The organism is Streptomyces sp. TRD_SC_5, from assembly GCF_056836825.1.
Window position 1 is genome coordinate 2943882 of record NZ_JBWZZS010000001.1, and the last position, 111733, is coordinate 3055614.

The 111733-nt window shown below is 69.3% G+C and carries 107 protein-coding genes, 4 tRNA genes and 5 pseudogenes (2 of these 116 only partly in view); 39 read left to right on the plus strand and 77 right to left on the minus strand.

The window, feature by feature from the left end; genetic code table 11:
• The 7 genes from rplL to AC1P0E_RS13575 form a co-directional block, all read right to left on the minus strand.
• On the minus strand, positions 1–303 hold the 5' portion of the coding sequence (gene rplL / locus AC1P0E_RS13545; protein ID WP_482742415.1) for a 50S ribosomal protein L7/L12. Its footprint begins 81 nt before the window's first position; the window shows 303 of its 384 coding nt (coding positions 1–303); it begins with the start codon at positions 301–303; its stop codon lies off the left edge, out of view.
• 111 nt (positions 304–414) lie between these two features.
• Positions 415–945: a 50S ribosomal protein L10 gene (rplJ, locus tag AC1P0E_RS13550; RefSeq protein WP_214974375.1), complete on the minus strand. Its 531-nt coding sequence runs from the start codon at positions 943–945 to the stop codon at positions 415–417.
• Between the two features lie 346 nt (positions 946–1291).
• Positions 1292–2014, minus strand: coding sequence for a 50S ribosomal protein L1 (gene rplA, locus AC1P0E_RS13555; RefSeq protein ID WP_215135474.1), 723 nt, complete (start codon positions 2012–2014; stop codon positions 1292–1294).
• Between the two features lie 78 nt (positions 2015–2092).
• A complete protein-coding gene (gene rplK, locus AC1P0E_RS13560) occupies positions 2093–2527 on the minus strand; it encodes a 50S ribosomal protein L11 (protein WP_214974378.1) in 435 nt (144 codons plus the stop codon).
• Positions 2528–2688: 161 nt separating this feature from the next.
• The gene (gene nusG, locus AC1P0E_RS13565; RefSeq protein WP_482742416.1) at positions 2689–3612 is read right to left on the minus strand and encodes a transcription termination/antitermination protein NusG; all 924 of its coding nucleotides are present in this window, start codon (positions 3610–3612) and stop codon (positions 2689–2691) included.
• A gap of 73 nt (positions 3613–3685) precedes the next feature.
• Positions 3686–3976 carry a preprotein translocase subunit SecE gene (gene secE / locus AC1P0E_RS13570; RefSeq protein ID WP_482742417.1) on the minus strand — a complete coding sequence of 97 codons (291 nt, stop codon included), beginning with the start codon at positions 3974–3976 and terminating at the stop codon, positions 3686–3688.
• A 106-nt stretch (positions 3977–4082) separates the two neighbouring features.
• Positions 4083–4155 (minus strand) — tRNA-Trp (locus tag AC1P0E_RS13575).
• Positions 4156–4358: 203 nt separating this feature from the next.
• Here AC1P0E_RS13575 and AC1P0E_RS13580 point away from each other — a divergent pair.
• Positions 4359–5585 carry a pyridoxal phosphate-dependent aminotransferase gene (locus tag AC1P0E_RS13580; protein WP_482742418.1) on the plus strand — a complete coding sequence of 409 codons (1227 nt, stop codon included), beginning with the start codon at positions 4359–4361 and terminating at the stop codon, positions 5583–5585.
• A 125-nt stretch (positions 5586–5710) separates the two neighbouring features.
• Positions 5711–6730 (plus strand): adenosine deaminase, encoded by a 1020-nt coding sequence (locus AC1P0E_RS13585; RefSeq protein ID WP_482742419.1) that lies wholly within the window; start codon positions 5711–5713, stop codon positions 6728–6730.
• A gap of 203 nt (positions 6731–6933) precedes the next feature.
• On the opposite strand, the gene AC1P0E_RS13590 is transcribed toward AC1P0E_RS13585, so the two are convergent.
• The 6 genes from AC1P0E_RS13590 to AC1P0E_RS13615 form a co-directional block, all read right to left on the minus strand.
• Complete coding sequence (locus tag AC1P0E_RS13590; RefSeq protein ID WP_482742420.1) at positions 6934–7989, minus strand: UDP-N-acetylmuramate dehydrogenase; 1056 nt, start codon at positions 7987–7989, stop codon at positions 6934–6936.
• 48 nt (positions 7990–8037) lie between these two features.
• Positions 8038–8466, minus strand: a complete 429-nt coding sequence (locus AC1P0E_RS13595; RefSeq protein WP_482742421.1) for a MaoC family dehydratase — start codon at positions 8464–8466, stop codon at positions 8038–8040.
• Positions 8466–8918, minus strand: a complete 453-nt coding sequence (locus AC1P0E_RS13600) for an FAS1-like dehydratase domain-containing protein (protein ID WP_482742422.1) — start codon at positions 8916–8918, stop codon at positions 8466–8468. Before AC1P0E_RS13600 ends, AC1P0E_RS13595 begins: the two co-directional genes overlap by 1 nt.
• A gap of 93 nt (positions 8919–9011) precedes the next feature.
• The gene (gene rpmG / locus AC1P0E_RS13605; protein WP_006604855.1) at positions 9012–9176 is read right to left on the minus strand and encodes a 50S ribosomal protein L33; all 165 of its coding nucleotides are present in this window, start codon (positions 9174–9176) and stop codon (positions 9012–9014) included.
• Positions 9177–9264: 88 nt separating this feature from the next.
• Positions 9265–9337 (minus strand) — tRNA-Met (locus AC1P0E_RS13610).
• 48 nt (positions 9338–9385) lie between these two features.
• A tRNA-Thr gene (locus AC1P0E_RS13615) sits at positions 9386–9458 on the minus strand.
• A 211-nt stretch (positions 9459–9669) separates the two neighbouring features.
• On the opposite strand from AC1P0E_RS13615, the gene AC1P0E_RS13620 reads away from it, so the two are divergent.
• Both AC1P0E_RS13620 and AC1P0E_RS13625 read left to right on the plus strand, forming a co-directional pair.
• Positions 9670–10929 (plus strand): amidohydrolase family protein, encoded by a 1260-nt coding sequence (locus AC1P0E_RS13620; RefSeq protein WP_482742423.1) that lies wholly within the window; start codon positions 9670–9672, stop codon positions 10927–10929.
• Between the two features lie 61 nt (positions 10930–10990).
• Complete coding sequence (locus tag AC1P0E_RS13625) at positions 10991–11647, plus strand: SDR family oxidoreductase (protein WP_482742424.1); 657 nt, start codon at positions 10991–10993, stop codon at positions 11645–11647.
• Positions 11648–11719: 72 nt separating this feature from the next.
• On the opposite strand, the gene AC1P0E_RS13630 is transcribed toward AC1P0E_RS13625, so the two are convergent.
• Positions 11720–11801, minus strand: a tRNA-Tyr gene (locus AC1P0E_RS13630).
• Between the two features lie 225 nt (positions 11802–12026).
• Between AC1P0E_RS13630 and AC1P0E_RS13635 the strand changes: the two genes are divergently transcribed.
• From AC1P0E_RS13635 to AC1P0E_RS13650, 4 genes are all read left to right on the plus strand, one after another.
• The gene (locus AC1P0E_RS13635; RefSeq protein ID WP_482742425.1) at positions 12027–12515 is read left to right on the plus strand and encodes a YajQ family cyclic di-GMP-binding protein; all 489 of its coding nucleotides are present in this window, start codon (positions 12027–12029) and stop codon (positions 12513–12515) included.
• A gap of 152 nt (positions 12516–12667) precedes the next feature.
• On the plus strand, positions 12668–13207 hold the full coding sequence (locus tag AC1P0E_RS13640) for a methylated-DNA--[protein]-cysteine S-methyltransferase (protein ID WP_482742426.1): 540 nt from the start codon (positions 12668–12670) through the stop codon (positions 13205–13207).
• Positions 13204–13857, plus strand: coding sequence for an alpha-ketoglutarate-dependent dioxygenase AlkB family protein (locus AC1P0E_RS13645; RefSeq protein WP_482742427.1), 654 nt, complete (start codon positions 13204–13206; stop codon positions 13855–13857). The genes AC1P0E_RS13640 and AC1P0E_RS13645 overlap by 4 nt, the downstream gene beginning before the upstream one ends.
• 18 nt (positions 13858–13875) lie before the next feature.
• Positions 13876–15105 carry an APC family permease gene (locus AC1P0E_RS13650; protein WP_482742428.1) on the plus strand — a complete coding sequence of 410 codons (1230 nt, stop codon included), beginning with the start codon at positions 13876–13878 and terminating at the stop codon, positions 15103–15105.
• A 94-nt stretch (positions 15106–15199) separates the two neighbouring features.
• Here AC1P0E_RS13650 and AC1P0E_RS13655 read toward each other — a convergent pair whose 3' ends face one another.
• From AC1P0E_RS13655 to AC1P0E_RS13710, 12 genes are all read right to left on the minus strand, one after another.
• Positions 15200–15592 (minus strand): YccF domain-containing protein, encoded by a 393-nt coding sequence (locus AC1P0E_RS13655; RefSeq protein ID WP_482742429.1) that lies wholly within the window; start codon positions 15590–15592, stop codon positions 15200–15202.
• Entirely contained in the window at positions 15589–16452 is an 864-nt protein-coding gene (gene htpX / locus AC1P0E_RS13660; RefSeq protein WP_482742430.1) for a zinc metalloprotease HtpX, read from the minus strand. The genes AC1P0E_RS13655 and htpX overlap by 4 nt, the downstream gene beginning before the upstream one ends.
• 144 nt (positions 16453–16596) lie before the next feature.
• The gene (locus AC1P0E_RS13665) at positions 16597–18105 is read right to left on the minus strand and encodes an NADH-quinone oxidoreductase subunit N (protein ID WP_482742431.1); all 1509 of its coding nucleotides are present in this window, start codon (positions 18103–18105) and stop codon (positions 16597–16599) included.
• On the minus strand, positions 18102–19661 hold the full coding sequence (locus AC1P0E_RS13670) for an NADH-quinone oxidoreductase subunit M (protein ID WP_482745748.1): 1560 nt from the start codon (positions 19659–19661) through the stop codon (positions 18102–18104). Before AC1P0E_RS13670 ends, AC1P0E_RS13665 begins: the two co-directional genes overlap by 4 nt.
• A 27-nt stretch (positions 19662–19688) precedes the next feature.
• Positions 19689–21683, minus strand: a complete 1995-nt coding sequence (locus tag AC1P0E_RS13675) for an NADH-quinone oxidoreductase subunit 5 family protein (protein ID WP_482742432.1) — start codon at positions 21681–21683, stop codon at positions 19689–19691.
• Entirely contained in the window at positions 21680–22066 is a 387-nt protein-coding gene (nuoK, locus tag AC1P0E_RS13680; RefSeq protein ID WP_482742433.1) for an NADH-quinone oxidoreductase subunit NuoK, read from the minus strand. Before nuoK (AC1P0E_RS13680) ends, AC1P0E_RS13675 begins: the two co-directional genes overlap by 4 nt.
• Complete coding sequence (locus tag AC1P0E_RS13685; RefSeq protein ID WP_482742434.1) at positions 22066–22635, minus strand: NADH-quinone oxidoreductase subunit J family protein; 570 nt, start codon at positions 22633–22635, stop codon at positions 22066–22068. The genes nuoK (AC1P0E_RS13680) and AC1P0E_RS13685 overlap by 1 nt, the downstream gene beginning before the upstream one ends.
• Entirely contained in the window at positions 22632–23213 is a 582-nt protein-coding gene (locus tag AC1P0E_RS13690; RefSeq protein ID WP_482742435.1) for a NuoI/complex I 23 kDa subunit family protein, read from the minus strand. The genes AC1P0E_RS13685 and AC1P0E_RS13690 overlap by 4 nt, the downstream gene beginning before the upstream one ends.
• A complete protein-coding gene (locus tag AC1P0E_RS13695; RefSeq protein ID WP_482742436.1) occupies positions 23213–24181 on the minus strand; it encodes a complex I subunit 1/NuoH family protein in 969 nt (322 codons plus the stop codon). The genes AC1P0E_RS13690 and AC1P0E_RS13695 overlap by 1 nt, the downstream gene beginning before the upstream one ends.
• Positions 24178–25437: an NADH-quinone oxidoreductase subunit C gene (locus tag AC1P0E_RS13700; protein WP_482742437.1), complete on the minus strand. Its 1260-nt coding sequence runs from the start codon at positions 25435–25437 to the stop codon at positions 24178–24180. Before AC1P0E_RS13700 ends, AC1P0E_RS13695 begins: the two co-directional genes overlap by 4 nt.
• On the minus strand, positions 25434–26039 hold the full coding sequence (locus AC1P0E_RS13705) for an NADH-quinone oxidoreductase subunit B (RefSeq protein ID WP_482742438.1): 606 nt from the start codon (positions 26037–26039) through the stop codon (positions 25434–25436). Before AC1P0E_RS13705 ends, AC1P0E_RS13700 begins: the two co-directional genes overlap by 4 nt.
• Positions 26030–26422 carry an NADH-quinone oxidoreductase subunit A gene (locus AC1P0E_RS13710; RefSeq protein WP_093799593.1) on the minus strand — a complete coding sequence of 131 codons (393 nt, stop codon included), beginning with the start codon at positions 26420–26422 and terminating at the stop codon, positions 26030–26032. The genes AC1P0E_RS13705 and AC1P0E_RS13710 overlap by 10 nt, the downstream gene beginning before the upstream one ends.
• Before the next feature lie 188 nt (positions 26423–26610).
• Here AC1P0E_RS13710 and AC1P0E_RS13715 point away from each other — a divergent pair, with 188 nt between their 5' ends.
• The 6 genes from AC1P0E_RS13715 to rarD all read left to right on the plus strand — a co-directional run bounded on the left by AC1P0E_RS13715 (position 26611) and on the right by rarD (position 34738).
• Positions 26611–27930 carry a sensor histidine kinase gene (locus tag AC1P0E_RS13715; protein WP_482742439.1) on the plus strand — a complete coding sequence of 440 codons (1320 nt, stop codon included), beginning with the start codon at positions 26611–26613 and terminating at the stop codon, positions 27928–27930.
• A gap of 90 nt (positions 27931–28020) precedes the next feature.
• Positions 28021–29367, plus strand: a complete 1347-nt coding sequence (locus AC1P0E_RS13720) for a sensor histidine kinase (RefSeq protein WP_482742440.1) — start codon at positions 28021–28023, stop codon at positions 29365–29367.
• A 201-nt stretch (positions 29368–29568) separates the two neighbouring features.
• Positions 29569–30228 carry a LuxR C-terminal-related transcriptional regulator gene (locus AC1P0E_RS13725; protein WP_482745749.1) on the plus strand — a complete coding sequence of 220 codons (660 nt, stop codon included), beginning with the start codon at positions 29569–29571 and terminating at the stop codon, positions 30226–30228.
• Positions 30229–30505: 277 nt separating this feature from the next.
• Positions 30506–32488 (plus strand): 2-oxoacid:acceptor oxidoreductase subunit alpha, encoded by a 1983-nt coding sequence (locus AC1P0E_RS13730; protein WP_482742441.1) that lies wholly within the window; start codon positions 30506–30508, stop codon positions 32486–32488.
• The gene (locus AC1P0E_RS13735) at positions 32481–33539 is read left to right on the plus strand and encodes a 2-oxoacid:ferredoxin oxidoreductase subunit beta (RefSeq protein WP_482742442.1); all 1059 of its coding nucleotides are present in this window, start codon (positions 32481–32483) and stop codon (positions 33537–33539) included. The genes AC1P0E_RS13730 and AC1P0E_RS13735 overlap by 8 nt, the downstream gene beginning before the upstream one ends.
• Before the next feature lie 161 nt (positions 33540–33700).
• Positions 33701–34738: an EamA family transporter RarD gene (gene rarD / locus AC1P0E_RS13740; protein WP_482742443.1), complete on the plus strand. Its 1038-nt coding sequence runs from the start codon at positions 33701–33703 to the stop codon at positions 34736–34738.
• 184 nt (positions 34739–34922) lie between these two features.
• Here rarD and AC1P0E_RS13745 read toward each other — a convergent pair whose 3' ends face one another.
• Positions 34923–36365 carry an MFS transporter gene (locus AC1P0E_RS13745; RefSeq protein WP_482742444.1) on the minus strand — a complete coding sequence of 481 codons (1443 nt, stop codon included), beginning with the start codon at positions 36363–36365 and terminating at the stop codon, positions 34923–34925.
• A gap of 90 nt (positions 36366–36455) precedes the next feature.
• Here AC1P0E_RS13745 and AC1P0E_RS13750 point away from each other — a divergent pair, with 90 nt between their 5' ends.
• Positions 36456–36929: a winged helix-turn-helix transcriptional regulator gene (locus AC1P0E_RS13750; RefSeq protein ID WP_482742445.1), complete on the plus strand. Its 474-nt coding sequence runs from the start codon at positions 36456–36458 to the stop codon at positions 36927–36929.
• Positions 36930–36971: 42 nt separating this feature from the next.
• Here the strand turns inward: AC1P0E_RS13750 and AC1P0E_RS13755 are convergent, their stop codons facing one another.
• Positions 36972–37370, minus strand: a complete 399-nt coding sequence (locus AC1P0E_RS13755) for an SRPBCC family protein (protein ID WP_482745750.1) — start codon at positions 37368–37370, stop codon at positions 36972–36974.
• A 45-nt stretch (positions 37371–37415) separates the two neighbouring features.
• A pseudogene (locus AC1P0E_RS13760) lies at positions 37416–38021 on the minus strand (CGNR zinc finger domain-containing protein); the annotation flags it as partial.
• 25 nt (positions 38022–38046) lie between these two features.
• Between AC1P0E_RS13760 and AC1P0E_RS13765 the strand changes: the two are divergent.
• Both AC1P0E_RS13765 and AC1P0E_RS13770 read left to right on the plus strand, forming a co-directional pair.
• Positions 38047–38496 (plus strand): VOC family protein, encoded by a 450-nt coding sequence (locus AC1P0E_RS13765; protein ID WP_482742446.1) that lies wholly within the window; start codon positions 38047–38049, stop codon positions 38494–38496.
• Positions 38497–38743: 247 nt separating this feature from the next.
• Positions 38744–40090, plus strand: coding sequence for a M28 family metallopeptidase (locus tag AC1P0E_RS13770; RefSeq protein WP_482742447.1), 1347 nt, complete (start codon positions 38744–38746; stop codon positions 40088–40090).
• Between the two features lie 66 nt (positions 40091–40156).
• Here AC1P0E_RS13770 and AC1P0E_RS13775 read toward each other — a convergent pair whose 3' ends face one another.
• The 5 genes from AC1P0E_RS13775 to AC1P0E_RS13795 form a co-directional block, all read right to left on the minus strand.
• Positions 40157–41059: an ABC transporter permease gene (locus AC1P0E_RS13775; protein ID WP_482742448.1), complete on the minus strand. Its 903-nt coding sequence runs from the start codon at positions 41057–41059 to the stop codon at positions 40157–40159.
• On the minus strand, positions 41046–42011 hold the full coding sequence (locus tag AC1P0E_RS13780) for an ABC transporter ATP-binding protein (protein ID WP_482742449.1): 966 nt from the start codon (positions 42009–42011) through the stop codon (positions 41046–41048). The genes AC1P0E_RS13775 and AC1P0E_RS13780 overlap by 14 nt, the downstream gene beginning before the upstream one ends.
• Before the next feature lie 11 nt (positions 42012–42022).
• Entirely contained in the window at positions 42023–43294 is a 1272-nt protein-coding gene (locus tag AC1P0E_RS13785) for a LolA family protein (RefSeq protein ID WP_482742450.1), read from the minus strand.
• A gap of 232 nt (positions 43295–43526) precedes the next feature.
• Positions 43527–44483, minus strand: coding sequence for a CHRD domain-containing protein (locus AC1P0E_RS13790; protein ID WP_482742451.1), 957 nt, complete (start codon positions 44481–44483; stop codon positions 43527–43529).
• A 118-nt stretch (positions 44484–44601) separates the two neighbouring features.
• On the minus strand, positions 44602–45612 hold the full coding sequence (locus AC1P0E_RS13795; RefSeq protein ID WP_482742452.1) for a polyprenyl synthetase family protein: 1011 nt from the start codon (positions 45610–45612) through the stop codon (positions 44602–44604).
• A 325-nt stretch (positions 45613–45937) separates the two neighbouring features.
• On the opposite strand from AC1P0E_RS13795, the pseudogene AC1P0E_RS13800 reads away from it, so the two are divergent.
• Together AC1P0E_RS13800 and fahA are read left to right on the plus strand one after the other, a co-directional pair.
• Positions 45938–46864, plus strand: a pseudogene (locus AC1P0E_RS13800) (CocE/NonD family hydrolase C-terminal non-catalytic domain-containing protein); the annotation flags it as partial.
• 182 nt (positions 46865–47046) lie between these two features.
• A complete protein-coding gene (fahA, locus tag AC1P0E_RS13805; RefSeq protein WP_482742453.1) occupies positions 47047–48273 on the plus strand; it encodes a fumarylacetoacetase in 1227 nt (408 codons plus the stop codon).
• 108 nt (positions 48274–48381) lie between these two features.
• Here the strand turns inward: fahA and AC1P0E_RS13810 are convergent, their stop codons facing one another.
• The 16 genes from AC1P0E_RS13810 to AC1P0E_RS13885 all read right to left on the minus strand — a co-directional run bounded on the left by AC1P0E_RS13810 (position 48382) and on the right by AC1P0E_RS13885 (position 67427).
• Positions 48382–48978, minus strand: coding sequence for a dihydrofolate reductase family protein (locus AC1P0E_RS13810; RefSeq protein WP_482742454.1), 597 nt, complete (start codon positions 48976–48978; stop codon positions 48382–48384).
• A 180-nt stretch (positions 48979–49158) separates the two neighbouring features.
• The gene (gene recQ, locus AC1P0E_RS13815) at positions 49159–51243 is read right to left on the minus strand and encodes a DNA helicase RecQ (protein WP_482742455.1); all 2085 of its coding nucleotides are present in this window, start codon (positions 51241–51243) and stop codon (positions 49159–49161) included.
• 128 nt (positions 51244–51371) lie between these two features.
• The gene (gene nuoN / locus AC1P0E_RS13820; protein ID WP_482742456.1) at positions 51372–53027 is read right to left on the minus strand and encodes an NADH-quinone oxidoreductase subunit NuoN; all 1656 of its coding nucleotides are present in this window, start codon (positions 53025–53027) and stop codon (positions 51372–51374) included.
• Positions 53024–54619 (minus strand): NADH-quinone oxidoreductase subunit M, encoded by a 1596-nt coding sequence (locus tag AC1P0E_RS13825; protein ID WP_482742457.1) that lies wholly within the window; start codon positions 54617–54619, stop codon positions 53024–53026. The genes nuoN and AC1P0E_RS13825 overlap by 4 nt, the downstream gene beginning before the upstream one ends.
• 5 nt (positions 54620–54624) lie before the next feature.
• A complete protein-coding gene (gene nuoL, locus AC1P0E_RS13830; RefSeq protein ID WP_482742458.1) occupies positions 54625–56565 on the minus strand; it encodes an NADH-quinone oxidoreductase subunit L in 1941 nt (646 codons plus the stop codon).
• Between the two features lie 15 nt (positions 56566–56580).
• On the minus strand, positions 56581–56880 hold the full coding sequence (gene nuoK / locus AC1P0E_RS13835; protein WP_482742459.1) for an NADH-quinone oxidoreductase subunit NuoK: 300 nt from the start codon (positions 56878–56880) through the stop codon (positions 56581–56583).
• Positions 56877–57698, minus strand: coding sequence for an NADH-quinone oxidoreductase subunit J (locus AC1P0E_RS13840; RefSeq protein ID WP_482742460.1), 822 nt, complete (start codon positions 57696–57698; stop codon positions 56877–56879). The genes nuoK (AC1P0E_RS13835) and AC1P0E_RS13840 overlap by 4 nt, the downstream gene beginning before the upstream one ends.
• Positions 57695–58345 carry an NADH-quinone oxidoreductase subunit NuoI gene (nuoI, locus tag AC1P0E_RS13845; protein ID WP_482742461.1) on the minus strand — a complete coding sequence of 217 codons (651 nt, stop codon included), beginning with the start codon at positions 58343–58345 and terminating at the stop codon, positions 57695–57697. The genes AC1P0E_RS13840 and nuoI overlap by 4 nt, the downstream gene beginning before the upstream one ends.
• Positions 58338–59726 (minus strand): NADH-quinone oxidoreductase subunit NuoH, encoded by a 1389-nt coding sequence (nuoH, locus tag AC1P0E_RS13850; protein WP_482742462.1) that lies wholly within the window; start codon positions 59724–59726, stop codon positions 58338–58340. The genes nuoI and nuoH overlap by 8 nt, the downstream gene beginning before the upstream one ends.
• Positions 59723–62227, minus strand: coding sequence for an NADH-quinone oxidoreductase subunit G (locus tag AC1P0E_RS13855; protein ID WP_482742463.1), 2505 nt, complete (start codon positions 62225–62227; stop codon positions 59723–59725). The genes nuoH and AC1P0E_RS13855 overlap by 4 nt, the downstream gene beginning before the upstream one ends.
• Complete coding sequence (nuoF, locus tag AC1P0E_RS13860) at positions 62224–63585, minus strand: NADH-quinone oxidoreductase subunit NuoF (protein ID WP_482742464.1); 1362 nt, start codon at positions 63583–63585, stop codon at positions 62224–62226. The genes AC1P0E_RS13855 and nuoF overlap by 4 nt, the downstream gene beginning before the upstream one ends.
• Positions 63582–64406: an NADH-quinone oxidoreductase subunit NuoE gene (nuoE, locus tag AC1P0E_RS13865; protein ID WP_482742465.1), complete on the minus strand. Its 825-nt coding sequence runs from the start codon at positions 64404–64406 to the stop codon at positions 63582–63584. Before nuoE ends, nuoF begins: the two co-directional genes overlap by 4 nt.
• 35 nt (positions 64407–64441) lie before the next feature.
• A complete protein-coding gene (locus tag AC1P0E_RS13870; RefSeq protein ID WP_482742466.1) occupies positions 64442–65767 on the minus strand; it encodes an NADH-quinone oxidoreductase subunit D in 1326 nt (441 codons plus the stop codon).
• Positions 65764–66498 carry an NADH-quinone oxidoreductase subunit C gene (locus AC1P0E_RS13875; RefSeq protein WP_482742467.1) on the minus strand — a complete coding sequence of 245 codons (735 nt, stop codon included), beginning with the start codon at positions 66496–66498 and terminating at the stop codon, positions 65764–65766. The genes AC1P0E_RS13870 and AC1P0E_RS13875 overlap by 4 nt, the downstream gene beginning before the upstream one ends.
• Entirely contained in the window at positions 66495–67049 is a 555-nt protein-coding gene (locus AC1P0E_RS13880; protein ID WP_069927526.1) for a NuoB/complex I 20 kDa subunit family protein, read from the minus strand. Before AC1P0E_RS13880 ends, AC1P0E_RS13875 begins: the two co-directional genes overlap by 4 nt.
• 18 nt (positions 67050–67067) lie before the next feature.
• On the minus strand, positions 67068–67427 hold the full coding sequence (locus AC1P0E_RS13885; RefSeq protein WP_003956195.1) for an NADH-quinone oxidoreductase subunit A: 360 nt from the start codon (positions 67425–67427) through the stop codon (positions 67068–67070).
• Positions 67428–68139: 712 nt separating this feature from the next.
• Here AC1P0E_RS13885 and AC1P0E_RS13890 point away from each other — a divergent pair.
• Positions 68140–68982 carry a C40 family peptidase gene (locus tag AC1P0E_RS13890; RefSeq protein ID WP_482742468.1) on the plus strand — a complete coding sequence of 281 codons (843 nt, stop codon included), beginning with the start codon at positions 68140–68142 and terminating at the stop codon, positions 68980–68982.
• A 128-nt stretch (positions 68983–69110) separates the two neighbouring features.
• Here the strand turns inward: AC1P0E_RS13890 and AC1P0E_RS13895 are convergent, their stop codons facing one another.
• On the minus strand, positions 69111–69980 hold the full coding sequence (locus AC1P0E_RS13895) for an NAD(P)-dependent oxidoreductase (RefSeq protein WP_482742469.1): 870 nt from the start codon (positions 69978–69980) through the stop codon (positions 69111–69113).
• Positions 69981–70106: 126 nt separating this feature from the next.
• Between AC1P0E_RS13895 and AC1P0E_RS13900 the strand changes: the two genes are divergently transcribed.
• Entirely contained in the window at positions 70107–71114 is a 1008-nt protein-coding gene (locus AC1P0E_RS13900; RefSeq protein WP_482742470.1) for a helix-turn-helix domain-containing protein, read from the plus strand.
• Here the strand turns inward: AC1P0E_RS13900 and AC1P0E_RS13905 are convergent.
• From AC1P0E_RS13905 to AC1P0E_RS13915, 3 genes are all read right to left on the minus strand, one after another.
• Positions 71080–71409 (minus strand): helix-turn-helix domain-containing protein, encoded by a 330-nt coding sequence (locus tag AC1P0E_RS13905; protein ID WP_482742471.1) that lies wholly within the window; start codon positions 71407–71409, stop codon positions 71080–71082. The two genes, AC1P0E_RS13900 and AC1P0E_RS13905, sit on opposite strands and share 35 nt — an antisense overlap.
• Before the next feature lie 86 nt (positions 71410–71495).
• The gene (locus AC1P0E_RS13910; RefSeq protein WP_482742472.1) at positions 71496–72461 is read right to left on the minus strand and encodes a hypothetical protein; all 966 of its coding nucleotides are present in this window, start codon (positions 72459–72461) and stop codon (positions 71496–71498) included.
• An 89-nt stretch (positions 72462–72550) separates the two neighbouring features.
• Positions 72551–72976, minus strand: a complete 426-nt coding sequence (locus AC1P0E_RS13915) for a peptidase inhibitor family I36 protein (RefSeq protein ID WP_482742473.1) — start codon at positions 72974–72976, stop codon at positions 72551–72553.
• Positions 72977–73170: 194 nt separating this feature from the next.
• Between AC1P0E_RS13915 and AC1P0E_RS13920 the strand changes: the two genes are divergently transcribed.
• The 5 genes from AC1P0E_RS13920 (at position 73171) to AC1P0E_RS13940 (ending at position 78680) form a co-directional block, all read left to right on the plus strand.
• Positions 73171–73659 (plus strand): hypothetical protein, encoded by a 489-nt coding sequence (locus AC1P0E_RS13920; protein WP_482742474.1) that lies wholly within the window; start codon positions 73171–73173, stop codon positions 73657–73659.
• A gap of 53 nt (positions 73660–73712) precedes the next feature.
• Complete coding sequence (locus AC1P0E_RS13925) at positions 73713–75125, plus strand: efflux RND transporter periplasmic adaptor subunit (RefSeq protein ID WP_482742475.1); 1413 nt, start codon at positions 73713–73715, stop codon at positions 75123–75125.
• Positions 75122–75847 carry an ABC transporter ATP-binding protein gene (locus tag AC1P0E_RS13930; protein WP_482742476.1) on the plus strand — a complete coding sequence of 242 codons (726 nt, stop codon included), beginning with the start codon at positions 75122–75124 and terminating at the stop codon, positions 75845–75847. The genes AC1P0E_RS13925 and AC1P0E_RS13930 overlap by 4 nt, the downstream gene beginning before the upstream one ends.
• Positions 75848–75861: 14 nt before the next feature.
• Complete coding sequence (locus AC1P0E_RS13935; RefSeq protein ID WP_482745751.1) at positions 75862–77127, plus strand: ABC transporter permease; 1266 nt, start codon at positions 75862–75864, stop codon at positions 77125–77127.
• Positions 77128–77327: 200 nt separating this feature from the next.
• Positions 77328–78680, plus strand: coding sequence for a serine hydrolase domain-containing protein (locus AC1P0E_RS13940; protein WP_482742477.1), 1353 nt, complete (start codon positions 77328–77330; stop codon positions 78678–78680).
• Between the two features lie 311 nt (positions 78681–78991).
• Here AC1P0E_RS13940 and AC1P0E_RS13945 read toward each other — a convergent pair whose 3' ends face one another.
• Entirely contained in the window at positions 78992–79861 is an 870-nt protein-coding gene (locus tag AC1P0E_RS13945) for a hypothetical protein (protein ID WP_482742478.1), read from the minus strand.
• A gap of 539 nt (positions 79862–80400) precedes the next feature.
• Here AC1P0E_RS13945 and AC1P0E_RS13950 point away from each other — a divergent pair.
• Positions 80401–81243: a helix-turn-helix domain-containing protein gene (locus tag AC1P0E_RS13950; protein WP_482742479.1), complete on the plus strand. Its 843-nt coding sequence runs from the start codon at positions 80401–80403 to the stop codon at positions 81241–81243.
• Entirely contained in the window at positions 81240–81455 is a 216-nt protein-coding gene (locus AC1P0E_RS13955; RefSeq protein ID WP_482742480.1) for a DUF397 domain-containing protein, read from the plus strand. The genes AC1P0E_RS13950 and AC1P0E_RS13955 overlap by 4 nt, the downstream gene beginning before the upstream one ends.
• Positions 81456–81479: 24 nt before the next feature.
• Here AC1P0E_RS13955 and AC1P0E_RS13960 read toward each other — a convergent pair whose 3' ends face one another.
• The gene (locus tag AC1P0E_RS13960; RefSeq protein WP_482742481.1) at positions 81480–81863 is read right to left on the minus strand and encodes a cupin domain-containing protein; all 384 of its coding nucleotides are present in this window, start codon (positions 81861–81863) and stop codon (positions 81480–81482) included.
• A gap of 49 nt (positions 81864–81912) precedes the next feature.
• Here AC1P0E_RS13960 and AC1P0E_RS13965 point away from each other — a divergent pair, with 49 nt between their 5' ends.
• Entirely contained in the window at positions 81913–82725 is an 813-nt protein-coding gene (locus AC1P0E_RS13965; RefSeq protein ID WP_482742482.1) for a helix-turn-helix domain-containing protein, read from the plus strand.
• Between the two features lie 125 nt (positions 82726–82850).
• Here the strand turns inward: AC1P0E_RS13965 and AC1P0E_RS13970 are convergent, their stop codons facing one another.
• The 6 genes from AC1P0E_RS13970 to mqnC form a co-directional block, all read right to left on the minus strand.
• Positions 82851–84134, minus strand: a complete 1284-nt coding sequence (locus AC1P0E_RS13970) for a geranylgeranyl reductase family protein (protein WP_482742483.1) — start codon at positions 84132–84134, stop codon at positions 82851–82853.
• A gap of 127 nt (positions 84135–84261) precedes the next feature.
• On the minus strand, positions 84262–85188 hold the full coding sequence (locus AC1P0E_RS13975; RefSeq protein WP_482742484.1) for a zinc ribbon domain-containing protein: 927 nt from the start codon (positions 85186–85188) through the stop codon (positions 84262–84264).
• 359 nt (positions 85189–85547) lie between these two features.
• Positions 85548–86459 (minus strand): glutaminase, encoded by a 912-nt coding sequence (locus tag AC1P0E_RS13980; RefSeq protein ID WP_482742485.1) that lies wholly within the window; start codon positions 86457–86459, stop codon positions 85548–85550.
• 12 nt (positions 86460–86471) lie between these two features.
• Positions 86472–87167 carry a demethylmenaquinone methyltransferase gene (locus AC1P0E_RS13985; RefSeq protein WP_482742486.1) on the minus strand — a complete coding sequence of 232 codons (696 nt, stop codon included), beginning with the start codon at positions 87165–87167 and terminating at the stop codon, positions 86472–86474.
• A 52-nt stretch (positions 87168–87219) separates the two neighbouring features.
• Positions 87220–87849, minus strand: coding sequence for a hypothetical protein (locus AC1P0E_RS13990; protein WP_482742487.1), 630 nt, complete (start codon positions 87847–87849; stop codon positions 87220–87222).
• 7 nt (positions 87850–87856) lie between these two features.
• Positions 87857–89053, minus strand: coding sequence for a cyclic dehypoxanthinyl futalosine synthase (mqnC, locus tag AC1P0E_RS13995; protein ID WP_482742488.1), 1197 nt, complete (start codon positions 89051–89053; stop codon positions 87857–87859).
• 126 nt (positions 89054–89179) lie between these two features.
• On the opposite strand from mqnC, the gene AC1P0E_RS14000 reads away from it, so the two are divergent.
• The 3 genes from AC1P0E_RS14000 (at position 89180) to AC1P0E_RS14010 (ending at position 91364) form a co-directional block, all read left to right on the plus strand.
• A complete protein-coding gene (locus AC1P0E_RS14000; RefSeq protein ID WP_482742489.1) occupies positions 89180–89431 on the plus strand; it encodes a hypothetical protein in 252 nt (83 codons plus the stop codon).
• On the plus strand, positions 89428–89829 hold the full coding sequence (locus tag AC1P0E_RS14005) for a PIN domain-containing protein (protein WP_482742490.1): 402 nt from the start codon (positions 89428–89430) through the stop codon (positions 89827–89829). The genes AC1P0E_RS14000 and AC1P0E_RS14005 overlap by 4 nt, the downstream gene beginning before the upstream one ends.
• An 80-nt stretch (positions 89830–89909) precedes the next feature.
• Positions 89910–91364, plus strand: a complete 1455-nt coding sequence (locus AC1P0E_RS14010) for a glycosyltransferase family 39 protein (protein ID WP_482742491.1) — start codon at positions 89910–89912, stop codon at positions 91362–91364.
• A gap of 34 nt (positions 91365–91398) precedes the next feature.
• On the opposite strand, the gene AC1P0E_RS14015 is transcribed toward AC1P0E_RS14010, so the two are convergent.
• Together AC1P0E_RS14015 and AC1P0E_RS14020 are read right to left on the minus strand one after the other, a co-directional pair.
• Positions 91399–93057: a serine/threonine-protein kinase gene (locus AC1P0E_RS14015; RefSeq protein ID WP_482742492.1), complete on the minus strand. Its 1659-nt coding sequence runs from the start codon at positions 93055–93057 to the stop codon at positions 91399–91401.
• A gap of 128 nt (positions 93058–93185) precedes the next feature.
• Positions 93186–94049, minus strand: coding sequence for a menaquinone biosynthetic enzyme MqnA/MqnD family protein (locus AC1P0E_RS14020; RefSeq protein ID WP_482742493.1), 864 nt, complete (start codon positions 94047–94049; stop codon positions 93186–93188).
• 283 nt (positions 94050–94332) lie between these two features.
• Here AC1P0E_RS14020 and AC1P0E_RS14025 point away from each other — a divergent pair, with 283 nt between their 5' ends.
• On the plus strand, positions 94333–94536 hold the full coding sequence (locus AC1P0E_RS14025; RefSeq protein WP_014144190.1) for a cold-shock protein: 204 nt from the start codon (positions 94333–94335) through the stop codon (positions 94534–94536).
• 143 nt (positions 94537–94679) lie between these two features.
• Here the strand turns inward: AC1P0E_RS14025 and AC1P0E_RS14030 are convergent, their stop codons facing one another.
• Positions 94680–96443 (minus strand): AMP-dependent synthetase/ligase, encoded by a 1764-nt coding sequence (locus tag AC1P0E_RS14030; protein WP_482742494.1) that lies wholly within the window; start codon positions 96441–96443, stop codon positions 94680–94682.
• A 95-nt stretch (positions 96444–96538) separates the two neighbouring features.
• Here AC1P0E_RS14030 and AC1P0E_RS14035 point away from each other — a divergent pair, with 95 nt between their 5' ends.
• A complete protein-coding gene (locus AC1P0E_RS14035) occupies positions 96539–97579 on the plus strand; it encodes an AraC family transcriptional regulator (RefSeq protein ID WP_482742495.1) in 1041 nt (346 codons plus the stop codon).
• Positions 97580–97643: 64 nt separating this feature from the next.
• Here AC1P0E_RS14035 and AC1P0E_RS14040 read toward each other — a convergent pair.
• Positions 97644–97910, minus strand: a pseudogene (locus AC1P0E_RS14040) (ATP-binding protein); the annotation flags it as partial.
• Between the two features lie 730 nt (positions 97911–98640).
• Between AC1P0E_RS14040 and AC1P0E_RS14045 the strand changes: the two are divergent.
• The gene (locus AC1P0E_RS14045; protein ID WP_482742496.1) at positions 98641–99216 is read left to right on the plus strand and encodes a dihydrofolate reductase family protein; all 576 of its coding nucleotides are present in this window, start codon (positions 98641–98643) and stop codon (positions 99214–99216) included.
• Positions 99217–99237: 21 nt separating this feature from the next.
• Here AC1P0E_RS14045 and AC1P0E_RS14050 read toward each other — a convergent pair.
• A pseudogene (locus AC1P0E_RS14050) lies at positions 99238–99393 on the minus strand (IS5 family transposase); the annotation flags it as partial.
• A 154-nt stretch (positions 99394–99547) separates the two neighbouring features.
• Positions 99548–99928: a VOC family protein gene (locus tag AC1P0E_RS14055; RefSeq protein ID WP_482742497.1), complete on the minus strand. Its 381-nt coding sequence runs from the start codon at positions 99926–99928 to the stop codon at positions 99548–99550.
• A 272-nt stretch (positions 99929–100200) separates the two neighbouring features.
• Between AC1P0E_RS14055 and AC1P0E_RS14060 the strand changes: the two genes are divergently transcribed.
• Positions 100201–100743: a DUF1707 SHOCT-like domain-containing protein gene (locus tag AC1P0E_RS14060; RefSeq protein WP_482742498.1), complete on the plus strand. Its 543-nt coding sequence runs from the start codon at positions 100201–100203 to the stop codon at positions 100741–100743.
• 255 nt (positions 100744–100998) lie between these two features.
• Here AC1P0E_RS14060 and AC1P0E_RS14065 read toward each other — a convergent pair.
• Both AC1P0E_RS14065 and AC1P0E_RS14070 read right to left on the minus strand, forming a co-directional pair.
• Positions 100999–101267 (minus strand): annotated as a pseudogene (locus AC1P0E_RS14065) (IS630 family transposase); the annotation flags it as partial.
• Between the two features lie 11 nt (positions 101268–101278).
• Positions 101279–101695, minus strand: coding sequence for a VOC family protein (locus AC1P0E_RS14070; RefSeq protein ID WP_482742499.1), 417 nt, complete (start codon positions 101693–101695; stop codon positions 101279–101281).
• Positions 101696–101770: 75 nt separating this feature from the next.
• Here AC1P0E_RS14070 and AC1P0E_RS14075 point away from each other — a divergent pair, with 75 nt between their 5' ends.
• Positions 101771–102364 (plus strand): TetR/AcrR family transcriptional regulator, encoded by a 594-nt coding sequence (locus tag AC1P0E_RS14075; RefSeq protein WP_482742500.1) that lies wholly within the window; start codon positions 101771–101773, stop codon positions 102362–102364.
• A 770-nt stretch (positions 102365–103134) separates the two neighbouring features.
• Here AC1P0E_RS14075 and AC1P0E_RS14080 read toward each other — a convergent pair.
• Complete coding sequence (locus AC1P0E_RS14080; protein WP_482742501.1) at positions 103135–103296, minus strand: hypothetical protein; 162 nt, start codon at positions 103294–103296, stop codon at positions 103135–103137.
• A 322-nt stretch (positions 103297–103618) separates the two neighbouring features.
• Between AC1P0E_RS14080 and AC1P0E_RS14085 the strand changes: the two genes are divergently transcribed.
• Positions 103619–104869: a lipase family protein gene (locus tag AC1P0E_RS14085; protein WP_482745752.1), complete on the plus strand. Its 1251-nt coding sequence runs from the start codon at positions 103619–103621 to the stop codon at positions 104867–104869.
• A gap of 134 nt (positions 104870–105003) precedes the next feature.
• Here AC1P0E_RS14085 and AC1P0E_RS14090 read toward each other — a convergent pair whose 3' ends face one another.
• Positions 105004–106917 (minus strand): AMP-dependent synthetase/ligase, encoded by a 1914-nt coding sequence (locus tag AC1P0E_RS14090; protein WP_482745753.1) that lies wholly within the window; start codon positions 106915–106917, stop codon positions 105004–105006.
• Between the two features lie 74 nt (positions 106918–106991).
• Between AC1P0E_RS14090 and AC1P0E_RS14095 the strand changes: the two genes are divergently transcribed.
• Positions 106992–107813, plus strand: coding sequence for a MaoC family dehydratase (locus tag AC1P0E_RS14095; protein WP_482742502.1), 822 nt, complete (start codon positions 106992–106994; stop codon positions 107811–107813).
• Here AC1P0E_RS14095 and AC1P0E_RS14100 read toward each other — a convergent pair.
• The 5 genes from AC1P0E_RS14100 to AC1P0E_RS14120 all read right to left on the minus strand — a co-directional run.
• Complete coding sequence (locus AC1P0E_RS14100; RefSeq protein ID WP_482742503.1) at positions 107799–108422, minus strand: TetR/AcrR family transcriptional regulator; 624 nt, start codon at positions 108420–108422, stop codon at positions 107799–107801. The two genes, AC1P0E_RS14095 and AC1P0E_RS14100, sit on opposite strands and share 15 nt — an antisense overlap.
• Before the next feature lie 224 nt (positions 108423–108646).
• Positions 108647–109996: a dicarboxylate/amino acid:cation symporter gene (locus tag AC1P0E_RS14105; RefSeq protein WP_482742504.1), complete on the minus strand. Its 1350-nt coding sequence runs from the start codon at positions 109994–109996 to the stop codon at positions 108647–108649.
• A gap of 411 nt (positions 109997–110407) precedes the next feature.
• Positions 110408–110662 carry a DUF4229 domain-containing protein gene (locus AC1P0E_RS14110; RefSeq protein ID WP_482745754.1) on the minus strand — a complete coding sequence of 85 codons (255 nt, stop codon included), beginning with the start codon at positions 110660–110662 and terminating at the stop codon, positions 110408–110410.
• A gap of 139 nt (positions 110663–110801) precedes the next feature.
• Positions 110802–111326, minus strand: coding sequence for a GNAT family N-acetyltransferase (locus AC1P0E_RS14115; RefSeq protein WP_482742505.1), 525 nt, complete (start codon positions 111324–111326; stop codon positions 110802–110804).
• Between the two features lie 19 nt (positions 111327–111345).
• Positions 111346–111733 carry the 3' portion of a UdgX family uracil-DNA binding protein gene (locus AC1P0E_RS14120; protein WP_482742506.1) on the minus strand. It continues 278 nt past the right edge of the window, so the window shows 388 of its 666 coding nt (coding positions 279–666); its start codon lies off the right edge, out of view; it ends in the stop codon at positions 111346–111348.

Below are 111733 nucleotides of genomic sequence, written 5' to 3' on the forward strand. Positions count from 1 at the left end.
GACCGGCTTCGGAGCGCCGTCGACGAGGTCCTTGGCCTCCTTCAGACCCAGCGAGGTCAGCTCACGCACGACCTTGATGACCTGGATCTTCTTGTCGCCGGCACCGGTGAGGATGACGTCGAACTCGTCCTGCTCCTCGGCGGCCTCGGCCGGGGCGCCAGCGCCACCGGCGGGGGCGGCGGCAACCGCGGCAGCGGCGGTGACGTCGAACTTCTCCTCGAAGGCCTTCACGAACTCGGAGAGCTCAATGAGGGTCATCTCTTCGAACTGCGCGAGCAGGTCGGCCTGGGCGAGCTTCGCCATGATGGCGTCCTTCCACTAATTCGGCTGGTGCCGATGTACATGTGAGGCGGGCGTACTTCCGGCCCGCTGCGACCTGCGCCCAGACGGGCGTCGGTCAAAAAGCGAGCCGAATTACTCGGCACCGCCCTGCTCGGCCTGCTTGGCACGAAGCGCCTCCGCGGTGCGGACGAACTTCGACGGAAGCGCCTTGAACAGCGAAGCGGTCTGCGACTGCTTGCCCTTCATGGCACCCGCCAGCTTGGCGAGCAGAACCTCGCGGGACTCGAGGTCCGCGAGCTTCTTGATCTCATCGGCGGACAGCGCCTTACCGTCAAGGACACCGCCCTTGATGATCAGGTTGGGGTTCTCCTTGGCGAAGTCACGAAGACCCTTCGCCGACTCCACCGGGTCACCGGTGATGAAGGCAACCGCCGTCGGACCTGCGAACAGGTCGTCCAGCGTGTTGATCCCGGCCTCGTTGGCCGCAATCTTGGTCAGCGTGTTCTTCACCACGGCGTACTGGGCGTTCTCACCGAGCGAACGACGCAGCGTCTTGAGCTGCGCCACGGTGAGACCCCGGTACTCGGTCAGCACGGCGGCGTTCGAGCTACGGAACTGGTCCGCGAGCTCGGCTACCGCGGCAGCCTTGTCGGGCCTTGCCATAGAGCGTCGGCCTCCTTCCGGGTGATGAGGACCGCTCAGAAGGGGCCAGGCAAAACGAAACGCCCCGGCGCAGGCGCACGGGGCGTAGCTCGACCGACTGCGCTCTTTGCAGAGCGTGTCCGGGAGCTTTCCACGACACCTACGCGGGTCGTCCGCACCTGGCGGATCCTTCGGCCGCCGCACCTTCTTGCGAAGACACAGCAACGACCAGCGGTCTTTGGCTTCTGGAGGAGACTACGCGAACGGGTCACCCACAAGCAAATCGGGCCCCGCGCCTCCCCGGAGGGAGGTACGGGGCCCGATCAGAGCCATTCAGTGGGCAGAGCCGTCAGGCTCGGCCCGGCCGTCAGACAGCAGCCGGGTCTTCCTCGACGAGGAGGTTACGGGTGCGGTTCTGGTCCAGCGGGATGCTGGGGCCCATCGTCGTGGCCAGGGCGGCCTTCCTGATGTAGCGGCCCTTCGCGGCGGACGGCTTGAGACGGAGGATCTCCTCCAGCGCCGCTGCGTAGTTCTCGACCAGCTTCGTCTCGTCGAAGGAGACCTTGCCGATGATGAAGTGCAGGTTCGAGTGCTTGTCGACGCGGAACTCGATCTTGCCGCCCTTGATGTCCGTGACAGCCTTCGCCACGTCCGGGGTGACCGTTCCGGTCTTCGGGTTCGGCATCAGACCACGCGGACCGAGCACGCGGCCGAGGCGGCCGACCTTGCCCATGAGGTCCGGGGTGGCGACGACGGCGTCGAAGTCCAGACGGCCCTTCGCGACCTCGTCGATGAGCTCGTCGGAGCCGACGATGTCGGCGCCGGCGGCCTCCGCGGCCGCAGCACGGTCACCGGTCGCGAAGACCAGGACCCGGGCGGTCTTGCCGGTGCCGTGCGGCAGGTTCACGGTGCCGCGGACCATCTGGTCGGCCTTGCGCGGGTCGACACCCAGACGCATGGCGACCTCGACGGTGCCGTCGAACTTCGTGGTGGAGGTGTCCTTGGCAATACGGACGGCCTCGAGCGGGGCGTACAGGCGCTCCCGGTCGATCTTCGCGTCCGCGCTGCGGAAGTTCTTGCTGCGCTTCACTTCTGCTCCTTGAGGATGGAGATGGAGTCGTGGTGCGGACCAGCGCTTGGCCCTACCACTGTGGTGCTACGGGGACTTTCAGCCCTCGACCGTGATGCCCATGGAACGGGCGGTGCCGGCGATGATCTTGTCCGCGGCGTCCAGGTCGTTGGCGTTCAGGTCGGGGAGCTTGACCGTCGAGATCTCACGCACCTGAGCGGCGGTGAGCTTCGCGACCTTGGTCTTGTGGGGCTCGCCCGATCCCTTGTCCACACCTGCGGCCTTGAGGATCAGCTTGGCGGCCGGCGGGGTCTTCGTCACGAAGGTGAAGGAGCGGTCCTCGTAGACCGTGATCTCCACCGGCACGACCATGCCACGCTGCGACTCGGTCGCGGCGTTGTAGGCCTTGCAGAACTCCATGATGTTGACGCCGTGCTGGCCCAGCGCGGGGCCGACCGGCGGAGCCGGGTTGGCCGCGCCGGCGTTGATCTGGAGCTTGATGAGCCCCGTGACCTTCTTCTTCTTGGGAGGCATTGCTCTCTCCGGGTCCTAGTGAGAGTTTCCTGCCATCCGATCACCGGACGGAGGCATACCGCACCACGATAACGGGTATAGCGGTGCGGCTAAAAACCGAGCAGGTCAGACAGGCTGCGAGAGCCGGTCTGACCTGGTCGGAAGCGTGGGTCCAGAGAAGATCAGTTCTTCTGGATCTGGTCGAAGCTCAGCTCGACCGGGGTCTCGCGACCGAAGATCTCGACGAGGCCCTTGACCTTCTTCGAGTCGGCGTTGATCTCGTTGATCGTCGCCTGGAGGGTCGCGAAGGGGCCGTCGGTGACCGTGACCGAGTCGCCCACCTCGAAGTCCAGAACCTGGACCTCCATCTTGCGGCTGGGCGCCGGCTTGCCCTCGGCCTCGGCGGCCTCGCGGGCGGCCTTCTCCTCGGCCTCCGGGGCGAGCATCTTGACGATCTCGTCCAGGGTCAGCGGGTACGGGTCGTAGGCGTTGCCGACGAAGCCGGTGACGCCGGGGGTGTTGCGGACAACGCCCCAGGACTCGTTGGTGAGGTCCATGCGGACCAGGACGTAACCGGGAAGCTTGTTCTGGCGGACGTTCTTGCGCTCGCCGTTCTTGATCTGGACGATCTCTTCCTCGGGGACTTCGGCCTGGTAGATGAACTCCTCGACGTTCAGCGAGACCGCGCGCTGCTCCAGGTTCGCCTTCACACGCTTCTCGTACCCGGCGTACGTGTGGATGACGTACCACTCGCCCGGCAGGGTGCGGAGCTCCTCGCGGAGCGCGGCGATCGGGTCGGCCGGCTCCTCGGGGGCCTCGACGGCCTCTTCCTCGGCGTCTTCGGCGGACTCGGCCTCGTCGTCCGAATCGACGTCGGCAGCTTCGGCCGTCTCGGCCTCGCCGGACTCGGGGGCCTCAGCGGCTTCCTCGGCGACGTCCTCGTCGGACTCGACGTGCACGGCGGCCTCTTCCGCCGGCTCGCCCGCAGCGACGTCAGCAGCTTCCGCCTGGTCCTCGTCGGCCGCCTCGACGATGTCGAGCTGGTCCTCAGCGGACTCCGGGCTTTCGCTCGGCTCAACGGCGTCGTTCAGGTTCGGGTCAGACACGGTGGCTGCTTCTTCCTGGATACAAATGGGTGGAACGGCGAAAGGGGCGCCGGTTGGGGCGCCCTACGCGGGATCAGCCGCCGAAGACGTACTTGACGGCTCGGGCGAAGCCCATGTCGATCACGGTCACAATGCCGATCATGATGACGACGAAGACAATCACCACGGTGGTGTACGTCGTCAGCTGGTTGCGCGTGGGCCAGACGACCTTGCGCAGCTCCGCGACGATCTGACGGTAGAAGAGCGCGAGACGGCCCAGGGGGCCCTTCTTGCCGCGCTTGCCGCCTTTACGAGACTTCTTGCTGGAATCCGGCGTCTCGTCCTGGGCATCAGGCATGTCGATGGAGCCCACGGCGTCCGTCACGCTACTCACCTGATTCCGGGTCGTGGCCGTGCCGCGCCCGGTGGAGCCGCACGGCAGTGCATAGAAGTACGTACATGCGCACACATCCTGGCGAAGATGTGTGTAGCAGGGCCGGAGGGACTTGAACCCCCAACCGCTGGTTTTGGAGACCAGTGCTCTACCAATTGAGCTACGACCCTTTGTGGTTCCCCCAACCTACCGCATCCGGCCGAGTGCACGGAGTGCGCACGGTCGGGCTGCCGCTGAGGGGCCAACGACGAGTGAGTGTACGTGGTCACAGGCCCGGCGTCGAACAGATACGGGCCGATCTTCCTGTTCGCGCGGTGTCCGCCCTTCGGGCTCTGTGTGCCGAGCGGGTTTGCGGTCTGGGACGATGGGCCGTATGAGCGCTGCAACTCCTCCCACCGAGCGCCGGGTCTCAGCCCGAATCGGCGCGATTTCCGAGTCCGCAACCCTTGCCGTGGACGCCAAGGCCAAGGCACTGAAGGCCGCCGGCCGTCCGGTCATCGGCTTCGGCGCGGGCGAGCCCGACTTCCCTACGCCCGGCTACATCGTCGAGGCCGCGATCGAGGCCTGCCGCACCCCGAAGTACCACCGCTACACGCCGGCCGGGGGGCTCCCCGAGCTCAAGGCGGCGATCGCCGCGAAGACGCTGCGTGACTCCGGTTACGAGGTGGACGCCTCGCAGGTCCTGGTCACCAACGGCGGCAAGCAGGCCATCTACGAGGCCTTCGCCACGATCCTGGACCCGGGCGACGAGGTCATCGTCCCGGCGCCGTACTGGACGACGTACCCCGAGTCGATCCGTCTCGCCGGCGGTGTGCCGGTCGACGTCGTGGCCGACGAGACCACCGGCTACCGGGTCTCCGTCGAGCAGCTGGAAGCCGCCCGTACGGAGAAGACCAAGGTCGTCCTCTTCGTCTCCCCGTCCAACCCGACCGGCGCGGTGTACACCGAGGCCGAGACCGAGGCGATCGGCCGCTGGGCCGCCGAGCACGGGTTGTGGGTGCTGACGGACGAGATCTACGAGCACCTCGTTTACGGAGATGCTTCCGCCGTCTCCCTGCCGGCGGTCCTGCCGGAGCTGCGCGACAAGTGCATCGTCGTCAACGGTGTGGCCAAGACGTACGCGATGACCGGCTGGCGGGTCGGGTGGATCATCGGCCCGAAGGACGTCGTCAAGGCCGCGACCAACCTCCAGTCGCACGCCACCTCCAACGTGTCGAACGTCGCTCAGATCGCGGCGCTCGCGGCGGTCTCCGGAAACCTCGACGCGGTCGCCGAGATGCGTTCCGCCTTCGACCGCCGCCGCCAGACGATGGTGCGGATGCTGAACGAGATCGACGGCGTTCTCTGCCCGGAGCCGGAGGGCGCGTTCTACGCGTACCCCTCGGTCAAGGGGCTGCTGGGCAAGGAGATCCGGGGCAAGCGCCCGGAGTCCTCGGTCGAGCTGGCCGCGCTGATCCTGGACGAGGTCGAGGTGGCGGTCGTTCCTGGCGAGGCGTTCGGTACGCCCGGCTACCTGCGGCTGTCGTACGCGCTGGGTGACGAGGACCTGGTGGAGGGTGTGTCGCGGATCCAGAAGCTGCTGGCGGAGGCGCGCGACTGAGTGCCTGCTGTTTGAGTGGGTGAACGGGCCCCCGGCTTGTGCCGGGGGCCCGTTTCTGCGTTCGGGCGTTACTCGTTCGGGCAAAGGCGCTTCCGGGCGGCTCTGGTGTGCGGCAGGATCTTGGGATGTTGAGTGTGCGCGATGTCCGACTGCTGCCGAAGGCCCATCTGCATCTGCATTTCACCGGGTCGATGCGGCCCGGCACGCTTCTCGAGCTGGCCGACAAGTACGGCGTACACCTGCCGGAGGCGCTGACCAGCGGGGAGCCGCCGAAGCTGCGGGCCACTGACGAGCGCGGCTGGTTCCGTTTCCAGCGGCTGTACGACGCCGCCAGGTCGTGTCTGCGCGAGCCCGAGGACATCCAGCGGCTGGTGCGCGAGGCGGCCGAGGAGGATGTGCGGGACGGTTCGGGGTGGCTGGAGATCCAGGTCGACCCGACGTCGTACGCGCCGATGCTCGGTGGCTTGATTCCGGCTCTGGAGATCATCCTGGACGCGGTGGACAGCGCGTCGCGGGAGACCGGGCTCGGGATGCGGGTCCTGGTCGCCGCGAACCGGATGAAGCACCCGCTGGACGCGCGGACGCTGGCGCGGCTGGCCGTGCGGTACGCGGACCGGGGGGTCGTCGGCTTCGGGCTGTCGAACGACGAACGCAGGGGCATGGCCAGGGACTTCGACCGCGCCTTCGCCATCGCGCGGGAGGGCGGGCTGCTTGCGGCGCCGCACGGGGGCGAGCTGACCGGGCCCGCGTCCGTACGCGACTGCCTGGACGATCTGCGGGCCTCGCGGATCGGGCACGGTGTGCGGGCGGCCGAGGACCCCCGGCTGCTGCGGAAGCTGGCCGAGCGGGGCGTGACGTGTGAGGTGTGCCCGGCCTCGAATGTGGCGCTGGGGGTGTACGAGAAGCCTGAGGATGTGCCGCTGCGGACGTTGTTCGAGGCCGGGGTGCCGATGGCGCTGGGCGCGGACGACCCCCTGCTGTTCGGGTCGCGGCTGGCGGCGCAGTACGAGCTGGTGCGGCGGCACCACGGGTTCACGGACGCGGAGCTGGCGGAGCTGGCGCGGCAGTCGGTGCGGGGGTCGGCGGCGCCGGGTGACGTCCAGGCGAAGCTGCTGGCGGGTATCGACCACTGGCTGGAGGGCTGAGGGCGGCCGGGGGGTGCGGCGGGGGGGGCGGGGGCTTCGGGGTCGGTGCCGCGCCGGGGCGTCTCCTCGGGTGCCGAACGTGCGGGGCGGTTGTCCGCGACGCCCACAGTTGCGTTCGACACCCTGCGGGGAGCGCCCCCACGCGTCCCCTCCTGGCACCGCGATGTGCGCACGGGGCCGGGCTGCCCGTCCGGCGCGGGGGGTTACAGGGTGACGCCCACCGTCACCGGTTCGTTCAGCAGGGTCACGCCGAACGCCTTGTGGACGCCGGCCACGACCTCGCGTGCCAGCGCCAGCAGGTCCTCGGTCGTGGCCCCGCCCCGGTTCGTGAGGGCCAGTGTGTGCTTGGTGGAGATGCGGGCCGGGCCCGTTCCGTACCCCTTGGTGAAGCCCGCCTTGTCGATCAGCCATGCCGCGGAGGTCTTCGTACGGCCGTCGCCGGTGGGGAATGCCGGGGGTGCCACATCGGCGCCGAGGCGCTCCTGTGCGCGGGCGAGGAAGGCGGCGTACTGCTGCGCCGTGAGGATCGGGTTGGTGAAGAAGGAGCCCGCCGACCAGGTGTCGTGGTCCGCCGGGTCCAGGACCATGCCCTTGCCGGCGCGCAGCTTCAGGACCGTCTCGCGGGCGACGGCGGCCGGCACCCGGTCGCCGGCTTCGACGCCGAGGGCGCGTGCGGTCTCCGGATACTTGATCGGCGCGGACAGGCCGTCCGCGTCCTCCAGGGCGAGGCGGACGCGCAGGACGACGAAGCGGTCCGGGTGCTGCTTGAAACGGCTGTGGCGGTACGAGAAGTCGCAGTCGGTGGTGGGGATGGTCACCGTCTCCGCTGCGCGGCGGTCGTAGGCGACGACCTCGGTGATGACGCTGGACACTTCCTGGCCGTACGCCCCGACGTTCTGGATCGGTGTCGCACCGGCCGAGCCGGGGATGCCGGCCAGGCACTCGATGCCCGCGAGGCCCGCCTCGACCGTGCGGGCGACGGCGTCGGTCCAGACCTCGCCGGCGGCCAGTTCCAGCGACGTACCGTCGAGGTGGAAGCCGGTGGTCGCGATGCGCAGGGCGGTGCCGTCGAAGCCCTTGTCGCCGATGACCAGGTTGCTTCCGCCGCCGATGACGAGCAGCGGGGTGCCCGCCTCGTCGGCCTCGCGGACGGCTGCGATCACCTCGTCGTCGGTGGTGGCCGTGACGAGACGGGTCGCGGGGCCGCCGAGCCGGAAGGTGGTCAGAGGGGCGAGGGGGGCGTCGTGGAGTTCCTGCACGGGGACAAGCGTACGGGGCGGCCCCGGCGGTCGGGGGCGCCCCGTACGTCAGGCGAGCTGGACCACTGCGCGGGACATGCCCAGCACCTTCTGGCCGGCGCTCGTCGCCGTCAGGTCCACGCGGACCCGGTTGTCCCCAAGCAGCACGGCGACCTTGGCGCTGACCTCGATCAGCGCGCCCTTGTCGTCGTTCGGGACTATGACCGGCTTCGTGAAGCGCACGCCGTACTCGACGACGGCCGCCGGGTCGCCCACCCAGTCGGTGACCACCCGGATCGCCTCGGCCATGGTGAACATGCCGTGCGCGATCACGTCCGGCAGCCCGACCTCGGTGGCGAACTTCTCGTTCCAGTGGATCGGATTGAAGTCGCCGGAGGCGCCCGCGTACCGCACGAGCGTGGCGCGGGTCACGGGGAAGGACTGCGCCGGCAGCTCGGTGCCGGCCTCGACGTCCGCGTAAGAGATCTTCGCCGCCATCACGCCTCCTCGGCCGCGCGCGCGACGAGCTTCGTCCACGCCGTCACGACATGCTCGCCGGACTCGTCGTGGACGTCACCGCGGATGTCCAGGATGTCGTTGCCGGCCATCGACTTGACCGCCTCTATGGTCGAGCTGACCGTCAGCCGGTCCCCCGCCCGCACCGGGCGCTTGTACGCGAACTTCTGGTCGCCGTGCACGACACGGCTGTAGTCCAGGCCCAGCCGCGGATCTTGGACGACCTGTCCCGCCGCTTTGAAAGTGATGGAGAAGACAAAGGTCGGCGGTGCGATCACATCGGAGTGACCGAGTGCCTTGGCGGCTTCCGGATCGGTGTACGCGGGATTGGTGTCGCCCACTGCCTCGGCGAACTCCCGGATCTTCTCCCGGCCGACCTCGTACGGTGCGGTGGGCGGATAGGCCCGCCCCACGAAGGACTGGTCGAGCGCCATGGACTCGTACCTCCTGATGACTGATGAATTGACGTGATCAAACGACACGAGGCCGCCCCCGAAGTGGGGACGGCCTCGCATACGAGCCTGTGTTTAGCGGGTTTCGCGGTGCGCAGTGTGCGAGTTGCAGCGCGGGCAGTGCTTCTTCATCTCAAGACGGTCCGGGTCGTTACGCCGGTTCTTCTTGGTGATGTAGTTCCGCTCCTTGCACTCCACGCAGGCCAGCGTGATCTTCGGGCGGACGTCGGTGGCAGCCACGTGAGTGCTCCTTGGACGGACGGTTGACGGATGAACGCATAAAAGAGTAGCCGATCGAAGGACCGACCCCACAATCGGCTACCGTGTGTAGCGGTGACCGGACTTGAACCGGTGACACAGCGATTATGAGCCGCTTGCTCTACCGACTGAGCTACACCGCTTTGATGTCCGGATCACCCCGCCCGAAGGCGGGGATCTCCGATCACCAGAGCCCCAATACGGAATCGAACCGTAGACCTTCTCCTTACCATGGAGACGCTCTACCGACTGAGCTATTGGGGCGAGCGATGAAGACATTACACGGTCGCCCGCCGATCGCCCAAATCCGTTTCTCGCGCCCCCGCGCGTGCCCATCACACCGGTCCCGTACGCCACTCGTGCCCACACCGGTACGACTATTTCGCTCCTCCTCGAAGGCTGGTTTGAGGCCCCCTAGGCTCGACTCACGCTGCGTGATCTTGATCTTGCACGCCCCAGCCCCACCAGGAGCCCGATGTCCGACAGCCAGCCGCAGCCGCCTCGTTCGCCCGGCGGCAACTCTGGAAACAGCGACGGCTTGCCCAGCACCGACGGCACCACGCTCCTGCTGTGCGCGGCCCGTCTCACCGACGGCCGCACTGTGGACGTACGGCTCAGCGGCGGCCGTATCGAGGCGGTGGGGACGGCGGGCAGCCTGCCCGCGGTGGGCGCGCGGGTGGACCTCGGCGGCCACCTTCTGCTGCCTGCGCCCGCCGAACCGCACGCCCACAGTGATACTGCTCTCACCGCCGACGCCGGCGGGCCCGTCTCGTACAGCACCGAAGATGTTCAGCGACGCACCACCGAGGCTGTGCTGTTGCAGCTGGGGCACGGGGCGACCGCAGTGCGTTCGCACGTACGGATCGGGGACGTGCAGGGGCTGCGGTCCATGGAGGCGGTGCTCCAGGCCCGGCGCTCGCTGCGCGGGCTGGCCGATCTGACCGCCGTGGCCGTTCCCCGGCTGCTCACCGGGCTGGCGGGCGCCGACGGCCTCGCCATGCTGCGGGACGCCGTGAAGATGGGCGCCGGCGTGGTGGGCGGCTGCCCGGACCTCGATCCCGACCCCGCCGGGTACACGGAGGCGGTCCTGGAGGTCGCCGCCGAGCACGGCTGCGCCGTGGACCTCCATACGGAGGGTGACGATCCGGCCCGGCTGGCGCGGCTCGCGGCGATGGCGGGCGGGCTGCGGCCAGGGGTCACCGTCGGGCCCTGCGCCGGGTTGTCGCGGCTGCCCCTGGATGCCGCGACGCGCGCCGCGGGGCAGCTGGCCGCCGCCGGTGTGAGCGTGGTCTGCCTGCCGCAGGGCGACTGCTCCGGGGTGGAGCGGCGCGGTGGCGGGCCGGCGCCCGTACGGCTGCTGCGGGCGGCCGGGGTGCGGGTCGCGGCGGGCAGCGGGGCGCTGCGGGACGTGGCCAATCCGGTGGGGCGCGGGGATCCGCTGGAGGCGGCCTACCTGCTGGCCTCGCAGGGCGGGATGCGGGCCTCGGACGCCTACGGGGCGGTGAGTTCGGCGGCGCGGGAGGCGATGGGGCTGCCCGAGGTGCGGGTGGAGGCGGGCTTTCCGGCCGAGTTGCTCGCCGTACGCGGGGAACGCATCGCGGGCGTGCTGTCCCTGGCGTACAGCCGCGTCGTGATCCACCGCGGGCGGGTCGTTGCGCGTACGAGCGCGGTGCGTGAGTACTGCGACTCGGCGGCCGCCGTCGCACTCGATCTGCCACGGCAGGGGCGCGGCTGATTCCGCATCAGGCGGGCCCGGTCGTGCGCACGCGCGCGCCGGTGCGCGTACGGTCGGAAACATGCGCATTGTCATCGCAGGTGGACATGGTCAGATCGCGCTGCGGCTGGAGCGGTTGCTCGCCGCGCGCGGGTACGAAGTCGCGGGCATCGTCCGCGATGCGAAGCAGAGCGAGGATTTGCGGACGGTGGGCGCCGAACCGGTCGTACTGGACCTGGAATCGGCCCCCGTCGAGCAGGTCGCCGAGGTACTGGAGGGCGCCGACGCCGCCGTCTTCGCGGCGGGCGCGGGGCCCGGCAGTGGTACCGAGCGCAAGGACACGGTGGACCGGGGCGCGGCCGTGCTCTTCGCGGACGCGGCGGAGCGGGCGGGCGTACGCCGCTATCTGGTCGTGTCCTCGATGGGCGCGGACGCGGAGCGGGCGGGCGACGAGGTGTTCGACGCGTACCTGCGGGCCAAGGGGGCCGCGGACGCGGACGTACGCTCGCGGGCCGGACTGGACTGGACCGTCCTGCGGCCGGGCAGTCTGACGAACGACGCGGGCACGGGGCTCGTTTCGCTCGGGGTCTCGACGGGGCGTGGTCCCGTGGCGCGTGACGACGTGGCGGCCGTCCTGGCCGAACTGCTGGAGACTCCGTCGACGGCCGGTCTGACGCTGGAGCTGGTCGGTGGATCTGTGCCGGTCACGGTCGCGGTGAAGGACGTCGCCGGCAATTGAGAGGTATCGAAGGATGAAACAGAAAACCCCCTCCGACTGCGTTTCTGCAGTCGGAAGGGGTTTCCCTACCTGTGGCGGCGCCAGGATTCGAACCTGGGAAGGCTAAGCCGGCGGATTTACAGTCCGCTCCCATTGGCCACTCGGGCACACCGCCATGGGATGTCGCCCTGGGACGACCGCCTGGGCGGCTGTTCCGTGGCAACGACGTAAACGATACCTGATACCCAGGGGTGCTTCGCCACCGGATTGATCAGCCCTCGGGGCGGGTGCGGGTGGCTAGGCTTTACGGGAGCGGACCGGGACGCCCGGCCGCGCAGCCTGCCCGGTGAGGCACTGATACCGGTATCCCCCGTCCCCCGATCACAAGGAGCCACAGGACATGGCCGACTCCAGTTTCGACATCGTCTCGAAGGTCGAGCGGCAGGAGGTCGACAACGCCCTCAACCAGGCCGCGAAGGAGATCTCGCAGCGCTACGACTTCAAGAACGTCGGCGCCTCGATCGATTGGTCCGGCGAGAAGATCCTGATGCAGGCCAACACCGAGGAGCGCGTCAAGGCGATCCTCGACGTCTTCGAGACCAAGCTGATCAAGCGCGGGATTTCGCTCAAGGTGCTGGACGCCGGCGAGCCGCAGCTGTCCGGCAAGGAGTACAAGATCTTCGCGTCCATCGAGGAGGGCATCTCCCAGGACAACGCCAAGAAGGTGGCGAAGATCATTCGCGACGAGGGCCCCAAGGGCGTCAAGGCGCAGGTCCAGGGCGACGAGCTGCGGGTCAGCTCGAAGAGCCGTGACGACCTGCAGGCCGTGCAGGCGCTGCTGAAGGGCAAGGACTTCGAGTTCGCGCTGCAGTTTGTGAACTACCGCTGATCGCTGGTCGCTGCTGGTTGTTCGCGTCGGGGCGGGGGTGGAGCGGCGGTGGGCTCCACCCCCGCCCCGATGTCCGAATCCCGCCAGCCCGGGTGGGGTCGCGGGTCGCAGACTCGTCTTGACGGGACGTACTGCGAGGGAAGGATCCAGCCATGACGCTCTACGCGACCATGGACAGCCCACTGGGCGAGCTGCTGCTGGTCGGCGAGGAGTCCGCGACCGCCACCGGCGGTACGGCGCTTGCCTCGCTGTCCGTGCCGGGGCAGAAGGGTGGGGTCGCTGTTGAGGACGTACCGGACGCGTGGCGGCGCGACGGCGGGGCCTTCGAGGAGATCGCCCGGCAGGTACGGGCGTACTTCGGCGGGGAGCTGAAGCGGTTCGATGTGGAGTACGCCGTGGGGGGCGTCGGTGGTGTCGGTCGGTTCGGTACGGATTTTCAGCGGCGGGTGTGGGATGCCCTGGAGTCCGTTCCGTACGGCACTACTACGTCGTACGGGAAGCTCGCCGAGCGGATCGGGGTCTCGCGGGCCGGGGTGCGGGCGCTCGGGACGGCGATCGGACGTAATCCGCTGCTCGTCGTGCGGCCGTGCCACCGGGTCGTCGGGGCGGACGGCTCGCTCGCCGGGTACGCGGGCGGGCTCGAGCGCAAGCGGCAGTTGCTGGAGCTCGAGGGAGCCGGGGCCAGGCCGTGACCGGGCTGTTCCCCCGCGAGCCGGCGCAGGTCGCGCCGGGGGCTGTGCATGTGCCCGGGTGGCTGTCGGTGGACGAGCAGCGGGAGCTGGTCGGTGCGTGCCGGGAGTGGGCGCGGGGTCCGGTGCCGATCCGGCACACGCGGCTGCCGACCGGTGGGGTCATGTCGGTCCGGACGGTGTGCGTGGGGTGGCACTGGCAGCCGTACCGGTACACGCGCACCGCGGACGACGTGAACGGTGCTCCGGTGGCCGCGTTTCCCGAGTGGCTGGCGGTGCTGGGGCGGCGGGCCGTGGTGGATGCGTACGGGGAGGGAACCGTGCGTGAGTACGTCCCTGATACCGCGCTCGTCAACTTCTATGACGGCGACGCCAGGATGGGCATGCACCAGGACAAGGACGAGCGGTCCGGGGCTCCTGTCGTGTCGTTGAGCATCGGGGATTCCTGCGTCTTCCGGTTCGGCGGTGCGGCGGGTCCGGGGCGGCCGTACACCGATGTGGAGTTGGCGTCGGGGGATCTCTTCGTGTTCGGGGGGCCTTCTCGCTTCGCGTACCACGGGGTGCCGAAAGTGCTGCCGGGGACGGGTGATCCCGCGACCGGGATGTCGGGTGGGCGGCTCAACATCACGCTGCGGGAGACCGGGCTCGGGTAGCTCAGTAGGGTGCGGCGCATGACACCGGAACTGCGCCGCACGCTCGGCGTCTTCGACGCGGTCGTGATCGGGCTCGGGGCGATGATCGGCGCGGGGATCTTCGTCGCGCTCGCGCCGGCGGCGGACGCGGCCGGTTCGGGGACGCTGCTGCTGGCGGGGCTGGCGCTGGCCGCTGTGGTGGCGTACTGCAATGCGATGGCGTCCGCGCGGCTGGCGGCCCTCTACCCGGCCTCCGGCGGGACTTATGTGTACGGGCGGGAGCGGCTCGGGCCTTTCTGGGGGTACCTGGCCGGCTGGGGTTTCGTGGTGGGGAAGACCGCCTCTTGCGCCGCCATGGCACTGACGGTCGGGGCGTATGTGTGGCCGGAGCAGGCGCGTGGGGTGGCGGTCGGTGCGGTGGTGCTGTTGACCGCCGTCAATTACAGGGGCGTTCAGAAGTCGGCTTGGCTTACCCGGGTGATCGTGGGTGTGGTGCTTGTTGTTCTTGTGGCGGTTGTCGGGGTTTGTGTGGGGGTGAGCGGTCCCTCGCTGAGGTCTGGGCCCGGTGGTTCGCCGGGTGGCGTGCTTCAGGCCGCGGGGTTGCTCTTTTTCGCGTTCGCCGGGTACGCGCGGATCGCGACTCTGGGCGAAGAGGTGCGCGATCCGGGGCGTACGATCCCGCGCGCGATTCCGGTGGCGCTGGGGATCGCGCTGGTGGTGTACACGTGCGTGGCGGTCGCGGTGCTGTCGGTTCTGGGGGCCGGGGAACTGGCCTCCTCCGCGGCGCCGTTGGTGGATGCGGTGCGGGCGGCGAGCGTGGCGGAGTTGGCGCCGGTGGTGCGGGTGGGGGCGGCTGTGGCAGCGCTGGGGTCGTTGCTGGCGCTGGTCCTCGGGGTGTCGCGTACGACGCTGGCGATGGCCCGGGACGGGCATCTGCCGGGGGCCCTGGCCGCCGTACACCCCCGGTACCAGGTGCCGCACCGGGCCGAGTTGGCGGTGGGGGCGGTGGTCGCTGTGGTGGCTGCGGTGGGTGATCTGCGCGGCGCCATCGGGTTTTCGTCGTTCGGGGTGCTGGCCTACTACGCCGTGGCCAATGCTTCGGCGTGGACGCTTGGTCCCGGGTGGGGGCGGGTCATGGCTGTGGGCGGGTTGGTGGGGTGTCTGGGCTTGGCGTTCGCGCTGCCGGTGTCTTCGGTGGTGGCGGGGGCGGCGGTGCTGGGCGTGGGGGCGGTGGCTTACGTCTGGCGCGTGCGTGCGACGGCACGGTGACGCGCTGGCTTTTGCGCGGCGCAAGGGGTCGGTGACGCCCCGGGGCGTCTCCTCCCGGCGCCGTGGTGTGCGGGGTCGGGGGCCGCCCTTGTGGCTAGCGCGTTGCGAAAGGGCGGTCTGTGGGAACTATTTCGCGGCCGAGCGGGAGCAGTGAGATCGGGATCATCTTGAAGTTGGCTATGCCGAACGGGATCCCGATGATCGTGACGCAGAGCGCGATGCCCGTGACGATGTGGCTCAGCGCCAGCCACCAGCCCGCGAGGACCAGCCAGAGGATGTTGCCCACGAAGGAGGCGGCTCCCGCGTCGCGGCGCTCTGTTGTTGTCTGGCCGAACGGCCAGAGGGCGTAGAGGCCGATGCGGAAGGACGCCAGGCCGAAGGGGATGCCGATGATGGTGATGCAGAGGATCACACCGGCCAGGAGGTAGCCGAGGAAGAGCCAGAAGCCGCTCAGGACGAGCCATATGACGTTCAGGATTGTCTTCATGGGCGGTGACCTGCCATCTGCTCGAGTCGGGCAATGCGTTCCGCCATCGGCGGGTGGGTGGAGAACAGCTTCGAGGCTCCTTGTCCTGGGCGGAACGGGTTCGCGATCATCATGTGGCTCGCGGTCTCGATGCGCGGCTCGGGGGGCAGTGGCAGCTGCTTTGTGCCCGCGTCGAGCTTGCGGAGGGCGCTTGCGAGGGCGAGTGGGTCGCCGGTGAGCTGTGCGCCGGAGGCATCTGCCTGGTACTCGCGGGAGCGGCTCACCGCGAGTTGGATGACGGCGGCGGCGAGGGGCCCGAGGATCATGATCAGCAGCATGCCGAAGAGGCCCGGGCCCTCGTCGTCGTCGGAGCGGCCGAACGGGATCAGCCAGGCGAAGTTGACCAGGAACATGATCACTGAGGCCAGGGCGCCGGCGACCGAGGAGATCAGGATGTCCCGGTTGTAGACGTGGCTCAGTTCGTGGCCGATGACGCCTCGGAGTTCGCGCTCGTTCAGGAGTCTGATGATGCCGTCGGTGCAGCAGACCGCCGCGTTGCGGGGGTTGCGGCCGGTCGCGAAGGCGTTGGGGGCCTGCGTGGGCGAGATGTAGAGGCGGGGCATCGGCTGGCGGGCCTGGGTGGACAGGTCGCGGACCATGCGGTAGAGCTCGGGTGCTTCGAACTCGCTCACGGGACGGGCGCGCATCGCACGGAGGGCCAGCTTGTCGCTGTTCCAGTACGCGTAGGCGTTGGTGCCGAGAGCTACGAGAACCGCGACAATCAGGCCCGTACGGCCGAAGAAGCTGCCGATGACGATGATGAGTGCTGACAGTCCCCCGAGGAGTACGGCGGTCCTCAGCCCGTTGTGCCGGCGGTGCACGGTGCGCCCTCCAAATGGTGCGGCGGGGGAACCCCTTGCTGTGGGGGTGCTTCCACATCCAGTGGACCCTCCCTCACTGGTCAACGCCAAGCGAGGGGTGCTAGTTCCCTTGTGCTACCGGGCCGTCCGTTGGGCCATACGTGCTTACTGGAAGAGATTGCCTGTCGCGAAGCGCAGCGCCAGCTGCGGTACGCCCGAGAGTGCGATGCCGAGGGCGGCGGTGAGCACGATGGCGACGGTGACGGGCACGGGGACCGCGTGGCGGGCGGGTTCGCCCTCGGGGGCGCGGAAGAGGACCGCTGTCCATTTGAGGTAGTAGTAGAGCGCGATCACTACGTTCGCCGCCATGATCACCGCCAGCCAGCCGAGTCCCGCGTCCACTGCCGCGGAGAAGACGGTGACCTTGGCGAAGAGGCCGATGATGCCGGGCGGCAGGCCCGCGAGGCACAGGAGGAAGAAGCCGAGCGCGAGGGCTTCGAGGGGGCGGGTGGCGTACAGGCCCCGGTAGTCGGTGATGCGGTTGAGCGGGTGCGTACGGGCGACGAGGGCTGCGACTGCGAAGGCGCCGAGGTTCACCACGGCGTACATCAGGGCGTACGCGACGGTGGAGCCGATCTGGTCGTCGCTGGAGTACGCCGCTGCCGCGATCGGGACCAGGATGTAGCCGGCCTGACCGACCGATGACCAGGCCAGGAGCCGGACCGCGCTGTACGCGCGCGTGGCCGACTGGCGCAGGGCTGCCACGTTGCCCACGGTCATGGTGAGGGCTGCCAGCACGGCGATGGCCGGGCCCCATACGTCGGCGTAGGAGGGGAAAGCCACGACGGTGACCAGGATGAGGCCCGTGAAGCCGACCGCCTTGCCGATGACGGAGAGGTAGGCGGCTACGGGGAGCGGCGCGCCTACATATGTGTCGGGGACCCAGAAGTGGAAGGGGACCGCCGCTGTCTTGAAGGCGAAGCCGACGAGGGTGAGTGCGACGCCCGCCTTGGCGAGGGTGTCGAGCTGCGCCGGTACGTCTTCGAGGCGTACGGCGATCTCGGTCAGGTGCAGGGTGCCGGTCGTCGCGTAGATGAAGCTGACGCCGAGCAGCATCACGGCGGTCGCTGTGACGGAGGACAGGAAGAACTTGAGGGCCGCCTCGGAGGAGAGGCGGTTGCCGCGCTTCATGCCGACCAGGGCGAAGGCGGGCAGGGACGCCACTTCGAGGGCCACTACGAGGGTGGCGAGGTCGCGGGAGGCGGGCAGCAGGGCCGCTCCGGCCGCCGAGGACATCAGGAGGAACCAGAATTCGCCCGCGGGCAGCTTCTTGTTGCTCGTTTCGGTCATGGAGAGGAGCGCCGTGAGCAGCGCGCCGCCCAGTACCAGGAGCTGGATGACCAGGGTGAAGTGGTCGGCCGTGTAGCTGCAGACGTCGGTGTCCGCGGTCAGGCAGAAGGTGGAGCGGTCGCCCTGGCGGAGAGGGAGAAGGGTGAGGAGCGCTGCGGCCAGGCCGGCGACGGAGAGCCGGCCCAGGAGATGCTTCTTGTGCTCGGGTACGAAGAGGTCGGCGACCAGGACGATCAGGCCTACCACCGCGGTGATCGTCGGCGGGGCGATCGCCAGCCAGTCGACGGACTGGACGAGGCTGGCGCTTTCGGCGGCCACGGTCACGACTTGCCTCCTGCGAGGAGCTTCTGCACGGCCGGGTCGGTGAGGCCGAGGAGGACCGCGGGCCAGAGTCCGGCGAGGACGGTGAGGGCGACGAGTGGGGTCCAGGCGGCGAATTCGTAGCCCTGGATGTCGGCGATCTTCGCCGGCCCGGGTGCCTGCTGCTCGGGTACGCCCATGCACACGCGGCGTACGACGATCAGCAGGTACGCGGCGGTGAGGAGCGTGCCGACGCCGGCGATCGCCATGAAGGTGAGGAAGGCGGGGCGGCTGAGGCCCTCGGCGGGGTCGAAGGCGCCGAACATCGTCAGCATCTCGCCCCAGAATCCCGCGAGGCCGGGGAGGCCGAGGGAGGCGACCGCGGCGAAGGCGAGGAAGCCGCCGAAGCGGGGGGCGCGGCCGTAGAGGGCCGCACCGGTCGCGCCGGCGAGGGTGTCGAGGTCGGCGGTGCCGTAGCGGTCCTTGAGGGCGCCGACCAGGAAGAAGAGCAGGCCGGTGATCAGGCCGTGGGCGATGTTGGCGAAGAGCGCGCCGTTGACGCCGGTGGGGGTCATCGACGCGATGCCGAGGAGTACGAAGCCCATGTGGCCGACGGAGGAGTACGCGATCAGGCGCTTGAGGTCGCCCTTGGCGCCCTTGCGGGCGAGGGCCAGGCAGGCGAGGGACCCGTAGATGATGCCCACCACTGCGAAGGCGGCGAGGTAGGGCGCGAAGGTGCGCATGCCGTCGGGGGTGATGGGCAGTGCGATGCGGACGAAACCGTACGTGCCCATTTTGAGCAGGACGCCGGCGAGGAGGACCGAGCCGACGGTGGGGGCGGCGGTGTGGGCGTCGGGGAGCCAGCTGTGCAGGGGCCACATCGGGGTCTTGACGGCGAGGCCGATGCCGATCGCGAGAACGGCGATGACCTGCACGGATGTGGTCAGTCCGCGGCCGTTGTCAGTGGCGAGTGCCACCATGTCGAATGTGCCCGATTTCAGTCCGATGAGGAGGAGACCGAGCAGCATGACGACGGAACCGAGCAGCGTGTAAAGGATGAACTTCCAGGCAGCGGGCTGCCGTTGGTCGCCACCCCAGCGGGCGATCAGGAAGTACATCGGGATGAGGACCATCTCGAAGGCGAGGAAGAAGAGGAGGAGGTCGAGGACGGCGAAGGTCGCGAGCATGCCGGACTCGAGGACCAGGAGGAGGGCGACGAATGCCTTCGGGGAGGGGCCCGCAGGCATCTTGAAGTAGCTGTAGAGCGCGCAGAGGAAGGTCAGCAGCGCGGTCATGACGAGGAGGGGGAGCGAGATGCCGTCGATGCCGAGGTGGATCCTGACGTCGAGCGCCGGGATCCAGCTGATGTCGGTCGTGGCCTGCATCTTGGAGGGATGGCTGTGGTCGAAGCCGAGGGTGAGGGCGAGGGCGGCGAGAAGGATCGCGCCGGTCACGAACACGCCGTGGCGGAGTACGGCCTGGTCCGGGTTCTTGCCCTTCAGGCCGGGCGGGGCCGGGAGTAGGGCCGCTGCGGCGCCGATGAGCGGGCCGACGACGATGAACGCCAGAAGGAACTGCATTACGGACGGGCTGATATCGATCACGGCTCACGCTCCGACGGCGGCGACGATGACGGCGGCGATCGCCAGGACGACGGAACCGGCGAGCAGTGCGCTGAGGTAGGTCTGCACATTGCCGGTCTGTGCTCGGCGGACACCTGCGCCGAGGAGGCGCGGGACGGCGCCCGCACCGCGTACGTACGTCTCGACGACCTCGCGGTCCAGGAAGCGGACCAGCTCGGCGCCTGCCAGGACGGGCCGTACGAAGAGGGTGTTGTAGACGGCGTCGAGGTGGAAGCCGACGGCGGCGTGGCGGTGCAGCGGGCCCAGCAGGAGCCGGCCGGGGTCGGCGGGGTCCGGGGCCGAGGCGATGTCGCCGTAGGCGGGGGTGTGGGTGGCGATGGCTTCCGCCTCGGAGGAGGCCGGGCTGTCCTCGGGGTGGGCGGCCACGGCGCCGATCGGGGGGCGGGCGGCCATGGCAGTGGTGTGGCGCCAGGCGCCGTAGGTGACCAGTCCGCCGACGAGGGCTACGCCGGTGCCGAGGACGGCGGTGGTGACGGTCGGGGTGAGGGCGTCGCCGTCGAACCAGTCGGCGAGATAACCGACGGTGAGGCCGAAGGCGAGGGAGGGGACGGCGAGGACCCAGAGGACCCCGTTCATGGCGAGGGGCTGCTTGCCGTGATCGGGGGCGGCGGGGCCTCGGCCGCGGAAGGCCAGCAGCCACAGGCGGGTGGCGTAGGCGGCGGTGAGGAGGGCGGTGAGCAGGCCGGCGATGAGCACGGTCCAGCCCGCGCCGGAGGGGACGCCCGTGGTGTCGCCGAGGGAGGCGTGTTCGGCGGCGACCAGGACGGCTTCCTTGGAGAAGAAGCCGGCGAAGGGCGGGATCGCGGCGAGCGCGAACAGCGCGATCGTCATCGTCCAGTACGCGTCCGGGATGCGCTTGGGCAGGCCGCTCATGCGCGACATGGCGGCGAGGGAGTTTGTCCCGGCGGCGTGGATGATCACGCCGGCGCCGAGGAAGAGGAGCGCCTTGAAGGCGCCGTGGGAGAGGAGGTGGAAGACGGCGGCGCCTCGGTCGCCGACGGCCAGGGCGCCGGTCATGTAACCGAGTTGGCCGATCGTCGAGTACGCGAGGACGCGCTTGATGTCGTCCTGGGCCAGGGCCGCGAGCGCCGAGCCGACCATCGTGACGGCGGCCATCACGGCGAGGACGGTGAGGGCTGCCGCGGAGGCGGCGAAGACGGGGAGGAGGCGGGCCACGAAGTACACACCGGCGGCGACCATCGTCGCGGCGTGGATCAGCGCGGAGACGGGCGTGGGGCCCGCCATCGCGTCGGGCAGCCAGGTGTGCAGGGGGAACTGGGCCGACTTGCCCGCCACACCGGCGAGGAGCAGCAGGGCGATGAGGGTGGGGTGGTCGAGCCCGCCGCTCGCGACGGAGCCGAGGATGCCGGTGATCCGGAACGTACCGGCGTCGGCGGCGAGTGCGAACAGGCCGAAGAGGAAGGGGACGTCGCCGAGCTTGGTGACCAGGAAGGCCTTGAGGGAGGCGGCGCGGGCTTCGGGCGTCTCCCAGTAGTGGCCGACGAGGAAGTACGAGCAGATGCCCATGATTTCCCAGCCGACCAGCAGCACCATCAGGTCGCCTGAGTAGACGACGAGCAGCATCGCGGAGGTGAAGAGGGAGATGAGGGCGGCGTAGGACGGGTAGCGCGGGTCGTCGCGCAGGTAGCCCGTCGAGTAGAGCTGCACGCAGGTGGCGACGACCCCGACCAGGACGGCGACGAGGACCGCGAAGCCGTCGAGGTGCAGGGCGAGGTCGACGGGGACCGAGCCGGTGGGGGTGAGCTGCGTCGAGGCGTCGATCGGCCCGCCGCCGCCCTGGCGTACGGCGACGACGGCGGCCAGCACGGCGGCGGCCAGGGTCGGCAGTACGGCGAGGGGCCGGACGAATCCCGGGGCGGTACGGCCGAGCAACAGGCCGGCCACGGCGCCGAGGAAGGGAAGGAGGGGGACGAGGACGGCGAGGGTCGTGGTCGTCACGCGGCGGCCTCAGCCTTCTGTGCGGCCTCTTGTGCGGCCTTCTGTGCCATGGCGGAAGCTTCGTCGTCGGCGGCCTGGCCTTCGGCGGTGTCGCGGAGCTTGTCGATGTCCGAGGTGCCGCGGTTGCGGTAGACCATCAGGACGATCGACAGGCCGATCCCGATCTCCGCCGCGGCGATGGCGATGGTGAACAGGGTGAGTGCCTGGCCGGCGTGCAGGGCGTCGCGGAGCCAGACGTCGAAGGCGACCAGGTTGAGGTTGACGGCGTTGAGCATCAGCTCGACGGACATCAGGACCAGGATCGCGTTGCGGCGCGCGAGCACTCCGTACAGACCGGTGCAGAAGAGGAGGGCGGCGAGGACGGCGGGATAAACGAGGTGCATCAGCGCTGCTCCTTGTCGCTGTCGCTCTTGCGGGAGAGGACGATCGCGCCGACGAGGGCGGCGAGCAGCAGGACCGAGAGCGCCTCGAAGGGCAGCACCCAGTGCTGGAAGAGGATCTCGCCGGTCACCTTCGTGGAGCCCTGGGACGGTCCGTCCAGGTCGATCCACTGGGTGCGGAACGCGTCCACGACCACCCACACGAGTGCGGCGGCCGCGGCGACGGCCACCGTGAGGGCGGCCCAGCGATTGCCGGAGTCGGCGTCCGGGGAGCGGCCGATGGGCGCCTTGGTCAGCATCAGCCCGAAGAGGAGGAGGACGACCACGGAACCGACGTAGATCAGGACCTGCACCCAGGCGATGAACTCGGCTGTCAGCAGGAGGTACTCGACGGCCAGTCCGCCGAGCGCGACGACCAGCCAGAGGGCGGCGTGCACCAGCTGCTTGGTCGTGACGGTGATGACGGCCGCGCCGAGGGTGGCGATGCCGACGAGGACAAAGGCGATCTCGACGCCGGTCGGCGAGAGGAAGCCCTGCTCGGCGGCCGTGGCGAGGTGGCTCAAGTGGCTCATTCGGCGGGCCCCTCTGCTTGCTGCTGAGCTGCCTGCTCCTGCGCTGCCTGCTCCTGCGCGGCGGCGAGCTTGTCGGCGGCCTTGCGGGCTGCCGCGATCTCCTTCGGCTCCTCCGCACCCGGGTCCAGCGCGGGCGGCTCGGGAACCGTCCACATCCACTCGCGGAGCTTGTCCCGCTCGTGGGTGAGCTCGTGGATGTCGGTCTCGGCGTACTCGAACTCCGGGGACCAGAAGAGCGCGTCGAAAGGACAGACCTCGATGCAGATGCCGCAGTACATGCAGAGCGAGAAGTCGATCGCGAAGCGGTCGAGGACGTTGCGGCTGCGCTCGCGGCCGCCGGGGGCGGCGGCCGGGACCGTCTCCTTGTGCGAGTCGATGTAGATGCACCAGTCGGGGCACTCGCGCGCGCAGAGCATGCAGACCGTGCAGTTCTCCTCGAACAGGCCGATGACGCCGCGCGAGCGGGGCGGCAGTTCGGGCTGGACGTCCGGGTACTGCGCGGTGACGGTCTTCTTCGTCATCGTGCGGAGCGTGACGGCCAGGCCCTTGGCGAGGCCTGCGCCTGGGATCGGAGCCATTACTGGATCGCCACCTTCACGATGCCGGTGAGCGCGATCTGCGCGAGAGCGAGCGGGATGAGTACGGTCCAGGCGAGCTTCTGGAGCTGGTCCTCGCGCAGCCGCGGGTAGGTCACGCGCAGCCAGATGATGCCGAAGGCGAGGATCGCGGTCTTGAGCAGCGTCCAGACCCAGCCGAGGCCGTCGGCGCCCCAGGGGCCGTGCCAGCCGCCGAGGAAGAGGACGGTGGTGAGGCCGCAGAGGACGACGATTCCGGCGTACTCGGCGAGCAGGAAGAGCGCGAAGCGCAAGCCTGTGTACTCGGTGTACGCGCCGAAGATGATCTCGGAGTCGGCGACCGGCATGTCGAAGGGCGGCCGCTGGAGTTCGGCGAGGCCGGCGACGAAAAACACGATCGCGCCGACGATCTGCCACGGCAGCCACCACCACTCGAAGGCGTTCAGGATGCCGGGGAGCGAGACGGTGCCGGCCGCCATCGCCACGGAGGCGGCGGTGAGCAGCATCGGCAGTTCATACGCGAGCAACTGCGCGGCGGTGCGCAGGCCACCGAGGAGGGAGAACTTGTTGGCCGAGGCCCAGCCCGCCATGAGCGAACCGAGCACCCCGACGCCCATGACCGCGAGCACGAAGAAGATGCCCGCGTCGACGACCTGACCGACCGCGCCCTCGCTCGGGCCGATCGGGATCGCGACGAGGACGAGGAGGTACGGGAGGAGGGCGACGGCGGGGGCGAGCTGGAAGATGCGGCGGTCGGCGTTGGCCGGGACGATGTCTTCCTTCTGCGCGAACTTCACGCCGTCGGCGACGAGCTGCGCCCAGCCGTGGAAGCCGCCCGCGTACATGGGGCCGAGGCGGCCCTGCATGTGGGCCATCACCTTGTGCTCGGTCTGCCCCACGACGAGCGGCAGGACCATGAACACGGCGAAGACGATGACCAGGCGGACGGCGACATCGAGTACGTCGTTCACGCGTCGTCGCTCCCTGGGTCGGAGGTGGGGCGGGGTGCGCCCTCGTCGTCGGCGGAGCCGGCGGCCGGCCGGCCGGGCTCCTTCGCGGCTGCCGCGTCGCCGCCCAAGGCTTCTTCGGCGGCTGCGTCGGCGGCTTCCGCCGCGTCGGCCTCTGTGTCCGCGGATGCGCCCGTTTTGGTGGCGGCGTCCGCGTCCGGCTGCGCCGGCGCGTCCTCGAACGCCGGGCGCGGGTTGTGCCAGGGCGCGTCAGCACTGCGTGCGGGTGCGGGCTCGGGTGCGGGTGACACAACGGCCTGGGCAGGCGGTGTTGCGCCCTCCGGCTGCGGGGACGTCTGCGCCGCCGGGGCGGGCGGAACTGCCGACGCCTCGGCTTCGCCTGCGGCGGCGGTCGAGGCGGCTGCCGCCTCCGCCGCCTGGCTCGCCGAGCCCTCGCTCACGCTGCGCGCGCGGCGCGGCGGTCGCGGGGTGGTGTCTTTCGGGGCGGGCGTTGATCCCTCCGTCGCCTGGCTCGCCGAGCCCTCGGCAACGGGGGGCGCCGGGGTGGTCGCCTCCGGGGCCTGGGTTGCCGAGCCCTCCGTGGCGCTTCGGGCCCGGCGCGGGGGGCGGTCGGGCGCGCCTGCCGCCGCACGCGGAGTGCGGGCGGGGCGGGCCGGGGCCGGCGGGAGCTGGCCCTTCTGGGGGCCCCACTCGTTCGGGTCGGGCACGCCCGGCGGCAGCATCTGGCGGCGCTTGGGGCCGCCGTGGTCCGACTCCCCCGGCTCCTTCGCGCCGGGCCAGGCCTTGGCGACCCGGGCCGCCAGGACGAAGTCCTTCCGCAGCGGGTGGCCCTCGAAGCCGTCCGGCAGGAGGAGCGGCACCAGGTTCGGGTGGCCGGTGAAGTCGACGCCGAACATCTCGTGCGTCTCGCGCTCGTGCCACTGGGCGCCCGCGTAGATGTCGACGGCGGAGGGCACGGCCGGTGCTGAGTGCGGGACCGTCGTACGGACGAGGAGGCGTCGTACCGTACGGCCTTCCAGGGCCACTACATGGGCGCAGACGCGGAAGCCCGTGCCCGGCTCGTCGACCGCGCTCAGCCAGTCGAAGTACGTGCAGCCCAGCTTGTCGCGCGCGATTTCGAGGGCCGCGATCCAGGAGCCGATCGGTACGTCGACGGTCAGCAGGTCGTAGGCGCGCTCGGCGGTCGCTTCCTCGCCGAAGATCTCGGTGACGGCGTCCGGCAGGGTGTCGTACGCCGTCGTGTGGGTCGACTCGGTCACTTCTTGGCCTCCCCCGGGGCCGGCGGCGGAGCGACAAGGCCGCTCTGCAGGGCTGCGGTGGACGGCCGCCCGTGGCCGTAGCGCTCGCTGAGCGACTCGCGGGCGATCTTCTCCTGGAGCTTCAGGATTCCCTGGAGAAGGGCCTCCGGACGAGGCGGGCAGCCCGGTACGTACACATCGACCGGGATGATCTGGTCGACGCCCTTCGTGACGGAGTACGAGTCCCAGTACGGGCCGCCGCAGTTGGAGCAGGCGCCGAAGGAGATGACGTACTTCGGCTCGGGCATCTGCTCGTACAGCCGCTTGACGGCCGGGGCCATCTTGTCCGTGACCGTGCCGGAGACGACCATCAGGTCGGCCTGGCGCGGTCCCGGCGCGAAGGGAATCACGCCGAGCCGGATGAAGTCGTGGCGCGCCATTGACGCGGCGATGAACTCGATCGCGCAGCAGGCGAGACCGAAGTTGAAGACCCACAGGCTGTAGCGGCGGCCCCAGTTGAGGACCACCTTCATCGGCTCGGGCGCGAGGCGGGCGAGAGCTCCCAGGCGCTTCGGCTCGGGGAGGTCGACAGGCGTCACGGGGGTCACGGGGGTCACGTCCATTCGAGGACGCCCTTCTTCCATGCGTACAGCAGTCCCACGGCCAGGAAGCCGAGGAAGATGAACATCTCGACCAGCGTCGTCGCACCGTATTCGGGCGCGGCGAAGACCGTCGCCCAGGGGAAGAGGAAGATCGAGTCGACGGCGAAGATCACGTACAGGAAGGCGTAGACGTAGTAGCGGACCTGGGTGTGCGCCCAGCCCTCTCCGACCGGGTCCACGCCGCATTCGTACGTCAGCAGCTTCTCCGGCGTCGGCACGACCGGCCGCAGCAGTCGCCCGGCCCCGAAGGCCACGGCGACGAAGAGGACGCCGACGACTGCGAGCAGTCCGACGACCGAGTAACTCTGGAAGTACCCGTCCGCGAGAACCGTCGGTTCCGGCACGTCCGCCCCTCTCGCTCCCTGGCTGCGTCGGCCACATCGGCCTCGTTCGACGATCTGTACGCACGGGAGTCTAGGCCCTGGTAAAGACGCGGTAAGCAGCCGTCTCACACTGGGGTGGGGTTATCCCTACTTCCGCACACCCAGTTACCCCATGGCATCCGTCGTCGGGGCCCGGCAGGCTGAGCGTCATGACTGCCGGCGCCAGCGACCACCTCCCAGATTACGACCGGTCCGGCCGCGCCGAGCCCCGGCTCCGGCTCGTCCGCTTCCGGTACGGGTCCGACACCTGGAAGGAGATCGCGCACCTCCTCCTCGATCTGCCGATGGCTCTCCTCGGCTTTGTGTTCACCGTGGTGGTTCTCCTCCTCGGGTGCGGACTCTCGGTCACGGTGATCGGGCTGCCACTGGTGGCGGCGGGGCTGCTGGGGGCGCGCGGGCTCGGCACGGTCGAGCGGGCTCGTGCGCGTGCGCTGCTCGGTGTGTACGTCGACGAGCCCAGCCCGGCGGCCGCGGGACGGCGGCCGGGCGGGTTCTTCCCGTGGCTGTGGGCTGCTCTGAAGGATCCGGTGGGCTGGCGGACGGCGCTGTACGCGTTCATCCGGCTGCCCTGGGGCGTGCTGACCTTCGCGGTGACGCTGGCTGGGCTCTTCGTCTTGTGGCCCGTACTTCCGCTTCTCGCGCGAGCGATGGCCAACGCCGACCGGGCGATGGTCCGCGGCCTGCTTTGTCCCTCCGACGAGCTGGAGCGGCGGATCGCCGAGCTGGAGTCGGACCGGGGCGTCGTCGTCGACACCGCGGCCGCCGACCTCCGACGTATCGAACGCGATCTGCACGACGGGGCGCAGGCCAGGCTCGTCGCGCTGGCCATGGGGCTCGGCATGGCGAAGGAGAAGCTGACCGGCGACTTCAAGGACCCGGCCGCCGCGGCGGCGATGGTCGACGAGGCGCACGGCGAGGTGAAGCTGGCGTTGCAGGAGCTGCGGGATCTGGCGCGCGGCATCCACCCCGCCGTGTTGACGGACCGGGGCCTGGACGCGGCACTGTCGTCGATCGCGTCGCGCTGCACGGCTCCGGTGCGGGTGGCCGTCGATCTGGCGGCGCGTCCGGCGGAGGCCATCGAGGGCATCGCGTACTTCACCGTCTCCGAGCTGCTGCAGAACGTCAGCAAGCACAGCGGGGCGCGGTCCGCTTCCGTGGATGTGTGGCGCAGCGGGGAACGGCTGCTGGTCCAGGTGCGGGACGACGGGCGCGGCGGGGCGCGGCTGGACGGCGGGACGGGCATGGCGGGGCTGGCGGACCGGCTCGGCGCGGTGGACGGGCTGTTCGCTCTCGACTCCCCGGCGGGCGGGCCGACCACGGTGACGGCCGAGCTGCCGTGGCGCGACCGCGACCGCGACGGCGCGGCCGGGGCGGGTGCGTCCAAGCCCGGTCCTGCCGAGCCCGGCCCGCCCAAGGGTGCGGTCAGGTACAGGAGCGGGGTGGGGAAAACCCCCGGTCAGAAACGGTGACCGGCCTCATGGTCCCCCCTCGTCCGCCCCGGCATTCTTGAATCACACACCGCCACTCATCAGCACCACCAGCAGAAACGGACGGCAGCGATGGCCACGGAGTACGCACCGCAGACCCGCGACCAGTGGGAGTCCGGGGGCAGCCCCCCGAGGAGGCACATCCTTCCGCCGGCGCTGCGCGCGCCGGTCGAGGCCCGGACCTGGCGCGAGTTCGGTTACCTGATGCTCAGCCTGCCGGTCAGCGTGCTGCTCTTCGTCTTCGCGGTGACCATGACGTCGCTCGGGATGGGTCTGCTGATCACCTTCCTGGGCGTACCGGTCCTGGCGGCGGGCCTGGCCGGCTGCCGCGGCTTCGGGGTGATGGAACGGGCCCGCGCCAGGGGGCTGCTCAAGCTGGACGTGGGGGAGCCGGCGCCCGTGCGGCCCAAACCGGGCGGCGGGCCGATGTCGTGGATGGGCGCGATGCTCAAGAGCGGGGCGTCCTGGCGTCATCTGCTGTACGCCGTGCTGCATCTGCCGTGGGCGGTGTTCGCCTTCACCGTGTCGCTGGTCCTCTGGTCGTACGGCTGGGCCATGCTCACGTATCCGCTGTGGCAGTGGGTGTTCCCGGAGTACTTGGAGATGGACGGCCTCCAGCTGTACGGCGACAGCACGCGCAACGTCTACCTCGACACCCCCGTCGAACTGGCCGCCACCAGCGCGTTCGGCCTGCTCCTCACCCTCGCCACCCCCTGGGTCATACGCGGCCTGGTGACCGTGGACCGGGTGATGGTGGCCGGGTTGCTCGGCCCGTCCCGGCTCGCCACCCGCGTGTCGGAGCTGGAGTCGGACCGGGGCGTCGTCGTCGACACGGCGGCCGCCGACCTGCGGCGCATCGAGCGCGATCTGCACGACGGCGCGCAGGCCAGGCTCGTCGCCCTGGCGATGGATCTGGGCCTGGCCAAGGAGAAGCTGACGCAGGACCCGGAGGCGGCGGCGCGCATGGTGGACGAGGCGCACGGCGAGGTGAAGATCGCGCTTCAGGAGCTGCGGGACCTGGCCCGGGGCATTCACCCGGCCGTCCTGACCGACCGCGGTCTGGACGCTGCCCTCTCCGCGGTGGCCTCCCGGTGCACGGTGCCGGTGCAGGTCGAGGTGGACCTTCCGGCGCGGCCGGCCCCGGCCATCGAGGGCATCGCGTACTTCACCGTCTCCGAGCTCCTCCAGAACGTCAGCAAGCACGCACGGGCGTCCCGGGCCACGGTCGACGTGTGGCAGACGGCGGGCCGGCTGATGCTCCAGGTGAGCGACAACGGGCAGGGCGGCGCGGGCACGACGACCGGCTCGGGTCTGGCCGGGCTCGCCGAGCGGCTGGACGCGGTCGACGGAATCCTCGTCGTCGACTCGCCGGCCGGCGGGCCCACCACGGTCACGGCGGAGCTGCCCTGGCGGGGCTGACCGAGCGGCGGCCGGCCACCCGCTGCCGGCCGCCCGCCACCCCACCGCCCGCTCCCCCACTCCCCCGCTCACCCCGAGTCGTACGCCACTATTCCCCGCACCTGGGCGCGCGTCGGCCCGGAGACTGGGATGCTGGGGCCCTGCGTTCGATGGAGCGGGGAGCATCAATTGCTGGGGGGCTACAGGGCCGTGGGAGACAGAGTGCGGGTCGTCATCGCCGAGGATTCAGTGCTGCTTCGGGAGGGCCTGACCCGGCTTCTGACCGATCTCGGGCACGATGTCGTGGCGGGCGTCGGGGACGCGGAAGCGCTGATCAAGACAGTGGGGGACCTGGCGTCCCAGGGCGAGCTGCCGGACGTGGTGGTCGCGGACGTACGAATGCCGCCGACCCACACCGACGAGGGCGTGCGGGCGGCGGTACGGCTGCGCAAGGACTACCCGGGAATCGGCGTCCTGGTGCTCTCGCAGTACGTCGAGGAGCAGTACGCGACGGAGCTGCTGGCCGGGTCGAGCCGGGGCGTCGGCTATCTGCTCAAGGACCGGGTGGCGGAAGTACGCGAATTCGTGGACGCCGTAGTCCGGGTGGCCCAGGGCGGGACGGCGCTCGACCCCGAGGTCGTGGCGCAGCTGCTGGGCCGCAGCCGCAAGCAGGACGTGCTGGCCGGGCTGACGCCCCGCGAGCGTGAGGTCCTGGGACTGATGGCGGAGGGCCGGACGAACTCGGCGGTCGCCAAGCAACTGGTGGTGAGCGACGGCGCGGTCGAGAAGCACGTCAGCAACATCTTCCTTAAGCTCGGACTCTCGCCGAGTGACGGGGATCACCGTCGGGTGCTCGCGGTGTTGACCTATCTGAAGACCTAGGCACCTGGACCTGGGACCTACCGGAAACGAGTCGGAGTGCAGCCCGGATGTAGTGCGGGATGACAGTCCTAGAACCGAAGGATGAGTACGGAGCGTCTTCGAGCAAAGCGCCGGGGGGCGAATGAACCATGCCGAAACAGCGCAATAGAGCGTCTCAAAACGTTGTCCAGTATGTGATAGACCCAGGGAAGGGCACCCTTACCGACGTAGGGTGGGCCCTGGGGCCACCGGCTGGCCGGCCGGCCCCGAGCAGCCGCCTCGAGGGAGGTCCAGTTCAGTGACCAGCCAGGTCAGTAGCCCGGCCGAGAAGGCCGACGGATCCGATGGTGCCGACGGAGCGAATGACACCGTCGTGGGGGAACAGCGCAGCATTCCCACCCGGAACGTGTCCGGCAAAGAAGTGCCCGAGAAAGAGATCCGCCGTCTGGACCGGGTGATCATTCGTTTCGCGGGCGATTCCGGCGACGGAATGCAGCTCACGGGCGACCGTTTCACTTCGGAGACGGCGACCTTCGGAAACGATCTGTCGACGCTGCCGAACTTTCCCGCCGAGATCCGGGCGCCGGCCGGCACGCTGCCGGGCGTGTCCAGCTTCCAGCTGCACTTCGCCGACCACGACATCCTGACGCCGGGCGACGCGCCGAACGTCCTGGTGGCCATGAACCCGGCCGCGCTGAAGGCGAACATCGCGGACGTGCCGCGCGGCGCGGACATCATCGTCAACACCGACGAGTTCACCAAGCGCCCGATGGCCAAGGTCGGCTACGAGACGTCTCCGCTGGAGGACGGATCTCTGGAGGCGTACAACGTCCATCCGGTGCCGCTGACCACCATGACGATCGAGGCGCTCAAGGACTTCGGCCTGTCCCGGAAGGAGGCCGAGCGGTCCAAGAACATGTTCGCGCTGGGCCTGCTGTCGTGGATGTACCACCGGCCGACCGAGGGCACCGAGACGTTCCTGCGGGCCAAGTTCGCCAAGAAGCCGCAGATCGCCGAGGCGAACGTGGCGGCGTTCCGGGCCGGCTGGAACTTCGGCGAGACCACCGAGGACTTCGCGGTCTCCTACGAGGTCGCCCCGGCGACCAAGGCGTTCCCCCCGGGTACGTACCGCAACATCTCCGGGAACCTGGCCCTGTCGTACGGGCTGATCGCCGCCGGTCAGCAGGCGGACCTGCCGCTGTATCTGGGCTCGTACCCGATCACTCCGGCCTCCGACATCCTGCACGAGCTCAGCAAGCACAAGAACTTCGGTGTGCGGACCTTCCAGGCCGAGGACGAGATCGCGGCCATCGGCGCGGCGCTCGGTGCCGCCTTCGGCGGGCAGCTCGCGGTGACCACCACCTCGGGGCCGGGTGTGGCGCTGAAGTCGGAGACCATCGGTCTGGCGGTGTCGCTGGAGCTGCCGCTGCTCGTGGTGGCCATCCAGCGCGGCGGCCCCTCGACCGGTCTGCCGACCAAGACCGAGCAGGCCGACCTGCTCCAGGCGATGTACGGGCGCAACGGCGAGGCCCCGGTGCCGATCGTGGCGCCGAGGACGCCGGCCGACTGCTTCGACGCGGCCATGGACGCGGCGCGGATCGCGCTGGCCTACCGGACGCCGGTGTTCCTGCTGTCCGACGGCTACCTCGCCAACGGCAGCGAGCCGTGGCGGATCCCGGAGATCGACGAGCTCCCGGACCTGCGCGTGCAGTTCGCGACCGGCCCGAATCACACGCTCGCCGACGGCACCGAGGTCTTCTGGCCGTACAAGCGCGACCCGCAGACCCTCGCCCGTCCGTGGGCGGTGCCCGGCACCCCGGGTCTGGAGCACCGTATCGGCGGCATCGAGAAGCAGGACGGCACGGGCAACATCTCGTACGACCCGGCCAACCACGACTTCATGGTCCGCACCCGCCAGGCCAAGATCGACGGCATCGAGGTCCCGGACCTGGAGGTCGACGACCCGGACAACGCCCGGACGCTGGTGCTGGGCTGGGGCTCGACGTACGGACCGATCACGGCAGCCGTACGCCGCCTCCGCGCGGCCCGGACGCCCATCGCGCAGGCCCATCTGCGCCATCTCAACCCGTTCCCCCAAAATCTCGGTGAGGTTCTGGCGCGTTACGAGAAGGTGGTCGTGCCCGAGATGAACCTCGGGCAGCTGGCCACCCTGCTCAGGGCCAAGTATCTGGTCGACGCCCACTCGTACAACCAGGTCAACGGCATGCCGTTCAAGGCCGAGCAGCTCGCCACGGCTCTCAAGGAGGCCAACGATGCCTAAGGCGAACGAGACGCTTTCGCTGGTGCCCAAGGCCGAGGCCAAGCAATCCATGAAGGACTTCAAGTCCGATCAGGAAGTGCGCTGGTGCCCCGGTTGCGGCGACTACGCGGTCCTCGCCGCCGTGCAGGGCTTCATGCCCGAGCTCGGGCTGGCGAAGGAGAACATCGTCTTCGTGTCCGGGATCGGCTGCTCGTCCCGCTTCCCGTACTACATGAACACCTACGGGATGCACTCGATCCACGGCCGCGCGCCGGCGATCGCGACCGGACTCGCCTCCTCGCGCCGCGACTTGAGCGTGTGGGTGGTCACCGGTGACGGCGACGCGCTGTCCATCGGCGGCAACCACCTGATCCACGCGCTGCGGCGCAACGTCAACCTGAAGATCCTGCTCTTCAACAACCGGATCTACGGGCTGACCAAGGGCCAGTACAGCCCGACCTCCGAGGTCGGCAAGATCACCAAGTCGACGCCGATGGGCTCGCTCGACGCGCCCTTCAATCCGGTGTCGCTGGCGATCGGCGCGGAGGCGAGCTTCGTCGCCCGTACGGTCGACTCCGACCGCAAGCACCTCACCGAGGTCCTGCGGCAGGCCGCCGACCACCCCGGCACCGCCCTGGTGGAGATCTACCAGAACTGCAACATCTTCAACGACGGCGCGTTCGAGGTCCTCAAGGACAAGCAGCAGGCCGAGGAGGCCGTGATCCGCCTCGAGCACGGGCAGCCGATCCGCTTCGGGACCGAAGGCTCGAAGGGCGTCGTACGGGACACGGCCACCGGCGATCTCAAGGTGGTGACCGTCACCGAGGACAACCAGTCGCAGATCCTCGTCCACGACGCGCACGCGGCCTCGCCCACGACGGCGTTCGCCCTCTCACGCCTCGCCGACCCCGACACACTGCACCACACCCCCATCGGAGTGCTGCGCAGCGTCGACCGTCCCGTCTACGACACCCTCATGGCCGACCAGCTCGACACCGCCATCGAGCAGAACGGCAAGGGCGACCTGAGCGCGCTGCTCGCCGGCAACGACACCTGGACCGTCGTCGGCTGAGTCCTTTCCTGGACGCGAAGAGGGGCGCCCGGTCCTGGACCGGGCGCCCCTCTTCGCGTCCGCACCACCGACTGTCATGACCGTCACGCAATACGGGCATGACAAGCACGCCGGGTCGGCGTTACCTTCAGCAGATTGTTGTGCGCGCGTCGGGAGGGCCAGTGAAGTCGGTCAACGAACAGCGGTCAGGGCTGCTGTACGGCATCGGCGCCTACGGGATGTGGGGGCTCGTCCCCCTGTTCTGGCCGCTCCTCAAGCCCGCCGGCGCGATGGAGATCCTGGCGCACCGGATGGTCTGGTCCCTCGCCGTCGTCGGCGTCGCGCTGGTGGTGGTACGCCGGTGGGCCTGGCTCGGGGAGCTGGTCCGCCAGCCGCGCAGGCTGGGCCTGATAGCCGTCGCCGCGACCGTGATCACCGTCAACTGGGGCCTCTACATCTGGGCCGTCAACAACGGCCACGTCGTCGAGGCCTCGCTCGGCTACTTCATCAATCCGCTGGTCACCATCGCCATGGGCGTCCTGCTGCTGAAGGAACGGCTGCGGCCGGCGCAATGGGCGGCGGTCGGAGTCGGCTTCGCGGCGGTGCTCGTGCTGGCCGTCGGGTACGGGCAGCCGCCGTGGATCTCGCTGGTCCTGGCGTTCTCGTTCGCGACGTACGGCCTGGTCAAGAAGAAGGTCAATCTGGGGGGCGTGGAGTCGCTGGCCGCCGAGACGGCGATCCAGTTCCTGCCGGCGCTGGGCTACCTGCTGTGGATCGGGTCGCACGGCGACGCCACCTTCGGTGCGCAGGGGGCGGGCCATGCGGCGCTGCTCGCCGCGACCGGCATCGTGACCGCCGCGCCGCTGGTGTGCTTCGGTGCGGCGGCGATACGGGTGCCGTTGTCGACGCTGGGGCTGTTGCAGTACCTGGCGCCGGTCTTCCAGTTCGGCCTCGGCGTCGTGTACTTCCACGAGGCGATGCCGCCGGAGCGCTGGGCCGGCTTCTCGCTGGTCTGGGCGGCGCTGGCCCTGCTGACGTGGGACGCGCTGCGGGCGGCTCGGCGGGGGCGGGTGGAGGCGGTGCGGCTGGCGGCGGTTGCCGCGGGTGCGGCGGGTGCGGCTTCGAGTGCGGGTGGCGTCGCGCCCGCAGCTGCGGGTGGCACGCCCGGCCCTGCGCCGGCGGCGGCTGAGCCCACGTCGGCGTCCAAGTCCGCGCCGTAGGGCGGGCGTGCCCTGCGGGGCTGTTCCCCTACCCGCCCCTTCCCGACTGTGACGTTTGCGGCTCCCCCGCCCGGGGGCAAGCCCCGGACCCCTGACGCCGTTCGGGCGTGTCCTCAAACGCCGGACGGGCTGGATGCGCCGGGCGGGGCTTGAGGAGCGGAGTCTGGGGCAGCGCCCGACCCGCCTACCCCACCGGCACCGAACCCGGACGAGCCGCAGTGGGCTCCGTGGCGCCCGGTGCGTCGGCCACCCGCGTCCGCCCGCCCCGCAGACCGAACGCCGTGATCGCCGCGCCCGCGACCACCATCACCGCCGGCACCACCAGCGCGGCACGGAACGCGCTGAGCGTCGATTCCGGGGAGCCGTCGCCGTTCGCCGCTGTCAGGCCGTACACCGCCGTCACGGCGGAGATGCCGACCGCCGAGCCGAACTGGGTCGCGGTCGCGAGCAGCCCGCCCGCCAGCCCCTGCTCCTTCTCGTCGATGCCGTCCGTCGCGGCGATCGTGAGCGGCCCGTACGCCAGGGCGAACGCCGTACCGGTCAGGAACAGCGTCGGCAGCATCGCGGCGTACGACCAGTCCAGACCCACCGGCAGGAACAGCACGTACGACACGATCGCCAGCACGAAGCCGCCGAAGATCACCCGCGCGTTGCCGAACCGGTTGACCAGGCGCGGGGTCAGCGTCGGCGCCAGCACCGCGTCAATGCCCATGATCACCAGGGCCAGCGCGGTCTCCAGCGACGACCAGCCGCGCAGTTCCTGCAGGTAGAGCGTGACCATGAACTGGAAACCGAAGAAAGAGCCGACGAAAAGCAGCGCTCCCAGATCGGCGCGGACCATCGACGCCTTGCGCAGGATGCCGAGCCGTACGAGCGGGGCGGGCGAGCGGCGCTCGACCGTCACGAACACCGCCGCGAAGAGCAGCCCGGCGGCCACCACCGCCGCCGTGAGCTGCCAGCCGTCGAAGCCGTGCTCCAGCCGTACGATCCCGTACGCCAGCAGCAGCATCGCCCCGGCGGCCGTCGCCGCACCGGCGAGGTCGAACGAGCCGCCCCGGCGGGCCGGCCGCGCCTCCGCCGGCAGCAGCCGCAGCGCCGCGAGCAGGATGAGCCCGCCCAGCAGCACCGGAGCGAAGAACACCCACCGCCAGCCGAGCTGGGTCAGCAGCCCGCCGATGACCAGGCCGAGTGAGAAGCCGCCCGCGGCCGTGCCGGCGAAGACGAGCAGGGCCTTGTTGCGCTGCGGGCCCTCCTCGTACGACGTGGTGATGATCGACATCGCGGCCGGCGTCATGAACGCCGCTGCCACACCCGTCACGAAGCGGGCGACGATCAACATCCAGCCCTCGGTCGCGAACCCGCCCAGCATGGAGAAACCGAGGAAGACCGCGAGCCAGGTCAGGAACATCCGCCGCCTGCCGAGCAGGTCCGCCGCGCGGCCGCCGAGCAGGGTGAAGCCGGCGTACCCGAGGACGTACGCGCTCATCACCCAGGCCGCGGTGCCCGTCGGCAGCTCCAGGTCGGATCTGATGGACGGCACGGCCACCGACAGCATGGCCACGTCGATGCCTTCGAGGAAGATGGTGCCGCAGAGTACGAGCAGCAGCGCCCAGGCGCGTCGAGTCATGGCTTATGGCCTTTCACATCAGGTCAGTTACCGGGATGCCGGTCGGTTCCCTCTTGTAACCACTGGCATCCTGCGGCAGCATCACGACCTATGGAAGAAGGCACTTTGAGGTCACCGAGTAACTGCGAAGTCACCGACTCCCAGGGGGCGTACGGAGACACCGACCCCTTCCAGTGGGACACGCGCGAGGACTGCGAGGTCCGCCAGATCCTCGACCGCGTCGCCGACAAGTGGTCGCTGCTGGTCATCGCGCTGCTCGACAGCCACGTGCTGCGCTTCACCGAGCTGCGGCGCAAGATCGACGGCATCAGTCAGCGGATGCTGACGGTGACTTTGCGTCAGCTGGAGCGCGACGGGCTCGTCAAGCGGACCGTCCATCCGGTGGTGCCGCCACGCGTGGAGTACGAACTCACGCCGCTCGGGGCGACGTTGCACACGACGATCCGCTCACTCGTCACATGGACCGAGAAGCACCAGAACGAGATCGCGGCAGCGCGCGCCGACTACGACGCCCGTACGGCGGCCGAAGGGGAAGCCACGCCCGCCATCCCCGCCGCCCGCTGACTCGGTTTCACCGGGCACTGACCACGGCTCGGTCGCCGCCTGTCAGCCGTCCCCCAGGGCGGTGGCGACCGCGTCCATCACCGTCCGCCAGTGCGCGCGCCTTGCCTCGCGCTCCTCGGCGTCGGCCAGATGCTCCTGATGGAAGTGGAGTACGGCCTTCTCGGCGCTCCCCGCGGAGGCGGAGACCGCGACCTGCACGGTCGTGGTCCCGTAGGTGAGGCGGATACGGTCGCCCGGCCGGTAGCTGCGCACCTCGCCCGTGATGCCGTCGGCCGTACGGTACGAAGCACCCTTCTCGGGGGCCGGCTCCGCGCCCGCGCCGAGCCAGAGCGCGAAGCCCTCGGGGCTCGCGATGAACTCCCATACGGCGGCGGGCGGGTGGGGCAGCGTCCTGGAAACTCCGATCTCCCAGCCCGAGTCCTGAGTGAGTCCAGTGGGCATGAGCCTTCCTCCTTCGTCCCCGTTCCCGTTCTCGTTCCCGTTCCCGGCCTGGCGGGCCCGGTGGGCGCGCGCCTTGCTCCGGTTGCCGCAGCGTTCCATCGCGCACCAGCGGCGACGGCCGGGGCGCGAGGTGTCGACGAACAGCAGGTAGCAGTCGTGCGAGCCGCACTCGCGGATGCGGTGGGCGTACGGCCCGGTGAACAGGTCGATCGCGTCGCGGGCCACCGTCGACAGCAGCTGAGCCCCGGTGGCGCCCGGCGCCCACGCGCGTACGGCGCTCACACCCGTACCTATGTCGATACGGGTGACCAGCGGCTCCCGCGCCGCTCGCTCGTTGACCACGTCGAGGTCGGAGGCGGCCAGGGCGCGGCCGTGGGCCCGGTCGGCCGCGAGCCGGTGCAGCGCGTCGCGCAGGGTGCGCGCGTCCGACAGCTCGCTCGCGCTCACGGCCGGGCCGAGACCGGCCGGCAGCCGGCTCCGCTCCGCCCAGCGCACCAGATCGGCGGGCTCGTGCAGCACCTCGTAGCGGGCGAGCAGCCCGGGGCCGCCGGTCGTCAGCAGCTCAAGGCACAGGGCGCCCGGGTCGAAGAGGTACGGACGGCCCTCCGGCGTACGCAGGGTCAGGCCGGGCGATTCCGTTGCGAGCTGCATCACGTAACCACTATAACTGGTTACCATGACACTGCACTGGAAGCTTGTCGTCGACGCCAACGACCCACACCCCCAGGCCGACTTCTGGGCCGCCACCCTCGGCTACGAGGTGGAGGACAACAGCGCCCTCATCGAGCGCCTCATCGGCTTCGGCGCCGCACCTCCGGAGTTGACCGTGGAGTCCCACGGTCGCCGGGCATGGCGGGATCTGGTCGCCGTCCGGCATCCGGACGATCCGTACGACAAGGACACGGGGACGGGGCTCGGCCGCCGGATCCTCTTCCAGCGCGTACCGGAGACGAAGACGGTCAAGAACCGGCTGCACATCGACGTGCACAGCGAGCCGGGGACGCGGGAGGCCGAGGTCGTCCGCCTGGAGGCACTGGGCGCGGCCGTCGCCCACCGCGTCAAGGAGCCCGGCGGGGAGTGGGTGGTCATGACCGACCCCGAGGGCAACGAGTTCTGCGTCCAGTGAGGTCTGCGTCCACACGGCCACGCGCGGCGGGCTCGCCCGCCGCGCGTGGCCGTCCGGCATCCGAACACCGCTGACCGGTTTCCGCTCTTGACGCAGAGTCAAGCTCTCGCTGAACATTCAGCACGCACAGCTCACGCACAGCCCATGAACCAACAGCGCCACCAGCTCCAACGCCCCGCGCCGTCACCTGCGACACGGGGCGTCCCGCACGTTCCGTCTGTCCCCGTACGGAATCCGGAGCCCCCACATGAACCTCTCCAGCCTCTCTGGCATATCCACTCCCAGACGCACGGCCGCCGCAGCCGTCGCCCTCGCCCTCACCGGCCTGGTCGCCGCCACCGCGCCCACCGCGTCCGCCGCCCCGACCGCCCCCGCCGCCCCGGCAGCCGCGCTCGCCGCCCCCGACATACCCCTCGCCAACGTCAAGGCGCACCTCACCCAGCTCCAGTCGATAGCCAACTCCAACGGCGGCAACCGCGCGCACGGCCGCCCCGGTTACAAGGCCTCCATCGACTACCTGAAGGCCAAGCTGGACGGCGCCGGATTCACCACCTCCGTCACGACGTTCACCTCCAGCGGCGCGACCGGCTACAACCTGATCGCCGACTGGCCGGGCGGCGACGCGAACCAGATCCTGATGGCCGGCGCACACCTCGACTCCGTCTCCTCGGGCGCCGGCATCAACGACAACGGGTCGGGGTCGGCCGCCGTCCTGGAGACCGCGCTCGCCGTCTCCCGCGCCCAGCTCAAGCCCACAAAGCATCTGCGGTTCGGCTGGTGGGGCGCGGAGGAGCTCGGGCTCGTCGGCTCGAAGGCGTACGTCAACAGCCTTCCCAGCACCGAGCGTTCGAAGTTCTCCGGCTACCTCAACTTCGACATGATCGGCTCGCCGAATCCCGGCTACTTCGTCTACGACGACGACCCGGCCATCGAGAAGACCTTCAAGGACTACTACGCGGGCCTGGGCGTACCGACGGAGATAGAGACCGAGGGCGACGGCCGCTCCGACCACGCGAGCTTCAAGAACGTGGGCATACCGGTCGGCGGCCTGTTCACCGGCGCCAGCCGTACGAAGTCGAGCGCCCAGGCCCAGAAGTGGGGCGGCACGGCGGGCACCGCCTTCGACCGCTGCTACCACTCGTCCTGCGACACGACGGCGAACATCAACGACACCGCCCTGGACCGCAACAGCGACGCGATCGCCCACGCCGTCTGGACGCTGGGCAGCGGGCCGGTCGTCCCGCCCGGCGACGCGTACGAGAACACCGCCGATGTCGCCGTCCCGGACAACGGCGCGGCTGTCACCTCCTCCGTCACCGTCTCGGGCCGTACGGGCAACGCCCCGGCAGCGCTCAAGGTGGGCGTGGACATCAGGCACACCTGGCGCGGTGACCTGGTCGTCGACGTGCTCGCGCCCGACGGGACGGCGTACCGGCTGAAGAACTCCAGCAGCAGCGACTCGGCCGACAACGTGATCGCCACCTACACGGTGGACGCGTCGAGCGAGGCGGCGAACGGCACCTGGAAGCTCAGGGTCCAGGACATCGCGGCGCAGGACACCGGCTACATCAACAGCTGGAAGCTCACCTTCTGATCCAGCTCTCTTCCTGTACGGCCCGGCCCCGGCGGGGGCCGGGCCGTCTCAGGCCGCTCACGCCTCTCAGGCCGTGATGTCCTTCGTCGTGAAGCGCGCCCAGGCCGCGGAGCCGAACACCGCCGCGTACAGCGCCTGAAGCCCGAGATTGTCCAGCACCTCGTCCCAGTACACCGGCTCGCGGAGCACGTCCGCGAAGGACAGCCAGTAGTGCGGGAAGAGGTAGGGGTGGATCGCGTCCAGCTGCGGGATGGTGTCCAGGATCTGCACCGTGATCAGCAGTCCGACCGTCGCCGCCATCGCCGCGATGCCACTGTTGGTGAGGGTCGAGACGAACAGTCCGATCGCCGCGAGCCCGACCAGCGAGGCCGCCACGATCACCGCGATCAGCAAGGCCCGTACCAGCCCTTCCCCGAAGCCGATCCGCGTACCGGAGATCGTCGTGACTTCGCCCAGGGGGAAGAGCAAGGCCCCGGTGACCAGCGCGGACACGGCCACGACCAGCGTCGCGACCAGGCAGAAGACCATGGTGGTCGCGTACTTGGCGAGCAGCAGCCGGGTACGTCCGGCCGGCGCGACCAGCAGATAGCGCAGCGTGCCGGCGTTCGCCTCGCCCGCCACCGCGTCGCCCGCGACGACGCCGACGGCCATCGGCAGGAAGACCGGCAGCGTCGCGGCGAGCGCCGCGAAGACGAGAAAGAGACCATTGTTGGTGATCTGCGCGAGGAAGGCCGGGCCCGCGCCGCCGCCTTCACCGCCGCCGCCACCGACCGGCGAACCGTTGCCCGTCTCGATCTTCACGGCGATGCCGATGAGTACGGGTACGGCGGCCAGCACCGCCAGCAGCGCGAGCGTGCGCCAGCGCCGGAAGGTGGTGGTCAGCTCGGACCGGAAGAGGCCGAGGGTCCACAGCGGGCTGCGGGCCCGCACGCCCGCCTTCGGCCGGACCGTCGTTTCAGCCCGCGACATCGAAGCCCTCCCCCGTCAGCGCCACGAACGCGTCCTCCAGCGAGGCCCGTTCGACGCCGAAGGACCTCACCCGTACATCGGCCCGCACGAGCGCGGTGTTGAGGTCCGCCAGGTCCACGTCCCCCGGCGGCAGCTCTCCGGTCACCCGGCCGCCCTCTGCGACCGTCAGGTCGGTGACGCCCAGCTCCTTGAGCACCCGCGCCGCGTCCGCCGCGTCCGGGGTGGTGACGGCGAGCCGCCCGCGCGCACCGGCCGCCAGTTCCGCGACCGGGCCCTGGACGATGAGCCGGCCCTGGGCCATCACGGCCGCGTGCGTGCACACCTGTTCGATCTCGTCGAGCAGGTGTGAGGAGAGAAAGACAGTCGTGCCGTCCGCCGCCAGCTCCCGTACCAGCGAGCGGATCTCGCGCATGCCCTGCGGGTCGAGACCGTTCGTCGGCTCGTCGAGTACGAGCAGCTTGCGCGGCTGCAGCAGCGCGGACGCGAGCCCGAGCCGCTGCTTCATACCCAGCGAGTACGTCTTGGCCTTCTTGCCGGCCGCCGCCGTGAGGCCCACCCGGCCGAGCGCCTCCGTGACCCGCGCCCGGCGGGTGCGCGGGTCGGCCGCCGGGTCGGCCGAGTCGTAACGGATCAGGTTGTCGCGGCCCGACAGGAACCCGTACAGCGCGGGCCCCTCGATGAGCGCGCCCACCTGGGGGAGCACGGTACGGGCGGCGCGCGGTACGGGGTGGCCGAGCAGCGTCGCCGTACCGGACGTCGGCTCGATCAGCCCCATCAGCATCCGGATGCTGGTCGTCTTCCCCGAGCCGTTGGGCCCCAGGAAGCCGAAGACGCTGCCGACGGGCACACTGAGATCGAGCCCGTCGACGGCGAGCTGCCCGCCGCGGAAACGCTTCGTGAGCCCCCGTGTGTCGATCACGGCCTCACTGGTCACGGCGGACAACTCTTCCATTCCCGCTCTGCCTACTTGGCCGCGTTGGCGGCCTGGACCAGTGCGTCCTTGGTGACCGCGCCGACGTACACCTTGCCGTCGTCCGTCATCAGGGCGTTGACGAGACGGGTCTTGAAGACCGTGCCCGACCCGAACTCGCCGGACACCTTGTCGCCCAGCGCGTTCATGAACTGCTCGGCCTCCGGGGGCACGTCGCCCTTCTCGGGCGCCTTGAAGCCGGCCTCGCCGCCGGGGGACGAGATCTCGGCGACCGAGGTCCAGCCCTTGCCGATGACGTTGAGCCCCTCGAAGTCCTTCAGGTCCTCCTCGCCCTTGAAGTCCTTCTCGAAGTCCTTGCCGAAGTCCTTCTTGAAGTCCTTCTCCTGGGCCTTCGGCTCGTCGGCCTCGGTCACCTTCGCGCCCTTGGGCGGGCTGAACTTGAAGGTGTCCGCGGACGGCTTCGCGAAGTCGACCTTCGTGAAGCCCGCGTCGATCGCGGCCTTGCCGCCGCTGCTCGGCGTGAGCGTGAACTTGAGCGGTACGCCGTTCTCGGCGTCGACCGCGACCCTGATGGACCCGATCGTCGAACCGGACTGCTTGGGCTTGATGAGCAGCTGGTACGCGTCCCGGCCCGCGACCTGCGCCGTACCGTCGACGGTCACCGATGTGGTGTCGTCCGCGGCCTTCAGCGCTTCCTCCGCCAGACCCTTAGGGGTCGTCGGGACGCCTTCAGGCATCTTCTCGTGCTTGCCGGAGTGCTTGCCCGAATCCTTGCCCGAATCCTTGGCGTCGGCAGGGGCCTCCGCGTGGAAGGCCTCGTTCGAGGAGCTGTCGTACGCCCAGACCTCGCCGGCGTTGTGGATCAGGCTGTACTCCGCCGCGTCACCCAGGATCGACACACGCTGCTTGTCCGGGCCGTCGGCCGCGACCCGCAGGGTGTGCGTACCGGAGGCGAGTTCCATCAGCTTGGCCTGCGGGTCGGCCGACGAGCCCTCGCCGCCGCCCTCGCCCTTGGGCGCGAGACTGCCCGCGATACCGCCGAGCGAGGGAATGCCCAGGTCGGTGTTGATCTTCACGGTGCCGGAGAGCTGCTGCGTGTCCGACGCCGCGATCTTCTCGATCAGCTGCTGAGCAGTGATCTTCGGCAGGTCGGGGTCGCCGGAGTCGGCGAGCGCCGGGACGAGCCCGATGGTCGCCGCCGCCACCCCCGCCACCGCGACCGGGACGATGTAGCGCGCGGCCTTGCGGCGGCCCGCGGCGAAGTCCCTGCCCTCGGTGGTCTGTGCGCTGTCGTTCGGTGCCATGTGTGCCCTACCTCCGTGGTTGGCGGCCGTCGTCCAGTTGCACTCGTCCACTCCGCGCCGCCATTCTCACCCGAATTGGTGGGGAGTGGTGGTTCCAATCTGACCAAAACGGCGGGCAGGAAGCGTCAGCCCCCGGGATCAACTCCATGTACTGCTCGGGGATGACACACGGCGTCGGCGCCTCCCCCGCCAGAGAGCGAAGACGCCGATTGCCCCTTGCATGCAGTTGTCGCTACCGCTGGATGAAGACGTAGTCCGCCCGGTACGGAACGCTCACCAGGGTGCCCGCCTCGCAGCTGCCGGCCGGCGCCACGCCGCCCACCGTGTTCAGCCGCATGATCTCGGTGGTCCGCGCGAGCAGCCCGTGCTTCTTGCCGGACTGCTCGGCCCGCAGGTCGAGTTCCGGGATGTTGTCGGCGCCGTTCGGGCTCTTGCCGATGAGCGAGCCGGTGACCGCGCTGCGGTCGTAAGCGACCCACTGCGGCGTACCGGAGTTCGGCCGTACGAAGGAGTGAGCGATGCCGCCGGCGAGTACGGCCCGTACGTCACGCTGCTGGAACGAACGCCTGCCGTCCGTCCCCTCCTTGCACTCGTAGATCTGCTCGCCCTTGACGACCGGCGCCTGGAAGCTGCTCAGCGCGCGGTCGAAGTCGAAGCCGTTGGTGACCTTGTGGAACTGGCCGCGCACCGCGCCGCCGGGGAACTCGGCGGTGTGCAGGTTGGCGTAGAAGCCCGTCGGGTCCGACGTGAACGCCTTGAGTACCGCCGCGTCCGCGTCCGGAACCTCGACCGAGCCGGTCGCCGTCCGCGCCTTGCCCTTGCCGCCGCTCTTGCCGAGCTGCCCGGTGAAGTCCACCTTCATGCCGCCGTTGACGCCCTTGGCGCCCTGGTGGATGTGGAGCGCGGTCGGCTTGTCGGTGCCGCGCCACTTCACGGCGAACGACACGGTGCGGCCCTCGACCCTGACGAACTCCAGCGCGGCGCCGTCCTGGTCACCGGCGGCGGGCCCGCCCTCGACCGGTACCTCGTTCGCACCGTTCAGGCCGGCCACGAAGAATGACGAACTCTTGCTGTCGGCAGCGGACGGACCTGCGGCTCGCGCGACACCCGCCGCTGCCGCGACCGCGGTGATGCCGATGGCGATGACGACGACGCTCTTACGACCGCGAATGCTCGTAATACCGCTCATCCCCGGAATCTCCCCGTTTCAGAGCCGTCGCCCCCTGCGTCGGCTTCCGGGCATGAATACGGAGCGGATCCGGGTCGGAACTCAATGCGACAATGTGACCTGAGTCACACTCCCCGCACTATCCCGCGCGGTGCACCACCGCGTCGCACAGCTCCTCCAGAGCCGACTTCGCGTAGCACTCGGGCAGCGGCGCCAGGGAGGCCCTGGCCTCCTCCGCGTACCGGATGGTGTCGCGCCGCGCCTGCTCCAGGGCCGGGTGCGCGCGCAGCCGGCGCAGTACCTCGGCGAGCCGGTCGTCGTCCGTGAGGTCCCCGTCCAACAGCTCGCACAGCTCGACGTCTTCCGGCCGCCCGTGCTCGGCGGCCTGCGCACGCAGCAGCAGCACCGGCAGCGTGGGAATGCCCTCGCGCAGGTCCGTGCCGGGCGTCTTGCCGGACTCGTGGCTGTCGCTGGCGATGTCGAGTACGTCGTCGGCCAGCTGGAAGGCGGTGCCGAGGCGCTCGCCGTACTGGGTGAGGATGTCGACGACCCGCTCGTCGGCGCCCGACATCATCGCGCCGAAGCGCCCCGAGACGGCGATCAGCGAGCCGGTCTTGCCCGCGATGACGTCCAGGTAGTGCCCCACGGGCTCCTGGCCCTCGCGCGGACCGGCCGTCTCCAGGATCTGGCCGGTGACGAGACGTTCGAAGGCCTCCGCCTGGATCCGTACGGCCTCGGGCCCGAGATCCGCCAGGATGTGCGAAGCGCGCGCGAAGAGGAAGTCGCCGGTGAGGACCGCGACCGAGTTGCCCCAGCGGGTATTGGCGCTGGCGACCCCGCGGCGTACATCCGCCTCGTCCATCACGTCGTCGTGGTACAGCGTCGCCAGATGCGTCAGCTCGACGACCACGGCGGAGGGCACGATGCCCGGCGCGTGGGGGTCACCGAACTGCGCGGCCAGCATGACCAGCAGCGGCCGGAACCGCTTGCCTCCGGCCCGGACCAGGTGCTGGGCGGCCTCCGTGATGAAGGGAACCTCGCTCTTGGTAGCGTCGAGAAGCCCTTCCTCGACCGCTGCCAATCCGGTCTGGACATCGGTCTCAAGAGCCTGGTCCCGCACGCTCAGTCCGAACGGCCCGACGACGGTCACGAGGGTCACTCCTGTCTGCTGACGATCACACGGATTGTCGATGTGTCGCTGTCTTCACTCAAGTCAGCGTATCCGGTCGCCTTTCGATCACAGTGAGCGCCTTCCCGTCGCCCCGAGCACAGTCCGATGGGCACCGGTATGTTCTATCTCACCTGATACGAGCAGGAGTAGGCCCTTTGTCCCGCACCGTCTCCGACCCCCAGCCCGACGGGCCCGACCGGCCCGACGAGGCCGCCGAGCCGCCGCCCGATCACGACCATGCCTTCTTCGGACAGCTGCGGCGGCCGACTGGTCTGGGATGGTCGGCGGCCGGGCTCGCCGTCTGGTCGTCGACTCGCCCATGCGGACCGGGATGGACGCCGGCCGCTTCTTCCCGTTCGGCAACGACGCGGACCTGCCGCCGGACCAGCGGGACGAGGACGCCAAGTCGGCGAGCTTCGAGTTCCCGGTGGGCGACGACGCGCCGATCGAGATCCTGGGCCGCCCCGGGGTCCGGCTGCGCCTGCGCATGGAGGTGCCGTTCGGTCAGGCGATCGCGCGTCTGTGCGACGTGGCACCGGACGGCTCGTCGACCCTCGTCACGCGGGGCGTCCTGAACCTCTCGGCCCGGCGCGGCCGGGACCGGTCCGACGCCTGGCCGCTGGGCGCGACGGAGGAGGTGACTTTCCAGCTCAACGGCATCGGCCACAGCTTCGCGCCGGGCCACCGCATCCGCCTCTCCGTCTCGTCGGCGTACTGGCCGTGGATCTGGCCCGCCACGGACTCGGCGGGCTTCACCCTCGACCCGGCGGGCAGCGCGCTCGAACTGCCGGTGCGGGCCCGTACGCAGGACGCGATCAGTTTCGAGCCCCCGGAGCAGTCGGAACCGCTCGGCGTCACCTTCTCCCCGGACCCCGAGCAGCGCCCGGAACGACTGATCGTGCGCGATGTCGCCGCCGGCGAGTGGCGGATGGAGGTCGATCCCCGGTACGGGGGGACGCGGATCTATCCGGACGGCCTGGAGTTCAGCGAGGACGCGCTGGAGACGTACACGATCAACGAGTCGGACCCGCAGAGCGCCCGCACGCACTCGGACTGGCGCATCCGGCTGCACCGCCCCGACATGCCCTGGGACGTGGAGATCACGACGCGCTCCGAAATCGCGTGCGACGCGGCGGACTTCATCACGTCGAACGAGGTGACGTGCCGCGAGGCGGGCGAGATCGTGTTCCGCCGGACCTGGGAGAAGCGGCTCCCTCGGACGTCCGGCTGACGGCGCGGCCGGGGCTCGGGGGCGCGAGACCGCCGACAACGCCTCCGACGCCACCACCGGCCAGGCGCCACGCCTTCAAACCGCACACTTTTCGGGCATTACGAACTCTTCAGGCACTGCCGTCGCAGGCGACACCCACGTAACGTGTTGTCCTCCACGACCTGGAAAGCGAGGCAGCACCGATGCCCGAGCAGAGCCCGCTCGACCTGGCCGAAGGCGACCTCTTCGGCCCGCACAACCTCCCCTACGGCGTCTTCTCCACCGCGGACGAGCCAGAGCGCCGCCGGGTCGGTGTCCGTATCGGCGGCCATGTGCTGGACGCGGGGGCGGCCGCGCTCGCCCTGGGCTCTCCGTACGCCGCGCTGCTCGCCCAGCCGACCCTCAACCCGCTGCTCAAGGCGGGGCGTACCGCGTGGCGCGACGTACGCCGGGCGCTCACCGCGTGGGTGACGAGCCCCGCGCACCGCGCCGACATAGAGCCCCTGTTGCACCCCGTCACGGCGGTCACGCTGCACCTGCCCTACGACGTGGCGGACTACGTCGACTTCTACGCGAGCGAGCACCACGCCACTAACGTCGGCAGGATCTTCCGCCCGGACGGCGACGCGCTGACCCCCAACTGGAAGCACCTGCCGATCGGTTACCACGGCCGGGCCGGCACGGTTGTGGTGTCCGGTACGGACGTGGTGCGTCCCAGCGGCCAGCGCAAGGCCCCGGCGGACCCGGCCCCGGTCTTCGGCCCTTCGGTCAAGCTGGACATCGAGGCAGAGGTCGGCTTCATCGTCGGCACCCCTTCCACCCACGGAGCACCGGTCCCACTCACCGACTTCCGGGAGCACGTCTTCGGCCTGTTCCTCCTCAACGACTGGTCGGCGCGGGACATCCAGGCGTGGGAGTACGTACCCCTCGGCCCCTTCCTCGGCAAGTCCTTCGCGACGTCCGTGTCGGCGTGGGTGACCCCGCTCGAAGCCCTGGACGCCGCCCATGTGGCGCCGCCGGTGCGGGACTTCCCGCTCCTCCCCTACCTCGACGACTCCAACGAGGAGGAGCCCGGCGGTTACGACGTCCGCATCGAGGTGAAGATCAACGGCGAGGTGGTCTCCACGCCGCCCTTCTCGACGATGTACTGGACGGCGGCGCAGCAGCTGGCCCAGATGACGGCGAACGGCGCGTCGCTCCGTACGGGCGACCTCTTCGGCTCCGGCACGGTCAGCGGCCCCGAGGTGAACCAGCGGGGCTCTCTCCTCGAACTGACCTGGAACGGCCGCGATGCACTCGAACTCCCTACGGGCAAGCGGACGTTCCTGGAGGACGGCGACGAGGTGACGATGACGGCGTGGGCTCCCGGCCCGCACGGCACAAGGGTGGGCCTGGGCGAGGTGACGGGCCGGATCACCCCGGCGTCCTGACAGGGGGTCCTGACCGGGGGCGGGGCCGCTGCGCGCGGCTGCCCCCTCCCCACCCCACCCCACCGAACACGCCTACCGGTTCACCGGCCGGCCGGCCGACCTACCGGCCTATCCCTCGGCGACAGGCCGGTACGTGCACACATGCACACCCGCACCGCTGGTGATGGTGGAGACCAGCTCGAGCGTGCGCAGCCCACCGTCGTCGGGGAAGATCGTCTTTCCGCCGCCGAGCAGCACCGGCATGATCATGAGCCGGAGTTCGTCGACCAGACCCTCGCGCAGGAGCGTGCGCGCGAGCGTGGGGCTCCCCATGACCAACAGGTCACCGCCGTCGCTCTCGCGCAGCTCCCGGATGCCGGCGAGGGCCTTGTCGCCGGGGATGCGCGTGGTGTTCTCCCACGTCAGCTCGGAGTCGCTCAGGGTCTCGGACACGACGTACTTCGGAAGGGCGTTCATCCGGTCGGCGAACGGGTCGCCGGCTCTCTCGGGCCACGCCCCGGCCATCGTCTTCCAGGTGCGACGCCCGAACAGCAACGCCCCTGCGCTGCCCACCGCGTCGTCGAAGGCGCCGCCGACCACCTCCGGATCGAAGAAGGGGTGCGTCCAGCCGCCGTGCGCAAAGCCCCCGTCTTCGTCCTCGCCGGGTCCGCCCGGCGCCTGCACGACGCCGTCCAGGCTGATGAACTCACTGATTACGATGCGCATGGGACTCGCTCCTTCTCCTCGCTCAAGGTGTACGGCAATGGAGACTGGCGCGCCGCGCGAAAATCATCGTGCCGACACGGCCCACCACACTGGTGATGTGAATCACGCACACGTTTGAGGGCCGGGGCCCAAGGCGGAGCCCCGGTTGCGGAAGGGCGGGGCGCGGCGCGGCAAGAAGCCCTACGCCGGCTCGGACGGCTCCGGCTCGTCCCAGTCGGGCTCCGCGTCCCAGTCCCATTCCGCAGCGCCGACGTCCGCAACCGGCACCGCCGAGGCAACCGGCTCCGCCAGGGCAACCGGCGCAGCTTGAGCCACCGCCCCAGCCTGAGGAACCGGGGCCGCCGCCTGAGGTACCGGGGCCGCCGCCGGAGCAACCGCCGCCGCGCCCAGCGAGGCGAGCACCCCCAGCACCCCCTCCCCGTACGTGGCCAGCTTCTTCTCGCCGAGCCCGGCGATTCCACCCAGCTCCGCGACCGACCCCGGCAGCACCGTCGCGATCTCCCGCAGCGTCGCGTCGTGGAAGATGACGTACGCCGGTACGCCCTGCTCCCGCGCCTGCTCCGCCCGCCAGGCCCGCAACGCTTCGAAGACCGGCGCCGCCTCCGCCGGCAGGTCCGCCTTGGCGGCGGACGCCTTCGCCTTCCGCTCGCCCTTCGCGGCCCGGGCAGCCGGCACCGGCTTCGCCTCCTTGCGCAGCCGCACCTCACGCTCCCGGCTCAACACCGAGGCGCTCTCCTCCGTCATCACGAGCGTGCCGTACTCCCCCTCGACCGCCAGGAGGCCCTGCGCCAACAGCTGCCGCACCACGCCCCGCCATTCCACCTCCGCCAGCTCCTCGCCGATACCGAACACCGACAGCTGGTCGTGGTCGAACTGGATCACCTTGGCGGTCTTGCGGCCCAGCAGAATGTCGATGATCTGCCCCGCCCCGAACTTCTGCCTGCGCTCCCGCTGCAACCGCACCACAGCCGAAAGGACCTTCTGCGCCGGCACCGTCCCGTCCCACGTCTCGGGCGGAGTCAGGCAGGTGTCGCAATTGCCGCAGGAAGGCGCGGCAGGGTCCTGCCCGAAGTACGCCAGCAACTGCGCCCGCCGGCACTGCGCGGTCTCGCAGAGCGCCAGCATCGCGTCCAGATGCGACGCCGCACGCCGCCGGAACGCCTCGTCGCCCTCCCCGCCCTGGATCATCTTCCGCTGCTGCACCACGTCCTGGAGCCCGTACGCCATCCACGCAGTCGACGGCATCCCGTCGCGCCCGGCACGGCCCGTCTCCTGGTAGTAGCCCTCGACCGACTTCGGGAGGTCCAGGTGGGCGACGAAACGCACGTCCGGCTTGTCGATGCCCATGCCGAAGGCGATGGTCGCCACGACGACCAGCCCCTCCTCCCGCAGGAACCGGGACTGGTGCGCCGCACGTGTCCCCCCGTCGAGCCCGGCGTGGTACGGCACGGCCTCGATGCCGTTCCGGCAGAGGAACTCCGCCGTCTTGTCCACGGAGTTGCGCGAGAGGCAGTAGACGATGCCCGCGTCCCCCGCGTGCTCCTCGCGCAGGAAAGACAGCAGCTGCTTCTTCGGGTCCGACTTCCCCACGATCCGGTACTGGATGTTGGGACGGTCGAAGCTCGCCACGAAGTGCCGGGCCTCCGGCATCCCGAGCCGTTGGGTGATCTCCCGGTGGGTGGCGTCCGTGGCGGTCGCAGTGAGCGCGATCCTCGGTACGTCCGGCCACCGCTGACCCAGCACGGACAGGTTCAGGTAGTCCGGGCGGAAGTCGTGGCCCCACTGGGCGACGCAGTGCGCCTCGTCGATCGCGAAGACGGAAATCTTGGCCCGGCCCAGCAGGTCGAGCGTCGCGTCCAGGCGCAGCCGCTCCGGCGCGAGGTAGAGCAGATCCAGCTCCCCGGCCAGGAACTCCGCCTCCATCGCGCGCCGCTCACCGAAGTCCTGCGTCGAGTTGATGAACCCGGCCCGCACGCCGAGCGCCCGCAACGCGTCGACCTGGTCCTGCATCAGCGCGATGAGCGGGGAGATCACGATGCCCGTACCCGGCCGGACCAGCGCCGGAATCTGGTAGCACAGCGACTTTCCGCCGCCGGTCGGCATCAGTACGACCGCGTCCCCGCCGGCCACCACATGCTCGATGACCGCGGCCTGCTCGCCACGGAACGCGTCGTACCCGAAGACCCGGTGCAGCGTCTCCAGCGCGTCGCTCCGCGTCACCGCACCGACCTCGACCGCCTCGACCATGCCACCTGTCCCGTCCATCGCTCTGTCCCCCGTACGTACCGTGCCCGGCTCCCCACGATAGGGGCAGCCACTGACACCCCCACCCAAAAGCTGCCGCCCGGCACCCCTACGAGGAGGGACACCGGGCGGCGATCATGCCCATGCGGTCAGCGGACGAAGACTCCCGCCTGGCCGGCCAGGTCCAGGAAGTACTGCGGGGCGACACCGAGCACCAGCGTCACCGCGACGCCCACCCCGATCGCCACCGTCGTCAGCGGCGACGGCACGGCGACCGTCGGGCCGTCCGCCTTCGGCTCGCTGAAGAACATCAGGACGATCACCCGGACGTAGAAGAACGCGGCGATCGCCGACGAGATCACACCGACCACGACCAGCGCCCCGGCCCCGCCCTCGGCCGCCGCCTTGAACACCGCGAACTTCCCCGCGAAGCCCGACGTCAGCGGAATTCCGGCGAAGGCCAGCAGGAACACCGCGAAGACCGCGGCCACCAGCGGCGAGCGCCGCCCCAGCCCCGCCCATTTCGACAGATGCGTCGCCTCGCCGCCCGCGTCCCGCACCAGCGTGACCACCGCGAAGGCGCCGATCGTCACGAAGGAGTACGCCAGCAGATAGAAGAGGACGGACGAGATGCCGTCGGGCGTGGTCGCGATCACACCGGCCAGGATGAACCCGGCGTGAGCGATCGACGAGTACGCCAGCAGCCGCTTGATGTCGGTCTGGGTGATCGCGACGATCGCGCCGCCCAGCATGGTGACGATCGCGATCGCCCACATCACCGGACGCCAGTCCCACCGCAGGCCCGGCAGTACGACGTACAGCAGCCGCAGCATGGCGCCGAAGGCGGCCACCTTGGTCGCGGCGGCCATGAAGCCGGTGACCGGGGTCGGAGCGCCCTGGTAGACGTCCGGGGTCCACATGTGGAACGGGACCGCGCCGACCTTGAAGAGCAGGCCCATGAGGATCATCGCGCCGCCGATGAGGAGCAGCGCGTCGTTGCCCATGGTGTCGGCGAGCGCCGGGTCGATCTGCTTGACCGTGCCGTCGACGACGCTCGCGATCTTCGCGTACGAGACCGAGCCCGCGTACCCGTACATCAACGCGATCCCGAAGAGCAGGAACGCCGACGAGAAGGCGCCGAGGAGGAAGTACTTCACCGCGGCCTCCTGCGACATCAGCCGCTTGCGGCGGGCGACGGCGCACAGCAGGTACAGCGGGAGCGAGAAGACTTCCAGCGCCACGAACAGCGTCAGCAGATCGTTGGCGGCCGGGAAGACGAGCATCCCGGCGATCGCGAACAGCATCAGCGGGAAGACCTCGGTGGTGGTGAACCCGGCCTTGACCGCCGCCTTCTCGCTCTCACTGCCCGGTACGGACGCGGCCTGCGCGGCGAACGAGTCGACGCGGTTGCCGTGCGCGTCCGGGTCGAGCCTGCGCTCGGCGAAGGTGAACACGGCGATCAGCGAGGCCAGCAGGATCGTGCCCTGGAGGAACAGCGCCGGGCCGTCGACCGCGATGGCGCCCTCCGCCGCGATCTGCGCCTTTGTGGTGCCGTACCCGCCGGCCGCGAGCGCCACGATCGCCGCGAAGGCGGCGGTGATGGCGACGACCGACAGGAACAGCTGTGTGTAGTAACGGGCCTTGCGTGGCACCGCGGCCTCGACGAGTACGCCCACTACCGCCGCGCCGACGACGATGAGCGTCGGCGACAGCTGTGCGTACTCGATGTGCGGGGCCGTGAAACCGCCCTCGGCGCTCGGCGCCGCGACCGTCGCCCACAGGCTGTGGACAGCTGATGCGCTCACTTGGCCGCCTCCGCCTCAATCTCGGGGGTGGGGTCCGTCTTCCGGACGTCGGACATGGTGTGCTTCACGGCCGGATTGACGATGTCCGTCAGTGGCTTGGGAAAGACGCCGAGGAGCAGAAGCAGTGCGATCAGCGGGGCGACGACCACGAGCTCACGGACCTTGAGGTCGGGCATGGCCCGCACCTCGGCCTTGACCGGCCCCGTCATCGTCCGCTGGTACAGGACGAGCGTGTAGAGCGCGGCAAGGACGATGCCCAAGGTGGCGATGACTCCGGCCACCGGATACACCGCGAACGTGCCGACCAGCACCAGGAATTCGCTGACGAACGGCGCCAGCCCCGGCAGCGACAGCGTCGCGAGGCTGCCGATGAGGAACGTCCCGGCGAGCACCGGGGCGACCTTCTGCACTCCGCCGTAGTCGGCGATGAGCCGCGACCCGCGCCGCGTGATCAGGAAGCCGGCCACCAGCATCAGCGCGGCGGTCGAGATCCCGTGGTTGACCATGTAGAGCGTCGCGCCCGACTGGCCCTGGCTCGTCATCGCGAAGATGCCGAGCACGATGAAGCCGAAGTGCGAGATCGAGGCGTACGCGATCAGCCGCTTGATGTCGCGCTGGCCGACCGCCAGCAGCGCGCCGTAGATGATGCTGACCAGCGCCAGCACGATGATGACGGGCGTGGCCCACTTGCTGGCCTCCGGGAAGAGCTGGAGGCAGAAGCGCAGCATCGCGAAGGTGCCGACCTTGTCGACGACCGCGGTGATCAGCACGGCGACCGGGGCGGTCGCCTCACCCATGGCGTTGGGCAGCCAGGTGTGCAGCGGCCACAACGGCGCCTTCACCGCGAACGCGAAGAAGAAGCCGAGGAAGAGCAGCCGCTCCGTGTTGGTCGCCATCTCCAGCTCGCCGCTCGCCCGCGCCTCGGCGATCTCCGCGAGCGAGAAGCTCCCGGCGACCACGTAGAGACCGACGACGGCGGCCAGCATGATCAGCCCGCCGGCGAGGTTGTAGAGAAGGAACTTCACGGCCGCGTACGAGCGCTGGGTGGCCGCCGCCCCGTCGGTGCCGGCGTGCGCCCGGTCCCCGAAGCCGCCGATGAGGAAGTACATCGGGATGAGCATGGCTTCGAAGAAGATGTAGAAGAGGAAGACGTCGGTGGCCTCGAAGGAGAGGATCACCATCGCTTCGACCATCAGGATCAGGGCGAAGAATCCCTGGGTCGGGCGCCAGCGCGAGCTCTTCGTCTCAAGGGGGTCGGCGTCGTGCCAGCCCGCCAGGATGATGAAGGGCATCAGCAGAGCCGTGAGCGCGATGAGCGCGACGGCGATGCCGTCCACCCCCAGCTCGTACCTGACCCCGAAGTCCGGGATCCAGGCGTGGGATTCGGTGAGCTGGTAGCGGTCGCCGCCGGGCTCGAAGCGGACGACCACGAGGGCCGCCAGTACCAGCGTGGCGAGCGAGAAGGACAACGCCAGCCACTTGGCGGCAGTGCGGCGCGCGGCGGGCACGGCGGCGGTCAGGATCGCACCGACCGCCGGGAGCACCGCCGTCGCCGTCAGCAGAGGAAAGCCTGCGTTTGCTACTACAGACATATCGATCAGACCGCCCTCATCAGCAGGGTCGCGGCAATGAGGATCGCCGTACCGCCGAACATCGAGACCGCGTACGAGCGGGCGTAGCCGTTCTGCAGCTTGCGCAGCCGGCCGGAGAGTCCGCCGACCGAGGCCGCCGTTCCGTTGACCACTCCGTCGACCAGGGTGTGGTCGACGTACACCAGCGAGCGGGTGAGGTGCTCGCCTCCGCGGACCAGGACCACGTGGTTGAAGTCGTCCTGGAGGAGATCGCGCCGGGCGGCACGGGTGACGAACGAGCCGCGCGGGGCGACGACCGGGACGGGCTTGCGACCGTACTGGAGGTACGCGATCGCGACGCCGGCCAGCAGGACGGCGACCGTCAGCCCCGTGATCACCGGCACGCTGATCGGCGGGTGCGGGTGCTCGAACTGCGTCACCGGCTCCAGCCAGTTCACGAACCGGTCGCCGATGCTGAAGAACCCGCCCGCGAAGACCGACCCGAAGGCGAGCACGATCATCGGGATCGTCATCGACTTCGGCGACTCGTGCGGATGCGGCATCTCCCCGGGGCGCACCTCGATGCCGGGCTCGACGCTGGGCGCCTGGTCCGGGTCGGGGGCGGGCTGCCAGCGCTTCTCGCCGAAGAACGTCAGGATCATCACGCGCGTCATGTAGTACGCCGTGATGCCCGCGCCCAGCAGGGTCACGGAGCCGAGGATCCAGCCCTGCGTGCCACCCGAGGCGAAGGCCGCCTCGATGATCTTGTCCTTGGAGAAGAAACCGGACAGGCCCGGGAAGCCGATGATCGCGAGATAGCCGAGCCCGAACGTCACGAACGTCACCGGCATGTACTTCCGCAGGCCGCCGTACTTCCTCATGTCCACCTCGTCGTTCATGCCGTGCATGACCGACCCGGCGCCGAGGAAGAGACCCGCCTTGAAGAAGCCGTGCGTCACCAGGTGCATGATCGCGAAGGCGTAACCGATCGGGCCGAGGCCCGCCGCCAGGATCATGTAGCCGATCTGCGACATCGTCGAACCGGCCAGCGCCTTCTTGATGTCGTCCTTCGCACAACCGACGACCGCACCGAAGAGGAGCGTGACCGCGCCGACCACCACGACCGCGGTCTGCGCGTCGGGAGCGGCATTGAAGATCGCGCCGGACCGGGTGATCAGGTAGACGCCGGCGGTCACCATGGTGGCGGCGTGGATGAGGGCCGAGACCGGGGTCGGGCCCTCCATCGCGTCACCGAGCCACGACTGGAGCGGCACCTGCGCCGACTTGCCGCACGCGGCCAGCAGCAGCATCAGCCCGATGGCCGTCATCGTGCCCTCGGTCGCGTCCCCCGTGGCCCCCAGCACCGGCCCGAAGGCGAAGGTGCCGAAGGTGGTGAACATCAGCATGATCGCGATCGACAGACCGATGTCGCCGACACGGTTGACGATGAAGGCCTTCTTGGCCGCCGTCGCCGCGCTGGGCTTGTGCTGCCAGAAGCCGATGAGCAGGTACGACGCCAGACCGACGCCCTCCCACCCGAAGTACAGCAGCAGGTAGTTGTCGGCGACGACCAGCAGGAGCATCGCCGCGAGGAAGAGGTTCAGGTAGCCGAAGAAGCGGCGTCGCCGCTCGTCGTGCTCCATGTAACCGATCGAATAGATGTGGATCAGCGTGCCCACACCGGTGATCAGCAGTACGAACGTCATCGACAGCTGGTCGAGCTGGAAGGCGATGTCGCCCTGGAAGCCCTCGACGGGAATCCAGCTGTAGAGGTGCTGGCGCATGGTCCGCGCCTCTACGTCGTACCCGAGCATCGCGCCGAACAGCACCACGCCGAGCACGAACGAGGCCGCCGCGAGCAGCGTGCCGATCCAGTGACCGACACGGTCGAGCCGCCGCCCGCCGCACAGCAGGACCGCCGCTCCGAGCAAAGGCGCTGCGACGAGCAGCGCAATCAAGTTCTCCACGATTCTTGCGACCCCTTACAGCTTCATCAGGCTGGCGTCGTCGACCGAGGCCGAGTGGCGGGACCGGAACAGCGACACGATGATCGCGAGACCCACCACGACCTCGGCGGCGGCGACGACCATCGTGAAGAACGCGACGATCTGGCCGTCGAGATTGCCGTGCATGCGGGAGAAGGCGACGAACGCGAGGTTGCAGGCGTTGAGCATCAGCTCGACGCACATGAAGACAACGATCGCGTTCCGCCGGATCAGCACACCCGCCGCGCCGATGGTGAACAACAGTGCCGCGAGATAGAGGTAGTTGACCGGATTCACTGCGCGGCCTCCGTCTCGTCCTGGTCACGGCCGAGCCGTTCCTCGGAGCGCTGCTCCAGCGCCTTGAGGTCGGTCATCGCCTGGCTCGACACATCGCGGATCTGACCGCGCTCGCGCAGCGTCTTCATGACCGTGAGGTCGGCCGGCGTGCCGTCCGGCAGCAGACCGGCGATGTCCACCGCGTTGTGCCGTGCGTACACGCCGGGTGCGGGCAGCGGCGGCAGGTGCTTGCCGCGTACGCGCTCCTCGGACATCTCCCGCTGCGTCTTCGCACGCTCGGTGCGCTCGCGGTGCGTGAGCACCATCGCGCCGACGGTCGCCGTGATGAGCAGGGCGCCGGTGAGCTCGAAGGCGAAGACGTACTTGGTGAAGATGAGTTCGGCGAGGCCCTCCACGTTGCCACCGGCGGCGGCGTTGGCCCTGCCGAGTCCGTTGAAGGTGGACAGCGAGGCCTGACCGATCCCGGCCATCAGCAGGATGCCGAAGCCGAGACCGCAGCCCGCGGCCAGCCAGCGCTGGCCCTTGAGCGTCTCCTTCAGGGAGTCGGCGGCCGTGACACCGACCAGCATGACCACGAAGAGGAACAGCATCATGATCGCGCCGGTGTAGACGATGATCTGGACGACACCGAGGAAGTACGCGCCGTTGGCGAGGTAGAAGACGGCCAGGACGATCATGGTCCCGGCCAGGCACAGCGCGCTGTGCACCGCCTTCTTCATCAGGATGGTGCCCAGGGCGCCGACGACGGCGACCGTACCGAGCACCCAGAACTGCACGGCCTCGCCGGTCGAAGTGACCGAGGCGGCAAGAGCGTTCATGCCCCGATCACCTTCTTCGTCGTCGGCTCGTCCTCGCCGAAGGTCGACGCGGCCTCCTGCGGCCGCTCTCCCTTGCTCAGCGCCACCTGCCGCTCCGTGCCCGGCGCGGCCTCGGTCACCAGCCCCCGGTAGTAGTCCTGCTCGTCCGTGCCGGGGAAGATCGAGTGCGGCGACTCGACCATGCCTTCCTCCAGCCCGGCGAGCAGCTGCTCCTTGGTGTAGATCAGCGACTCGCGGCTGCTGTCGGCCAGTTCGAACTCGTTCGTCATCGTCAGCGCGCGCGTGGGGCACGCCTCGATGCACAGGCCGCACAGAATGCAGCGGGCGTAGTTGATCTGGTAGACGCGGCCGTAACGCTCACCCGGGGAGTAACGCTCCTCCTCGGTGTTCTCCGCGCCCTCCACGTAGATCGCGTCGGCCGGACAGGCCCAGGCGCACAGCTCGCACCCGATGCACTTCTCCAGACCGTCCGGATGGCGGTTGAGCTGGTGCCGGCCGTGGAAGCGCGGCGCCGTCGTCTTCTGCTGCTCCGGGTACTGCTCGGTCAGCCGCTTCTTGAACATGGCCTTGAAGGTCACGCCGAAGCCGGCCACCGGGTTCTGCCAGGGCGTCCGGGGGGCTTCCCCCGGCTTTGGGGTGTCAGGCATCGTCGGCCTCCTTACCGTCACTCATAGTGTCCGGCCCACCACTGACAATCAGCTCGCGCTCGTGGCGCGGCCGCCTGCGGGGCACCGGTGGCAACTCCTGCCCGGGCAGCGGAGGCACCGGGAATCCGCCCGCCATCGGGTCGAACGCGGGTGGTTCCTCGCCGTCCTTCGCCGCCTTCTCCTTCTCCTTCTTGTCGCGGAAGATGTCGGCGACGAAGGACAGGAGCAGAATCGCGACGATCGCCCCGGCGACGTACAGCACGATGTTCTGGAATTCCATGTTCTCGTTGCGCATCGCGCGCACCGTGGCGACCAACATCAGCCAGACCACCGAGACCGGGATCAGGACCTTCCAGCCGAGCTTCATCAGCTGGTCGTAGCGCACGCGTGGCAGCGTGCCGCGCAGCCAGATGAAGAAGAACAGCAGCAGCTGGACCTTGACGACGAACCAGAGCATCGGCCACCAGCCGTGGTTCGCGCCCTCCCAGAAGGTGCTGATCGGGTACGGGGCCCGCCAGCCGCCCAGGAAGAGGGTGACCGAGACCGCCGAGACGGTGACCATGTTGACGTACTCCGCCAGCATGAACAGCGCGAACTTGATCGACGAGTACTCGGTGTTGAAGCCGCCGACCAGGTCGCCCTCGGACTCCGGCATGTCGAAGGGGGCGCGGTTCGTCTCGCCGACCATCGTGACGACGTAGATGATGAAGGACACCGGCAGCAGGATGATGAACCACCGGTCCTCCTGCGCCTCGACGATCGCCGAGGTCGACATCGACCCGGAGTAGAGGAAGACCGAGGCGAAGGCCGCGCCCATGGCGATCTCGTACGAGATCATCTGCGCGCAGGAGCGAAGCCCGCCGAGCAGCGGGTACGTCGATCCGGAGGACCAGCCCGCGAGCACGATGCCGTAGATGCCGACGGAGGCGACCGCGAGGATGTAGAGCATCGCGATCGGCAGGTCGGTCAGCTGCATCGTGGTGCGCTGCCCGAAGATCGAGACTTCGTTGCCGGCCGGCCCGAACGGGATGACCGCGATGGCCATGAAGGCCGGGATCGCCGCGACGACCGGAGCAAGGATGTAGACCACCTTGTCCGCCCGCTTGACGATCACGTCCTCCTTGAGCATCAGTTTGACGCCGTCCGCGAGGGACTGGAGGAGACCCCACGGGCCGTGCCGGTTGGGGCCGATGCGCAGCTGCATCCAGGCGACGACCTTGCGCTCCCACACGATGGAGAAGAGCACGGTGATCATAAGGAAGGCGAAGCAGAAGACCGCCTTGATGGCGACGAGCCACCACGGGTCCTGCCCGAACATGGACAGGTCCTCGGCCGCCAGGACGCTCCGCTGGGCTTCCGCGATGTGGGCCAGGGCGGTCATGACTGCACCTCCGGTGCGGCGTCGGCCACCGGTGCGGCCGGGCCGATACGTACGACCTGTCCGGGGACCGCTCCGGTGTCCGCGGTGACACCGCCACCCACGGAATTGAGCGGAAGCCACACCACCCGCTCAGGCATGGGCGTCACCCGCAGCGGGAGCTGGACCGTGCCCGACGGGCCGGTGACCGCGAGCAGGTCGCCGTCCTTGACCCCCGTCCGGTCGGCCGTGGCGGCGGAGAGCCGGGCCACCGCCGCGTGGCGGGTGCCCGCCAGGGCCTCGTCGCCGTCCTGGAGACGGCCCTGGTCGAGGAGGAGCCGGTGGCCCGCGAGAACGGCTTCGCCCTCGGACGGTTCGGGCAGGGGGCGGGCCGACTCGGTCGTGTCCGCCGCGTGCTCGCCGCCCCAGGCGCCGAGGCGGTCCATCTCGCGGCGTACGGCCCGTACGTCCGGCAGCGCGAAAGACACGTCCAGTGCGTCGGCCAGCATGTGCAGCACCCGCGCGTCGTCGGGGGCGAGCGTGCGCGTCATCTGGTCCGGCTTGAGCGCCGCCTCGAACATCCGCGCCCTGCCCTCCCAGTTGAGGAAGGTGCCGGACTTCTCCGCGACGGCGGCGACCGGAAGGACGACGTCCGCCCGGTCCGTCACCTCGCTGGGCCGCAGCTCCAACGAGACGATGAAACCGGCCTGGTCAAGTGCTTCACGCGCGCGTGCCGGGTGGGGAAGGTCCGCGACCTCGACGCCCCCGACGACCAGCGCGGCCAGTTCACCGGTGGCCGCGGCCTCGATGATCTGGCCGGTGTCGCGCCCGTAACGGCTCGGCAGTTCGGCCACGCCCCAGACCGCCGCCACCTCGTCCCGCGCGCGCGGGTCGGTGGCCGGGCGGCCGCCGGGCAGCAGCGCGGGCAGCGCGCCCGCCTCGACGGCGCCGCGCTCACCGGCCCGCCGCGCGATCCACACCAGCGACGCACCGGTCGCTTCGGCGGCCCGTACGGCGGCGGTGTAGGCGCCCGGCACCGCGGCCAGCCGCTCACCGACGACGATCACAGCGCCTTCGCCGCGCAGCGCTTCGGCTGCGGCGTTCCCGTCGCCGCCCAGCTCGGTGCGGTCCGCGATCGCGTCGAGCCACTCGGGTTCGGTGCCCGGCGCGGCGGGAAGCAGCGTGCCGCCCGCCTTCGTCAGCCCGCGAGTGGCGTGCGTCGCGACGGCGTAGGTGCGCTGCCCGTGCTTGCGGTTGGCCTTGCGCAGCCGCAGGAAGACGCCGGGCGCCTCCTCCTCGGACTCGATGCCGACGAGCAGTACGGCGGGCGCCTTCTCCAGCGCCGTGTACGTGACGCCCGTACCGTCGAGATCACGTCCGCGCCCGGCCACCCGGGACGCCAGGAAGTCGGCCTCCTCGCCGCTGTGCACGCGCGCGCGGAAGTCGATGTCGTTGGTGTCGAGCGCGACACGGGCGAACTTGGCGTACGCGTACGCGTCCTCGACGGTGAGCCGGCCGCCGGTCAGGACACCGGCCCGCCCGCGCGCCGCAGAGAGCCCCCTGGCTGCCACTTCCAGCGCCTCGGGCCAGCTCGCCGGCTCCAGTACGCCCGCTTCACTGCGTACGAGCGGAGTGGTGAGCCGGTCGGGACGCTGGGCGTAACGGAAGCCGAAGCGCCCCTTGTCGCAGATCCACTCCTCGTTGACCTCGGGGTCGTCAGCCGCCATGCGCCGCATGACCTTGCCGCGCCGGTGGTCGGTGCGGGTCGCGCAGCCGCCCGCGCAGTGCTCGCAGACGGACGGCGACGACACGAGGTCGAAGGGCCGCGACCGGAAGCGGTACGCCGCCGAAGTCAGCGCGCCCACCGGGCAGATCTGGATGGTGTTCCCGGAGAAGTACGACTCGAAGGGATCGCCTTCACCGGTGCCGACCTGCTGGAGCGCGCCGCGCTCGAGCAGCTCGATCATCGGGTCGCCCGCGACCTGGTTGGAGAAGCGGGTGCAGCGCGCGCAGAGCACGCACCGCTCGCGGTCCAGCAGCACCTGGGTGGAGATCGGGACGGGCTTCTCGAACGTCCGCTTCTTCCCCTCGAAGCGGGACTCCGCGTCGCCGTGGGACATCGCCTGGTTCTGCAGGGGGCACTCGCCGCCCTTGTCGCAGACCGGGCAGTCCAGCGGGTGGTTGATCAGCAGCAGTTCCATCACACCGCGCTGGGCCTTGTCGGCGACCGGCGAAGTGAGCTGGGACTTGACGACCATGCCGTCGGTGCAGGTGATCGTGCAGGACGCCATGGGCTTGCGCTGGCCCTCGACCTCGACGATGCACTGCCGGCAGGCGCCGGCCGGGTCGAGGAGCGGGTGGTCGCAGAAGCGCGGGATCTCGATGCCGAGCAGCTCGGCGGCCCGGATGACCAGCGTCCCCTTGGGGACGGAGATCTCGATGCCGTCGATCGTCAGCGAGACCAGATCTTCGGGCGGGACCGCCGCCTCGCCGCCTCCGGAGGGAGCACTTGTCGTGACGGTCATGCGTTCACCTCCGTGTGGTGGGCGGGCTTGTCGGCCCAGACGGTCGACTTGGCCGGGTCGAAGGGGCAGCCCTTGCCGGTGATGTGCTGCTCGTACTCCGCCCGGAAGTACTTGAGCGAGGAGAAGATCGGGGACGCGGCGCCGTCGCCGAGCGCGCAGAACGACTTGCCGTTGATGTTGTCGGCGATGTCGTTGAGCTTGTCGAGGTCGGACATCCGCCCCTTGCCGGCCTCGATGTCGCGCAGCAACTGCACGAGCCAGTACGTCCCCTCGCGGCACGGCGTGCACTTGCCGCAGGACTCGTGGGCGTAGAACTCGGTCCAGCGGGTCACGGCCCGCACCACGCACGTCGTCTCGTCGAAGCACTGGAGCGCCTTGGTGCCGAGCATCGAGCCCGCCGCGCCCACGCCTTCGTAGTCGAGCGGTACGTCGAGGTGCTCGTCGGTGAACATCGGCGTGGAGGAGCCGCCGGGCGTCCAGAACTTCAGCCGGTGTCCGGCGCGGATGCCGCCGCTCATGTCGAGCAGCTGGCGCAGCGTGATGCCGAGCGGGGCCTCGTACTGGCCGGGGCTGGTGACGTGGCCGCTCAGCGAGTACAGCGTGAAGCCCGGGGACTTCTCACTGCCCATCGAACGGAACCATTCCTTGCCCTTGTTGAGGATCGCGGGAACGGACGCGATGGACTCGACGTTGTTCACAACAGTCGGACACGCGTAAAGACCCGCGACGGCAGGGAAGGGGGGACGGAGCCGGGGCTGGCCGCGCCGGCCTTCGAGCGAGTCGAGCAGCGCGGTCTCCTCACCGCAGATGTACGCGCCCGCACCCGCGTGCACGGTGAGTTCGAGGTCGAGACCGCTGCCCAGGATGTTCTCGCCGAGGAAGCCCGCCGCGTATGCCTCTCGTACGGCCTCGTGCAGCCTGCGCAGTACGGGGACGACTTCGCCGCGCAGGTAGATGAACGCGTGGTTCGACCGGATCGCGTAACAGGCGATCACGATGCCCTCGATGAGGGAATGCGGGTTCGCGAAGAGGAGGGGGATGTCCTTGCAGGTCCCCGGCTCCGACTCGTCGGCGTTGACAACAAGATAGTGCGGCTTGCCGTCACCCTGCGGGATGAACTGCCACTTCATGCCGGTGGGGAAGCCCGCGCCGCCGCGACCGCGCAGACCGGAGTCCTTGACGTACGCGATGAGGTCGTCCGGCGACATGGCGAGGGCCTTGCGCAGGCCTTCGTACCCCTCGTGCCGCCGGTAGGTCTCCAGCGTCCAGGACTCGGGCTCGTCCCAGAACGCCGACAGGACGGGCGACAGCACCTTTTCAGGGCTGGTTTCGTTGATCTCGGCTGCCAAGGTCATCACTCCCCCTCCTCGGCTTCCGGTCCGGCCGGGTGAGCGGGGTCGGACGCCGAGGTCTGCTGCGGAGCGTCGTGCGAGCTGAGGTGCTCGGACGGCGAAGGATCGTGCGGCTGCCCGTCCTGCTGCTGGGCCTCCCCGCGCGGGTGGACCACACGGTGCTGCGGTGCCTCGCCCTTGGCGAGCTTGAGGCCGATGAGCGAGGCGGCGCCCGCGCCACCGGTCGCCTCGACAGCGCCGGGGCGCTCGTCGGGGAAGCCGGCCAGGATGCGGGCGGTCTCCTTGTACGTGCACAGAGGCGCGCCGCGAGTCGGCTGGACGGGCCGTCCGGCCCGCAGGTCGTCGACGAGGCGCTTGGCGGATTCGGGCGTCTGGTCGTCGAAGAACTCCCAGTTGACCATCACCACGGGCGCGAAGTCGCAGGCCGCGTTGCACTCGATGTGTTCGAGGGTGACCTTGCCGTCCTCGGTCGTCTCGTTGTTGCCGACACCGAGGTGTTGCTTCAGCTCGTCGAAGATGGCGTCGCCGCCCATCACCGCGCACAGCGTGTTGGTGCAGACGCCCACCTGGTAGTCACCGGACGGCTTGCGCCGGTACATCGAGTAGAAGGTGGAGACCGCGGTGACCTCGGCGGTGGTCAGGCCCAGTGTCTCGGCGCAGAACCGGACGCCGGTGCGGGTGACGTGCCCCTCCTCCGACTGCACGAGGTGCAGCAGCGGCAGCAGGGCGGACCGGCTGTCGGGGTAGCGGGCGATCACCTCTTTGGCGTCCGCGTCGAGCCGGGCGCGTACGTCGGCCGGGTAGTCGGGAGCGGGGAGCTGCGGCATCCCCAGGCTCACCTCTTGATTTGCTGGTGTGGCAGTCACCGGTCGACGCCTCCCATCACGGGGTCGATGGACGCGACGGCGACGATGACGTCGGCGAACATGCCGCCCTCGCACATCGCCGCCATGGCCTGCAGGTTGGTGAAGGACGGGTCGCGGAAGTGGACCCGGTAGGGACGGGTGCCGCCGTCGGAGACGACATGCACGCCCAGCTCGCCCTTGGGCGACTCGACGGCGGTGTACACCTGCCCGGCCGGGACCCGGAATCCCTCGGTCACCAGCTTGAAGTGGTGGATCAGGGCCTCCATGGAGGTGCCCATGATCTTCTTGATGTGGTCGAGCGAGTTGCCGAGGCCGTCGGGTCCGAGCGCGAGCTGCGCGGGCCAGGCGATCTTCTTGTCGGCGACCATGACCGGGCCCGGCTCCCGGAGCCGGTCCAGGCACTGCTCGACGATCCGCAGCGACTGCCGCATCTCTTCCAGCCGGATCAGGAAGCGGCCGTAGGAGTCGCAGGTGTCGGCGGTCGGTACGTCGAAGTCGTACGTGTCGTAACCGCAGTAGGGGTCGGTCTTGCGCAGGTCGTGCGGCAGGCCCGCCGAGCGCAGGACCGGTCCGGTGGCGCCGAGCGCCATGCAGCCGGTGAGGTCGAGGTAGCCGACGTCCTGCATGCGGGCCTTGAAGATCGGGTTGCCGGTGGCGAGCTTGTCGTACTCCGGCAGGTTCTTCTTCATGGTCTTCACAAGCTCGCGCAGCTGGTCCATCGCGCCCGGGGGCAGGTCCTGCGCGAGGCCGCCGGGCCGGATGAACGCGTGGTTCATGCGCAGGCCGGTGATGAGCTCGAAGGCATCGAGAATCAGTTCACGATCGCGGAATCCGTAGATCATGATCGTTGTCGCGCCCAGCTCCATGCCGCCGGTGGCGATGGCCACCAGGTGGGAGGAGAGCCGGTTGAGCTCCATCAGCATGACGCGGACGATGGTCGCCCGGTCCGGGATCTGCTCCTCGACGCCGAGCAGCTTCTCGACGCCCAGGCAGTACGCCGTCTCGTTGAAGAACGGCGTCAGATAATCCATGCGCGTGACGAAGGTCGTGCCCTGCGTCCAGTTCCGGTACTCCATGTTCTTCTCGATGCCGGTGTGCAGGTAGCCGATGCCGCAGCGGGCCTCGGTGACCGTCTCACCGTCGATCTCGAGAATGAGCCGGAGCACGCCGTGCGTGGAGGGGTGCTGCGGGCCCATGTTGACGACGATGCGCTCGTCGTCGGCCTTGGTGGCTGCCTGGACGACCTCGTCCCAGTCGCCGCCGGTGACTGTGTATACGGGACCTTCGGTGGTCTCGCGTGCAGATGCGGGTGGGGTGGTCACGAGTACGACCTCCGCTGGTCCGGAGCCGGGATCTGGGCGCCCTTGTACTCGACGGGGATGCCGCCGAGGGGGTAGTCCTTGCGCTGCGGGAAGCCCTGCCAGTCGTCCGGCATCATGATCCGGGTGAGGGCGGGATGCCCGTCGAAGACGAGGCCGAAGAAGTCGTACGTCTCGCGCTCGTGCCAGTCGTTGGTCGGGTAGACCGCGACGAGCGAGGGGACGTGCGGATCGCTGTCCGGCGCGCTCACTTCGAGCCGGATCAGCCTGCCGTGCGTGAGCGAGCGCAGGTGGTAGACCGCGTGCAGCTCGCGGCCCTTGTCCTCCAGGTAGTGGCAGCCGCTGACACCCGTACAGAGCTCGAAGCGCAGTGCCGGGTCGTCGCGCAGGGTCTGCGCCACCTGAACGAGGTGCTCGCGCGCGATGTGGAACGTGAGCTCGCCACGGTCGACGATCGTCTTCTCGATGGCGTTGGCCGGCAGGAGATCTTGCTCCTCCAGAGCCCCTTCGAGTTCGTCGGCGACCTCGTCGAACCAGCCGCCGTAGGGGCGGGTCGCGGGCCCCGGCAGGCGTACGGAACGTACGAGACCGCCGTAGCCGGAGGTGTCGCCGCCGTTCTTCGCGCCGAACATGCCGCGCTGGACGCGGATCTCCTCGCCGCGATCACCCCGCTGACCGGGCAGATTCTGCGCGCTGAGTTCCTTGTCGGGGTTCGGCTCGTTGGTCTCACTCACCGGAGCAGCCCCTTCATCTCGATGGTGGGCAGCGCCTTGAGGGCCGCTTCCTCCGCCTCCCGGGCCGCTTCTTCCTGGTTCACGCCGAGCTTGGAGTTCTGAATCTTGTGGTGGAGCTTCAGAATCGCGTCGATCAGCATCTCGGGGCGGGGCGGGCAACCGGGCAAATAGATGTCAACAGGAACAATATGATCAACACCCTGCACAATTGCGTAATTGTTGAACATTCCGCCTGAAGAGGCGCAAACACCCATGGAGATAACCCACTTGGGGTTCGGCATCTGGTCATAGACCTGCCGCAGCACCGGCGCCATCTTCTGGCTGACCCGGCCCGCCACGATCATGAGGTCGGCCTGCCGCGGCGAGCCGCGGAAGACCTCCATGCCGAAGCGGGCCAGGTCGTAACGGCCGGCGCCCGTCGTCATCATCTCGATGGCGCAGCACGCGAGGCCGAAGGTCGCGGGGAAGACGGAGGACTTCCGTACCCAGCCCGCGGCCTGTTCGACGGTGGTCAGCAGAAAGCCGCTGGGCAGCTTCTCTTCGAGTCCCATTGGTGACCCCTCAGCCCCTCAGTCCCATTCCAGGCCGCCGCGCCGCCATACGTACGCGTAGGCAACGAAGACGGTGAGCACGAAGAGCAGCATCTCGACGAGCCCGAAAAGCCCCAGGGCGTCAAAGGAGACGGCCCAGGGGTAGAGGAAGACGATCTCGATGTCGAAGACGATGAAGAGCATCGCCGTCAGGTAGTACTTGATGGGGAAGCGGCCGCCACCGGCGGGTGTGGGTGTCGGCTCGATGCCGCACTCGTACGCTTCAAGCTTTGCCCGGTTGTAGCGCTTTGGGCCGATAAGCGTGGCCATGACCACGGAGAAGATCGCAAACCCTGCCCCGAGGGCGCCGAGCACGAGGATGGGCGCGTAGGCATTCACGCTCCTCGCTCCTTCCAGTCGTCCTTGACCGTTGGACCGCACCCGGATCTTGCGTTTCCACCACCTCGGCGATCTTCGCCACGCGAAGATCACGTATATGTGAGGCAGTTCACAAGCCCGGCTGCTTCGCATCCTATGCCTGCCGGTCTGTGATCTGCGACACGGGTTGCGACAACGCCTTTGTGATCTCCACCACCCGACGAACGATCATCAAGTCGGGTGAGCGGTGATCTTCGTACGCGAAGTGCACGAGTGGCTACCAGACGTGACAAGTGATGGTGTTACCGCTGGTCGCAAGGGGTGCGCGCTATCAAGCGATGGCACGTACAGGCAAATTGGCAATGGACGGCCGGAGAGTGATAACAGAAGCCCGCCTCATCACTCCGGGGGAGTCCTGCGGACGAATGTGGACGCGTGCGCGTGTTCACGAGCGGACGAGACCGCGAAGGGTTGCCAATCTGTGACCTGCGCCACTCGCGTCGGACCCCGATAAAAGCGGGCTTGGCCAACAGTGCGAAGCGATGGTAGGCGTCGGGCAATTGGGGCGTAATGCGGAAAGCCCATGATCACAGGCATGATCACCGATGCCCGTATTGCCCGTTACGGCGTCAATAAGGCCCGGCAGAAGCCGGATTCGGGCTGCCGGGGCGCAACTGTGGCGCAGCACACCTTTCTTGAAGGGAACCGCGATGGCCTGATAGCGGTTAGTCCCATGTCCCTCACCGCTCACATACCCAGCCACCGGAAACCTCGTCGCAGCGCCTCCAAGGTCGCGCTCCGTGCCGGAGTTGCCGGTGGCGTCCTCAGCACCCTCGGGGTGGCAGGTGCTGCCGGACCGGCGAATGCCGAGCCGGTGACCGCCACCATCGAAATGCCCACCATCACCGCGGAACTGGCGAACACTGTCGCCGTCTCCGCCGAGGCCACCCAGCAGGTCGCGCAGGCGTACAACCTCCAGGCCCAGCAGGACGAAGCCGCCGAGAAGGCCGCGAAGGCCGCGAAGAAGGACAAGGCGGAGGCCGAACGCAAGGCCGAGGCCAAGAAGAAGGCCGAAGAGGCCGCCGAGAAGAAGGCCGCTGAGGAAGCGGCCGAGAAGGCCGCCGCGGAAGAGCGCGCCTCCCGTTCCTCGGAGCGTACGACGCTCAGCGCCTCCGCCGACGACTCCGGCGTCTCCGTCGGTGCCTCCACCGGCACCGCCACCGGCAGCGCCGCGACCGTCGTCTCCTTCCTCAAGGCACAGCTCGGCGACGCGTACGTCATGGGCGCCTCCGGCCCCAACGCCTGGGACTGCTCCAGCCTCGTACAGGCCGCGTACCGCACGGTCGGCATCGACCTCCCGCGCGTCTCGCAGGACCAGTCGGTGGCCGGTACCCAGGTGGGCACGTCCAACCTCCAGGTCGGCGACATCCTCTACTGGGGCGGCGCCGGTTCGGCGTACCACACGGGTGTCTACATCGGTGACGGCCAGTACCTCGACGCGGCCAACCCCAGCAAGGGCGTCGTCATTCAGGACCTGTCGGGCTACCCGGCGGACGGCGCGGTCCGCGTGCTCTGAGGGGCATTCAGGACTTTCTGTACGACTTCGCACGACTCTGCACGAATCTGTACGACGGAGGGCCGTCGTTCCCACATCAGGGAACGACGGCCCTCCGTCGTACGTTCATTCGGTACCGCTCACCCGGCTCATCCCTTGCGGAACAACTCAACAAGGCGCGCGTAGCTGTCCCCGCCGTTCCCCCCGTCGACCGCCCGCTCGACCAACGCCTGCGACAGCTCGGGCAGCCGTCCGTCGATGCCCCGGTCCCTCCCCGCGTGGATCAGGTGCCCGATCGCCACGCGGTGTACGTCGAGAGTGGCGTCGTCGCCCGGGTAGTGACCGGCGTCCACCTGCCCGGCGTACGTCTCCATGAAGCCCGTCACCGCGCCCCTCAGCCACCGGGCCGCGACCGGGGCAAACGCTGTCGCCGCCACCCCGTCGGCGCCGGCCAGGGCCGTGGCGTGCAGCCAGCCGCTCAGCGTCGCCCACATCATGTCGAGCAGCGCCAGGTCGTAGAGCGAGGCCACGCCCGGATCTTCGCCGAGGTCGACGGTGTCCCCCAGAGCGGCCAAAGTCTCCCGGTGGGTGGCGAAGGCGGTGGGCGAGCCGCTGTAGAGGAACATGCTCGCCGGGCTGCCGACCCCGGGCGGCGTCGACATGATGGCACCGTCGAGATAGCCGAAGCCGTGCCCGGCCGCCCAGGCAGCCGCCGCCCTGGCCTGCTCGGGCGACCCGGTGCTGAGGTTGACGACCGTACGGCCGGCGAGCGACTCGGCCACCGGCTCCAGGAGTTCGCGTACGGCGTCGTAGTCGAGCACGCAGACGACCACCAGCCCGGCCGCCGAGACCGCTGCACCGGGGGTCGCCGCAAGCGCAGCACCCCTGACGACGAGCGGGTCAGCCTTGGCCGGGGTGCGGTTCCAGACGGTCGTGGGGTGACCGGCGGCGAGAAAGGCGTCCGCGAGGGCCGTCCCCATCTGTCCCAGACCGAGGACCGTGACGTTTTCGCGGTTCATTGGCATTTCTCCCAAATGTGCTTTACGCGTGGCTTCTTGGTGAGATCAACCCTCGCAGCGCCCGCCGCCTGCCGACAGTGGCAGGACTGCCCATCTCCGCAAAATTCCTGCCGTACGCTCGCACGCATGCACACCGTCGCCGTAGCCGTGGTCGAGGACTCCGGCATCTCCCTCTACGAGCTGTACGAACTGTCGATCGCCTGCACGGTCTTCGGCGTCCCGCAGCCCGACCTCGCCGACCACTGGTACGACCTGCGCCTGTGCAGCACGAACAAGGGCGCCCCCAGTACCGGCGGCTTCTCCCTCTCCACTCCCCACGGACTCGACGCCCTGGCCGGAGCGGACACCGTGATCGTGCCCTCGGTCCCCGATCCATGCGTCGAGGGCGGTGAGGACGTACCGCCCGAACTCGTCGACGCGCTGCGCGCGGCCGCCGACTCGGGGGCCCGCATGGTGTCGCTGTGCACGGGCGCCTTCGCCCTCGCCGCCGCCGGCCTGCTGGACGGCCGGCGCGCCACCGCGCACTGGCAGCACACCGCGGCGCTCGCCGAGCGCTACCCGAAAGTCCTGGTCGACGACTCGGTCCTCTACACCGACGACGGCAACGTCCTCACCAGCGCCGGCGCGGCCGCAGGCCTCGACCTCTGCCTGCACCTGGTACGCCGCGACTTCGGCGCGCGGGTCGCCGGCCAACTGGCCCGCCGTCTGGTCGTACCCGCCCATCGCACGGGCGGACAGGCCCAGTTCATCGACCAGCCCGTCCCCGAGACCGACGACGACAGCCTCGGCCCGGCCCTCCAGTGGGCGACGGCCCACCTCCACGAGCCGCTCACCGTCGACGACATGGCCCGCCGCGCCCGCATGAGCCCGCGCACCTTCTACCGCCGCCTCCAGGAAACCACCGGCACCACCCCGCTGCAGTGGCTACTGGCCCGCCGCCTGGCCCACGCACAGCAGCTCCTCGAATCGACCGACCTCCCGATCGACCGCATCAGCGCGGAAAGCGGCCTCGGCACGGCAGCCAACCTCCGCCGCCACTTCACCCTCCAGGTCGGCGTCTCACCCAGCGACTACCGCCGCAATTTCGCGCCTTCGGACATCAGGTTGGAAAAAGCTCCCGGACGCCCGGCGTGATCCGGCCGGCGCTCGGCGCCGGTGACGAAGCCAGTAGCGCTACCAGACACAACTGGAACCGGTTGAGGTCACCCAGCTTGTTGCGCAGGTTGACGATATGGAATTTCACGGTCCGCTCGGTGATACCCAGCCTCCGGGCAATGTCATCATTGCCGGGGCAGTCAGTCAGCTCCCCGAGGATTTCGGTCTCCCGGTCGGTCAGGGTTTGCAACTGCCCCAAAGCAGAGGAGACAGCACCTTCCGCCCTTACGGCCAGCCATTGACACAGCCGGCACGAGCAATCCTCCGCAGCCACACAAGCCCCCGCCCAAGTGATCAAAACGACCGCAAGGCTAGCACGTTGCATTGAGCAACATGGCTGTTCGCAGGCCCGGTTGACACTCAGTTGGCCAGGGTCGCGGCCAGCCGTAGACGGTCCTCAAGCTGTTTCTTGGCCAGGTGCAGAGTCTCGGCATCGTCTTCGACCAGCTGCTGCTGGTAGGCGGACAGAACCGCGACGTAGACGCCGATCAGGTTGATCTCCTCTTTGCAGGAGACATCGGCCTTGGCTGCCGTGATTGCCTCGGGTCCAGAACGGGAATCGTCCGAGAAACCGAGCTCGGCCACGGCGGTATGTGGATCCGAGGCGGTGAAGCCGGCCTTGGCCATACAGGCCGACCAACGCTTGTTGATTTCCCTTACGCGTGAGTCCGCGCGAAATTCAGAATCCGCTTTTCCCTTGAGATTGAAGACGTACAGCACGTCCACACTGTTCGGCTTCGGCGCGTAGAGCTTCAGGAAGGATTCACGCGTGCAACCACCGACAGGTATCTTCGCGTTGTTCACTTCCCGCTTGCTGCCGCCACGACTGACTGCGTCTTCCTGACTGTTCGGCAGGTCATCCGGATTCAAGTCGGGGTCCCCGAGCAAGGCGAGTTCTTCGGCGCCTGTGAGTCTCGGCTGCTGCTGCCGACTCTCGGACGGCCTGGCGGTTCTTGGGTTCTTGTATCCGTATTGGGACGCCGTTTCCATGTCGACCACACCGAATATTCGGGAGTTCGGCAGGCTCCCGGATGCGCTGCTCTCGTCAGGAGCCTGATACGTAAATCCGTACCGTGCCATGCATTGCGAGGTCAGCACTCCCTGGGCGCGAGCGAGGGCGTCTCGGTCCTCGGGAGTCGCCTCGTACGCGTCGAGAGGAAATTCAAGAGACGCCGTCTTGAGCAGGGTCGGAGTGGCAGACACTTCAGGCTCAGCGCGCCCGTCGCTCGCGGTGTCCGCAGTGGAGGAACAGGCGCTGAGAAGAAGTGCGACACAGGCCGCAGCGGTCAACTGCAGGGCCGGGCGTCGGCCGGCGGACGAAAACATGAGGCCCTTCGGTTTCGTTTGACTATTCCTTTGGGTGCTGCAGCAGCCAAAGGAATCAAGCAGAAGTCGGTCAGCAGTGAGCGAGCACCCTAGCTGGCGTCATACGGAAATGCGGAGGAGACCTTGTTCTTGAAAGTGCTGGATGCGTTTCCGGTGTATCCGGACGGCAGGGAACCCTCGGCACCGTCGGCGTCCGCGTCGGTGTAGACGTACCAGGACTTGGTGTACCGGTTCCAGTACGAGGCCGTGTTGTCGTTGGTCCTCTCGCCGTGCCCGGCGCAGCCGCCTCCGTACTTCCAGAATTTGTCACCCGCGAAGTTCAAATCCGAGTTCAGCAGGTCAAAAACGCAACCCGATCGCCCAGAGTTGTAGTAGAGGCCGAACTCATAGGCCTCCATAACGCCGTCCTTGCTGGTGGCGACTGCTGTACCTGCGGTGGCGAGGGTGGTTCCGGCGAGTGCGGAAACTACGAGAGCGAGGCCCGCGAAGCGCCGAAGCGTGGTATTCCTGTTCATGACCGCCCCTAGTGGTGAGGTGATTCCCTGATCGGGTCGCGCTGATCGGCGGCAAGTAAACAGGAATTCCCTCTGTGCGGCCTACTGTCCTCGGGGACAGTAGACGCGTACGTCGCACCCCTATAGGGTCCGCCACGAAGATCGTTTCGCTGCCACAAGAGCGCCGGTGCGCCCCACCCCCATGGAGTTCCGTAATGCCCACCGTGCACACTGTTGTCCGGATTGCTGCCGCAGCCTTGTTGATGTCCCTTGCGGCCGGTTGTTCATCGAGCGGGACTCCCGAGTCGGAATCCACATCCAAGCCCACCGCGGCCGAAAAGAAGTACTACTTCTGTCTCAAAAACCAGGGTGTGGTGCTGGAGCAGCGGGACGACGAAATACTCGTCGTGGACAAGGGCAACCCCGAGAACAACGAAGATCTGATGCTGTCTGCCCAAGAGGCATGCATCGATCTCCTGCCGGAGACTTCCATCGACCCCGCGTCGGCCGAAACCCTGGCCAAGAACCGGAAATTCACCGCCTGCATGCGGAAGAGTGGATTCCCGAAGTTCCCCGAGCCCCACCCGAAAACGGGCGAGATCGAAGTGCCCGACAGCCCGAAGGGCGACCATGACGCACTTGTCGCCGCCTCCGAGAAGTGTTCACCGGGAAGCGGCCACGGCGACACCGTCATCGGCGGCTGAACTCACACGCGCATGAGCGAAGATCACTTCTCATACGACGAGTTGGGACAACGATGGCGGAGCGCAGGGACGCGGAGATACCGGAAGGCCAGTCCGCGTCGAGGGGCGGCGCAGGCCTTGCCCGGCGTCGCCGCTGGGTGCTGATCGTTGCCACGGGCGCCCTCGTCCTCACCGTGAGCGGTGTGGTCGCCGCCGCCGTGATCAAGTCGCCGGCTCAGGCTGCGGCCGAGGCGGGCGCGCCGACGCCGGACGTGCTGACCGCCCCCGTGGACCACCGGGTGCTCACGTCGTCCGTCATTACCCGGGGAAAGGTTACGGCGGGGCAGTCCGTGCCGATCACCCCCAGAGTGAACGGGGGCGAGGATGCGGCCGGCGCGGTGATCACCAAGATCGAGGCCGGGCGTGGGCAGGCGCTGAAAGCCGGACAGCTCCTGATGGAGGTGTCGGGCCGGCCGGTGTTCGTGCTGGAAGGGAAGTTGCCGGTCTACCGAGATCTGCGGCCCGGGGCCCGGGGGGACGACGTAAAGCAGCTTCAACGGTCTCTGCGGCAACTCGGCCATGGTTCAGGCACAGATACCGCAGGCATCTTCGGGGCAGGCACGAAGCTGGCCCTCAACGCCCTTTACGCAGGCATCGGTTACGACCCTCTGCCCAGCCAGGACGACAACGGCTCCTCCCTTGAGAGCGCCCGCGACGCGGTGACCGCTTCCGAGCGCGCACTGGAGGACGTGCAGGACTCAGGTGACGACGTCGAACCCCCCGAGCGGCTGAAAGCTGTCTCCCGGGCCCAGCAGGATCTCGTCGCTGCCCGTCGGAAGCTCGCCGCAACCGAGGCTGCGAGCGGGCCGATGCTGCCCGCGGGCGAAGTGGTGTTCCTCCACAGCTTCCCGGCCAGGGTGGACACCGTGCAGGGCAAGGTCGGGAGCGAGGTGTCGGGGACGGTGATGACCGTGTCCGCGGGGAAACTGATCGTCCAGGCGTACGTGCCGGACTACCAAAAAGGCCTGATCCGCGCGGGACAGAAGGTGGAGATCCACTCGGAGGTCAACGGGATCTCGGCCGCCGCGAAGGTCACGTCCGTGGCCGACACGCGCTCCGTGGCCGACCAGGAGCGCGAGGAAGACGGCGGGCAAGCGCCAGGAGCTTCCGGGTACCTGGTGGAGATCTCCCCTGTCAAACCCTTGGACAGCCGGCTCACGGGGCAGGACGTACGGCTGACCGTCGAGGCGGCCTCCACCAACGGCAAGGCGTTGGTCGTGCCCGTCACCGCCATCAGCTCGGGGGCGGACGGCAGGACCGCGGTGACCGTGCTCGAAGGTACTGGTGAGCGGCGGCGGGTCGAGCTGCGTCCCGGTACGACGGGCGACGGCTTCGTGGCCGTGACCCCCGTCAGGCCGGGCACTCTCGCCAAGGGCGACAAGGTCGTCACCGGGGCGGGACAAGGGGCTTCGAGGGGTGGCGGATGACCGCGCGCACTGACGCGCCGGTCATCGAGTTCCGGCGGGTGGGACTGGTCTATCCGGGCCCGCCGCCGGTGGAGGCGTTCAAGCCGTGCGACCTCACCGTGCGGCAGGGCTCATTCGTGACCGTCGTCGGCCCCTCCGGGTCCGGCAAGTCAACCTTCCTGAACATCGTCGGTCTGCTGGACGCGCCCACCGCCGGGACGTATCTGCTGGACGGCATCGACACCAGTACGTTGAAGGACGCCGACCGCGCCGCGCTGCGCGGACGACGCATCGGGTTCGTGTTCCAGTCCTTCCATCTGATGCCGCATCGCAGCGCGCTGGAAAACGTCGCCCTCGCCATGGTCTACAACGGGGTGCCTCGCCGGGAGCGACCCGAGCGCGCTCGCCAGGCTCTGGAGCGAGTCGGACTCGGCAGGCACATCGATACGCTGCCGACCCGGCTGTCCGGAGGCGAGCGACAGCGGGTGGCCATCGCACGGGCCTTGGTGGCTCGTCCTTCGCTGCTGCTCTGCGACGAGCCGACGGGCAACCTCGACACTGCGAACGCCCGGTCCGTGCTGTCCCTGCTGAAGGAACTGCACGCGGACGGCATGACTGTCCTGGTGATCACCCATGATCCTGAGGTGGCGGACCGCGGCGAGCGAACCGTGACGATCCGCGACGGGGTCCTGGGCGAACAGGAGTTCAGTCAGAAGGTCCTGACGGACGGGGCGTCCGCGTGATGGGCGTCCGCACGATGGTGCGCCACGTGAGGTCAAGACATCCGATTCGCCGTCGCGAGCGGGCTGTGCAGCCGGCGGTGTTCGGTGGCCGTGACCTCCTGGCAGAGGCGCTCGCCGGCATGCTGCAGCGTCCCGCCCGCTCGGCGCTGACAGCCCTGGGCACCACTCTGGGCGTGGGCACCTTCGTGGCCATCCTCGGACTGACCGCCACCGCCTCGTCCCAGATCGACGCCCGCTTCAACAAGCTGACCGCCACCGAGGTGACGGTGGAGGACGTGGCCCAGGAACAGAACGAGTTCGCCGGGCTCGCGTTCCCCGAGGATGCCGACGAGCGCATCGAACGTCTCAATGGCGTCGAGCACGCAGGCGTGTTCTGGCCGGTGCGCCTCGACCCGGACACCACTGTCCGCTCCGCGCCCGTAGGCAGCGGCGGCGGAAGCGGGACACGTATCGACGTCGTGGCGGCTTCCCCGGGCGCGCTCGAGGCAGCCGTGCCCACGCTCAGTCAGGGACGGGTGTACGACGACTACGTGTCGGACACGGCCCAGCCCGTCGCGGTCATCGGCTCGAATGTCGCCAGGCGGCTGGGAATCACCACTCTGGAGACACACCCCGCGGTCTTCATCGGTGACCAGCCCTTCACCATCGCCGGAATCATCGACGACACGGAGCGCAAGACCGACCTGCTCATGTCGGTCGCAGTCCCGCGCACCACCGCGGAACGGATGTGGGGCGAACCCGACGGCGGTGAGGCCGCCATGCTCATTTCGACCAAGCTCGGAGCGGCACGGCAGATCGCCGGTCAGGCGCCGACCGCGTTGCGTCCGGAGCACCCCGAATACCTGAAGGCCGTCCCCCCGCCCGACCCGAAAACCCTGCGGGGCAACGTCAACAGCGACCTTGGTCAGCTGTTTCTGGTCCTCTCGGTGATCTGCCTCGTCATCGGAGCCGTGGGCATCGCCAACACCACTCTGGTCGCCGTCCTGGAACGCACTGGGGAGATCGGACTGCGGCGCGCTCTGGGGGCGCGCGGCCGTCACATCACCGTGCAATTCCTGGCCGAGTCGGGCGTGCTCGGCGCACTTGGCGGTCTCGTCGGCACATCGCTGGGAGTGATCACCGTGGTCGCGGTGGCCGTGGCACGCGACTGGACGCCGGTCGTACATCCCGCGACGGTCGCGGCGGCACCCGTGATCGGCCTCGCCACGGGAGTGGTCGCCGGGCTGTACCCAGCCTGGCGGGCCGCTCGGATCCAGCCTGCGGAAGCCTTACGGCGCTGACCCGGGCGCGACGCCCTCGGCCAGGCCAGACCAGGCCAGACCAGGCAGGCCAGACCAGGCAGGGCAGACCTGAAGCCTGACATTTGTCATGAGATCCGGTGTGGGAGATCGTTCTGCGGGTGGAGGGCGGCGGGCAGTGGCGCGCTGAGGATGGACGAATCGTCCATGCGCCGTGCACGAGTGACCACACAGGAGTGACCATGCGCCTCGCCCACCCGAGCCACCGACGCCCGGAGCACCGAAGAGTTCGTCTCGCGGCGGTGGCCTCGGTCGCCGTCTTATCGCTCGCGGCCGGGGTCGCACCGGCGCAAGCGACAGCACAGGCACCGGCCGCCCCCACCGCCGGCTCGTCCGCCGCGCCCAGCCCCAGTCTTGACCGGGCTGCTCTCCGCGACTCGCTCGCGGCGTTCCACAAAGCCGGTATGTACGGCGCCTATTCCTCGGTCCGCGACGGGTCCCAGCAATGGCGCGGAGCCACCGGCTTCGCCGACGTGGACACCGAGCGCCGGATGCGGCCCGACTTCGAGCACCGGATCGGCAGCATCACCAAGACCTTCACCGCCGTGGCCGTCCTTCAGCAGGTCCACAAGGGCCGCGTCGAACTGGACGCGCCGATCGGACGCTACCTGCCCGAGCTGGTACCGGGCGAACGGGGCCAGAAGGTCACCGTGCGCATGCTGCTCAACCACACCAGCGGCATAGCCGACTACATACTCCCCGCCTTCCCCGGCCTCGTCGAAGACCCGGGCAAGGCACTCGAAGAGAACCGCTTCCGCCGCCTGGACCCCGAGCACCTCACCCGCCTCGGACTGGCGGCCCAGCCCGTCGCCGAACGCGGCAAACACGCCTACTCGAACACCAACTACATCATCGCCGGGCTGCTGTTGCGGAAGGTCACGGGCCAGGACCCGGAAACGTACATCACCCATAACGTCATCCGTAAGGCCGGCCTGCGGCACACCTACTTCCCCCGCTCGCCCCGCACATCCGGGCCGCACGCCAAGATGTACGAGTCGATGTACGGCTACATAGAGCCGGCCCGCGACTTCAGCGTCTACGACATGTCCTGGGCCGGTACGGCCGGCGCGATGGTGTCGACGATGCGTGACCTCAACGACTTCTACCGCCAACTGCTCGGCGGCAAGCTGCTCGGCCCCGCCGAACTGCGCGCCATGAAGACCACCGTCCCGTCCTACGAGCCGGACCCGGGTCAGGAAGTCGCGATGCGGTACGGGCTGGGTCTCTACACCCTGCGGATGCCCAACGGCGGCTGGTACTGGGGCCACGACGGCGGTGTCTTCGGTGCCGGGACCTGGGCGCTGTCCACCGAGGACGGCCGCAGGCAGGTCGCGATCGGTTACAACCTCATGAAGTACGAGCGGTTCGACGAGAACAACAAGCCGAAGCCGGACCCGATAGGCGCGGCGCTGTTCCAGTACGTCGACGGAGCCCTCAGCGGCTCCGGCAAGCCTCCGACACCTCTGCGGAAGTCCGCCCCCACCGGCCCCCTCTCCCCGCTCCCGCCCTTGGTGAGCCCCGAGCAACTGCGCTGAAGCCGACCAGGAGTTACTTCAAGCCATCTTCGACCGCCGAATCCGAACAGACGACTCGAACAGCTCGACTTCCCCGCCACACCCTCCCCATTTGCTCCCCTAGGGGGAGGGGCTTGTTCCGGACGGCATGAGCTACGGGATCGGGGGGCTCCCCCCCGGCCTGTGAAGGGCTCGTGACAGTTTGTGAGGCCCTCCAGTGTTCAGCGGTGGTATCGGCTGAGAACTCGTCAGTGGGGCGCCCAACCCCCCGGGTGGACGCCCACGAGGAGCGCTCCGGCACCAATTCCAGCGGCAGCAGCGCCCGGAGGGCCTTACTGCGCCGGGCGGATTTTGTACGTACGCAGCGCGTCCCGCAGCCGGGCCGCCTTTCCGCGCACGACATCCGCCGGGAGGCCGTCGTCGCGTACGTAAGGCTCGCTGCGGCAGATGCGGCACAGGCCACCCGGCAGGGATTCCGGCGTACCGGGGGCGTGGCAGTCGGTGCACTCCATGACGTACCGGCCCTGGACGGGCGCCGGGGGCTCGGGGGGCAGCCGCATGATCAGCCGGTTCTGTACGAAACCGAAGGGGTGCCGGACGGGGTCGGGCAGCATCGAGGCGACGGCCCGCACGAGCTGCGCCTCGGTCGCTCCCCGCCGGAACCAGTCCCCGGCGAGGCCGGCCAGCTCCTCGCATTCATGCGCGGACAGCGCGAGTTGCGGGTGCCGGTGGACGAGCCGCGCGAGGGCGTCGCGCCCGCGCGCTTCCGGCTCCTGTACGGGCGCGGGGTCGGTCATCCCGGACTGCGGCACGTCACCCCCGAGGAAGGCGGCCCACCAGGCGTCGGAGCGGGCGGTGCGGGTGAAGTAGGTCCGGAAGACCCATCGCGCACCTTCGGCGTCCTGCACGTCCCGGCGTACGCGCCGCAGATGCCCGGCTTCGGAGAGCCTGCGCAGCACGGTGCCGATCGCGCACTGCCCGAACCCCTCCAGCTCCCTGGCCAGCGCCTTGATGGAGATGTCGGCGCCGTCGGGCAGCCGGTCGATGTAACCGGCGATGGCTGCTTCACGCTTGGCCAAGTGTGCGAAGTCGCGGGCGCGGCGAGGCTCCTGGTCGGGCGCGGACCGCTTTCCGAACCCGGGCTTGGCCATCGGGTGGGCGGGCGCGTGCAGGGCGGCGCGGTTAAGCTGCTGAACAGCCATGGGATCGCTCTTTCGATCTCGTTGGTCAGACCCCTGTGCGGTGCTGGTAACACCGCATGGGGGTTGTTTCATTGCGGCGCACGCTACACGGAAATAGCGCTGCGTCGCGACTCGATCACAAAAGGTCATCTCCGCTGGCACGCCGGTCAGTTGGCGCACTACAGGGAGGGTGGGTGGGAACAGTCCCCACCCACCATTCCTAGCAAAAGAGTCTCGACCCTCGCCCCCCGAAGCTCAAGCGTCGCCGCCCCGACACCGTGGACACCGGCACGGCGGATAAGCCATCGACCCGGGTGGCAGCTCCACCCCCTCCCCCATCGGCTCCCCCACCGCGTCGAGCCGCAGCACGCCGTCCGCCCCGTAGTCCGCCATCAACTCCGCGAGCTGCGCTCGCGCCTCGCTCCTGCGTGGTGCGTCCATCCCTGCTCCCTGCCCATCACTCGATACGTCACGTTCCGTGTCCGATCGTTGCGCTCTGCGCATACGATGGACAGAGGGGAGCGGGCAACAACGGTGTTGAAACGCATGGGAGTTCAGTGGTGAACAAGCCCAACAAAGGCCTGAGCTTCTCGCAGGGCAAGGTCGGATGGCCGTTCTTCGGCTCCGAACTCAAGCGGCAGCGAGAAGCGGTATCGCTCACCCAGCAGCAGCTCGGGGAGCGGGTCTACGTCTCGGGGACGTACATCGGCCAGATCGAGGCCGCCATCCGCAAGCCTCAGCTCGACCTCGCACAGCGCATCGACAGTGAGCTGGGTACGGACGGGCTCCTGGCCCGCATGTGCAAGGAGCTGATCGACAGCAGCCCGCACGCCTCCTACTTCGCGGACGCTGCTGCACTTGAGACCGAAGCCGTCACCATCAGCGAGTACGCCCCCACGCTGGTTCCCGGCCTGCTTCAGTCCGAGGAGTACGTACGGGCACTGATGGCGCCTTCCGCAGCACTCCTGCTGGACAGCACACTGGTGGAAACTCGGATCAGAGCGCGGACGGATCGCGCGGCCCTGCTCGACGATCCAACAACGCCGGTGTTGTGGGCTGTGCTGCACGAGACTGTGCTCCGCGTACCTGTGGGCGGAGAGGCCCTCATGGCACGCCAACTGACGCACATCGCCCGCCTTGTCCGCGACGAACGGATCCTTGTCCAGGTACTCCCGTTCAGCGCCAACGCGCATGCAGCAAGCGGCAGCATGTTCGCTCTGATGACCTTCCAGGAGGCACCGCCGGTTGCGTACTCGGAAGGGCAGTACTCCGGGCAGCTGTTGGACACTCCCGCGATGGTCGCCAAGTACCAGCTGTCCTACGATCTGATCCGGGCCGCCGCACTGTCGCCGGAGGCGTCCCTGGCCCTGATCGAATCGGTGGCGGAGGACTACAAAACATGAGCAAAGCGCACGACCAGAGCGCCGTCGTATGGCGCAAGTCGTCCTACAGCAATACTGACGGCGGCAGCTGCCTGGAGGTTGCCGACGGCCTGCCCGGCCTCATGCCAGTCCGCGACAGCAAGACGCCCCACCGCCCCGCCCTCACCTTCGACGTAACCGCCTGGTCGTCCTTCGTCTCTGCCGTGAAGGACGACCGACTGCCCCGCGTCTGAGAGCAGCACGCTCACGGACGGAGGTCACTCCAAGGTCGTGGCAGCCTTGGTCCTTGGGCCGCCGGCATTTCCGGTGTTGGGAACTCCGGCCGGTTCAAGAAGCAGGATGGCGGTCTCCTCGTCCGCCACCGGGCAGTGCTCGACGCCTCGCGGCACCACGAACAACTCGCCCGGTTCGAGTACGACGTCTCCGTCCCTGAGCCGGATGGTGAGCCGGCCGCTGATGACGAGGAACAGTTCATCGGTGTCCTCGTGGGCGTGCCAGACGAACTCGCCGTGCAGCTTGGCCAGCTTGACCTCGTAGTCGTTGAGGTCGGCGATCTTCTTCTGTGCCCAGAGGTCGCTGAACTGCGAGAGCTTCTGAGCCAGGTTGACCGATGTGGTGACGGGTTCAGTGGAATTGGTCATGCCATGAGCGTCCCCCCGGCGGCACCCACCGGTCTTGTACGTTTCTGGCATGACAGCCGATCGGTCCCGTACGCAGGTCACGGCCTGGCGTCCTTCGGTCGCGGGGATCACAGAGGTCTTCCATGCCCACTTCACCGACCACGCCTATCCGGTCCACACCCATGACACCTGGGACCTGATGATCCTCGACGACGGGTCGGTCGACTTCGCCCTCGACCGCCGTCGGCACGGAGCTGCCGGGACGGGCATGGTCATCCTCTTGCCGCCCGGCGTGCCCCACGACGGCAAGACGGTCCACGCGGCGGGATTCCGCAAGCGCGTGCTGTACCTCGACACGACTGTCCTCCCGGAGAAGCTGGCCGGAGCCGCCGTCGCGGGTCCGGTCCACAGCGACGGGCTGTTGCGCCGTCGCATCCATCAGCTGCACACCGCCCTCGGCGATACGGGAGACACGTTCGAGGCCGAGTCTCGGCTGGCCTTCATACGCGAGCAGCTGCTCTTCCACCTCAATGCGTCGCGGCTCCGGAAACCGGTTCGCGAAGCCGGCCGACTGGCTGCCCAGTTACGCGAACTGCTCGACTCGCGGGTGTCCAGCGGAGTACCCCTGAACGACGCGGCCGCGACCCTGCACGCTCACCCCACCCACCTGATCCGCTGCTTCAAGCAGGCATACGGCCTGCCGCCACACGCCTACCTGACCGGCAAACGAATCGACTTCGCACGCCGGCTCCTGCTCAGTGGCGAGCGCCCGGCCGATGTCGCCACGGCGGTGGGGTTCTACGACCAGGCACACCTCAGCCGTCACTTCGCCCGCCACGTGGGCACCACACCCGGACGCTACGCGCTCACCGCCAAGCGGTGAGCAGCACGTCCGGGCCCGGCAGCTGTGACCGGCGGACGCCACCGTCCGGCCTCGGTCACATCACGCTTGGTACGCCCAAAAATGAACGTACCAAACTTGGACGTGACGTGAATCACAGCGAGGGATCAGGAGTTCGGCGCGACCTTCGCCAGGCCGTTGATGATGCGGTCCATCGCGTCGCCGCCCGTCGGGTCGGTCAGGTTGGCCAGCATCTTCAGGGTGAACTTCATCAGCACCGGGTGCGTCAGGCCGCGCTGGGTGGCGAGCTTCATGACCTTCGGGTTGCCGATGAGCTTCACGAAGGCGCGGCCCATCGTGTAGTAGCCGCCGTACGTCTCCTTGAGGACCTTCGGGTAGGCGTGCAGGGCGAGTTCGCGCTGGGCGGGGGTCGCGCGGGCGCTCGCCTGGACGATGACGTCGGCGGCGATCTGGCCCGACTCCATGGCGTACGCGATGCCTTCGCCGTTGAACGGGTTCACCATGCCGCCCGCGTCACCGACCAGCAGCAGGCCCTTGGTGTAGTGCGGCTGGCGGTTGAAGGCCATGGGGAGCGCGGCGCCTCGGATCGGCATCGTCATGTTGTCCGGGGTGTAGCCCCAGTCCGCCGGCATCGACGCGCACCATGCCTTGAGGACCTCGCGCCAGTCCAGCTCCTTGAACGCCTTGGAGGAGTTCAGGATGCCGAGGCCGACGTTGGAGGTTCCGTCGCCCATGCCGAAGATCCAGCCGTAACCGGGGAGCAGGCGGTCCTGCGGGCCGCGGCGGTCCCACAGCTCCAGCCAGGACTCCAGGTAGTCGTCGTCGTGGCGCGGAGAAGTGAAGTACGTACGGACCGCTACGCCCATCGGGCGGTCCTCGCGGCGGTGCAGGCCCATGGCGAGCGAGAGGCGGGTGGAGTTGCCGTCGGCCGCGACGACCAGCGGGGCGTGGAAGGTGACCGGGGTCTTCTCCTCGCCCAGCTTGGCGTTGACGCCGGTGATCCGGCCCGTACGGGCGTCGATGATCGGCTCGCCCACGTTGCAGCGCTCGTGCAGGCGGGCGCCGGCCTTCTGCGCCTGGCGGGCGAGCTGCTCGTCGAAGTCGTCGCGCTTGCGGACGAGTCCGTAGTCGGGGTACGAGGCGAGTTCCGGCCAGTCGAGCTGGAGGCGGACGCCGCCGCCGATGATGCGCAGGCCCTTGTTGCGAAGCCAGCCCGCCTCTTCGGAGATGTCGATGCCCATGGAGACCAGCTGCTTGGTGGCGCGGGGCGTCAGGCCGTCGCCGCAGACCTTTTCGCGCGGGAACGCGGTCTTTTCGAGGAGCAGGACGTCGAGTCCGGCCTTCGCCAGGTAGTAGGCGGTGGTGGAGCCGGCGGGTCCGGCCCCGACGACGATCACATCTGCGGTGTGCTCGGAGAGGGGCTCGGTCACGGCTGGATCTCCCGTAAGACTCGACGTCGCGTGCCGGGGGGCACAGGTCACGGGCAGTCTATTGGGGCGTACCGAGCACCGGTCCGAAGGGTGGGCGTGGAGGTCCGTGCGTCTGTGGGTGGCTCGGTCAGCCGAGGGTCCAGGTGGCGAGCGCGGTGTCGAAGATCTTGCGGGAGTACTGCCAGTCGCGGTCCCTGCCCTTGGTGTAGATCGAGTAGTCGGTGCCGTTCGGCGCGATGTAGCCCTGATCGATGGCGTGAAGGGTCTCGCCGGTCTGCTTGTCCGTGAAGGTGTACTCCCAGATCGCGCCCGGGCGGCCCTGGAAGGTGTTCCGTTCGAGGCGCAGGCGCCGGAAATCCCGCTGGCTGGTCTTGGCCTTGTTCTCGATGGTGAGGAAGTTTTCGTACGACGAGGAGTACGGGGGGTTGTGCACGACGCCGACGAGGAGGTGCTCCATCCCGGTGGAGCCGGCGTAGGTGATCTGGCCCCCGTCGGCGTTCTGGCGGAACCAGACCTCCGGTACGGCGAGGGAGAAACCGGCCGGGTCCGTCACCTGCCTGTAGCCCACGGGGGCGGCGTCGGAGGGCTCGGGTGCGGTGGTGGAGGCCGAGGGCACAGGGAGCGGGGGCGCGGTGGCCGTGGGCGTCGGGGAAGCGGCGGCGCCGGGTGCCTCGGTCGCCACACCGGAGGGGCCGTCGCTCGCTGCCACGACCGGCTTGTCGTCCCGCGACTGGGACGGGGCGGTGCCTCCGCCGTCGTCGCTGAGCAGCAGCACACCGGCCGTCGCGCCGCCGCCGATGAGGAAGGCGGCGGCGAGGGTCGCCGTCCAGACGACGGCGGGGCTACGGCGGGGATGTGCGGGCGCGGGCGGCGGCACGGGCGGGGGTGCCTGGTGCACCGGGTGGGGGTGGGCGGGGGTGGCCGTCGCCGTCTCCATTGCCTCCAGGGGTACGGGAGGGACGTACTGCGGCTGCGGTCGTTCGCGACCGCATCTCAGGCAGTAGCGGGCGTCGTCGGAGACCTCGGTCCCGCAGTGCGGGCAGTGCAGCGGCATGGCCCCATCTTGCCCGGCGGGCGGGGCGCGTCAACCGGCTTCGCGTAAGCACCGGTTGCAGTATCCGGCGGGCGCTGCTCGGGGTGTGGCCGGGGCGTTGGCTGCGTCTGCTGAAGGGAACGGCCGCTGGCGCACCACCCCCAAACCACATGCACACGAACACCCGCACCGGCGGTCGGCGAAGCTACAAGCACGTTGCTGGTGTGAGTGGGTGGTGCTCGCGGGCGGAGGGATGGGACGAAACAAGGCGAAGGTGAAGACGTGCGCACCCTTTTATCCCACTTAGTCACCAATTGCGGAGGCTCGATGTACGTCATGTGCGCGATTAGGTGCAGGACGGTTCCCGGCGCTGGGCCTGGCTAGAAGACCGACAAACCCGTCAGGGTCGTGAAGCGGTCCAGCGCCGCCACCCCCGCCACCGAGTTGCCGCGCGCGTCCAGGCCCGGGCTCCACACGCACAGCGTGCACCGGCCCGGCACCACCGCGACGATTCCGCCGCCCACCCCGCTCTTGCCCGGCAGCCCCACCCGGTGCGCGAATTCGCCGGCCGCGTCGTACGTACCGCACGTCAGCATCACCGCGTTGATCTGCTTCGCCTCGCTGCGCGTCAGCAGGCGTGAGCCGTCCGCGCGCAGCCCGTGGCGGGCCAGGAAGCGGGCCGCCAGCGCCAGGTCCGCGCAGCTCATCTCGATCGCGCACTGCCAGAAGTAGTGGTCGAGAAGGGTGGGCACCGGGTTGGTGATGTTGCCGTACGACGCCATGAAGTGCGCCAGCGCCGCGTTGCGGTCGCCGTGCGCGGACTCCGACTCCGCCACCTCCGGGTCGAAGGCCAGGTCGGGGTTGCCGCTCTCCTGGCGGAGGAAGTCGAGCAGTTCGCTGCTCGCGTCGCCCGTCAGGCTCTGGAGGCGGTCGGTCACGACGAGCGCGCCCGCGTTGATGAAGGGGTTGCGCGGGATGCCGTTCTCGTACTCCAGCTGGACCAGGGAGTTGAACGGGTTGCCGGACGGCTCGCGGCCGACGTGCGCCCACAGGTCGTCGCCGCCCGTGGCCAGGACCAGCGCGAGCGTGAAGACCTTGGTGATCGACTGGGTGGAGAAAGGGCGCTGCCAGTCCCCGACTCCGTACACCTTGCCGTCGATGTCGGCGATGGCCATGCCGAAGTGGCGCGGGTCGACGGCGGCGAGCGCCGGGATGTACTCGGCGGGCCTGCCGCTGCCGACCTGCGGCGCGACATCGTTCGCGATCCGCTCAAGGACCGACTGGTAGTCCACGGGGGCTCAGCTCTACTGCGGCTTGGTGCCGCGGTGCAGTGCGACGACCCCGCCCGTCAGGTTGCGCCACGCGACCTTCGACCAGCCCGCCTGCTGGAGCCGGGACGCCAGCGCCGGCTGGTCGGGCCAGGCGCGGATGGACTCGGCGAGGTAGACGTACGCGTCCGGGTTGCTGGAGACCGCCCTCGCGACGGGCGGCAGCGCGCGCATCAGGTACTCGGTGTAGACCGTGCGGAACGGGGTCCACGTCGGGTGCGAGAACTCGCAGATCACGACCTGGCCGCCGGGCTTGGTCACCCGGTACAGCTCGCGCAGCGCCGCGTCGGTGTCCTGCACGTTGCGCAGGCCGAACGAGATCGTCACCGTGTCGAACACGTCGTCGCCGAACGGCAGCTTCGTCGCGTCACCGGCGGTCAGCGGCAGATGCGGGTGGCGCTTCTTGCCCTCGCGCAGCATGCCCAGCGAGAAGTCGCACGGGACCACGTACGCGCCGGTGGCGGCGAACGGGAGCGAGGACGTGGCCGTGCCCGCGGCGAGGTCGAGGACCTTCTGCGCGGGGCGGGCGTTCACGGCCTTGGCGACCTCCTTGCGCCACACCCGGTCCTGTCCGAGCGAGAGGACGTCGTTCGTGAGGTCGTAGTTCGCCGCGACGTCGTCGAACATCGACGCGACTTCGTGCGGCTGCTTGTTCAGGGATGCGCGGGTCATGCTCCGTATTCAAGCAGTACGCCCCGAAGCCGCGATCAGCGGAATCCGCTGATCACACCCGCCCCCGGTACACCAGCCGCCCGTCCAGCGCGGTGACCAGGCACGGTCCGTCGCCCCTCTCCCCCGCGAACACGGCGAAGTCCGCGACGCCGGAGGGGGTGAGCACCCGGGGGCGCGCCGTGCGCGGCGCGCCGTCGTACCACCGGATGCCGGACCGCTCGACGGCGTTGCGCACCTCGGGCCGGACGAACGGCCCGGCCAGGACGGTCGTGCCGCGCGCCAGCAGCCGCTGCACCCCGCGCCGGGCACTCGCAGCCCAGCGGGTGCCGGTCATGTCCAGGGCGGCGAGGGCGGCGCCGGAGATGGGGTATCCCCTGCTCGAGCGAAGCCGAGAGCTTGGGGAAGGCTCCGTGCCGAGGGCGTCGGCCTCGCGCGGGTCGGGCCAGTAGGCGGCGTCGAGGAGCGCGGCGGCGTCGGGCTCGTACCGCCCGGGGGTGAGCACGCCGTCCCACTCGCGGACGCGGGCCCGGTCGCCGTACGCGGCGTACACCTCGGCGTACGGCCCGATGGCGACGAAGCGCCGGCCGTCGACGACGACCGCGTGCCCGGGGTCCGTCCGCTGCTCGTCGGGGTGATCCGCGACGAGCCGGACGCCTCCGAGCGCGCGGTGAATTGTCAGCATGACGCCTCTAGTTGGCGCTGAGGATCTTCAGCTCGGGGTGTGCCGTGCCGCCCTCGATGGCCGTGGAGGAGAGGTGGGAGACGACGTGGTCGTCGACCGGGTCGTTCGCCGGGTCGTCGTGCACGACGATGTGCTCGTACGTCGTCGCGCGCTGCGCGGGCACGCGCCCGGCCTTGCGGATGAGATCGATGATCTCCATCCGGTTCGAGCGGTGCTTGGCGCCGGCGGACGAGACGACGTTCTCCTCCAGCATGATCGACCCGAGGTCGTCCGCGCCGTAGTGCAGCGACAGCTGGCCGACCTCCTTGCCGACCGTCAGCCAGGAGCCCTGGATGTGGGCGACGTTGTCGAGGAAGAGGCGGGCGACGGCGATGAGGCGCAGGTACTCGAAGAGCGTGGCCTGCGTACGGCCCTTCAGCGCGTTGTTCTGCGGCTGATAGGTGTACGGGATGAAGGCGCGGAAGCCACCCGTCCGGTCCTGTACGTCGCGGATCATCCGCAGGTGCTCGATGCGCTCGGCGTTGGTCTCGCCCGTACCCATGAGCATCGTCGACGTCGACTCGACGCCGAGACGGTGCGCGAGCTCCATGATCTCCAGCCAGCGCTCGCCGGACTCCTTGAGCGGCGCGATGGCCTTGCGCGGCCGCTCGGGCAGCAGCTCGGCGCCGGCGCCGGCGAAGGAGTCCAGGCCGGCGGCGTGGATACGGCGGATCGCGTCCTCGGCGCTCACGCCGGAGATGCGGGCCATGTGCTCGACCTCGGACGCGCCGAGGGAGTGGATGACGAGCTGCGGGTACGCCGCCTTGATCGCGGCGAAGTGCTCCTCGTAGTACTCGACGCCGTAGTCCGGGTGGTGTCCGCCCTGGAACATGATCTGCGTACCGCCGAGCTCGACCGTCTCCGCGCAGCGGCGCAGGATGTCGTCGAGGTCGCGGGTCCACACCTTGTCGCTCTTGGGCGCGGCGTAGAAGGCACAGAACTTGCACGCGGTGACGCACGAGTTCGTGTAGTTGATGTTCCGCTCGATGATGTACGTCGCGATGTCCTCGGTACCGGCGTAGCGACGGCGGCGCACGGCGTCGGCGGCCTGCCCGAGGGCGTGCAGCGGCGCGTGACGGTAGAGGTCGAGCGCCTCTTCCGGGGTGATCCGCCCACCCTCAGCGGCGCGGTCGAGGACGGCTGTGAGGTCGGCCTTCTCAGTCACCGGAGTGTCCCTTTCGGCAGGGTGTGGACGGACCGGCCCAGCCTACGCCAGCCCCTCGGGTGAACTGCGGGCGCCCGGTTGACGCCGAGGTGGCGGGCGGGGCGTGCATCGCAGTACGCTCGCCGCATGGCCGACACAGCACGCGTCACCATCACGCTCCCTGCCGAGCAGGTCGAAGCCCTCAAGAAGAAGACGGACAACGTTTCCGGGTACGTCGCAGATGCAGTCGCCCGGCAGCTACGGAGAGAGTTCGTCGCGCAGGAAATGGCGCAGTACCAGGAGGAATACGGCGCGTTCACCGAAGAGGAATTGGCGCGGGCTGACGCCAACATCGACGGCACGTCCGCGTCGGGCGGAACCGGGGCCAAGGCGGCGTGACCCTGCTCTTCTCCACCGTCGTCCTCGACAGCGAGGGCCTTTCGGGGTGGGTCTCCCGCGACCGCGATGTCTCGGCGCACATCGTGCGGTTCCAAGAGCGCGGCGCCGACCTGGTCATCAGTGCCGCCACCATCATCGAGGTCACTCACGCCAAAACAGACATGGCGCGGCTGAGCTGGCTGCTCTCCGGCATCAAGATCGAACCCCTCACCGAGCAGGCTTCCCGCGTCGCCTCGAAACTACTCAGGCACACCAACCTGCACGGCCACAAGTACGCCATCGACGCGATGGTCGCCGAAGTCGCTCTGCGCCAGCCGGGTCCGGTCGCCATGCTGACGTCGGACGTCGACGACATGCGCAAGCTCTGCGGAAGCGGCGTACACCTCGTCACCCTCTAGTTGCCCCCACGACCCCACGACCCCCGCGTCACAACTGACCCTCCAGTAGGCTCACTTGTCCAAGCTGGGGGGCTGAGCGGATGGCGCACGTCGTACGTCGGGGGCGGCTGGGGGCGGCGGTGGTGCCCGCCGTGGTCGCCCTCGTCCTCGGGATGTGGGGCATAGGACGACACGGCTCTATGTGGCGCGACGAATCCGTGACGTATCAGGTCTCGCACCGCAGCCTGTCCGAGATCTGGGACCTGCTGGACAACGCCGACGCCGTACACGGTCTCTACTACTTCTTCATGCACGGGCTCTTCGCGGTCTGGGACGGCGGGCTGACCGCCCTCAGGCTTCCTTCCGTCCTTGCCGTGTCCGCGGCAGCCGGCCTGGTCGTGCTGACCGCGTTCCGGCTCGCCGGCCCGAGAGCGGGCCTTTTGAGCGGGCTGGCATTCGCGGTAGTCCCGGAAGTGCAGATGTACGCACAGGAGGGACGCTCGTACGCGATGGTGTGCGCCCTGGTCGCGCTCGCCACGTACCTGCTCGCACGGTCACTGGTGGAACCGGAACCGTCTCGGGCCTTATGGGTGGCGTACGCCCTGTCGATGTCGGTCGCGAGCTGGCTTCACGAATTCGCCGTTCTCGCTCTCCTCGCGCACGGGATCACCGTCGCGATCTCCCCGTTGGAAGCGAAAGCGCGGCGATCATGGGCGGTCGCGGCCGGTTTCGTGACGCTCTTGCTGCTGCCACTCATTGTCTTCAGCACGGGGCAGTCCGGTCAGGTCTCCTGGATCGGCGATCCGACCTTCGTGGAGTGGCTGGAATTCTCCGGCGTCGCGGTCCTCGTGCTTCTGTGCGCCAGATACCCGCCGCCCGGCCCCCGGCCTCGCGCCCTGAACCGTCTCGCCCTCCCCCTGGCCATCGTCCCGACGGCCGCGCTCCTGCTCGCCTCGATCTACCGGCCCATGTACGTGGACCGGTACGTCCTCTACTCCAACCTCGGGCTGGCTCTGCTGCTGGGACTGACACTCGACAGGCTCCTGCGCGCCCGGAAGTGGCACCTCGCGGCAGTGACGGTGGCGGGTACAGGGGTGGTGCTCGCGTTACTTCCCGTGACACTGCACCTGCGTACACCTGACAGCCGCAAGGACGACGTGACTGCCATCGCGAAGGCAGTTCAGCAGGTCGCGGGAGAGGGGGAAAGGGCGGGAGAGGGGGACGGAGTGATCTTCGCTCCTTCGCGCCGACGCGAGTGGAAGCTCTCCCGTACCGGACAATTCCACGGGCTCGTCGATCTGGCGCTCAAGGATGCCCCCGACACGTCGGGCACTCTGCAAGGCCGGGAATTGTCCCCTTCGCAGATCCGTACGCGGATGATGTCCGCCACCCGGATCGTTGTGCTCAGCGATCCCCCCGGGCAGCCGGAGGACGCCACTGCGCAAGAGGCCACCAAGCGCGAGATCCTGCGAACGCATTTCCGCGAGTGCTCTCGGACCCAGGTGAGGGGCGCTCAGGTCACCCTCTACGTCCGCCCGGGGTCGTGCGGCCGGTAGGACACGGGGCTGGCGCCCCAGCGGCCCCGGCGGCTCAGCGGCCCAGGCGCCTCAGCGTGCCCGCCGGATTCCCGGTGCCCTTGCCCTCCGCCCTGACGGTCAGCGTGCCGTCCTTCTCCAGCGTGTACGTCACCTGTACGGCGCTGCTCGCGCAGCCCGGGGTGGAGGGGCGCGCGGGATCGGCACGGTCGGTGATGCGGAGTGTCTTCGCGGTGGCGGAGTCCAGTTCGCCCAGGCCGTTGCACCTGAGCGGGCCGAAGGTGTTCGTCGTACGGGCCACGTCGTCGCCCGTCTCCCCGTCGCTGATCTTGACGGAGTACTGGCTGGCCACGCCGCCCGCCGTGATGCTCCCCTCCCACGTGCCGGTGAAGGAGTCGGGCACACCGGGCGGCGGGGCAGCGCCGGTATCGTGGTCGCCGCCCTTGTCGGCGCCGGCGTTGTCGCCGCCCAGCCCGTCGAGCCCGCCCAGGTAGATCGAGCCCCCCACCGTCGCCACCGCCAGCGCGCCCGCGACGGCGAGAACCACCGTGCAGCTCCTGCGGCGGCCGCGCCCTCGGTCGTCGGGGGTGTTCATGGTGGTCAGCGAGAACGAGAGGCGGCCCGCCGGATCGGTGGCCGTCGCGGTCGCTTCTCCGTGTGCGTCCCCGTGCGCGTCCCTTCGAGGCGCGGGTACGACGGGCACAGCCGCCGCTGCCGCCCCGCTGCCGAACGAAGCCGGTGGCGGCCCGAACGTGCCCACCGCCGGGCTGCTGAACGGCACCGGCCCCGATGCCCCGGGCGGCGCCGACGCCGGTTCCAGGTCCAGCAGCCGCACCGCCGCCCGGCCGGCCCGCTCCACCAGCGGCCCCGGCAGCCACCCCGCCGCCACCAGCCGCGCGGCCCCGCCCGGCGCGAGCCGCCGCGCCACCTCCTCGGGGGACGGCCGGTTCACCGCCTCCTTCGCGAGGCACGCGGCGACGACCTCCCGCAATTCACTGTCCAGCGCGTCGAGCCCGTCCAGCCGCGGCTCCTCGTGCACGACCTTGTAGAGCAGCGCCGCCGACGAGTCGCCGGGGAACGGCGCCTCGCCCAGCGCGGCGTACGCCAGTACCGCACCCAGCGAGAACACGTCGGCCGCGCCCGTCACGTCCTTGCTGAGGATCTGCTCGGGCGACATGTAGCCGGGCGAGCCGATGGACACGCCGGTGGACGTGAGCGACGCGGTGCCGTCGGTGGCGCGTGCGATGCCGAAGTCGATGAGCCGGGGCCCGTCGAGCGTCAGCATGACGTTCGACGGCTTGACGTCCCGGTGTACGAGAGCGAGCCCGTGCACCGCCGTCAGCGCCTCCGCGAGCCCCGCCCCCAGCGCGCGCACCGCGTACGCGGGCAGCGGTCCGGAGTCCGCGACGGCCTCCGTCAGCGTGGGTCCGGCGACGTACCCGGTGGCCACCCACGGCACGGTGGCGTCCGGGTCCGCGTCCAGCACGGGCGCCGTCCAGTCGCCGCCGACCTGCCGGGCCGCCGCGACCTCGCGCCGAAAGCGGGCCCGGAACTCCTCGTCGAGCGCGAAGTGCGGATGCGCGACCTTGACGGCGACCGTACGTCCGCCCGCGCTGCGCCCGAGATAGACGCGGCCCATCCCGCCGGCGCCGAGCCTGCCGAGGATCCGGTACGCGCCGACGGTCTGCGGATCACCCGCGTCGAGCGGCTGCATGGCCTAGCCCTCCCCCGTACCGCCACCACCAACTCCCAGTTGCTGACTGGTGGCCGTCGCCTGCCCGCTGCTTGCTGTTGCGTGCTGGTTGCTGATTGCTGTCGCCAGCAGCCTAGGGGGCGACCTGCTCAGCTGAGCAGTTCGACCGTGACATCGGCCGGAAACCCGGTCGTCGGACCGGTCCTGCGCGCGAATTCCCGTACGCCCGCCAGCTGCTCGGGTCCGAACCGGAAGTCCAGCGTCGTGAAGTAGCGCTCCAGCAGCTCGGCGTCGAAGACCTCCCAGCGCGCGGCCTGCTCGGCGACCTTGCCGACCTCTTCCAGGGACAGATCGCGGGAGGTCAGGAACGCCTCGTGCACCTTCTTCACGACTCCCGGCTCACGCGCGAGGTAGTCCTTGCGCGCCGCCCACACCGCGAAGACGAACGGCAGCCCCGTCCAGTCCTTCCACATCTGCCCCAGGTCGTGGACCTGGAGCCCGAGCCGCGGCGCGTCGTGCAGTGCGGCCCGCAGCGCCGCGTCGCCGATGAGCACGGCCGCGTCCGCCTCCTGCATCATCACCCCGAGGTCGGGCGGACACGTGTAGTAGTCGGGCTGTACGCCGTACTGCTCGGCCAGCAGCAGCTGCGCCAGGCGCACCGACGTACGCGAAGTCGAACCGAGCGCGACCCGGGCCTTGTCGAGCTGCTCCAGCGGCACCTGAGAAACGATCACGCACGACATGACGGGGCCGTCGCAGCCGACCGCGAGGTCGGGGAAGGCGACGAGATCGTCGGCGTTGCGCAGGAACTCGACAAGGGTGACGGGTGCGATGTCGAGATCGCCGCGCACGAGTTGCTCGCTCAGCCGCTCAGGGGTGTCCTTCGACAGCTCGAAGTCGAGAAGCGCTCCGGTACGGGCCAGCCCCCAGTAAAGGGGCAGGCAGTTCAGGAACTGAATGTGGCCGACACGTGGCCGGCTGCGACGGTGGTCGACAGCAGTTGAATTGTCCACATCGTGAGGCTAGACCCGTCCGCCGCGCGGCCCGACGCCGGGGCTGCCGGGGCGAGTCGGTGACGTACGAATGGCCTGCTGGGGGACTCCGTCAAACTTCCGGGTGACGTGATCTTTCCCTCTTCCACTCTCCTCAGAGTGCGTGCTACGCTCGCCGCAAGTTGCAGTTTGGTTTCCCTTGCAGTACAGAGCCTGCGGAGCATGTGACCCGCAGGCTTTTGTAGTTTTCAGACTTCTTTGCAGGTTCTGGAGCAGGGCAACCCTTTGGCCCATAGGAGGGCTTATGGCTACCGGAACCGTCAAGTGGTTCAACGCTGAAAAGGGCTTCGGCTTCATCGCCCAGGACGGCGGCGGCCCGGATGTCTTCGTCCACTACTCCGCGATCAACGCGGCTGGTTTCCGCTCGCTTGAGGAGAACCAGCAGGTGAACTTCGACGTCACGCAGGGCCCGAAGGGCCCGCAGGCGGAGAACGTCACCCCGGTCTAGTTGCCCGGGCCGACCGGATCGCGGTCGAATGAGCAGTACCCAAGGAGCCCCGTTCCGCGAGGAACGGGGCTCCTGCCTGTGTACGGGCACCTCTGGCGTCGGCGTCGATGTCGCCCAGCGCCTCTAGGTGTCATACAGCGCCTCTAGGTGTCGTACAGCGCCTCTATCTCGGCGGCGTACCGGGTGGCGACCGCCCGCCGCCGAACCTTCAGCGTCGGCGTCAGCGCCCCGCTGTCCACCGTGAAGTCCTCGTCGAGCAGGGCGAAGGCGCGGATCCGCGCCGGCCGTGAGACCTGCGCGTTCGCCGAGTCGACCGCCTCCTGGACCACGGCACGCAGGGCCTCGCGGTCGCCCGCGTCGCGGCCCTCGCGAGCCGCCCAGCCGGCGACCTCCTCCGCGTCCAGGGTGATCAGCGCCACGGGGTACGGACGGCGGTCGCCCACCATCACCGCGTGCGCCACGAGCCGCGACTGCTGCTGGATGGCCAGTTCGACCAGCGACGGTGTGAGGTTCTTTCCGGCGGACGTGATGATCAAGTCCTTCTTGCGGCCGGTGATCGTGAGGTAACCGTCCGCGTCCAGCGCGCCGAGGTCCCCGGTGTGGAGCCAGCCGTCCGCGTCGACCGTCTCGCGCGTCGCGGCCTCGTTCCCGTAATAGCCGGGGAAGACCATCGGGCCGCGCGCCAGCACCTCGCCGTCCTCCGCGATCCGCACCTCGCAGCCCGTGACGGGGCGGCCGACGGTCCCGTAGCGGACCGCGCCCGGGTGGTTGAGCGAGATGACGCCGCCGGACTCGGTCATCCCGTACCCCTCGAAGACCTGGATGCCGCAGGCCCGCAGGAAGTCCATGGTCTGCGGCGCGATGGGCGCGGCCCCCGTGAGCGCCCAGCGCAGTTCCCCGCCGAAGGCGGCTCTGACCAGGCTGTAGAGCCGCTGGTCGGCTTCTTCGTACGCGCCGGTCAGCTCGTCCGGAAGCCGCCCCTCCGCCGCCAGCAACCCGATCCGTACCGCCTCCTCGAACCGCTCGCGGCCGCCCTCCTGCGACTCGGCGAGCGAGAGCACCACGGAGTGGACCTTCTCGAAGAGCCGGGGCACGGACGGCAGATGCGTCGGCCGCACCTCGGCCAGCTCGCCCACCACGTCCTCGATGCGGCCTCCGAAGTAGCAGAGCTCGCCGCCGTACAGGAGGGTCGTGAGCTGGATCAGCTGGGCGAGGAGATGGGCGAGCGGCAGGTAGAGGTACGTACGGTCTCCCGGGCCGCCACCGATCAGATCGAGATTGGCTTCGAGTACGGCCCCGAAGTTGCCGTGGGTGAGGCGGCAGCCCTTGGGCAGCCCGGTGGTCCCCGACGTGTAGACGATCGACGACAGGTCGTCGGGCACGACGCCGGCGGACCGCGCGGCCAGGTCCGCCGGGCTCGCGGCGGGACCGGGCAGCGTACGGAGATCGTCCATCAGTACGACGTGCCGGACGGCCGGTGTCTTGGAGCGCACGGCCTCCACGCGCGCCGCCCGGTCGGCGTTCTCGCAGATCACGACGGTGGCTCCGGAGTCACCGAGCACCCAGGCGAGCTCGTCGTCGCCGGCCGTCGGATAGACGGGGACGACGACCGCGCCGACCGCGAGCACGGCGAAGTGCGCGTACGTCCACTCAGCGCGGGTCTCGGAGAGGACCGCCACGCGGTCCCCGGCCCGGACCCCGATGCCGGTGCCGGTGCCGATCAGCCCGCAGGCGATCTCGCGGACGGTGTCGCGCAGTTCGGCGTACGAGACGGGCGGCAGCCCCTTCGGCCGCAGCGCCGGATGGTCCCCGTACCGCGCGCCCGCCCACTCGGTGAACACCGCGAGGGTCTCCGGCCGTCGACGAGCTGGACTTGTGCCACCACCACTACCACTCATGCGACTCATACGTCCGAAGTTAGGTACGGCAGGGGGCCGCGGGGGATGACGGGAAACGTCACCGGCACTGACCGCGCCGCTCATTCCCGCTACCGTCGTTGACCATGGCGAAGCGGACGATCACCGTGCACCACGTACGGGCCGTGCTGCGCGGCGCCGAGCGCCGGGGCATCGACACGGTGCCGCTGCTCCAGGCGGGCAGCATCCCGCCCCTCCTCCTCGGCGACGACCGGGCGCGCGTGACGGCCGCGCAGTTCGCGGGCCTGTTCCGGGCGCTGTACCGGGCCACGCAGGACGAATTCCTGGGCCTGGCGTCCGTGACGAGCAGGCCGGGCACGTTCGCGATGATGTGTTGCGCGGTGCTGGGCTGTAGGGACCTCGGGGCGGCGGTGGAGCGCGGAACGGCGTTCTACGGCCTGTTCCCGGGCGGCCCGGACCTGGAACTCGAACGCGAGGGCAGTGAGGAGGCGGCGTTCACCGTCCGCAACGCCCTGGACCGCGACGAGGACCGCTTCCTCACCGAATGCCTGCTGATCATCTGGCACCGGCTGTGCAGCTGGCTGATAGGCCGCCGCATCCCCCTCCGTTGGGCCGACTTCCACTACGCGCCGCCCCCGTACAAGGACGAGTACGACACCCTCTTCGGCTGCCCGGTCAGCTTCGGCACCGACCGCACGGGCGTCGGCTTCGACGCACGTTGGCTCACGGCCCCGCTCGTACGCAACGAGACCGAACTGCACGTGATGCTGAGCCGCGCCCCCTTCGAACTCCTCAGCCGCCGCGAGTACGGCACGACGGTGGCCGAACAGGTCCGCCACGGCCTGGCCCAGTCCCTGCGCACGTCCCCCCGGCTGCCCTCACTCGGGGAGACGGCGGCGCGCCTGGCGGTCAGCCCGGCGACACTGCGCCGCCGCCTCCAGCAGGAGTCGACGTCCTTCCAGCAGCTCAAGGACGCGGTACGCCGCGACGCGGCCATCGCGGGCCTGGCGGAAGGCCGCGAACCGATCGCGGAACTGGCCGCGAGGCTCGGCTTCTCCGAGGACACGTCCTTCCACCGGGCGTTCCGCCGCTGGACGGGGACGACGCCGGGGGCGTACCGGGTGGGGCCACTGGGGAACGCGGCAGAACGGACACGTTCGAGGTAGACACCCCAAGAGAACCCACACGCTTCGATTCGCAAACGGGCTGGCCGTCACCTCTCGTATCTGCCCCTGCCGACAGCTCCGCCCAAACGGTCTTGCCGACCTGGCGGTCCCACACGCCCCACTCTGCGGCGAGCGATTCGACGAGCAGCAACCCGAGCCCGCCCGCTTCGAGGACGACGACGCCGGCGGCTGTCGGTTGCCGCCGCTCCGGTCTGCGCTCACCACGCGTATCGCTCACCTCGATACGCAGCGTGCCGGCGAGAACCATGCGCAGCTCGAAGTCGCACCCCGGCACGTGTCCGTGGGTGACGGCGTTGGCGGCAAGCTCGGCTTCGTAGCCTTCGTGGAGGCGACCGGAAGCGGAGCGTTCGGCCGGGGCCGAGACGGGGGGCGGGCGTGGTCGGGGGCGTTGGCTGCGTCTGCTGAAGGAGCCGGGCCCCGGCGCAAGCCCGTCACCGGGCCAGGCTCTCGCGGCCGACCGCCGGTGAGTGGACGAGGCGCGGCAGGTCTACGGGGTGGTGCGGCCCCAGGCCAAGCGGCTGACAGGAACGGCCGCTGGTGCACCACCCCCAAACCCGACGCACACGCACCCACACCGGCGGACCACCGGCCGTTCCGGGACGACCTGCGAACTCATGACCATGCGGGTGGGACGCGGCAGTTGCATGGGGCGACTCGGACGGGCTCGGCGTCCACCCCCACCGGCGGGCGGCGGAGCTACAAGCACGTTGCCGGTGTGAGTGGGCGGGACGCACCCAGCCCCGGGGGAGTTGCCGTGCGGGTCTGCGGGACGAAACCGCCACATGCGGCGGCAGCGGCCAGGCGATACACCAATATACTGGACATATCGCGGCCACTTTCTCGCCGAAGTCGCAGCTGATCCCGGCGAGGGGCCGTGCCGCCCCTTCGCCTTTGCGGCTGGGCCGTGTTTTGAAAGATCGCCGTTCTTCGTGATGATCTCCGCCTGGGGCGGGGAGATCTGAGGGGATCCCGCGAGCCGGGATGAGTCCTGCGGCGGCAGGCGGTCGTACTGTCGAACCCGTTACAGAGGAGGACTTCTGATGCGCAGCGTGACCTACTCGATGGGCGTATCGCTTGACGGCTACATCGTCGGGCCGGACGGTGACTTCGACTGGACGGAGCCCGACGAGGAGGTCTTTCGCTTCTGGATCGACGAGATTCGAGAGGTCGGCGTCCACCTGTTGGGACGACGGCTGTACGAGACGATGCTGTACTGGGAGACCGCCGACCAGGATCCAGCGCTCGACGACTCAATGCGCGAGTGGACCGCGCTCTGGAAGCCGCTCCCAAAGATGGTGTTCTCCACCACGCTGTCGGCGGTGCAGGGCAATGCCCGCCTGGCCTCCGGAAGCCTGGCGGAGGAGATCGAGCGGTTGCGAGCCGAGCCGGGGGAGGGCGCCATCGCGATCGGCGGCGCGACGCTCGCCGCCGAGGCGGCCGCGTTGGGTCTGATCGACGAGTACCGGGCCATGGTCTACCCGGTGCTGGTTGGCGGTGGCATTCCGTTCTTTCCCCAGCGCGAGCGCCGGGTAGATCTCGATCTCGTCGAGACCCGCACTATCAGCTCAAGAGTCGTCTACCTCCGCTACCGCGTGGCGCGCCAGGCATTGCTATAGCCGTCGTTGGCCTTGCTCGCAGGCCGGATGGATTTTCGTAGTCCAGCCTCCGCGGGACCGGCCCAAGCCGTGGTCGTCGGGCTCTGTTTGGTTGCCGCCCGGCGGTTGCTTCTGGCCTTGTCCGTCACACCGGGCACCGGCCGCGTGCTGGTGGGCCCGGCAGATCGTGGAGTCGACGTTGCGACAGACGACCCGACCGCGTGGGCACAGGCAACAGCGGTTCCAGCCGCGCCCACTGCTCGTCGGTCAGGTCAAGCCTCCTCGTCACCGCTAGGGCGGCCACGAGGTCTCCGGTGTTCAGGCTCTTCCTGGTCGATGAACCCGATGAGCATCAGAGTGGGTTGAGGCGGGCCTTGAGCAGGCAGAACTCATTGCCTTCGGGGTCGGTCAGGACATGCCACTGCTCCTCCCCCGTCTGGCCGATGTCAGCCGGGCGCGCACCAAGCTTCAGAAGGCGCTCGAGCTCGGCGTCCTGATCACGGTCGGTGGCGTTGACGTCGATGTGCAGCCGGGACTTCCCCTTCTCCGGCTCGTCCCTGCGACTGAGGATGATCGTCGGCTGCGGACCACCGAACCCTTCGCGCGGCCCGATCTCCAGCGTGCCGTCGTCCTCGCGATCGAGCACGACGAAGTCCAGGACCTCGCACCAGAACCGCGCCAGCACCTCAGGGTCGTGGCAACCGAGCACGAGCTCACTGATGCGACATGCCATAACGAAACCTGCTCTCAGCCTGGGAACTGCCGGGGATGCCACGCGCGAACCTCATGGGATCCCAGCAGTGAAAACAATCCCGCGACCGTACCGGACGAGGCGAGCACGGGTGAAATGATTTCAGGGCCGACCCTGTCCGTGCAGCCGGGCAAGGCCGTTGGCCATGCAGTAGAGAAGCTGACTGCGGACGAGCGATCAGCCTGCCGTCAATTAATGCGCGTGCTACCGGACTTGACGTGTTCGCATCGTCGGCACGGCACTAGAGTGAGACGGTGACTTCCCTGCCGGAAGACCCGCCGTCGCTGATCAGCGAAGACGACCGCGACACGGCCGTGCAGCGCCTGCAGGAGGCGTACGCCGAAGGGCACATGCCGCACGAGGAGTTGGACGAACGCCTCCACCAGGTGCTCACCGCCAAGACACGCAGCGAGCTCGTGTCGCCTCTGGCCTCGCTCCCGGAGGAGAAAGCGGGCACCACGTCCACGATTGCCGCCGCCGGCGGACGCATCCGGCGGCGCGGCGCATGGCGGGTACCTCGAATACTCAAGGTCGCGTCCGCATTCGGAAGGGTGCACCTGGACCTGTCCCGGGCGGTCATCGAGCATCCGGTAGTCGACATCGAGCTACAGCTCGGCACCGGCAGGGCAAGGATCACGGTGCCTCGCGACGCGTTCGTCGACGTCGAGGATCTGCACACCGGGTGGAAAGACACGCTCTACAAGACCCGGCGGCGCTCCCGCCCCGACGGGCCGAGGATCCGGATCTCCGGGACCATGGGATTCGGACGGCTGAAGATCCGCCACGCGCGGCGTTGAGGCTCCACCCGGCACCAGAGCCACCTGTCCGTCACTTGTTCGCCCCCTCGACTGCTGATGCTGCGACCTCGTTGGGTCGCCAGACGCGTTTTTCACTGTGGGCGCGGGCGCGTTCTCGGCGCTCGGCGGCCAGGACATCGCGGTGGCGGGCGTTGGCGTTACGCCAAGGCCAAGCATGGACCGTGTCGTTGGGGCGGCAGCGGTCCGAACTCGTCGAACGCGAAGACCCGGTCCGGGAAGCGGTCCAGGACCTCGGTTGAGTCGACAGGGACGGCCTTCCGCCAGCTGAGGGCCCAGGCAGGCCAGGCCGATCTCGTTGAACCGGTGGATTACGTCCCTGACAGCTCGTCCACCTCCACCAGTTGGGCGATCACCGGTACGCGGTTCCCGCCGGGTGAGGCCGGCAGCATCATCGCTGGCCGGTAGCGCACCGAATTGATGCTGCCGCGACGCACGATCTGCTGCAGCTTCTGCCTTTCCTGGTCGGTCAGCAACCGCCACGACCGCCAGCCCGGCGAACCTATGCCGCACAGCACTAGCTGCCGGCGTACTGCTCGGAGTATTCCTCGGTGGGAGCAATGGGTGTGATGACGTCGATCAAAACACCATTGGGGTCGGCCACGATGAAGTGCCGTTGCCCGAACGCCTCGTCGCGGAGTTCGAGGACCGGACGCAGCCCTTCGCCCGTAACGAGCCGGTCCCACTCCGCGTCCACGTCCTCCACTTCGAAGTTGAGGAGCAGGCCCTGCGCAGGAATGCGGTAGCCGTCGGGAATCGTCGGGTGGGTGTGGTCGAGGAGAGCGAGCTCGTACGCCGGATCCCCCGGTCGTCGCAGGCTGACGTACCAGTCGGCCTCGAACGTCGTCTCGAACCCCATCAGTCGGGTGTAGAAGTCGCGGGATTCTTGCAGCTTCGCCGTGCCGATCACGGGATAGAAGCTGGTCAGTTTCATGACTGCCCTCTTTCGCATACCATCGGTATGTGAGCGAAGCTATTCGCGTACCGTCGGTATGTCAATGGGAGTGGGATGAGTCAGCACGGCATCCGGGCACAGCAGCGGGAGCAGACCAGGCAGGCGCTGTTGCGGGAAGGCAGACGCCTGTTCGCGGGAAGTGGTTACGGCGCGGTGGGCCTGGCGGAGATCGTCCAGGCTGCCGAAGTGACCAAGGGCGCGCTCTACCACCACTTCGCCGGCAAGGCGGACCTCTTCCGCGCGATCCTGGAGGAGGTGCAGCAGGAAGTCGGCCGACGCGTGGCCGCTGCCGCCGATGCCCACGACGATCCCTGGACGCAACTGGTCGTCGGATGCCAGGAATTTCTCACCTCTGCCACCGATCCCGGCATCCAGCAGATCATGCTCGTCGACGGGCCCGCCGTGCTGGGGTGGAGTCAATGGCGGGCAATGGACGAGGCCAATTCGGCCCGCCACCTCGCCGACGCGTTGGCCTTCCTCATCGACGCAGGGGTCATCGCCCCACAGCCGGTCGCCCCGCTGGTCCATCTGCTGTCAGGGGCGATGAACGAGGCAGTCCTTTGGCTGGCTTCCTCCTCCGACCCAGAAGACCTGACGCACACCAGAGCCGCACTGGCACAACTGCTCCAGGGCCTGCGGACCGACTGACCTGGTCAGGCGTGACCGCAGGCCGGAAACTCTGCATGCAACCAACCCCACACTTGATGAATCCCAACGGCCCTGGGGTCCCACCAGTCCCATCCGTATCGCTTCCCGTCATCACGGGAGCGTTTCCACCCACACACACCGTCCGAACGCCGCCAACGGCGCAACCGCCACGTCGAAACGCCCGGCCTCCGTGGCTCGGCGCCCCCACCACCCACTCACACCAGCAACTCGCTTGTAGCTTCGCCGACCGCCGGTGGGGGTGGACGCCGAGCCCGTCCGAGTCGCCCCATTCAACTGTCGCGCCCCACCCGCATGGTCATGAGTTTGCAGGTCGTCCCTGAATGGTCGGCGGTCCGCCGGTGTGGGTGCGTGTGTGCGTCGGGTTTGGGGGTGGTGTACCAGCGGCCGTTCCTGTCAGCCGCTTGGCCTGGGGCCGCATCACCCCATAGACCTGCCGCGCCCCGTCCACTCACCGGCGGTCGGCCGCGAGAGCCTGGCCCGGTGACGGGCTTGCGCCGGGGCCCGGCCCCGGGGCCGCCCCCCGTAAAGAACCAGCGGTGGAGGGGTGGGTGTCAAGGGTGGAGCGGAGCGGAATCGCCGTAGGCGACGCGACGCAGGAGCGCCCTTTACACCCGGCCCGCAACCGCGAAACTTCCGAAAAGGGCGGCCCCTTCAGCAGACGCAGCCAACGCCCCCGGGCGCACCCCGAGTGGTTCGTGGCCAAGGCCCCACCCCCGCCGAAGCCGTCCGTCCCCCGCCTGAAGGCCTGCCTACTTCTTGCCACCGCACTGGTATTCGGAATTCTTCCCGCCGGAGTTGTGGTCGGCGCAGTACTCCACCGTGAACGTGCCGCGTGTGCCTGTGAGTCCGGTGGCCTGTACCCCCTGCACACCGTTGACGAGGACCGCTCCGGTACCCACGAGGGTGATCACGAGACCGAGCAGCAGTCCGCCGACCCGCCATCCCCATGCAGGCTGAGGTTCGGTCGGCCGTTTTTTGCCTTGCTTACGCGATATCTCATAACTCACCCGAGCACCCTACGGCCCGCGCAACGCCGCCCGCGATCAAGGATTTGGCTGGCCCGGCCCCCACCCTTCCCGCAACCACCGCGTCCCTGCCGGCCCCCTGCGTCGTTGATATCCGGGGTCAGCAAAGCTGAGCTTCCCGGTCAGCTCCGTACCTACCGGTCAGTCACTACCGTCTCGGCAACGACCCCAGCCCCCGTCGGAACGTTGGGAGAGCCGTATGAGTCACATGAGTCGCACGAGTCACACGAGCCGCAATCGCATCCGAGCCAGAGTGGTGGCCACCCTCACCACCCTCGCCGCGCTCGCCTTCACCGCCGCCACCCCGACCTCCACCGCCGCCGTCACCGCCGCCGCACCATCGCCCGCCACCATCACCACCACCCCAGGCGAGCTCCTCACCTCCGCCCCCACCTCCTTCCACCCCCTCCCCAACCAACCCACCAACACCAACGCCTGGCACATCACCTACCGCTCCACCACCGCCAAGGGCGCCCCCAACGTCGTCTCCGGCACCCTCATCGTCCCCAAGGACGGCAGGAACGAGGCCGATGCCGGCGCCGGCGCCCGAACCGGCCCGCGCCCGCTCGTCACCTACGCCGTCGGGACCGTCGGGCTCGCCGACCAGTGCGCGCCCAGCGCCGGTTTCCCCAAGGGCACCACCGTCGAGGCCAGCCTCATCAACCAGGCCGTCCAGCGCGGTTGGGCCGTCGTCGTCACCGATTACGAAGGCCTCGGCACCCCCGGCGACCACACCTACACCGTCGGCCGCGCCGAGGGTCACGCCGTCCTCGACGCCGCCCGCGCCGCCCTCCGTCACCCGCAAGCCGCTCCAAGCGGCCTGAGCGACGCCTCGCCCGTCGGCATCATGGGGTACTCGCAGGGCGGCCAGGCCTCCAGTTGGGCCGCCGAACTGCACGACACGTACGCCCCCGAACTCAACGTCAAGGGCACAGCGACCGGCGGCGTACCGGCCGATCTTCTCGAAGTCGCCGACTTCAACGACGGCAACATCGGGGCCGGCCTGATCCTCATGGCGGCCACCGGCCAGAACGCCGCGTTCCCCGAGTTGCAGCTCGACAAGTACCTCAACACCAAGGGGCGAGTCTTCGTCGACTTCATGAAGAAGAACTGCGTCGCCGTCGACACCGTCGCAGGCCTCTTCCAGCGCATCTCCGAGGTCACCGTCAAGAACCCGCTCGAACAGCCCGACTGGCAGCAGCGGCTCATCGAGTCGAACGTCGGCACCCGCGCCCCCGACCACCCCGTCTACCTCTACCACGGCGGGCTCGACGAGCTGATCCCGTACGCCGTCGGCAAGCAGCTGCGCGCCGACTGGTGCGGCAGGGGCGCGAACGTCCAGTGGCGCTCCCACCCCCTCCTCGGCCACATCGGCGGGGTCACAGTCGGCGCCTCTCCGGCGATGGACTGGCTCGGCGAGCGCTTCACCGGGAAGCCGACCCAGGGCAACTGTCCGTAGTACGACCTCCGTCGTACGAGACTGTCCGTCGTACGACTGCCCGTAGCACGAGCAACAGTCAGCAACAGTGAGGGGCGCCCGCATCCCGAGCGAGCGCCCCTCACCCCTGCCCCCGACCACTTGCCCCTCACCCCTCACCCCTCGTACAGCGCCGCGATCTCCTTCCCGAAGTCCCGTACGATCGCCGCCCGCCTCAGCTTCAGCGACGGCGTCAAGTACCCGCTCTCCTCCGTGAACTCCACCGGCAGCACCGCGAACCTGCGGATCGACTCCGCCCGCGACACCAGCCGGTTCGCCTCGTCGACCGCCCGCTGCAGCGCGGCCCGCAGATCCTCGTCGTCGACCAGGTCGCGCAGCGGCACGTCCTGCTTCTTCGTCATCTGGCGCCAGTGGCCCATCCCGTCCGGTTCCAGCGTCAACAGAGCCGTGATGTACGGACGGTTGTCACCCACCACCAGGCACTGACCCACCAGCGGATGCGCCCGCAGCCAGTCCTCCAGCGGCGCGGGGGCCACGTTCTTGCCGGCCGAGGTGATGAGGATGTCCTTCTTGCGGCCGGTGATGCTCAGATACCCGTCGTCGTCGAGCGCCCCCAGGTCGCCCGTCGCGAACCAGCCCCCGTCCCGCGTCACGTCCACGGGCGCCTGCCGCTCCCGGTCCCAGTAGCCGCTGAAGACCTGGCCGCCGCGCAGCAGCACTTCCCCGTCGTCGCCGATACGGACCGCCGTGCCCGGCAGCGGCCAGCCGACCGTGCCGAGGCGGGGCTTGAGCGGCGGGGTCACGGTCGCGGCCGCCGTCGTTTCCGTCAGCCCGTACCCCTCGAATATCTCGATACCGGCGCCCGCGTAGAACGACGCCAGGCGCCGCCCGAGCGGCGAGCCGCCGCAGATCGCGTACTTCACCCTGCCGCCCAGGGCCGCCCTGATCCGCCGGTAGACCAGCGGATCGTAGAGCGCACGGGCCGCGCGCAGGCCGAGCCCCGGCCCCTCCCCCGTCCCGTGCTCCCGCGCCTCCAGCGCCTGCCCGTACCGCTGCGCGATCCGGGACGCGCGGTCGAACGACGAGGCCCGGCCCATCTTTTCGGCGGTCGCGCGGCCGGTGTTGTAGACCTTCTCCAGTACGTACGGAATGGCCAGCAGGAAGGTCGGGCGGAAGCCGGCCAGGTCGCTCAGCAGGTCCTCCGTCCGGATGCTCGGCGCGTGCCCGAGCCGTACCCGCGCCCGTAGGCAGCCGATCGCGACCATCCGCCCGAAGACGTGCGACAGGGGCAGGAACAGCAGCGTGGACGCGGGCTCCTTGCTGACCGACTTGAAGACGGGGTGCAGCAGTTCGATCGCGTTGTCGACCTCGGCGAAGAAGTTGGCGTGGGTGAGGACGCAGCCCTTGGGGCGGCCCGTCGTACCCGACGTGTAGATGAGTGTGGCGACCGATTCGGGGGCGAGTCCGGCGCGGCGCGCGGTGATCACCGCGTCGGGGACGTCCCGGCCCGCCGACCGCAGCCGGTCCACCGCGCCCGTGTCGAACTCCCACAGGTGCGCGAGGTCGTGGAGATGCTGGCGCTCCGGACTGATGACCCTGGCCTGCTCCGCGCTCTCGATGGCGCAGGCGACGGCGCCGGAGTCCTGGAGGATCCAGCGGGCCTGGAAGGCGGAGGACGTGGGGTAGATAGGGATGGTGACCAGGCCCGCCGCCCAGGCGGCGAAGTCGAGGAGCGTCCATTCGTACGTCGTACGGGACATGATCGCGATCCGGTCGCCGGGCCGCAGCCCCTCCGCGACCAGGCCCTTGGCCACCGCGAGCACATCGGCGGCGAACTCGGCCGCCGTCATGTCTCGCCAGGTGCCGTCGCTCTGCTTGCGGCCGAGTACGGGGTCGGCCGGAGCCTCACGGGCGTTGTCGAACGGGATGTCGGCGAGCGATCCGCGCCGAACGGGCCGCACGAGTGCCGGAACGGACACCTCCCGTACGACGCCGTCGACTCGGGTCGTCTCAGGGCTCTGTAGCTGTGGCTGAGGCTGAGGCTGTGGCTGTACGGGCGCGGGGCTCATCATCTCGACCTACTCCTGACCCTTGAGTAACCTTACTCCGGAGTAAATCTACGACCGTGCAGGGAGTCCGGACAATGACCTCGCTCGCACCACTCCTCGCCCTCGGGGCGCTCACGTCCCCCCTCAAGCGCAAGGTCTCCGCCACCGCGCCCCTCCCTGCGACCCGCCCGACACTCCGCGAAGTACGCATCGACCACGGTCAGTTGGCGGCGTACGCACGCATCTGCGGCTTCCCCTGCACCGATCCGCTGCCGCTCACCTACCCGCACGTCATCGGCTTCCCCCTCGCCCTGCGCGTGATGACGCGGCGCGCCTTCCCCCTCCCGCTGACCGGCCTGGTCCATACGAGCATCGCGATCACCCGCCACCGCCTCATGCATCCGGACGACCGCCCCGAACTGACGGTGTACGCCGAGCGATTGAGCCCGCACCGGCGCGGCACCGAGGTCACCATGGTCACCCAGGCGCGCCTCGCGGGCGCCCTGGCGTGGGAATCGCACAGCACGTATCTCGCCCGCCACCGCACACCGGCGGGCAGCGGCGCTCCCGGCCGCAGGGCGGCCGAACCCGCCCCACTTCTCCCCGCCACCACCACCTGGGTCCTGCCCGGCACCCTGGGCCGTCGCTACGGCGTGGTCTCCGGGGACCTCAACCCCATCCACCTGCATCCGCTGACGGCGAAGCTCTTCGGTTTCCCGCGCGCGATCGCCCACGGCATGTGGACGTTCGCCCGCTGCGTCGCCGAGCTGAACCCCGCCGATGTGACGTCCGTACGGGCCGACTTCAGGGCGCCGGTCCTGCTCCCCGCGACCGTCACCTACGCGGCGGCGGGTGCCTCGTTCCAGCTGCGCGGCCAGGACGGCCGTCTCCACGTCACGGGGTCACACGCGGGGTGAAGGCGCCCAGCGCTGCCCGTTCATGAGGTTCTCAAGGCCCGCCCAGGCGAAGTTCATCAGCGTCGCGGCCGTCTCCTTGGCCGAGACTCCCGGCGTACCGTTCCCCCACCCCGCCAGCGACTCGGCGGCCCCCACCAGCGCATGAGCGAGGCCGGCCACCTCCCGGTCGGCCAGGTCCGAGTCGCAGTCCGCCTCGCGCGCGGCGGCCCCGATCAGGTACGTGACGAAGCTGATGATCTCCTCGCGCATCGCCGCGACCTCGGCGGCGAACGGCTCCCCGTGCGTACGGGCCTGGCTGTGCAGCACCGCCCAGCCGTCCGGGTTGTCGGCCGCGTGCGTGAAGAACGCCCGCAGCCCGTCCCACAGCTGGCGGTCGGCCGGCACTCCGGGCTCGACTCCCGCCCGTACCGCCGCGACCAGCGCACTCGCCTCACGCCGGATGCAGGCCGTGAACAGCTCTTCCTTGGAGTTCAGATACAGGTAGACGAGCGGCTTGGACACCCCGGCCAGCTCGGCGATCTCGTCCATCGACGCGGCCCGGTAACCCCGCTGGCCGAAGGTCTGCACGGCAGCGTCCATCATCTGCTGCTCACGCACGGCACGCGGCATCCGCTTGCCCTTCACAGCCCCACACCCACGTCCCGGATCCTCCCACCCCGCAGCCCGCCTCACCGCACACCGCGGCCTACTCCCCGGTAATCGTACGGCGCATCCGCTTCCCGAATCCGAAGTGCCCCTGAACGCAGGGCGTCCAGGGGCACTTCGGCAGTTCACAGGCCGTGAAGGTCAGCGGTCTGCGATCAACGGTCGGCGGTCAGCGGTCAGCTCATGCGTCATGCGGCGACCGGCACGGCTACCTTCTCCTCGGCGTCACGTACATCGTCGTACTCGTCGACCGGCGAGGACGAGGCCGAGTTGTACGCGTCGTGGTCGAGGATCTTCTCGCGGGCCGCGACGATCACCGGCACGAGAGCCTGACCCGCGACGTTCGTCGCGGTCCGCATCATGTCCAGGATCGGGTCGATCGCCATCAGCAGGCCCACGCCCTCCAGCGGAAGGCCGAGCGTCGACAGGGTGAGCGTCAGCATGACCGTCGCGCCCGTCAGGCCGGCGGTGGCCGCCGAGCCGATGACCGAAACGAAGGCGATCAGCAGGTAGTCCTGGATGCCCAGCTGTACGTCGAAGATCTGCGCGATGAAGATCGCGGCGAGCGCCGGGTAGATCGCGGCGCAGCCGTCCATCTTCGTCGTCGCCCCGAACGGGACGGCGAACGACGCGTACTCCTTCGGAACGCCCAGGCGCTCGGTGACGCGCTGGGTGACCGGCATCGTGCCGACAGAGGAGCGGGAGACGAAGGCCAGCTGGATGGCCGGCCAGGCGCCCTTGAAGAACTGGATCGGGTTGACCTTGGCGACCGTCGCGAGGAGCAGCGGGTAGACGCCGAACAGCACGATGGCGCAGCCGATGTAGACGTCCGCGGTGAAGGTCGCGTACTTGCTGATCAGGTCCCAGCCGTAGTCGGCGATGGCGAAGCCGATGAGGCCGACCGTACCGATGGGCGCGAGGCGGATGACCCACCACAGGGCCTTCTGGAGCAGCTCCAGGACGGAGTTGCTGAGCTTGAGGATCGGCTCGGCCTTCTCGCCGAGCTGGAGGGCCGCAATACCGGCGACGGCGGCCATGAAGACGATCTGCAGCACGTTCAGTTGGGTGAACGGCGTGATGATGTCGGTCGGCACGATGCCGGTCAGGAAGTCGATCCAGGAGCCGGAGCCCTCGGGCTTCTTGCCGTCCTTCGGCGTCAGGCCCGTACCGGCGCCCGGGTTGGTGAGCAGGCCGATCGTGAGGCCGATGGCGACCGCGATCAGCGACGTGATCATGAACCAGAGCAGCGTGCGCGAGGCGAGCCTGGCGGCGTTGTTGACCTTGCGCAGGTTGGTGATCGACACCAGGATCGCGAAGAAGACGAGCGGCGCGACGGCCAGCTTCAGCAGCTGGATGAAGATGCCGCCGACCTGCTCCAGCGTCGTCTTGAGCCAGCTGACGTCCTGGCTGCGGGCGAGCCAGCCGAGCAGGACACCCAGGACCAGACCGGTGATGATCTGGGCCCAGAACGGGAACTTGTCGGATATCCGGAAGCGGGTCTTCTGCTTCTCGGGCGCGGTCGCGGAGTTCGCGGACACGGACACACTCCGTTGATTACGTACGGGGATACGGGACGGTGGGTGCGGCGGCCGTGAGCTGCACGGGGCGTGCTGGAGCCGTGGGCGGTCGCCGCTGCGAGATGTCGCTTCTGATGTCAGATGTGGCGGCGACAGGCCGCGGACATGCAGCGGCAGAGATCGACATGCAGGCGCGCCACAAGCACGAGCGGGACGCTCATGGCAGGGGAGTGCGCGGCTGCTGTCTTCATGCCGAGAACGTTAACACTTGTACTTTGAGAACATCAAAGCTCTTCTTTGGGTACGCGCCACCCCGGTCCCCGCACGGAATACGCCAACACCCCGGCCCCGGACGGGTGTCCGGGACCGGGGTGCTGGTGTGGCTGACGAGTGTGACGTACCTTACGTGACCGTACTGACCCCCACTGAGCCCTACTGGGTCACGCCGTCCTCCTGGTTGCGGTTCGACTCGAGCCGGGCCTTCGCGCCGTCCACGCGCTCGACGATCCGCTCGGACATCGCGTCGCGCTGCTTGCGCAGCAGCACGAAGCTGAGCGGCGCGGAGACGACGATGGCGAGCATCAGGACCCACAGCAGGTTGGAGTCGCCGAGACCGGACGGGAGCACTCCGAAGTGGACCAGGCCCCAGATGGCGAAGAAGCAGCCGACGAAAACGCCCAGGCGCATCGCGGTGTAGCGAATCGTTGCGTGCTTGGTGCTCACGGGGGGACCTTCTTCTCAGCGACAACCTAAAGGGTCTCTACCAGTCAAGCACAGGCGTTCGGCGCCGCCCGCCCGGACCCCTTCCCCAGGGGCGGCCACCGCGTCATTCCAGCGGCAGGAACATGACTATGTCGTCGCGGTCGTCCCCCGGCGCGACCCGGATCGCGCCGGGCACACGCCCGACCTCCTTGTAACCGCAGGAGGCGTAGAAACGGTCGACTCCGGTCCCGCCGCGACAAGTCAGCCGTATCGCGTCGACGCCCTCGAAACCGCGGACCGCCGCCTCCGTCGCGCCCATCAGGTCCTGCCCGTACCCCTTGCCCTGGTGGGTGGGGTGGACCATCACCGTGTAGAGCCAGACCCAGTGTTTCTTCAATCGGTGGGTGTTGTACGTGATGAACGTCGCCGCGGCGACGGCGCCCTCCTCGTCGTACCCGACGAGCAGCCGCGTACGGCCTTCGCGCATGGCGGTGAGGTGCTCGCCCCAGTCGGGCCGGATGTCGTCGGCGGTCACGGGCGGTACGAATCCGACGGCGCCGCCCGCGTTGGTCACGTCCGCCCACAGAGCGAGGATGCCGTCGCGCAGGCCGGGACCGATCCGCGGATCGAGTTCGAAGGTCAGCGGCATGCGTTCGACGATAAACGGCTCATCCGAGCGCCTGCGCCGCTATCCGCAGGTCGGACACAAGGCCCTCGTACGCCGCCTCACGGTCGTCGGCGCGCAGCACGGCGGACGGGTGGATGGTGGCGACCACGCTCTCCCCGCGCCCTTCGAGGGGGAGCAGCATCCCGCGCTGCTTGGTCACCCGGAAGGAGGTCCCGAGCAGCGCCTTCCCGGCGGTCGCGCCCAGTACGACGATGATCTCGGGGTCCACCACCCGCAGTTCGGCGTCGAGCCACGGCTTGCAGGCGGTCATCTCGCGCAGGTTGGGCGCCTTGTGGATCCGGCGCTTGCCGCGTTCGGCGACGATCTCGAACTTGAAGTGCTTGACGGCGTTGGTGACGTACGTGTCGTCCGGGTCGATCCCGGCCTCG

Coding starts and splice junctions, on each gene's coding strand:
- rplJ (WP_214974375.1), bottom strand. CDS start 945: ATGGCAAGGCCCGACAAGGCTGCCGCGGTAGCCGAGCTCGCGGACCAG.
- rplK (WP_214974378.1), bottom strand. CDS start 2,527: ATGCCTCCCAAGAAGAAGAAGGTCACGGGGCTCATCAAGCTCCAGATC.
- AC1P0E_RS13580 (WP_482742418.1), top strand. CDS start 4,359: ATGAGCGCTGCAACTCCTCCCACCGAGCGCCGGGTCTCAGCCCGAATC.
- AC1P0E_RS13585 (WP_482742419.1), top strand. CDS start 5,711: ATGTTGAGTGTGCGCGATGTCCGACTGCTGCCGAAGGCCCATCTGCAT.
- AC1P0E_RS13595 (WP_482742421.1), bottom strand. CDS start 8,466: ATGGCGGCGAAGATCTCTTACGCGGACGTCGAGGCCGGCACCGAGCTG.
- AC1P0E_RS13600 (WP_482742422.1), bottom strand. CDS start 8,918: ATGGCGCTCGACCAGTCCTTCGTGGGGCGGGCCTATCCGCCCACCGCA.
- AC1P0E_RS13620 (WP_482742423.1), top strand. CDS start 9,670: ATGTCCGACAGCCAGCCGCAGCCGCCTCGTTCGCCCGGCGGCAACTCT.
- AC1P0E_RS13625 (WP_482742424.1), top strand. CDS start 10,991: ATGCGCATTGTCATCGCAGGTGGACATGGTCAGATCGCGCTGCGGCTG.
- AC1P0E_RS13635 (WP_482742425.1), top strand. CDS start 12,027: ATGGCCGACTCCAGTTTCGACATCGTCTCGAAGGTCGAGCGGCAGGAG.
- AC1P0E_RS13640 (WP_482742426.1), top strand. CDS start 12,668: ATGACGCTCTACGCGACCATGGACAGCCCACTGGGCGAGCTGCTGCTG.
- AC1P0E_RS13650 (WP_482742428.1), top strand. CDS start 13,876: ATGACACCGGAACTGCGCCGCACGCTCGGCGTCTTCGACGCGGTCGTG.
- AC1P0E_RS13655 (WP_482742429.1), bottom strand. CDS start 15,592: ATGAAGACAATCCTGAACGTCATATGGCTCGTCCTGAGCGGCTTCTGG.
- AC1P0E_RS13670 (WP_482745748.1), bottom strand. CDS start 19,661: ATGCAGTTCCTTCTGGCGTTCATCGTCGTCGGCCCGCTCATCGGCGCC.
- nuoK (WP_482742433.1), bottom strand. CDS start 22,066: ATGCACCTCGTTTATCCCGCCGTCCTCGCCGCCCTCCTCTTCTGCACC.
- AC1P0E_RS13685 (WP_482742434.1), bottom strand. CDS start 22,635: ATGAGCCACTTGAGCCACCTCGCCACGGCCGCCGAGCAGGGCTTCCTC.
- AC1P0E_RS13690 (WP_482742435.1), bottom strand. CDS start 23,213: ATGGCTCCGATCCCAGGCGCAGGCCTCGCCAAGGGCCTGGCCGTCACG.
- AC1P0E_RS13705 (WP_482742438.1), bottom strand. CDS start 26,039: ATGGACGTGACCCCCGTGACCCCCGTGACGCCTGTCGACCTCCCCGAG.
- AC1P0E_RS13715 (WP_482742439.1), top strand. CDS start 26,611: ATGACTGCCGGCGCCAGCGACCACCTCCCAGATTACGACCGGTCCGGC.
- AC1P0E_RS13720 (WP_482742440.1), top strand. CDS start 28,021: ATGGCCACGGAGTACGCACCGCAGACCCGCGACCAGTGGGAGTCCGGG.
- AC1P0E_RS13735 (WP_482742442.1), top strand. CDS start 32,481: ATGCCTAAGGCGAACGAGACGCTTTCGCTGGTGCCCAAGGCCGAGGCC.
- AC1P0E_RS13745 (WP_482742444.1), bottom strand. CDS start 36,365: ATGACTCGACGCGCCTGGGCGCTGCTGCTCGTACTCTGCGGCACCATC.
- AC1P0E_RS13750 (WP_482742445.1), top strand. CDS start 36,456: ATGGAAGAAGGCACTTTGAGGTCACCGAGTAACTGCGAAGTCACCGAC.
- AC1P0E_RS13755 (WP_482745750.1), bottom strand. CDS start 37,370: ATGCCCACTGGACTCACTCAGGACTCGGGCTGGGAGATCGGAGTTTCC.
- AC1P0E_RS13765 (WP_482742446.1), top strand. CDS start 38,047: ATGACACTGCACTGGAAGCTTGTCGTCGACGCCAACGACCCACACCCC.
- AC1P0E_RS13770 (WP_482742447.1), top strand. CDS start 38,744: ATGAACCTCTCCAGCCTCTCTGGCATATCCACTCCCAGACGCACGGCC.
- AC1P0E_RS13775 (WP_482742448.1), bottom strand. CDS start 41,059: ATGTCGCGGGCTGAAACGACGGTCCGGCCGAAGGCGGGCGTGCGGGCC.
- AC1P0E_RS13780 (WP_482742449.1), bottom strand. CDS start 42,011: ATGGAAGAGTTGTCCGCCGTGACCAGTGAGGCCGTGATCGACACACGG.
- AC1P0E_RS13785 (WP_482742450.1), bottom strand. CDS start 43,294: ATGGCACCGAACGACAGCGCACAGACCACCGAGGGCAGGGACTTCGCC.
- AC1P0E_RS13790 (WP_482742451.1), bottom strand. CDS start 44,483: ATGAGCGGTATTACGAGCATTCGCGGTCGTAAGAGCGTCGTCGTCATC.
- fahA (WP_482742453.1), top strand. CDS start 47,047: ATGCCCGAGCAGAGCCCGCTCGACCTGGCCGAAGGCGACCTCTTCGGC.
- AC1P0E_RS13810 (WP_482742454.1), bottom strand. CDS start 48,978: ATGCGCATCGTAATCAGTGAGTTCATCAGCCTGGACGGCGTCGTGCAG.
- recQ (WP_482742455.1), bottom strand. CDS start 51,243: ATGGACGGGACAGGTGGCATGGTCGAGGCGGTCGAGGTCGGTGCGGTG.
- AC1P0E_RS13825 (WP_482742457.1), bottom strand. CDS start 54,619: ATGTCTGTAGTAGCAAACGCAGGCTTTCCTCTGCTGACGGCGACGGCG.
- AC1P0E_RS13840 (WP_482742460.1), bottom strand. CDS start 57,698: ATGAACGCTCTTGCCGCCTCGGTCACTTCGACCGGCGAGGCCGTGCAG.
- nuoI (WP_482742461.1), bottom strand. CDS start 58,345: ATGCCTGACACCCCAAAGCCGGGGGAAGCCCCCCGGACGCCCTGGCAG.
- nuoH (WP_482742462.1), bottom strand. CDS start 59,726: ATGACCGCCCTGGCCCACATCGCGGAAGCCCAGCGGAGCGTCCTGGCG.
- AC1P0E_RS13855 (WP_482742463.1), bottom strand. CDS start 62,227: ATGACCGTCACGACAAGTGCTCCCTCCGGAGGCGGCGAGGCGGCGGTC.
- nuoE (WP_482742465.1), bottom strand. CDS start 64,406: ATGCCGCAGCTCCCCGCTCCCGACTACCCGGCCGACGTACGCGCCCGG.
- AC1P0E_RS13880 (WP_069927526.1), bottom strand. CDS start 67,049: ATGGGACTCGAAGAGAAGCTGCCCAGCGGCTTTCTGCTGACCACCGTC.
- AC1P0E_RS13890 (WP_482742468.1), top strand. CDS start 68,140: ATGTCCCTCACCGCTCACATACCCAGCCACCGGAAACCTCGTCGCAGC.
- AC1P0E_RS13895 (WP_482742469.1), bottom strand. CDS start 69,980: ATGAACCGCGAAAACGTCACGGTCCTCGGTCTGGGACAGATGGGGACG.
- AC1P0E_RS13900 (WP_482742470.1), top strand. CDS start 70,107: ATGCACACCGTCGCCGTAGCCGTGGTCGAGGACTCCGGCATCTCCCTC.
- AC1P0E_RS13910 (WP_482742472.1), bottom strand. CDS start 72,461: ATGTTTTCGTCCGCCGGCCGACGCCCGGCCCTGCAGTTGACCGCTGCG.
- AC1P0E_RS13915 (WP_482742473.1), bottom strand. CDS start 72,976: ATGAACAGGAATACCACGCTTCGGCGCTTCGCGGGCCTCGCTCTCGTA.
- AC1P0E_RS13920 (WP_482742474.1), top strand. CDS start 73,171: ATGCCCACCGTGCACACTGTTGTCCGGATTGCTGCCGCAGCCTTGTTG.
- AC1P0E_RS13925 (WP_482742475.1), top strand. CDS start 73,713: ATGGCGGAGCGCAGGGACGCGGAGATACCGGAAGGCCAGTCCGCGTCG.
- AC1P0E_RS13930 (WP_482742476.1), top strand. CDS start 75,122: ATGACCGCGCGCACTGACGCGCCGGTCATCGAGTTCCGGCGGGTGGGA.
- AC1P0E_RS13935 (WP_482745751.1), top strand. CDS start 75,862: ATGGTGCGCCACGTGAGGTCAAGACATCCGATTCGCCGTCGCGAGCGG.
- AC1P0E_RS13940 (WP_482742477.1), top strand. CDS start 77,328: ATGCGCCTCGCCCACCCGAGCCACCGACGCCCGGAGCACCGAAGAGTT.
- AC1P0E_RS13945 (WP_482742478.1), bottom strand. CDS start 79,861: ATGGCTGTTCAGCAGCTTAACCGCGCCGCCCTGCACGCGCCCGCCCAC.
- AC1P0E_RS13955 (WP_482742480.1), top strand. CDS start 81,240: ATGAGCAAAGCGCACGACCAGAGCGCCGTCGTATGGCGCAAGTCGTCC.
- AC1P0E_RS13960 (WP_482742481.1), bottom strand. CDS start 81,863: ATGACCAATTCCACTGAACCCGTCACCACATCGGTCAACCTGGCTCAG.
- AC1P0E_RS13965 (WP_482742482.1), top strand. CDS start 81,913: ATGACAGCCGATCGGTCCCGTACGCAGGTCACGGCCTGGCGTCCTTCG.
- AC1P0E_RS13975 (WP_482742484.1), bottom strand. CDS start 85,188: ATGCCGCTGCACTGCCCGCACTGCGGGACCGAGGTCTCCGACGACGCC.
- AC1P0E_RS13985 (WP_482742486.1), bottom strand. CDS start 87,167: ATGACCCGCGCATCCCTGAACAAGCAGCCGCACGAAGTCGCGTCGATG.
- AC1P0E_RS13990 (WP_482742487.1), bottom strand. CDS start 87,849: ATGCTGACAATTCACCGCGCGCTCGGAGGCGTCCGGCTCGTCGCGGAT.
- AC1P0E_RS14000 (WP_482742489.1), top strand. CDS start 89,180: ATGGCCGACACAGCACGCGTCACCATCACGCTCCCTGCCGAGCAGGTC.
- AC1P0E_RS14010 (WP_482742491.1), top strand. CDS start 89,910: ATGGCGCACGTCGTACGTCGGGGGCGGCTGGGGGCGGCGGTGGTGCCC.
- AC1P0E_RS14015 (WP_482742492.1), bottom strand. CDS start 93,057: ATGCAGCCGCTCGACGCGGGTGATCCGCAGACCGTCGGCGCGTACCGG.
- AC1P0E_RS14025 (WP_014144190.1), top strand. CDS start 94,333: ATGGCTACCGGAACCGTCAAGTGGTTCAACGCTGAAAAGGGCTTCGGC.
- AC1P0E_RS14030 (WP_482742494.1), bottom strand. CDS start 96,443: ATGAGTCGCATGAGTGGTAGTGGTGGTGGCACAAGTCCAGCTCGTCGA.
- AC1P0E_RS14035 (WP_482742495.1), top strand. CDS start 96,539: ATGGCGAAGCGGACGATCACCGTGCACCACGTACGGGCCGTGCTGCGC.
- AC1P0E_RS14045 (WP_482742496.1), top strand. CDS start 98,641: ATGCGCAGCGTGACCTACTCGATGGGCGTATCGCTTGACGGCTACATC.
- AC1P0E_RS14055 (WP_482742497.1), bottom strand. CDS start 99,928: ATGGCATGTCGCATCAGTGAGCTCGTGCTCGGTTGCCACGACCCTGAG.
- AC1P0E_RS14070 (WP_482742499.1), bottom strand. CDS start 101,695: ATGAAACTGACCAGCTTCTATCCCGTGATCGGCACGGCGAAGCTGCAA.
- AC1P0E_RS14075 (WP_482742500.1), top strand. CDS start 101,771: ATGAGTCAGCACGGCATCCGGGCACAGCAGCGGGAGCAGACCAGGCAG.
- AC1P0E_RS14085 (WP_482745752.1), top strand. CDS start 103,619: ATGAGTCGCACGAGTCACACGAGCCGCAATCGCATCCGAGCCAGAGTG.
- AC1P0E_RS14090 (WP_482745753.1), bottom strand. CDS start 106,917: ATGAGCCCCGCGCCCGTACAGCCACAGCCTCAGCCTCAGCCACAGCTA.
- AC1P0E_RS14095 (WP_482742502.1), top strand. CDS start 106,992: ATGACCTCGCTCGCACCACTCCTCGCCCTCGGGGCGCTCACGTCCCCC.
- AC1P0E_RS14100 (WP_482742503.1), bottom strand. CDS start 108,422: ATGCCGCGTGCCGTGCGTGAGCAGCAGATGATGGACGCTGCCGTGCAG.
- AC1P0E_RS14110 (WP_482745754.1), bottom strand. CDS start 110,662: ATGCGCCTGGGCGTTTTCGTCGGCTGCTTCTTCGCCATCTGGGGCCTG.
- AC1P0E_RS14115 (WP_482742505.1), bottom strand. CDS start 111,326: ATGCCGCTGACCTTCGAACTCGATCCGCGGATCGGTCCCGGCCTGCGC.